Here is a 115,343-nt window from a genome sequence, read left to right as displayed (position 1 = left end):
ATGCTCTCGACATGACGGGCGACCACTTCGGCGGGTGTGGCGGCTTGGGCGGCCCCGGCCAGGCAGAGACTTAGGAGGGTGGCGAAGGGGAGGCGGAAGTCCATGTTGGCGGGGCCTTTCTCAAGCATTTCGGGGGGAAGGGTGGGTTGCGGGCCGGTCATCCCTCATAGGGGATGCCCGCTTCATGATCGCGGATGATCTGCCTTACGGCGTCGGGCTTCACGGGCAGCTTGTTCTGATTGGCCTGGAGCCAGGCGAAGAAGTCCGCCTCGATCGCGTCGGTCCAGCGGGTGTCGATCTGGCCGGCGGTATATCTGCCTTCGCGCAGGCGCATATGGCCGAACATATCGCGCAGCCGCGTATTCTCCGACAGCTTCACCACCTTTTCGGCCAGTTGCGGCGGGATGAACAGCACGCCGCCGTCCCGGCCCAGCACGACATCGCCGGGCATGGCGGTCGCCTTGCCGATGCGGATCGGACCGTTGATGCCCACCATCGTCGAATTGAGCCGCGCGCCCGTCGCCATGGCGCCGAAATGATGCGACGGATCGTAGGAGCGGACGAAGGAAACGAAATTCGGCAGTTCCCTGAGGCCGTTGATGTCGCGCACCGCGCCGTCATAGACGACGCCGTTGCCGCTGCGGGCGTAGATGGCGTTGCCGACATTGTCGCCGATCGATGGGCCGTCCTGCTTCAGCCCGAAATGGTCGCTGACATAGACGTCGCCCTTTTGCAGCATGTCGACCGGCCAGGCGTTCATGGCGCCCTTGCGTCCGTCGTCGGCGCCCTGCTTTTCCAGTACGGTCTGGATGTCCGGGCGGCCGGGCAGCCATTGGGAGGTCAGCGCCCGACCGACCAACACCTTGTCGGGGAAGATGGACAGCCAGCCATCCTCATATTGATGGTTGAAGCCGGCGCTGCGCAGCGTCGCCCAGGCTTCCTCCAGAGTGACTTCCCGCATCCGCTCCAGAATGTCGTCGGGGACCTTCGGCCGTCCGTCCGGAAAGCGTTCGCCGGTCCAGGCCGGCGTATGGCGGATCACCTGTTCGCGCGTGAAGAAGCCGTCCTCGGCCAGCGCGTGCTGCGGCAGCAGCATGGCCGCGAAGGCGAGGGCGGCGCCCTTCAGCCGCCGGTCGAATCCCATGGCTCGGTATCTCCCTATCCTGTGCGTGGTGCAGCGCCGATCCGCGCGGCGGCCGGTCGGACCTTCCATTCTAGAATTCCGGCGGCATCTGGTCGTTCGCGCCGCCGCGCGGCACCTCGACCCCTGCGGCCCACAGTATTCCATTCACCAGGAACCGGCGTTGCTGCGGATAGAGGTGCATGTTGTCATGGAAGTCGTTGCCGCCCCACACGACCGAACGTCCGCCGTCGGGCCGCTCATAGGCCCAGGCGACCGGACCGCCGGTGCCATTGGCCGCCTGTGACGGCCGGGCGGTGAGCAACGGGGTGCGGCGGGGATTGTCGGGCAGGAAATAGCGCGCGTACATTTCCTCCCGCGGCGTCCAGGGCTTGACCCCGCGCAGGATCGGATGCTTGCCGGGGATCGGCCTGATCGCCCATGTGTCGACGGGATTGTGCGAGACATAGGGAATCCAGACGCCGCCCAGCCAATCGTTCAGATAGAGGCGGCCTGCCCGGTTATCGACGAACATCGTATAATGATAGACGACCAGCCCCGTCTTCCTGCGCTTCAGAAGCGCGTCGAAACCCTTGAGCGCGGCACTGGTCTCGGCATTATAGCCCAGACCGTCCGTTTCGGCATATTGCTGGAAGATCGCGCCGGTTTCGCGCTTCAGCCAGTCGCCATTGCCGTCGATCACGATGGCGTCGGCCGCCTCCAGCATTGCCCGATCCCGCGGCTTTTCTCCGACGATGACCTGCGTCTTCACCTCTCGCGCCGCGCCGGAATGTTCGAGCAGCCAGGCCAGTTCGCGCAGGTCCTTCTCATATTCATGGCGGCCGGGCGCGCCATGCTGCTTCGGTCCCGCGAATAGCAGGATGCGCACGGGCGGCAAGGGCGCCGTTCCAGCCGGCATCGGCAACAGGAAAGCGACCGCCATGGCCGCCAGCGCCGCACCCACCGGGCGCGGAGTACGGGAATGGCTTCGCTTCCTGCCCGGCGGAGCAGCCATATTGCGGACCTTGCGGGCCCAGCTCGTGAACGTCCCTTTCAACTCATCCTCACCAGCAAAGATTTGTATCGCGACTCTCTCGGTCGATCCTATCCTATATGATCTGCCACAAAGTGATGGACATACCAAGACCCCGCCGCATATTTCCTGCGATCATGTCTTGGAGTTGTTCGGGGAGTGTTGGTGCACGCGCGTCTGCCACTGGCTGAGACAGAGCAGATCATGCCGCTTCTACCGGCCATCTTGTGCCGGATCTTGGCTTGAAGGCATTCACTCCACAGCCTGAACGCCTTTAGTCGGAGCGAACCATGGCTGATCGCGATTTGGAAGTGTCTGCTTGGCCGTCCTTACCGGGGAGGGGAAAGCCTCCGCAATGCCTGGCTGACCGCGAAGGCGATGAATGCCTTTTCGGAAGAGCGGGTGGGATCTGCCAATGGCCTGATCACTTATGTGGCCATGCCTTATTTCAATGACGCCGTCAGTCCGGCGGGCTAACCGCAGATCGCCCGCACGCGCCGATGTTCCTCTGCCGCCGGTAGAAATCGCGCCGGGACCGACGCGGGGGTTCACGAATCATGCAAATCCTTCTTTGATGCGTCAGGCTGCACGATCAAATCGCGACGCGATACATGAAGATGAAGGTCAGATGGAAGCAGACGGCGCCATATTGCAGGATGAAGATTATGCGGCGCTGGCGGAATTCCGCTTCGCTCTGCGCCAGTTCCAGGCGTTCAGCAGCGAGCGGGCGGCCAGGGTGGGACTCACCCCGCAGCAGCATCAGGCCTTGCTCGCCCTGCGCGCTGCGCCGGCCGAGGATGCGACCGTCGGCTATGTCGCACGGCGGCTGTTGCTAAAGCCCCACAGCGCGACGGGGCTGGTCGACCGGCTGGAAAAGCTGGGGCTGGTGACGCGCCATGCCAGCGCCACGGACCGGCGGCGCTCGCAATTGCAATTGACGCCGGACGCGCTGGACCTGCTGGCGAAGCTGTCGGCCACGCATCGCGATGAGATCCGCCGCTTGCGTCCGCTGCTCAACCAGTTGCTGGCGCGCTTTGCCTAGGAAATTTCAGCTCCCATGATAGCGGTGGAAAGCTGCTCCAGCCCTTGCGGCAGGACATGGTTGGCGGGCCGAGCCCGCTACCCACGTCGGTGGTGCAGGCGCGGAACCGCGTCGGATTGCCGGCGGACCAGGCTGTAGTCCAGTCGCGCCAACCCCCGCCCGTCCACTTCTTCCCCGCCCTTCATGGCATCCGCCAGCAGGGTCATGGCGGCCCGGCTCATGTCGCGAATCGGCTGGCGGATGGTGGTGAGCGTGGGCCAGATCGCGGCGGCAAGCGGCGTGTCGTCGAAACCGCAGACCGTCAGATCGGCCGGCACGCTGATCTGACGCTGATGCGCGATGGTGATGGTCGCCGCGGCCATATCGTCGTTGCAGGCGAAGATCGCTGTCGGCGGCGTCTTCAGGCTCAGCAGATGCGCCGCCGCCTCCAGCCCGGACCGGTAGCTGAAATCGCCCTCGACGATATAATCTTCCTCAACCGGCAGGCCTTGCGCGGTCATGGCGACGCGAAAGCCCTCCAGCCGTCGCGCGCTGGAACGGTGCTGGGAATTGCCCTGGATGAAGGCGATGCGGCGGTGGCCGAGGTCGATCAGATGCCGCGTCATCTCGCTCGCGGCCTGGCGGTCGTCTATCGCGACGACCATCATGCCATGGTTCTCGTCCGGCGCGATCGCGACCCACGGAATGCCCTGCCGCCCGAGCGCCTGCGCCAGTTCGTCCCAGTCGCACAGGGGCGGCGGCACGATGACGCCGGAAACGCGCGCCTGAAGGACCTGGGCGACGATGTCCTGCGCCGTGGCGCCCATCTCGCACTGTTCGACCACCAGGTGGAGGTGATGCTTCGCCGCCTCGTCCAACCCGCCCAGCAACAGTTCGCCCAGATAGGCGGAGGTCGTCGTATTGCGGTAAAGCAGCGCCACTCGCCGGTCGTCGCCCCCGGCCAGCGCCCGGGCGGAGACATTGGGCGCATAGTTCAGTTCCGCGATCGCCTTTTCCACCCGGGCTCGGGTCTGGGGGCTGACCCAGCTCTGCTTGTTCGCGACGCGCGACACGGTCATCACGGACACGCCGGCCCGCGCTGCAACTTCCCGGATTGTCGGCGGCTTACGTTCGTTCATGGTCGTTCACCGCCTAGCCTTTGCGGCCCTTGAAAGCCAGTCATGGATTGCCCGGCGCATAGGGGAAAGCGAGCGATTTGTACCAGTTCAGATCATGTTCCGGCGGTGCCGTGCCCGCCGGCAGCGGGCGTTTGGACAGCGTCTGGAAATAGGCGATGCTGGCATCGCGCCACCATTTCGCCTCGCGATGCTGGATGCCGAGGAAGGACTGCGTCTGGGCGAAGCGTTCCGCATCGACATAGGGACGCAGGCTGTCCCACGTCCTGCGCATGGCCGCGACATAGGCGACCCCCGCGTCATAATGTCGGATGAGGCCGTTCCACAGGGTTTCGCCCGATTTCAGCTTCGCGTCCCAGCCGACATGGTGGAACCAGAGGAGGTCGCGTTCCGGCGTCGTCTTCGGGTCGGCGAGCATCCTGGCGACCGGCGGGGCATATTGGGCGATGGCGTTGCTGCCGGTCCTCGTCCGGTCGAAGCCGATCCCCTGCGCGTCCGCCTTGTGATAATAGACCGGGTTCCATTCGGGCCGGGCAAGCTCTGAAATCCAGGGAGCCGGGCCGTAATGATGGCCGGTGCCCATGACATGGGACAGGCCGAGCGGGGTCATATAGTCGACCGCCGCCTCCCGGGATCCCATCATCATGGCGACGACCGGATCGACCACCTTCGCATCCGTCGAGAAAGTCTGCGCCGCCCATTCGCGTGCGATCGCCTCCGCCGACAGATCCGGGTCCCAGGCAAGGCGGCCGAAGGCGTACCAGTCCGCCTGGTTGAAGATCGATCCGCTCCAGTCGCGGTCGGCGCCGATATTGGCGACGCCGGCAATGCCGGTCAGCTTGTGACCCTCCAGCGACCCGTCGATCACCCTGGCCACGGTCGACCCCTTGCCGCGGGCGAAGGTGTCGCTTTTCAGCGTCTCCTCGAACAAGGGCCCCAGATAGGTGAGGTGGGTCGACTGGCCCAGATATTCCTTGGTGATCTGGAATTCCATCATCAGCGGCGTCCGGGGCATGGCGCCGAACAGAGGATGGAAGGGTTCGCGGGGCTGGAAGTCGATCGCGCCGTTCTTCACCTGCACCAGCACATTGTCCGCGAACTGGCCGTCCAGCGGCTTGAAGTCGCTATAGGCCTGCTTGGCGCGGTCGTCCGGATTGTCATGCGCATAGACGAAGGCGCGCCACATCACGATGCCGCCATGCGGCTTCACGGCCGCGGCCAGCATATTCGCGCCATCGGCATGGGTACGCTTGTAATCCTGCGGCCCCGGCTGCCCTTCGCTGTTCGCCTTCACCAGGAAGCCGCCGAAATCGGGAATGGCCCTGTAGATCTCGTCGGCCTTCGCCTTCCACCAGGCGGCGACTGCCGGGTCGAGCGGATCGGCGGTCCCGAGGCCGGACAGCTCCATCGGCGCGGTCCATTTCACCGACAGATAGACCTTGATGCCATAGGGCCGGAACACGTCCGCCAGCGCCGCCGCCTTGGCGATATACGGCGCGGTCAGGCTGTCGGACTTGGCGTTCACATTGTTGAGGACCGTGCCGTTGATGCCGATGGAGGCGTTGGCGCGGGCATAGTCGGCGTATCGCGGCCCCTTCCAGTCGGGCAGGCGCCACCAGTCCCAGATGGATTGCCCGGCATAGCCGCGCTCCACCGTGCCATCCAGATTGTCCCAATGGTTGAGCAAGCGCAGCTTCATGCGCGGCGCGCTGCGAATGTCGAGCCGGTCCAGCGGGGCGCCCGTTTCCGCCAGCCGCAAATAGGCATAGGCCCCATAAAGAAGTCCGGCATCGCCATTGGCCGCGATCACCGTCACGGACTGGCCGTCCAGCGTGACCGAGCGAATGGCATAGCCCTCTTCGCCCAGCCCATCGAGCTTCACTGGCAGATCGGGGGCGGAAGCCGGAGTCGCCAGCCAGATCGCGCCATTCATGGGCTTGTCAGCCAGCGCCGGCGCCGCGCCATTCGCGCCCGCAAGGCCGCGCATCAGTTCATCGCGGGCGGCCAGCGCAGTCGCACCGCGGCCCGGCGCAACGATCGCCGTGGCGTGCCGCGCCAGATTGCCGCCATCCTGCACCTTTTCGTGCCGCAGCCACAGATCATAGCCGTCCTCCGCCATGGCGGGCGCCGTCATCACGGCGGTGGCGACGGTCCAGCAGAACAGACGCGCGAACATAGGTCCCCTTTCCTCTCCTTCCCGTCTTCGCCCGAACCGACGCTTCGGATCGAAGGGCATTGACAGGCCGCTCTTGTCTGAGCAATGTTAACGCTATCAGTTGGGATGCGGCAAGCAAAAAGCTGGAAGCCGCCGCAAAAAAGGGGAGAGGCTGTTTCGTGATCCGGTTCCGCAAGCTGTTGGGCGCGGTTTCGCTGCTGACGCTGACGGTCGCGACGCCCGCCGTCCCCGTTCTGGCGACGCCTGCGTCGACGGGCGCGCGTCCGCTCTACAAGGATGCTTCCGCGCCCATCGAATCGCGGATCGACGATCTGCTCTCCCGCATGACGCTGGAGGAGAAAATCGCCCAGATCACGGCGGTGTGGACCGACAAGGTCAAGATTTTCGATGAGAGGTTGCAGCTCGACCCATCGAAACTGGCGCAGATCTTTCCCCATGGCATGGGGCAGTTCACCCGCCCGTCCGATGCCAAGGGGGCCTTTTCCCCCCGCGAAGTTCCCGGCCGAAATCCGCGCCAGACGGTGGCGCTGGTCAATGCGCTGCAACGCTGGGCGACGACGCGGACGCGGCTGGGCATTCCGATCCTGTTCCATGAGGAAGGACTGCACGGCTATGCGGCTGTTGGCGCTACCAGCTTTCCGCAGTCGATTGCCCTGGCCTCATCCTGGGACCCTGACATGCTGCGCGAGGTGAATGCCGTCATCGCCCGCGAGATCCGCTCGCGCGGCGTCAGCCTCGTCCTTTCCCCCGTGGTCGACATCGCCCGCGATCCGCGCTGGGGCCGGATCGAGGAAACCTATGGCGAAGACCCCTATCTGGTCGGTGAAATGGGGGTGGCCGCTGTCGAGGGGCTGCAGGGCAAGGGGCGTTCGCGCCTGCTGCCGCCGGGCAAGGTGTTCGCGACGCTCAAGCATCTGACAGGCCATGGCCAGCCCGAAAGCGGCACCAATGTCGGTCCTGCGCCGGTTTCCGAACGCGAACTGCGCGAGAATTTCTTTCCGCCCTTCGAACAGGTGGTGAAACGCACCGGGATCGAGGCGGTGATGGCCAGCTATAATGAAATCGACGGCGTGCCCTCCCACGCCAATCGCTGGCTGCTGCGCGATGTGCTGCGCGGCGAATGGGGCTTCAGGGGCGCGGTGGTCAGCGACTATTCGGCGATCGACCAGTTGATGAGCATCCACCATATCGCCGGCGATCTGGAACAGGCGGCGGGGCGCGCACTGGATGCGGGCGTGGATGCGGACCTGCCCGATGGCCTCTCCTATGCGACGCTCGGCCGGCAGGTGCGCGAGGGCAAGATCAGCGAGGCGCTGGTCGACCGCGCCGTGCGGCGCATGCTGGAACTGAAATTCCGCGCCGGCCTGTTCGAAAATCCCTATGCCGATGCGGCGGCGTCGGAGAAGATCACCAATAATGCGCAGGCCCGCGCATTGGCGCTCAAGGCGGCGCAGCGCTCCATCACCCTGCTCAAGAATGACGGCATGCTGCCGCTGAAGCCGGAGGGGAGCATCGCCGTCATCGGCCCCAGCGCCGCCGTGGCGCGGCTGGGCGGCTATTATGGCCAGCCGCCGCATAGCGTCTCGATCCTCGAAGGCATCAGGGCCAAAGTCGGAACCCGGGCGAAGATCGTCTTCGCGCAGGGCGTCAGGATCACGGAGAATGACGATTGGTGGGCCGACAAGGTCGTCCGGTCCGATCCCGCCGAAAACCGCCGCCTGATCGCGCAGGCGGTCGAGGCGGCCCGTCATGCCGATCGCATCGTCCTGACGCTGGGCGACACGGAACAGTCGAGCCGCGAAGGCTGGGCCGACAATCATCTGGGCGACCGGCCCAGCCTGGATCTGGTGGGGGAGCAGCAGGACCTGTTCGACGCGCTGAAGGCGCTGGGCAAGCCGATCGCCGTGGTGCTCATCAACGGCCGCCCTGCCTCCACCGTCAAGGTTTCGGAACAGGCGGACGCCATTCTGGAGGGCTGGTATCTTGGCGAGCAGGGCGGCCATGCCGTGGCGGACGTGCTGTTCGGGGACGTCAATCCGGGCGGCAAACTGCCGGTGACCATCCCGCGCTCGGCGGGACAATTGCCGATGTTCTACAATGCGAAGCCCAGCGCGCGGCGCGGCTATCTCTTCGATACGACCGATCCGCTCTACCCCTTCGGTTTCGGCCTCAGCTATACGAGCTTCGACCTGTCCGCACCGCGACTGTCGGCCGCGAAGATCGGCGTCGGCGGCACGGCCAGCGTGTCGGTCGACGTGCGCAATGGCGGCCAGCGCGAGGGCGACGAGGTCGTCCAATTATATGTGCGGGACAAGGTCAGTTCCGTCACCCGGCCGATCAAGGAGCTGAAGGGATTTCAGCGCGTGACGCTGAAGCCCGGCGAGGTTCGCACGGTGACCTTCACGGTCGGGCCGGAAGCGCTGCGGATGTGGAACGATCATATGGACCGCGTGGTCGAGCCGGGCGATTTCGAGATCATGACCGGCAACAGTTCGGTCGCGCTCAAATCGGCAACGCTGACGGTGGTGCCATGAACGGTTTCGCGCGCCGGCAGGCGCTGGGCCTGCTCGCTTCGACCTCGCTGCTCGCCGCTGTGCCCGCCGCCGCGAAGGGGAGGGGCGGGCCGCTCTACAAGGATGCTTCCGCCCCCATCGACCTGCGCGTCAGGGACCTGCTGGCGCGCATGACGCTGGAGGAAAAGGTTGGCCAGATCATCGCGCTCTGGGCGACCAAGGCCGACATCATGGACGATCTGACCTTCTCTCCCGCCAAGGCGAGCAAAGCCTATCCCGACGGCTTCGGCCAGATCACCCGCCCGTCCGACCGCCGCGGCGCCCCGAACGGATCGACCCAGGCGGGCGGCGTGGGCGCGCGCTGGCGGACGCCTGCCGATACCGTCGCCTTCATCACCGCCGTCCAGAAATGGGCGACGGAGGAGACGCGGCTCGGCATCCCGGTGCTGTTCCATGAGGAGGCGCTGCACGGGCTCATGGCGACAGAGGCGACCATGTTCCCCATGGCGATCGGGCTCGCGGGCAGTTTCGACCGCCAGTTGATGGAGGAGGTTCAATCCGTCATCGCCCGCGAGGTGCGGGCGCGCGGCGTCCATCTGGCGCTGTCGCCGGTGGTCGACATTGCCCGCGACCCGCGCTGGGGCCGGATCGAGGAGACCTTCGGCGAAGACCCCTATCTCTGCGCCGAGATGGGCGTGGCCGCCGTGCGCGGCCTTCAGGGCGAGAGCAGCCGGATCGGCCCGGACAAGGTCATGGCGACGCTCAAGCACATGACCGGCCACGGCCAACCCCAGAGCGGCGAGAATATCGCGCCCGCGCCGATCTCCGAACGGGAACTGCGCGAGAATTTCTTTCCACCCTTCCGGGAGGTGGTGAAGCGCACCGGCATCGCCGCCGTCATGCCGTCCTATAATGAGATAGACGGCGTGCCTTCGCACCAGAACCGCTGGCTGCTGAACGACATATTGCGCGGCGAATGGCGTTTCGACGGCACCGTGGTCAGCGACTATGGCGCGGTCCACGAACTGGACAGCATCCACCATGTCCAGCCCGACCCGGAGGCGGCGGCACGCGCCGCGCTGCGGGCGGGCGTCGATTGCGAACTGCCCGATGGCCAGACCTATCGGACGCTCGTCGAACAGGTCCGCGCGGGCAAGGTGCCGCTGGAGGCGGTCGATCTGGCCTGCGCCCGGATGCTGACGCTCAAGTTCCGCGCGGGCCTGTTCGAAAATCCCTGGCCGCGCAAGGATCATGAGCGGCTGACCGGCAATGCGGAGGCGCGCGCGCTGGCGCTGAAGGCGGCGCATCGCTCCATCGTGCTGCTCGGCAATGACGGCACGCTGCCGCTCACGCCCGGCGCGCACCGGCGGGTTGCGGTGATCGGTCCCAACGCCGCCATTGCGCGACTGGGCGGTTATAGCAGCGTCCCGCGCCAGACCGTCTCCCTGCTGGAAGGCGTGCAGGCGAAGCTCAAGGGCAAGGCGGAGGTCGTCCACGCCCAGGGCGTCTTCATCACGCGGAGCGAGGATCGCTCTGCGGACGAGGTGCTGCTGGCCGATCCGGCGGAGAACCGCGCCCTGATCGCGCAGGCGGTCGAAGTCGCGAAGACGGCGGACATCGTCCTGCTCGCCATCGGCGACACGGAACAGACCAGCCGGGAGGGCTTTGCGAAGAACCATCTGGGCGACCGCACGAGCCTGGACCTGCTGGGCGAGCAGAACGAACTGTTCGCCGCGCTGAAGGCGACCGGCAAGCCGGTGGTGGTGTGCGCCATCAACGGCCGCCCGCCCAGCTATCCGATGGTCGCAGATGGCGCCAATGCGCTGCTGGAGTGCTGGTATCCGGGGCAGGAGGGCGGCACCGCCATGGCCGACATCCTGTTCGGGGACGTCAATCCCGGCGCGAAGCTGCCCGTCACGGTGGCGCGCGACGCGGGGCAGATACCGATCTTCTACAACCGCAAGCCATCGGCCCGGCGCGGCTATGTGTTCGAGGATATTTCGCCGCTCTTCCCCTTCGGCTTTGGCCTCAGCTACACGCATTTCGAATTTGGGCCGCCCCGCCTGTCGTCGCCGCGCATCGGCACGGGCGGCGAGGTGACGGTGGAGGTCGACGTCCGCAATGCCGGGCAGAGGGCAGGGGATGCGGTCGTGCAGCTTTACGTCCGCGACCAGACCGCCAGCGTCACCCGGCCGATCAGGGAACTGAAGGGCTTCGAACGCATCACGCTGGCGCCCGGCGAGAGCCGCGCCGTGCGCATGACGCTGGGCCCCGCCGCCTTCGCGCTCTGGAATCTCGACATGGAGGAAGTGGTCGAACCCGGCCTGTTCGACGTCATGACCGGGCCGGACAGCGAAAATCTCCAGAAAACCACGCTCGAAATCATCTGAACAGGATCATCCAATGCCCAAGATCATCGATGCCAAGGTCATCGTCACCTGCCCCGGCCGCAATTTCGTCACGCTCAAGATCATCACCGATGAGGGCGTCCATGGCGTGGGCGACGCGACGCTCAACGGCCGCGAACTGGCGGTGGGGAGCTATCTGGCCGACCATGTCGTTCCCTGTCTGATCGGGCGGGACGCGCACCGGATCGAGGACATCTGGCAATATCTCTACAAGGGCGCCTATTGGCGGCGCGGTCCCGTCACCATGACCGCCATTGCCGCGGTCGACATGGCGCTGTGGGACATCAAGGGCAAGATTGCGGGCCTGCCCGTCTATCAGCTCCTGGGCGGGGCCAGCCGGGAGGGGGTGATGGTCTATGGCCATGCCAATGGCACGACCATAGAGGATACGATCAACGCCGCGCTGGAATATCAGGCGCAGGGCTACAAGGCGATCCGCCTGCAATGCGGCGTGCCGGGCATGGCGTCGACCTATGGCGTGTCGAAGGACAAATATTTCTACGAACCCGCCGACGCCGACCTGCCGACCGAAAATGTCTGGAACACGTCCAAATATCTTCGCGTCGTTCCCGAACTCTTCAAGGCCGCCCGCGAAGCGCTGGGCTGGGACGTGCATCTGCTGCACGACATCCATCACCGCCTGACCCCCATAGAGGCCGGACGTCTGGGCCGGGACCTGGAGCCATATCGCCCCTTCTGGCTGGAGGATGCGACGCCGGCGGAAAATCAGGAGGCGTTCAGGCTGATCCGCCAGCACACCACCGCGCCGCTGGCGGTGGGGGAGATCTTCAATTCGATCTGGGACGCGAAGGACCTGATCCAGAACCAGCTTATCGATTATATCCGCGCGACCGTGGTGCATGCGGGCGGGATCACCCATCTGCGCCGGATCGCCGCGCTGGCCGATCTCTATCAGGTCCGCACAGGCTGCCATGGCGCGACCGACCTGTCGCCGGTCTGCATGGCCGCCGCGCTGCATTTCGACCTTAGCGTGCCCAATTTCGGCATTCAGGAATATATGCGGCACACGCCCGAGACCGACGCGGTCTTCCCCCATGCCTACACTTTCTCCGACGGCATGATGCATCCGGGCGAGGCGCCGGGCCTGGGCGTCGACATCGACGAGCAACTGGCCGCCGGATATGAATATAAGCGCGCCTTCCTGCCGGTGAACCGGCTGGAAGACGGCACGATGTTCAGTTGGTGATCCGTGCCTGCCCCTCCTTCTCCGTCATCCCCGCGCGGGCGGGTATCCCTCTCCCGGCCTTGCGGCTGGATATGGGGCGCGAACCGGATCGCCGCCTGCGCGGGGATGACGGATCATAGGGACCGACCATGACCCGATCCATCCCCAAACCCTCCGGCAAGGTCCGCTGGATCGTCTGCGCCCTGCTGTTCGCGGCGGTGGTGCTGAGCTATGTCGACCGGCTGGTCCTGCCGACGCTCAAGCCCGATCTCCAGGCCCGCTACGGCTGGAGCGAGAGCGGCTATGCCGACCTCGCCATCTGGTTCCAGGCGGGCTACGGCATCGCCTATGTCTTCTTCGGGCGGCTGATCGACCGGATCGGGGCGCGGGCGGGCTATGCGCTGGCGGTGGGATTGTGGACCGCCGGCCACGTCATGCACATCTTCTTCACCTCGACGGCGGGGATGCTGCTTGCGCGCATTCCGCTCGCCATCGGGGAAGCGGGAACATTCCCCGCCGCCATCGCCGCGACCAATGAGTGGTTCCCCAGGAAAGAGCGCGCCTTCGCCATCGGCATCTTCAATGCCGGGTCCAATGTCGGCGCGATCCTGACGCCGCTGATCGTGCCCGTCATCGCCGTCACCATGGGCTGGCGCTGGGCCTTCATCCTGACGGGCCTGCTGACGGTGGTCTGGCTGGCGGCATGGATCGGCTTCTATCGCCGCCCGCGGGAGAAGAAGACCCTCTCGCAGGAAGAACTCGCCTGGATCGAAGCCGACCCGCAGGAGCCGCAGCGCCCGGTCAAATGGCGCGCCCTGTTCTGCCATCGCCAGACCTGGGCCTATATCGCCGCGCGTTTCCTGATCGATCCGGTGTGGTGGACCTTCCTCTTCTGGCTGCCGGACTTCTTCAACAAGCAATATGGCGTCAAGATGCTGGACTTCGGTCCGCCGCTGATCGCCGTCTATCTGCTGGCGGACGTGGGGTCCGTCACCGGCGGCTGGCTGTCGTCGCGACTGATGGGCCGGGGCATGAGCATCAACCGCGCCCGCAAGACCGCGATGTTCTGCGCCGCGCTCTGCGCCCTGCCCATCGCCTTCGCTGCGCAGGCGCCGGGCCTGTGGGTCGCGGTCGGGCTGATCGGCCTTGCCTGCGCCGGGCACCAGGGATTTTCCGCCAATGTCTATGCGCTGCCAGGCGACCTCTTTCCCCGCTGGATGGCGGGATCGGTCGTCGGCCTTGGCGGGCTGTCGGGCGCCATCGGCGGCATGCTGATGGCGAAGTTCGCCGGCATGATCCTGGAAAGCGTCGGCAGCTTCCAGCCGATCTTCATCGTCGCGGCCTGCGCCTATCTGATCGCGCTGCTGGTCGTCCACCTCATCGTGCCGCGCTACGCGCCCGTCACCCTTTCGGAATCCCGTTCATGAAGCCGCTGAAGCTCCACCCCGACCGCCTTTTCCCTGCCGAACCGCGCACCCGCGACATCGCCCGCGCGCTCCATGCCACGGTCAGGGACCTGCCCATCGTCAGCCCGCATGGGCATACCGATCCGCGCTGGTTCGCCTATGACGATCCCTTCGCCAACCCGTCCGAACTGCTGATCGTGCCGGATCACTATGTGTTCCGCATGCTGATGAGCCAGGGCGTGAAGCTGGAGGAGTTGGGCGTTCCGACCAAGGATGGCAGCCCCACGGAAACCGATCCCCGCGCCATCTGGCACAGGTTCGCCGCCCATTATCGCCTGTTCCGGGGCACGCCCTCCCGCATGTGGCTCGACTGGGTCTTCGCCGAAGCCTTCGGCATCGATGTCCGGCTGGAGGCGGAGACTGCCGACCATTATTACGACATCATCGACGCCGCGCTGAAGACGCCCGGCTTCCGTCCCCGCGCCCTGTTCGAGCGTTATGATATAGAGGTCATCGCGACCACGGAAGGGCCGCTGGACCCGCTCGACCATCATCGGGCGATCCGGGCGTCCGGCTGGGGCGGCAGGGTGATCACCGCCTATCGGCCGGACCCCGTGATGGACCCGGCGGTGCGCGGCTTTGCCGACAATGTCCGCGCCTTCTGCGCCATGGCGGGGGAGGATGCGGGCAGTTTCGCCGGCTATCTGCGCGCCCATGAAAGGCGTCGCGCAGACTTCCGCGCCGCCGGGGCGACCTCCACCGATCATGGCCACCTCACCGCCTTCACCGCGCACCTCGGAAGGGCGGAGATCGAGGCGCTTTATGCCAGCGTCATGTCCGGGCCCGTCAGCGACCGCGACGCCGAATTGTTCCGTGGCCATATGCTGGTGGAAATGGCGCGCATGTCGATCGAGGACGGCATGGTGATGCAGCTCCATCCCGGCGTGCATCGCAGCCATAATGCAGCCGTGCTGGCGCGTTTTGGCAGGGACAAGGGCGGCGACATTCCGGCGGCCGGAGAGTTCGTCCAGGCGCTCAAGCCCCTGCTCGACCTCTACGGCAATGACCCGCGGCTGACGCTGATCCTCTTCACCCTGGACGAGGATGTCTATTCCCGCGAACTCGCGCCGCTGGCGGGCCATTATCCCGCCCTGAAGCTGGGGCCGCCCTGGTGGTTCCATGACAGTCCGGAAGGAATGCGCCGCTTCCGCGAGCGCGCGACCGAGACGGCGGGTTTCTACAACACGGTCGGCTTCAACGACGACACCCGCGCCTTCCTGTCGATTCCCGCGCGGCACGACATGGCGCGCCGGATGGACTGCGCCTGGCTGGCGCGGCTGGTGGCTGAACACCGGCTGGAAGAAGACGAGGCTTTCGAACTGGCCCGCGCCTTGTCCTACGACCTCGTGAAGCAGGCCTATAAGCTGTGAGGCGGCTATGCTCCGCGACGCTCGATACGCTGCCCGCCGATGTGATCCGGCCTGCCTATGATCGCACGGCGGTCGAGGCCGGCGTCGTCCATCTGGGGATCGGCGCCTTCCACCGCGCGCATCAGGCGGCGGTCTTTGACGACGTGCTGAATGCCGGCGACCTGCGCTGGGGCATCGTCGCCGCGTCCCTGCGCTCGCCGCAGGTGCGCGACCAGATGGCGCCGCAGGACGGCCTCTACACCATGCTGGTGCGCGACGGCGCATCCCGGCGGGCGCGGATCATCGGCGCGGTCCAGCGGGTCATCGTCGCGCCGCAGGAGCCGCAGGCGCTGCTGGACGCCCTCGCGTCGCCCGACACCCATGTCGTGACGCTGACGATCACCGAGAAGGGCTATAAGCTCGACCCCGCTACCGGCGCGCTGATCGAGGGTGATCCGCAACTAGCGGCCGATCTCGCCTCGCTCGCCGGGCCGCAGACGGCGCCGGGCTATCTGGTGGCGGCGCTGGCGATGCGGAAGGCGCAGGGTCTGCCGCCCTTCACGGCGATTTCCTGCGACAATCTGCCGCATAATGGGCAGCTGTTGCGCAATGCCGTGCTGGCGCTGGCGCGCCGCCATGATCGCGTGCTGGCGGAGTGGATCGCGGAAGAAGCGGCTTTCCCGGAGACGATGGTCGACCGCATCGTGCCCGCCACCACGCCGGAGGATGTCGCCGCGCTCGCCGCACGGCTGGACGCGGAAGACCGGGCGATGGTCAAGACCGAACCCTTCATCCAATGGGTGATCGAAGATCGGTTTTGCGGCCCGCGCCCCGAATTCGGGGCAGGGGTGCAACTGACGGCGGCCGTCGCCCCGTGGGAGGAGGCGAAGCTGCGCCTGCTGAATGGCGCGCACAGCGGCATCGCCTATCTGGGCGGCCTTGCGGGCATCGACCATGTGCATGACGTGCTGGCGCTTCCCACCGCACGCGCCTTTGTCGAGGCGCTGTGGGATGAGGCGCAGACGACGCTGTCGCCGCCACCGGAACTCGACATCGCCGCCTATCGTGACGCGTTGATGGCCCGCTTCGACAATCCGACGCTGCGCCATCGCACGCGGCAGATCGCCATGGACGGATCGCAGAAGCTGCCCCAGCGCCTGCTTGCCCCCATCGCCGCGAGGCTGGCGGCGGGGCAGGGGATAGGGGCGCTGTCCCTAGCCGTCGCCGCATGGGTGCGCTGGCAGGCGGGACGGGACGATCTCGGCAAGGCGCATGTCGTTGACGACCCGCTGGCAGGCACGATCGCCGCCCGGCTCGCGGATGCCGACACGCCGGAGGAGCGGGTCGCCGCGATCCTGCGCCTCGACTCCGTGGTTCCGCCCGCATTGGCGGCGAATGCGGCTTTCCGCGTGGCGCTGGCCCGGTGGCTCGCCATCCTCGAAACGCAGGGCGCGCTGGCCGCGCTCGCCACCTTACAGGGGGAAATATGATGCAATTCGCCAGGATCGGCGCCGCGCTCACCGCCTTCGCGCTGGCCGCCACGGCGCAGGCCGAACCGCCCCGGCTCGTCAGGCAGGGCAGCGCCACCCAACTCAGCGTGCAGGGCAAGCCGATGCTGCTGATCGCGGGCGAGCTGGGCAACAGCAGCGCGTCGAGCGCGGCCTATATGGCGCCGCACTGGAAGCGGCTGAAGGCCATGCACCTCAACACCGTGCTGGCCCCTGTGTCCTGGGAACTGATCGAGCCGGAGGAGGGCAGGTTCGACTTTTCCTCGGTGGACGCGCTGATCCGTGACGCGCGGGCGAATGACCTGAAGCTGGTCATCCTCTGGTTCGGCGCGTGGAAGAACAGCATGTCGACCTACGTCCCCGCCTGGGTGAAGCGCGACCAGAGCCGCTTCCCCCGCGCGCAGCTTCCCAATGGGCAGGGCGTCGAAATCCTTTCCGCCATGGCGCCCGCGACGCTGGAGGCCGACCAGAAGGCCTTTGCCGCGCTGATGGCGCATATCAGGGCCGTGGACGACAGGCAGAATACGGTGCTGATGACCCAGGTGGAAAATGAGATCGGCATGTTGCCGGTCGCCCGCGACTATGGTCCCCTCGCCGATGCCGCTTTCAGGGGTCCGGTGCCGGCTGAACTCATGACCTATTTGCAGCAGCATCGCGACACGCTGGTCCCGCAGATGAAGCGCCTGTGGGAGGAGCAGGGGAACAGGACCAGCGGCACCTGGTCCGAAGTGTTCGGCCCCGGCCATCAGGCGGAGGAAATCTTCACCGCCTGGCATTATGCGCGCTTTGCCGACGCCCTGACCCGCGCGGGCAAAGGCGCCTATCCCATGCCCATGTATGTCAATGTCGCGCTCAACCGCCCCGGTCGCCTGCCGGGCGAATATCCGAGCGGCGGGCCGCTGCCGCACCTGATCGACGTGTGGAAGGCGGGAGCGCCCGCCATCGATTTCCTGGCGCCCGACATTTATTTCCCGAACTTCGTCGACATCGTGAACATCTACAAGCGGCCCGACAATCCGCTGTTCATCCCCGAAGCCAATAATGCCGACCATCCGCAGGTGCCCGGCAATGCCTTCTACGCCATCGGCAAGCTGGACGCGATCGGCTTCGGCCCTTTTTCCATCGAGTCGATCGACGAGAAGCCGGGGGCGCTGGGCGAGGCCTATGGCCTGCTGGAACAGCTCGCCCCTCATATCCTCGCCGCCCAGGGTCTGGGCCGAATGTCGGCTTTCCGGCCGAAATCGCTCTATGACGAAACGCTGGTCTATGAGCCGGTGACGGAGACGATCGGCAATTACCGCTTCACCGTCGCCTTTGCCGACATCCAGAGACCCGTCGCCACTCCTGATACTGTTAACGCAGGCGGCATCGTCATTCAGACCGGACCGGAGGATTACCTGATCGCCGGGCAGGGCATCACCGTCACCTTCGCCCCGGCGGGATCAGGACCGGGTCTCGCCGGGATCGACAGCGCCTGGGAGGGGCATTTCGACGCGCAGGGCCGCTGGATCGCCGGACGATTGCTGAACGGCGACCAGACCCATCAGGGGCGCCATATCCGGCTGCCCGCCGGCAACTTCCAGATCCAGAAGGTCCGCTTGTACCGTTACCAATAAAGACGCTTCCGGGCTTGACAAAAATAACTCAGGGTTTATCAAAGCCGCACTGATAGCGCTACCAGACAGGCTTACCGGATAGGCGGAAGCTGCGCTCAGGAGGGGATTTTCAAATGGCAGATTCTCACATTCATTCTTTCCGCATCGCGCTTTGCGCAGCGTCGGCCTTCGGCGCGCTGACGCTGGCCCAGGCGGCGATCGCCCAGGACAGCGCGGCCCAGCCCGCCGCTCAACCCGTCGCCCAGCAGGACGAAGCAGCCGACATCGTCGTGACCGGCATCCGCGGCAGCCTGCAAAGCGCCACCAACGCCAAGAAGAACGCGGTCGCCTTCGGCGACTCCATCTTTGCCGAAGACATCGGCAAGCTGCCCGCCACCAATCTTGCGGAAACGCTGAACCGCATGCCCGGTGTGCGCCTGAACCGCGACATCAGCGGCGAAGGCACGCAGGTCGCGATCCGCGGCCTTGGCCCCAGCTTCACCCGCGTCCTGCTGAACGGCTCTCAGCTTCAGGTCGCGTCGGACGGCGGCACGAACGGCGGCAGCGCCAATCGCGAAGTCGACCTCGACTTCTTCCCGTCCGAACTCTTCACCCGCCTCGACCTTGCCAAGACGCCGTCGCCCTCGACGCTGGAAGGGGGCATTGCGGGCACCGTGAACCTGCGCAACGCCCGTCCCTTCGACAAGCCGGGCACCCATGTCACCGTGGTCGCGCAAGGCCAATATACCGACAGCAATGAAAAGCTGAGCCCGCGCGGCGCGATCGTGGCCAGCCATACGACCGACACTTTCGGCATTCTGGTCGGCGTGGCCGGCGTCAAGACCAAGACCCGCATCGATGGCTTCGACACGGTCGGCTGGACCGATGGCAATCTGGGTCCGGGCGATGCGGGGGCCAACAACTTCACCTGGGCTTCGGTCGTTCCCGCCAACACCGGTCATGGTCTTATTGCCGGCCAGCCGGTCGACGTCGTCGCTACCTCCGGCCTGACCCGCGATCAGCTCAGCACCGCCTTGCTGCCGCGCCTCGGCCGCAACACCCTGACCAACGGCGACCGTTCGCGCATTTCGGCCTTGGCCTCACTCGAATGGCGGCCCAGCGATACGCTGCACTTCGCCCTCGATGGCATCTGGGCCAAGTCAAAGCGTGACTATTCGCGGATCAACATGAACTGGCAGGTCCGCAACTCCGGCCCCGGCACGGGAGCGCAGGCGACCGGCGGCATGATTCCGATCGACCTCACCGTCGACGACAACGGAGTCGTGACATCGGGTACCTTCGCCAATTCTTCCTTCTTCCTGGAAGCGAGCGAGTTCAAACAGACGACGAAGTTCTGGAACATCAATCCCAGCCTGACCTGGCAGCCGTCGGATACAGTAAAGGTGCAGGCGAGCGCCAATTGGTCGAAGAGCCGCTTCTTCCGTGAGCAGCCCACTTGGGCCTTTCAGACCGCGCCGCAATCAGGCGTCGACGTCTATTATGATAATGCAGACGGGTACTATCCGTCGATTACGACCAATATAGACCTCAACGATCCCAATCTGGGCTGGCAATGGTATCGCCAGAACGTCACGATGGTACGCCGCAAGACCGAAACCAAGGGCGCGCATCTGGACGTCACCTTGGGCGACGAGATGTTCAATGTAAAGGTCGGCGCTGCTTATGACCGGGCAACCCGCTCGATCCGCGCTTACGACAACAGTGCGGCCTATCAGTTGTCGGTCTGCGGCAACGGTTGCACCGGCGCCACCGGATCGATCCCGACCAGCGCTATCCCACAATATCTGACGCCTATGTCGATCGGCAATTTCGGCCATCTCGCTGGCCGCAACATTGGCTATAACGCCTTCATCATGCCCGACTTCGGCGCGATCAAGGACGCCACCAACTATTACAGCTATCGAGATAGCGCTCCGGAAGCAATCGGCGCGGTAACGGGTGGCGCGACAGGCGACATGGATGAAAAGGTCTGGGGCGCCTATTTCGAACTGAATGGCGTTACAACTATTGCCGGTCGCGATCTGCACATCAATACGGGCATGCGCTATGCTGCGACCAATCAATATGTGGAAGCACCCAGCCAGTTGCCCGACAAGAGCGTCGTCAACTTCACGTCACGTTCAAAATATGAAAATTTTCTGCCGTCGATCAACCTTACCTACGACATCGCCGACAATGTGAAGCTGCGGGCGTCGGCCTCGCGGACGATGACCCGCCCGGATGCGGGACAGATCCTGCCCGGCATGACCTTCTCCGACCCCTCGGCGCTGATAGCCACTTCTGGCAATCCCGGTCTCGAGCCCTATACGTCCGACAATTATGATATTGGCGGCGAATTCTATACGGGCGGCATCGGCTACGTCGGCCTTTCGGCCTTCATGAAGAATGTCCAGGGTTTCACGGTCACGCAGGGTGAGGAACGCACCTTCGGTGCACTGGGCATACCTTTCGAAACGCTGACGCCGCAACAGCAGAATGCGATGACCGATCGCGTTGCGAATTCGAAGGGTCAATATAGTTCGGTCGATCAACTGCCCATCATCGTGAACCGGCCGATCAACCTCAGCGACCTCAAGATCAAGGGCATCGAGGCGACCTGGGTGCAGCCGCTCGACTTCCTGGTGAAGGGCCTCGGCTTCTCGGCCAACGGCACCTACCTCAAGCAGTCGTCGAAGCTGATGCCGGGTCAGGCGACCAGGCTGGTTGCGACCGGCGTTTCAAAATGGTCGTATAATCTCCAGGGCTTCTATGAAAATAACGGCCTCTCGGTCAGCCTGAACTATGTCTGGAACGACAAGTCGATCGCGGTCAACGCGCCGCAGAACGGCATTACCGGCGCCGCCCTGCGCAATGATGCCCGCGGCCAGCTTGATCTGTCCGCCGGTTATCAACTGCCTTTCCTCAACAAGGCGATGCGCCTGACGCTGGATGTGCTCAACATCACCAACGAACCGATCCGCACCACCTTCGAATATGATAATGCACCCTATTCGATCTACTATCCGGGCCGGACGGTGTTGGCGGGCATCCGCGCGAATTTCTGATCCTCCCCCAAGGAGCCTGGGGCCGGTTGCAAGACCGGCCCCTTTCTTTCGTTCTGACGAGGACAAGCCCATGCGGTTGACCTTTGCGGCTTTTCTGTTCCCGCTCGCGGCCTGCATCGCGGGCCCGGCTCTGGCGGCGCCATGCGCAGGGCGTTGGACTGCGGCCTGGGCCTCTGCCCAGATGGCGCCCACCGGGGACAATGCGCTGGCGCCGGGCATGCTGGCGGACAGCAGCCTGCGGCAGATCGTCCGGCCCTCCATGGCGGGGGACCGGCTGCGGGTGCGCCTGTCCAATCTGATGGGCGCCGCGCCGCTGCACATAAGGGGCGCCAGCATCGCGCGCGCGCTGCGGGCCGGATCGCCGGCCATCGATGCGAAGACCCTCCTTCCGCTCCGCTTCGACGGGCGCAGCGACGTGACGATCCCGGCCGGCGCGGATTATCTGTCCGATCCGGTGGCGCTGCCGGTCCGCGCCTTTGACGATCTGGCGATCAGCATCGCCTTTGGGGAGGAGCCTTCGGGCCAGACCTCCCACCCCGGATCGCGGGCGACCTCCTGGCTGCTCAAGGGCGATCATCTGACCGACCCTGCCATGGCGGGCGCGCAGGCGGTGGAGCACTGGTTCTCGCTGGCCGCGCTGGAGGTGGAGCGCTGCACGGCGGCGGAGCTGATCGTCGCGCTGGGCGATTCCATCACCGACGGGAGGGGGTCGACCACGGATGGCAATGACCGCTGGACCGACAATCTCGCCCGGCGACTTCAGGCCGATCCGGCGACGCGGCATCTGGCGGTCGTCAACCAGGGCATAGGCGGCAACCGCCTGCTGAACGACGGCCTTGGCCCCAACGCGCTTGCCCGGCTCGACCGCGATGTGCTGGCGCAGCCGGGCGTGCGCTACCTGATCCTGCTGGAGGGGATCAACGACATCGGCACGCTGACGCGCGAAGCGCCGGTCAGCGATGCCGAACATGCCCGGCTGGTATCGCGCATCATCGGGTCCTATCGTCAGATCGTCATGCGGGCGCGGGCCCGGGGCATCAAGGTGATCGGCGGAACCATATTGCCCTTCATGGGCAACGACTATTATCATCCCGACGCCCGTAACGAAGCCGACCGGCAGGCCGTCAACCGCTGGATTCGCGAACCGGGGAATTTCGACGGCGTGATCGATTTCGACCGGGCGGTGCGCGATCCCGCTCGCCCCGACCGCCTGCTTCCCCGCCATGATGTCGGGGATGCGCTGCATCCTTCGCCCGAAGGCTATCGCGCCATGGCCCGGGCGATCCCGCTCGATCTGTTCAGATAGCGGGGGTCGGGCGAGCTCGTCCGTCTCGCCCATCTGCCTGTCATCCTTTCGGGCAGGGCGGATTGCCAATGGCGATCCTGCCGCATTATGAATCGACAAGGACGATATTGTCGGACTTAATAGCGCAAGCCTGCCAAGGAAGAACCGGCCCATGGACGACATGACCAGCACCCCGGCCGATCCCTTCGCGGCGCTGGGCCAGCGCGACCATCCGCTGCGGGCGTCCCTCTCGCGGGAAATGCATATTCGCGGCCTGCCCCGTTTCGATGCCCCGGCCCTCGCGCTGCAATTCGTGCTGCTGGTCGACGAGCAGCAGGCCGAGCAGGGCATCGCCCTGCTGTCCCACCGCTTTCCCGCCCTCAAGGCCGGTGATCGCTTCCTTGCCGCGCGGATCGGCGACCTCCATTTCTCCTGGGAGCGTCATACCGAATTCATGACCTACAGCTTCCTCGCGCCGGTCGAGGGCGCGACGCTGTTCGACCTTGCGCCATTTGGCGATGTGCCAGCATGGATGGCGGACATGCCGGGCCGGGTGATCCGCTCCACCCAGATCGCCATGGTCATGGACGAACCGCCCTCCGCGGCGATCGCCGCGCATTTCGCGACCGACGACCTCATCATATCCGACGTTGCGGACGGCCATGCCCGCATCTGGAGCGACTTCCGCCTGCATGCCGACGGCTTCGGCCGGCTGCTCATCCACGACAAGGGGTTGCAAGGCGGCGAAAGCTCGCAACTGGTCCAGCGGCTCCAGGAACTGGGCAATTACCGCAAGATCGCCTTGCTCGGCCTGCCTGAGGCGCAACAGGCGACCCCCTTGCTCACCGCGCTCGAACAGCGGCTGACCTCGATCACGAGCCGTGTCGCGCAGAAGGATGCGGATGCCGATCAGGTGCTGGAGCAACTTTCCGCCTTGAGCGCGGAGCTGGCCGGGATCGTGGCGCGCACCCGCTACCGCATGAGCGCGACGCAGGCCTATGCGGAAATCTGCCGCGACCGCCTCCGCCGTCTCGCCGTCGTGCCGGTGCGGGGGTATCGCTCGCTCGACGATTTCACCGAGCGGCGCCTGCTGCCGGCCATGCGCACCTGCGATGCCTTCACCCGCCGGCTGGAGGATCTGGCGCAGCGGACCGCCTGGACCAGCGCCTTGCTGCGCACGCGGGTCGACACCGCCCTTGCTCGCCGCAACCGCGACCTGCTGGCGTCCATGGACCGCCGGACCGCGCTGCAATTGCGGCTCCAGCATACGGTGGAAGGGCTGTCGGTGGTGGCCATCAGCTATTATGCCCTTGGCCTTTGGCACCATCTGAAGGAAGCGCTGGAGCTTCAGGGATGGCATCTGCCCGCCTGGATCGATGTCGCGCTGTTCCCGGTGACGATCATCACGGTCTTCCTGGGGATCGGCCAGATCAGAAAGGTGAAGCGTCCATCCGGCGACGCGCATTAGGACCGATCGACATTCAGGTTCATGGCGGCCTGCAATGGTTGAATCGAGTCACCTGCCCAGCTTCCATTCCGTGCTTCCGGTGCTCGCTTACTTTGAATATGCTGCGCTCCGGGCCACGGAAAACTGCCATTTTCGGCTCACCCTGAACCGAATCGGCCCCAGGATTTCCGGCTCGGTGGAACCCCTGTTTGTGCCATGCCTCCCCTCAGTTCCGGGCATAGAGATAGGCGGCGATGTCGCGTGCCTCACGCTCCGACAGGCCCTGTTCGGGCATGCCGCTTCCGGGTCGCAGCGCCTGCGGATGCATCAGCCATCGCACCATCGTCTCCGGATCGTTGGGGAGCGAACCGGCCAGGCTTGCGCGTTGGCCGACATGGGTCAGGTCCGGCCCCACCATGCCGTTTGCGCCGTCGATGCCGGGAATGACATGGCAGGCGCCGCAGCCATGGCGATAAAGGGCGGCCCGGCCCCTTTCCGAATGTCCGCCGGTCATGGCGTCGGCGCGGGTTTCATCGGCGGCCCTGGTTTCCAGATAGATCGCGCCGCCCGCCACAAGCGTGACGCAGACCGCGAGCAGAAGGATCGCTGCCAGCCAGACGAGGCTTGAGGGGACGGGGCGGCTAGCCATATGCAGGCCTCGGCACTTTGCGGGTGAAGCGCATCGCGGGGCCGGCATGGACGAGACAGCCCGGCGGCGGCGCTGGAAGGATCACGCCTATCCGACGCATGGCGGCACGATCAGCAGGGCTAGCGTCTGGAAGGCGCTCGCCAGCGCGAATATGCCCGCGACGGCGAGGGCGAGCCTGGCCAGCCAGGGATGGGAAAGGGGGCCATGCGACCCTGTCAGGGGCCAGGCGATGCGCGCCGCCAAGGCGCAAAGGGCGATGCTGACCACCCCCCAAGCAAGGCCGATCCGCCATCGCCCGCAATCGGCATGGAGCAGTGCGGAAAGGCCCTGTTCGAACAGGAACCAGGTCATCGGCGGCAGCAGCAGGCCGATCCAGGCCCGCGCCCGGATGCTGAGGCGGCTGGGCGTCATAGCGCCCTCGGCGCCCAGTAGATGAGGGCATAGACGGGCAGCCAGCATAGGATCACGAAGGTCCAATAATTGGAATTGTCCTCCACATCCGCGAACTGATCGTCTCCGACCTCATGGGTGAAAAGCCAGACGCCCAGCACCACCGTGTCGAACCAGTCGGTGACGACATGGGTGGTGTGGAGGACGAGGAGCGTCCAGACGATCGATCCATAGGCGTCCTGATGCCAGGATATGCCGAGATGCGCGAACTCGAACGCGCGGGGTATGAAGAGCAAGGCTGCGATGACCGCCATCGCCAGCGTACCCCAGCGCACGCCGCCCAGATGCTTCTTCCTGGCGCAGCGCAACACCCAGACATTGGGCACCGCGCTCAGCAGCAGGCCGATGGTGAAGATCGCGCTCCACAAAAGTCCGGGCAAGGCGTCGCCCTTGGGCGGCCAGGCAGGGGCCTGGGTCATAAGATAGAGATAGGCCGCGGCGGCGAGCGCGAAGCCGGTCCCCTCTATGACCATGAAGCCGATATTGCCCCACCAGACCAGATGGCGCGGGCCCGATGCGCTTTCCGGCAGGGTGGAAAGATCGCCGACGATCCGGATGGAGCGGGAGGGACTCATGCATTCACCCCCAATGGTCCCGATCGGGAGCGGGGCCGGCTGGGCCAGAACCATCCCGTCAGGGTGGCGGCGACCGGCGCAGCGCCGACGACAATGGCCCAAGGCGTGAAGATGCTGCCGATGAACATGGCGGAGACCGCGAGCGCCGCCAGCAGCGGCCAGATCGACGGCGCGGCGCTCTTCTGCCTGTAGAGGGGAATGGCGTCGGTCACGGACGTCACCAGCACTTCGCGCCGGTCCGGGCGAAGGCCGTCCATGACGTCGATCCGCCCGGCATCGTCCCACATCGGGGTCAGGCTGCGCACCACGGGCACATGCGCCATGTTGTACGGCGGCGGCGGGGAGGGGGACGCCCATTCCAGCGTCGATCCGCCCCAGGGGTCGTCGCCCGCCGGCTGGCCGCGCCAATAGGCCCATAGCGCATTGCCCACGAAGACGAGCCCGCCCGCCACGGCGATGGCGCTGCCAGCGGTCGCGACCTGGTTCAGCGTTTCCCAGCCCATGCCGGGCGGATAGGTATAGACGCGACGGGGCATTCCCATCAGGCCCAGGAAATGCATCGGCATGAAGCCCAGGTTGAAGCCGCCGACGATCAGGACGAAGGCGACCTTTCCCCAGCGTTCCGACATCAGCCGCCCGGTCGCCTTGGGGTACCAATAGGCAAAGGCGCCGAAAAGCGGGAAGATCGCCCCGCCGATCAGCACATAATGAAGATGCGCCACCACGAAATAGGTGTCGGTGAGTTGCAGGTCGAGAGCGGCCGACGCGGTCATCACGCCTGAAAGGCCGCCGATGACGAAGGTCGCGACAAAGCCCAGAATCCACAGCATCGGCGTTGCAAGACGGATTCTGCCGAGCCAGATCGTCGCGATCCAGCAGAAGATCTGCAATCCGGCGGGCAGCGCGATCGCCATGCTGGCGGCGGTGTAGAAATCATTGCCCAGGCGGGGCAGGCCGACGGCGAACATATGGTGCACCCACAGGCCGAAGGCCAGCGCGCCGATGGAGATCATGGAGAGGACGAGGGCGGCATGGCCGAACAGCGTCCGCCGCGAAAAGGTCTCGACGATGGAGGATATGAACCCGGTGGCGGGCACGAAGATGATATAGACTTCCGGATGCCCGAAGAACCAGAAGAGATGCTGGAACAGAAGCGTGCCGCCGCCCCCGGCGGGCGAGAAGAAATGGGTCGAGACGAGCCGGTCGGCGATCAGCATGGAGGTGACGAGCATGACCGCCGGCATGGACAGGATCGTCATGATCGATGCGATCAGCATGGCCCAGAGGAATACCGGCATGCGGGTCAGCGTCATGCCGGGGGGCCGCATCTTGAGGATGGTCGCCGCGACATTGACCGAGGCGGCAAGCGCGGCGACCTCCGTGAAGGTGATCATCTGCGCCCAGATGTCGGCGCGATGCCCCGGGCTGTAGGATGGACCTGAGAGCGGGGGATATTCGAACCAGCCAAGGTCGGGCGTGATGTCGATCGCATGGGCGATCCACAGGGTCAGGACGCCGCCGAAATAGAGCCAGAAGCTGAAGGCGCCAAGGCGCGGGAAAGCCATGTTGCGCGTGCCAAGCATCAGCGGCACCAGCCAGAAGGCCATGGCCTCCATCAATGGCACGGACACCAGGAACAACATGGTCGAACCGTGCAGCGAAAAGCTTTCATTGTAGAGCTGCGGGCTCATGCGGGTGTTTTCGGCGACCGACAGCTGCCATCGCATGTCGAGCGCGAGCATGCCGGCCAGGAACATGAGGAACAGCGCCGTGACGATGTAGCGCGCGGCGATGCGCTTGTGATCGACCGTGGTCAGGAAACCCCACAGGCCCGGCGGGTCGCGCCACCTTTCGTCCAGCCGTTCGATCAGGGTCGCGTCGGCGGTCATCTGAGCCTCGCCAGATAGGTGGCGAGCGCATCGGCATCCGCAGGCGGCAGCGGCACGGCCGGCATCGACGTACCGGGCTTCAACGCCTGGGGCTGCGCGATCCAGCCTTGCAGCGCGCCCCGCGTCATGGGCAGCGTGCCGGCGGCGATGGACCTTCGCGCGGCGACATGGGTGAGATCGGGTCCCGCCCGGCCTGTTGCCGATGTGCCCCTGATCCTGTGGCAGGCCGCGCATTTCGTCGCGAAGAGCTGGGCTCCGCGCCCTGTGGCGGGCGCGCCGGATGCCGCCGGGGCTGCCTGCGTCTTCAGCCAGAGGTCGAAATCGGCAGGCGCTTCCACCTTCACATCGAAGGCCATATGGGCATGTTGCGCGCCGCAAAATTCCGTGCACGCCCCGCGAAACCAGCCCGTTCGACGCGGCGTCAGGTCGAGAAGGTTGCGGCGGCCGGGAATCATGTCGATCTTTCCGGAGACGTTTGGCACCCAGAAACTGTGAATGACATCTCCCGACGCAAGCTCGACCCGTGTCGTGCGGCCCAGCGGCAAATGGAGTTCGTTGGCGGTCTCGATCCAGCGCCCGCTTGCCGGATCGCGATATTCGATCCGCCACCACCATTGATGCCCGGTCACGCGCACGGCCATGGCGTCCTGCCCGCGGGTTGCGAACAGGGCGCGGTCAGCGAAGAAGCTGGCGGTGATGAGGATGGTGAGCCCGACGACGATGATCCCCGCCGCGACATGGAGGGCGCGGTCCACCCGCTTTTCAACCCGTCCTTCATCCTTTCGGCGGCGCGAGCGGGCGCGCATGACGCCCCAGACGAGCCCGCCCATCACCAGCAGATAGACCAGCCCGCAGACCACCGTCATGACGATCAGGAGCATGTGGAGCGCGGACGCCTGATCCCCTGCCGGGGCGAGCGGCGACTGGACGCCGGTGCAGGCGGACAGGATCAGCATGGCGATGACCGATGTCGATCGTCTCATTGCGGGCCGGACCATGCCGATCCCTGCGGCTCGCCCTTCTGATCGAGCAGGAGCCGCCGCCGCTTTTCGGGACGGTGCAGCGGCAGATCGCGGACATAGGCCGTGATCTGCCAAAGCTGCTCGACCGGCACGCGCCGGCCATAGGCGCCGCCATGGCCCGTGGCGATCGACCGGTAGACGTCCGCGAAGCCCCCGCCCTGAACCCATTGCCCATCGGACAATCGGGCGCCGCCCTTTGCCTGTTCGCTGTGGCAGGGCGAACAGCCATACCATGCGAAATAGCGGCCGCCCTGTGCGACCTGGTAGAAATTCCCCTGATAGGCGTCGATCCGCGGGTCCGCATTGCCATGCGGCGCCGTCTGCGGCAGGCCGGGGCCCAGGTCGCGCGCTTCCTGGCTGCATCCGCCGAGCAGGATCGCCATCAATGCCGCTGCCCCGCGCTTCCGCATCTCAGATGACGATGCGGACGGGAACGCCCTTGGCCGCAGGTGTCTTCGACTGTTCGTCGTGGTACCAGAGCGGAACCAGGGGATTCATTTCCGGATAATATGCGCCCAGGCAGCCGCGCGGCAGCAGGAAGGGCGTGACCGCCAGACCGTCGACCTGACGATGAACGCCGTCCCCGGCATCGCTCGCCAGGCTGACAACCTGGCCCTCCCGAAGGCCGGCGGCTCCCATATCCTCAGGGTTCATCAGCACGACGTCGCGCGTTCCTTCGATGCCGCGCAGCCGGTCGGAATAGCCGTAGATCGTCGTGTTGAACTGGTCGTTCGACCGCAAGGTCACCAGCCTGTAACGGCCCACCGCCGGTTCGAAGCCGACCGAACTCATCGTCTTGGGAACGGTGAACTGCGCCTTTCCGCTCTCGGTCTTCCAGATCCGCTCCCGCGCCGAATTGCCGCGGTAGAAGCCGCCGGGCGTGAACACCCTGTCATTGAAGTCGTGGAACTGGTCCGGGTAGCTTTCCTCGATCCTGTCCCTGATCCTGGCATAATCCGCCGTCCATGCGTCCCATTCCAGCTTTGGATTGGGGGGAAGCGTCGCCTTCGCCATTCCGGCCACGATCGCCACCTCCGACTTCAGATGGTCGGAGGCGGGCTTGTTCTTGCCCAGCGAGCCGTGGATGCAGGAGAGAGAATCCTCCATCGTCACCGCCTGCGGGCCGGATGCCTGCATGTCTTCCTCGGACCGTCCAAGGCACGGCAGAAGATAGGCGATTTCGCCGTTTATGAGGTGACTGCGGTTGAGCTTGGTCGCGATCTGGACCGTCAGGCGCAGGCGCTGCCAGGCCGCCTCCATCTTCTCGCGTTCCGGGATGGCGCGGACGAAATTGCCCCCCAGGCCGATAAAGGCCTTCACCTCTCCCGACAGGATTTTCTCGCATGCCTTCACCGTGTTCATGCCTTCTTCCCGCGGCGGGTCGAAGCCATATTGCCGGGCGATCCTGTCCAGCGGCACCAGTTCCGGCTTTTCGGAAATGCCGACCGTCCGCTGGCCCTGCACGTTCGAATGGCCGCGGACCGGGGATATGCCGGTGCCGTCGCGGCCGATATTGCCCTTGAGCAACCAGAGATTGGTGAGCGCCGCAAGATTTTCGAAGCCATGGACATGCTGGGTCAGGCCCATGCCGTACATGGCGATGGAGCGGGGAGCGTCGATATAGATCTGCGCCGCCTGCCGGAGGTCGGCGCGGGCAAGGCCGCTCTCGCGCTCGATCTCCTCCCAGCCTGTCGCTTCGACATGGGCCTTGAGCGCTTCGAATCCGGTGCAGTGCTGCTCGATGAAGTCGATGTCGAGGACGTGGCGCTGTTTCTCGCGCCACTTCCTTTCTTCCTCGGCAAGGACATGCTTGATCAGTCCGGTGATGGCGGCAATGTCCCCGCCGGCCTTGACCTGCAGATAGAGCGTCGAGATCTGCGTCGCCTTGGGCGTCAGCATTTCGGTCGGGCTCTGGGGATTTTTGAAGACTTCCAGACCCTTTTCGCGGATCGGGTTGAAGGTCACGATCTTCACCCCGCGTTTCACCGCCTCCTGCAGCGGATGCAGCAGCCGGGGGCTGTTGGAGCCCGTATTCTGCCCGAAGAAGAAGATCGCGTCGCACAGGTCGAAATCGGCCAGCACGCAGGTGCCGACCGGGGAGCCGATGAGCTTCTTGAGCGCGACGGACGTCGTCTCATGGCACATATTGGAACTGTCCGGCAGGTTGTTGTGACCATAGGCCCGGGCGAACAGGGCATAGAGATAGCTTGTTTCCAGGCTGGCCCGCCCCGATGAATAGAAGACGGCGGCGCGGGGATCGATGGCCTTGAGTTCCCTGCCGATTGCCTCGAACGCCTCTTCCCAGGAGCAAGGCACATAGCGGTCGCTCGCCCGATCGAAGCGCATCGGATGGGTGAGCCGGCCAAGCTGCTCAAGGTCGTGGTCCTTCCATGTCCTGAGCTCGCCGACCTTGTGCCTGGCCAGCACTTCGGGCGTGCAGCGGCGGCTGGTCAGTTCCCATAGCGTGGCCTTGGCCCCGTTCTCGCAAAATTCGGCGGCATGCGGATGGGCGGGCTTGGTCCAGGCGCAGGACACGCACATGAACCCCTTGACCTTGTTTTGCCGGCGCAGCGTGTTGAGGACGGCCGGCGTCGGCTTCTCGCGCCAGGCGATCTCGGCCATGCCCTTGATCGAGCCCCAGCCGCCTTCCGCGCCGTCATAATGAACGGTGTCGTCTTCATCGCCCATGGCACGACCCTCCTGTCGCTTCTCTATCGGTTTATTACGCAGCGCGAACTAACCTGGGTTGGACGCCGGTCGGGCGAGGCTGATTTGTTTCCGTTTCATGTCCCGAACGGTTTGAGGGCGGAGACGTTCCAAGGATAGGCGTCGGCCGGTCCAGGCGGACGAGGCGCCTGCCTTGTTCGGGCTAACCGCGCGCCAGGCCGGGGCCGACATGTCCGACGGGCGCCGGATCGCCGCGGGAATAGGTGCCGACCAGCACGCCCACCCCCAGCACCTGGCCGTCCATCGCCTTGACGATGTCGGACCGGCCGGGCCCCGGCCCCAGATCAATGGCCTGCGCCAGGGCGAAGAGCTGGAAAATATAATCATGCTCGCCATGACCCGTCGGCGGGTCCGGCGGAAGCCAGGCCTGGGCAAGATAGCTGTTTCGGCCAACGGAACCGACGGTGGCCTCCTTGCCCTCCGCAATCTCCCCCTCGTCCACTTGGCGGAGATCGCCGGGCAGGTCCCAGAGCAGGCCATGGACCAGCGGATTGGGTGTGGGCGCGTCGGGGTCCTCGACGATCAGCGCGATGCTGGCCGTGCCTGCCGGCACCTCACCCCAGACAAGCGGCGGGGATACCCCTTCGCCATCCGCCGTGAAGCGGATCGGCAGCCGGCCGCCGGCAGCGAAAGCCGGGCTGGACAGCGGGATCATGGGCGCCGTTCCCTGCAGCCCGGCCCTGACGATGGCCAGCCTTTCATGGCCGGCGCGGACATTGGTGAAGATCCTGCCCATCCAGGCGGGAATATGTTCGAGCATCGGCTGGCTCCATGGCTCCGGTCATCGACTGAAGGGAAAACTTCAGCCGCGTGCAGGACGTTCCATCGCGATGAGCCGCGCCGCGCTATAATCCATAACCTCAGAGACATGGATTAAAGGATGGCGCCATCCGGAAGGACGGCGCCGGTCCAAATTGTTATCTCTATCCGTCTTAGAGGACTTCGAGAGCCACGGCGGTCGCTTCGCCGCCGCCGATGCAGAGCGCCGCGACGCCTTTCCTGACGCCGCGGGCCTTCAATGCCGCCACCAGCGTGGCGATGATGCGCGCGCCGCTGGCGCCGATGGGATGACCCAGTGCGGTGGCGCCGCCATTGACGTTGATCCTGTCATGCGGAATGTCGAGGTCGCGCATCGCGATCATGGCGACGGCGGCAAACGCCTCGTTCACTTCGTAGAGATCGACGTCCCCGGCGGACCAGCCCGCCTTCTCCAGCACCTTGCGGATCGCGAAGACCGGGGCAGTCGTGAACAGCGCGGGAGCATGGGCATGGGATGCGGTGGCGACGATGCGCGCCTCCCTGGCAAGGCCAAGCTTCTCAGCGACATCCGCACGGGTCAGCACCAGCGCGGCTGCGCCGTCCGAAATGGAGGCGGAGGACGCCGCCGTGATCGCACCGTCTTTGGCGAAGGCGGGCTTCAGCGAGGGTATCTTCTCCGGCTTCGCATTGCCGGGCTGTTCGTCCTTGTCGACCTGGACCTCGCCGCCGCGCGTCCTGACCGTGACAGGCACCACCTCCGCAGCGAAGGCGCCGCTGTCGATCGCCGCATTGGCGCGGGCGAGGCTTTCGACCGCATAGGCATCCATTTCCGCGCGGGTGAACTGATAATCGCGGGCCGTGTCCTCGGCAAAGGCTCCCATGGGCTTGCCGCGATCATAGGCGTCCTCCAGCCCGTCCATCATCATCGTGTCGATGACCCGATCGTGGCCGATGCGCGCGCCGGAACGGTGCTTGGGCAGGGCATAGGGCGCATTGGTCATGCTCTCCATGCCGCCGGCGACGACGATGTCCACGGCCCCGGCGCTCAGCGCTTCGGCCGCCATGATTGCCGCCTGCATGCCCGAACCGCACATCTTGTTGACCGTCGTCGCCTCCACCGACTGGGGCAGGCCCGCGCCAAGCGCCGCCTGCCGCGCGGGCGCCTGGCCGAGGGCGGCGGGCAGGACGCAGCCCATATAGATGCGGTCGATGGCCTCTGGCGCGGCGCCGGAGCGCTCGACCGCCGCCTTCACCGCAACGGCGCCCAGTTCCGGCGCTGAAACGCTGGAAAGTGCGCCCTGAAAGCCGCCCATGGGCGTCCGGGCATAGCCAGCGATGATGATGTCCTTGCTCATATCTCTTTCCTCAAGCGGTTCAGGGACGAACCCAGCACTGGATCATGCCGCGAATCGTGACGAGGGTTTCCGTCCGTATCGCCCGCCTCTTCTCCCATCCGGGCAATGCGTGCAACGGGCGCACCGATATTCCTTCCCGCGCTGTCCACGTTCACGCACGCGATCAGCGGCATATTTTTGCCCTAAGCGTATGAGCCAGGCAAGGAATTGAGTCCTTGGGTCGACCAGGATCAGGTTCTATGTTGCGGGTTCCACTCGTTTCGCAGGGAAAGGCCATGAATCCGTTTCCTCAGGATATTTTTACCGAGCCAACGGGTGTCGACCCCGACACGCTCGCCAATCTGGGACCGCTGGCGAGGCTGGCCGGTCGCTGGGAGGCCCATAAGGGTGTTGATATCAACCCCAAGGCAGACGCTCCCGAGCGGCGCGTGTTCGTTGAGCGTGTTTCGTTCGATGCCATCGATCCTCAAACCAACGGGCCGCAGCTTTTCTACGGCCTGCGCTATCACACCCATATCACGACCGAGGAAGAGGACATCACCTTCCACGATCAGGTCGGTTACTGGCTATGGGAACCGGCGACCGGGCTGATCCTGCAGACATTGGCAATTCCACGTGGGCAGGTGGCGCTGGCCGCGGGCCACGCCAAGGTCGGCGACGACAATTTATCGCTGGTCGCGACACGCGGTCAGACGCAATATGGGATATGCTCGACCGCTTTCCTGGAATATGGTTTTCGAACGGATGCATACCGGATCGACATCCGCTTCGACGGCGACGATAGCTGGAGCTATGATATTCACACCACTCTTGCCGTCCACGGCAGGCCCGACCCGTTCGACCATCACGATACGAATACCCTTCGGCGTGTGGCGCCGGGGAAACCCAATCCTCTCAAGCAGATTCTGGACCGACGGGCGAGGTCGAACTGATATGGCGGGCATCCCTGTCCGCTTTCGAAAACCGGAATTCGACGCTTGAGTCATTATTGAGAGTTAAGCTGCCCAAACGTCATTTTCGACCTGTATCGGTAAGTCACATGTTGTTGAGAAAGGGCACGCAAACCCGCCCGCCCTTTCCCATCCCCGCTTTGCAAATCAAAGTTTGACAGACACGCCCATATACATGAAGCGGCCGATATTGTCGTAAATGGCGTCGCCATCACCATTGCTGCCATTGCCGAACAATCCGTAGGGCGGTTTACGGTTGGTGAGATTGTCGACCCCGCCATAAAGGGTGAACCGCTTGTCGACATCCAGCGACGCACGGATCGAATGGTAGAAAACGCGCGGATAATAGACGGTGTCGGCATAGTTGGGATCGAGCGCCGGCACGCCATAAGTGTCGTGCTGGGCCTCCCAATCGGTGATCGATTGGCGGCCGATATAGCGGATTTGATACCCCAGGGTGAGGTTGCGGTGCGTATAGTCGATGGACGCATTGACGTTCCAGATCGGATCGCCCAGCTCTCCCTTCACCCGTTCGGGCTGGCCGGGATTGTCGAGATAGGGATAGTCGGTGCGGGTCCGCACCCAGGTGCCGACGACCCGGACCGCGATCCTGTTGTCGGGGTCGAACCGATGATTATAGGCGACATCCATGTCGATGCCTTTCGCCACCAGGGCGGCGAAGTTCACCGTGCTCTGCAACAGGGCCGGTCTGGCGAACAGTCCATTGGCCTGACGGGGATAGATGAGCTGACAGAACTGGTTGTTCAGATTTGCTCCATCATAGCAGGCGTCGAGAATGGTCTGCGCATCCACGGCACTGATGACCTTGCTGATCTTGATGTCGTAATAGTCGACCGTGATCGACAGGTCCGGGATCATGCGCGGTTGCAGGATGAAGCCATAGGTCCAGCTGCGCGACTTTTCGGCGGTCAGATTGGGATTGCCGCCCGACAGAAACTCCGTGCTTCCGGCCCGCGCCACGCTGTTGACGAAGCCCGCGGGAACGCCGGCGGCGGCGCAATTGGCCGCGCGGGTCGACTTGCCCTTGTCGATGAAATTGACGTCGCAGGGATCGTCCAGAAGATCGAAATTCTGTGACGGCGAGGAATAAAGGTCGCTCAGTGTCGGAGCCCGTACCGACCGGGAGTAATTGACCCGGAACTTGATGTCGGAAACCGGTGCGTAGATCGCACCGCCATTATAGGCCCAGACGGTGCCGGTTGCGCCCTTATAGTCCGCGACGCGAACCGCGCCATTGACGCTGAGTTCCCGCGCGAACGGCATGTCCTTCAGAAGGGGAACGTCCAGTTCGCCATAGGCTTCCTTCACGGCGAAGGATGGCGGATTGAAGTCGGGAATGGCGTTCAGGAAAGTATCGCCGCTCTTCACCGTATCGTCATAGGCGTAAAATGCCTTTTCCCGACGATATTCGGCGCCAATCGCAAAGGCGACGGGACCGCCCGGCAGCTCGAACCATTGCGAGCTGTCGCCCACCAGATTGGCGTTGATGTCGAATTGACTGGCGCTACCCCGGCGATGGGATGTGGTGTTGATATAATCGAGCGCCGCCTGGCTGGGCGCACCGTCCCCGAAGAGGTTGAGCGGTGCGCAGGCCGGATCTGTGACGGTCACCTGATTGATGCGGCAGACGATATTGCCCGCAGCGTTGAAAACGGCGTCGGCCGCATTCTGAAAGCGGGATTCGATACGGTTGTTGAAGAACAGGGAGCGGCTCTTGAACTTCCCGTAATTGACGGAAAAATCATAGCGCCAGTCATCGTTGAACGTTCCTTCGGCGCCCACGACGATGCGATAGGTGTCGCGGCGGTCATATTCGTCGCGGGTGCCAAGATCGTTATTATTGCGGTTGAGCCGGAAGAACTCCGCGCCCGCCGGCAGCAGAGAGCGGATGGTGGCGGCCGCGCCCGGCTGCAAATAGGCATTGTCGAAAAAGATCGGAACGCCCGATCCCAGATAGGTGTCGGGCGTCGCCGCCACGCGGATCGGATTGCCGTCCTCATCCTCCGACGCGACCGTGCCTTGTTCCCCGCCTTGTCCGAATGTCGGGCTGCCCTGGTTAAAGCTCTTCACCCGGACGAACTTGGCCTCGATAAAGGGGCGAAATGCATCCGACACGTCATAATGGGCAAGGAAATTCGCTACGAAGCGCTTGAGCGAGGGGTCGAGCGTGCCGCGATCGTTCAGTGTCGCGCCGTTGCCATTCTGATTATTCCCCGATCCGGCGGGGCGGAAATCATTGCCATAGGCATATTCGTAAAGCGACCCGTCGGGGTTGAAGCCGAAAACGCGCGGGAAACCATTTGCGCGGCAGGCCCCCGCGGCGCCAGTGCCGCAGGACAGGGGGCTGCCGCCATTATAGGCGATGAAATTGCCACCATTGTCATAACCGAAGCTGTGCACCCCGGTAAGGAAGCTTCTGTCGGGAATGTCATTATCCAGAGACGGATTGTCGACCAGCTGGAACTGCCGCCGTCCGGAAAAAGCGCCAGTCAGGGCGGGCCGGTCGGTATAGGTCAGCAAATTCGCGCGATTATATTCGAGGCTCAGCGCAACATTGCCCCGTCCATCGGCGAAATTCCGGCCGAAGGTGCCCGACAGCCGATAGGTTCCCCGGTCGCCATAGCTGGAGATACCGGCCTTGCCGTCAAGCGACAGGCCTTCGAAATCGCGCTTCAGCACGAAATTGACCACGCCGGCCATGGCATCGGAGCCATAGACGGCCGAACTGCCGCCGGTCACGATGTCGACGCGCTCGATGAGGTCGGTGGGAATGGTGTTCGTATCGACGAGAAAATCGCCTTCGGAAGAGGTGACATGGCGACGGCCGTTCACCAGAACCAGCGAGCGCGTAACGCCCAGGCCACGCAAATCCAGCAGGTTGAGGCCGGACGTGCCGATATATTGGGTGGAGTTCGCCTGACTGTAGGAGGACCGCAGGGAGGGCAGATCATTCAGCACATCGCCGATGACGGTGCCCCCGCTCCGGGTGAGATCGGCAGTCGACAGCGATGTTACGGGGATCGGCGAATCCAGTGTCGGCCGCGCAATGCGGGAACCTGTCACAATGATGACCGGCTCTCCTGCGTCCGATGCCGTGTCGCTGCCTTGCGGCGCCGTTGCGGCAGCCGGGGAGGCTGCGTCCGCATTCGTCTGCGCACAGGCCGCGCCGGTTGCGATCAGGAAAGCCGCGCTCCAGCTCGCCGAGCCAAGCAGAATAGCACGAAGCTGCATGTTACACCCCTCATCCCTTGCAGAAGGCATCCCTTCATGCCTTCAGGGATAGAACAAGCATCGGCAGCGCGATTTCCCACATGACGCACAAATAGCTGCATTGTCACTATTATATCACATCAAAGGTGGAGGAACGGCTATTTGCCAGGGCCGTCTCTGCCAGTGGGCGGGAGATTTGCTCCTCCATGTTGCGCATGACATAGGTTCCTGGATCGTCATGTGACATGCATCGAAAGCTTTCGATCAATGCGCCGCATCGGGATCAACTGCGCGCGTGGGTCGCGATGCAAGCCAGATGATCGATGCCGCGCAGGCGAAGAAGAAAGCAGCAAGGACGAAAGTCTGTCCGGTCGCCCGCGCGAAGCTTTCCAACTCGAGGCATATCGATCGTGCGCCAGAATCACAGCCTTTGCTCTGATTTTGAAGGCAATCTTATCCGACGCCGCCGGATCATTCCGCGCGGGCGGGTACCGGGACAATGATGAAATGATCATGGACTTGCCGCTGGTCGGGTGTCTCCAGCGGCTCTCGCAGGCCGGTCTGGAGTTCACCAATGGTTTGCGCCGGCAAGGGGAGGGGATGTTCGTCTGGATGGGTTGACGCTTCATGCCCATAGTCGCGCCCCGGCTCGGACGTCATCTCGATATGAGCTCCCATGACGGCGCAGATCGGATGCTTCGCCGCGAAGGCTGCCAGCCGTTCGATGCTGGCGCGATTGTCGGCCATGAAATTTACCGGCACGTAAAGGCGGCCGGGATAGAGCGTGTCGCCCGACAACAAGATCTTGAGGCGAGGGTCGTAGATCATGATTGCGGCGGCCTGATGCCCTGGTGTTGCGATGACGCTGAGCGCGCGATCGCCCAGGTCGAAATTGGCAACTCCCTCGGGCCAATGGGAGAGGCCGAAAAAGCTGGCCACGTCCGAAGGCTTAAGCCCGACGACGGTCGTATCCGGGCGGTCACGGAAGGCGGCGTCCCCAGCAACATGGTCGCCATGGCTGTGGCTATGGGCGACCACGAGCGGGATCGAACGGCGTCCGTGAGCGGCCAGCCACTGCGCGACCAGCCGGTCGACCGTCGGCCTGATGCGGCCGCCTTCGGCCCCGCTGTCGATCAGCAAAGCCCTGTCGCGCCCGAAGAGCAGATAAAGGAAGGGCGCTTCGAAATTGGTCTTGACCGACTGGCGGATAACGAAACTGTCCTCGTCGAGTTGCTGGACCTGGGTGAAGGGCTCCTGCGGCAGCGTGCCGTCGATCCACTTTTCCGCGAAGAGCTTCGGCAGCGCTACGCAAGCTGCCTTCAGGTCCGGGGCATATCCCGAGCCGCTCGCCATCAGGAGCGCCGCACTCAATCCAAGGGTCCGTACCCGTCGAACCCTGCGCGCATCAGCGGCCATGGCTCTTTCCCTTTCATGCAAGGCAGCATTGCGATGATCCTGCGCGCTCGCCGGGGCGCCATCCTTTCGAAATGGCGCCCCGGCAGCATCATCAGATCAATATTTGAAGCGTGCTTCGATGCCGAAGGTGCGCGGATTGATCACGGTCTGCTTGTAATAGCGCAGTACCACTCCATCGTTGAGGCCCACGCGCGAGCGGTCATTGGAGACGGAAGCCACCGCATATTTGTCGAAGATATTGTTCGCGAACAGGACGAGGCTGTAACGGTCCGTTTCATAGGCCAGCGAGGCGCGGTGCAGCACATAGCCCGGAAGCTTGTCGCCATAGGCGCGGTCCCAGCCCAGCCGCGTCACGACATTGCCGCGATAGGTCGCTGTCCAGTCCGCCACCAGGTTCCCGGCCATGAACGGCATGGTGTAGGTCGCGCCCAGGCTGCCGCTGTTCTTTGCAGAGCCCGGAAGGCGATCACCCGATAGCGCGTCCAGCTGAATGGGTGAACTGGGATAGGTTCCCGCCGGGTCGTTGACCGCGATGATCCCCGGAACATCCTGGGTCAGCTTGGCATCGGTGTAGGAATATGTTCCCTGGATCGACAATCCTTCTATCGGCTTGGCCTGGAACGACCCTTCGAAGCCCTCCGACTTCGCTTTGCCGCCGTTGACGGTGATGCCCACGATGCCGTTGATGGTGGCAGAATCGACCTGAATACCGTTCCACTTGATCTGGAAGACGTTGAAATTGAACGTCAGCTTGCGATCCAGAAGCTGGGTGCGGATGCCGAGTTCCGCGTTTTTCGTGGTGTCCGGGCCATATTGGATTTCATTGGGCAGCGCGCACACATTCTGCTGCGTTAGATCGAGTGGCAGGACGCAAGGTGCGACCGTGTTCGGCCCTCCGATCCGATAGCCCTTGCTGTAGGTGCCATAGACCATGATGTCCGGCGTGAAGTTGTAGGAGCTGTTAAACTTCCACACCCAGCCGCTCTTCTTCGACTTGCCGCCGGCAGAAGGAAGATCATAGGGGCTGACCGGATCGCCGAGCAGTGGAAGTACCGCGCGTCCACTGACGTCCGACGTATAGCCGAAATAGCGCACGCCTGCCGTCACCTGCCATTCGGGTATGATCCTTAACGTGCCTTCACCGAAGACTGCCTTCTCTGTCACTTTCGACTTGTTGAAGCTGTTATATTCGACTTCGTCGGGGTTAGGCTGCGTTCCGAATTCCACCCAGGGATGATTCGGAACATGTTCGGTATATTCGCGCAGCCGCTTCTGCTGATTGTAGAAGCCGCCCAGCACCCAGTTGAACGGACCGCCATGGCGGGAAACGAAGCGGACTTCCTGGTTGAACTGCTTGCGGCGGTCGTGGCTTTCGTTCCAGCTCGAAAAAGCGGGGAAGGATTCATAGCCATAATCGAGATCGAGCAGAAGGTCGGTATTGTCCGTCCGATTGTCGTTCTTGACATCGGTATAGGCAGTTGTCGAAACAAGATCAGCAATGTCCGCGAGGTTGGCGTTGATTTCCATCGCTCCCAGGTGCGCACGGCGCTTCACCGGTTCGATATAACGCGCCGCACTTTGATATTTGCCCGTTCCGAGTACGCCGTCGCTATTATATTGACCTCCATCGGTCTTGGTCTGCTGGAACGCGTAGGTGAAGTTGACCTTTAGATCCTCGCTGATCTGGAACAGCAACTGGTTGCGAGTGGTGAAGGTCTTCTCGAAATTGAGGTCCTTCTCCTTTCTCAGGTTCGCGGCATAGCCGGCGGGCGAGATGCTCGTCGGACCATCCGGCTGGGGCAGTGAAACGCCGGGCGTCTGGAGCAGCAGCGGATAGTCGATGAAGCCGGGATCGTAGAAATAGCCCGTGGCCGACCGGAAGGCGATATGATCCTTGACGATCGGGATGTTGATGACGCCGTCGACCTGATAGCCCAGCTTGCCGCTGTGGCCCTTGCCGTAAAGGCGGCTATGCACCTCGCCCTCGATCTTGTCCGTGTCGGGCCGGTTGGGGATATTGCGGATCGCGCCCGCCAGGGTGCCAAGGCCATAGAGTGTCCCCTGCGGCCCGAGCAGCGTTTCGACGCGCGCGATGTCGAGCAATTTGAAGTCGTAATAGAGCGGAACCTCGCCCAGATAGACGCCCAAGGCCGTGTCATAGGAATTGCCGGTGGAACTGGAATCCGAAGCGTTGAGGCCGCGAAGCACGATCGTTCCGGTCGAGCCCGGGCCCGTGTCCGATATGGTCACGCCTGGCGTAAAGTCGGCAATGTCGCGCACGTCGTCGATCCGCTGCCGGGCGAGTTGCTCCTGGCCGACGGCGCTGATGTTGATCGGTACGTCCTGGATCGAAACCGCGCGCCGAGTGGCCGTCACGACGATCTCGTTGCCCTCGCCGCCTGCACCGTCAGCACCGTCCGCGGCGCCTTGAGCGAAAGCCGAAGTGGTCCCAACGCCCATAAGAATGGTCGCGCCAAGCAATGTATTGCGAAACAATTTCATAGTCACTTCGACCCCCTTGCAGTTGAGCCCCAAGTGACATCCTTCTCCCTGGCGCTCTGGCTAGGCCGGCACCTTGTCGGCCGGTTCCCGGCCAGTCGTCATTGTCATGCCATGATGTGCATCGTCTTTTGCAACCGAAGCGGCTGCAATCATCATTTGATCTGTTCGAGCGCCGTGCGATGAACCGGCAAGGTCACAATGCCGCGCATTGCTGGCGAGCGGCGCCATGGCGCCTGGGAGAGCAGCATTGCGAGCCGTTCTTCGATTCACGAACCCTCACTTCAAGCCGGTGACTGCCCGGCTAATCTACCCTTTGGTTGCGCCGCTTCGACGAGCGGTCGATCAACTATACGGTATGGATATTACGTAATGGGTCAAGCGTAATAATTTCGCACTTGCTCAGTATGACTGCAATCGTTGGGTGCGGCGCACAATATGGCGGTTTTCTTACGATGAAGACCGATTCGAATATTGGTGGGAGGAATGGCGGTGGGACCGGAGTGGGAATTATGTGGGACCGTTCGGCCCCGAATCGCAAACCCCGACCAACGGATCGACGCCGCCGCCGTCTATCCGTCGAAATAACGCAAACTGGTCGATTCGCGGGAGGGGCGGGTCATCGGCGCGGTAGCTCAGCCGGCCCGACGGCGGGTGTCAGGGCGCTGGCCCCCGGATTTCCGCCACGATGGAGAGTATTACATAAAACTTTAAAGGTAATAATTCTTGGTGGACAGGCCCGTGCTGCTTTGCAATAGTGTTTGCCGAAAGGGGACGAAAGAATGATCCGAATGTTCCGCAATGCAGGCCGGGCTGCTCTGATGGCTGGAGCGCTTTTGCTTGTATCCTGCTCGCAAGCGCCGGACGCCCCCTCCAAGCCGAAGACAGAGTTCAACATCGGATGGTCGATATACGCTGGCTGGATGCCGTGGCCCTATGCCCAGCAGGCCGGAATTGTGAAGAAGTGGGCGGATAAATACGGCATCAAGATCAACATCGTTCAGGTCAACGACTATGTTGAATCGGTGAATCAATATACCGCCGGCAAATTCGATGGCGTGACGGTCACCAATATGGATGCTCTGACGATTCCGGCCGCCGGCGGGAAAGATACCAGCGCGATCATAGTCGGCGACTATTCGAACGGCAATGATGGCATCTTGCTCAAGGGCGCCGACAATTTTTCAGCGATCAAGGGCAGGCAGGTCTATCTGGTCGAACTTTCGGTCTCCCACTATCTTCTCGCCCGCGCGCTGGAGAAGTCGGGGATGAAGCCCACCGACATCAAGACCGTGAACACCTCCGACGCCGATATCGTCGGGGCTTTTTCCAGTCCGGACGTCACCGCGGCGGTCGCATGGAACCCGCAGCTTTCGGTCATGAAGGGACAGGCCGGGGCGAAGGAGGTCTTCAGCTCGGCCCAGATCCCCGGTGAAATACTGGATCTGCTGGTGGTCGATACGGCGACCCTGAAAGCCAATCCGAATCTGGGCAAGGCGTTGACAGGCATCTGGTTCGATACGATGGCGCTGATGAAAAGGCAGGACGCGCAGGGCAAGGCGGCACGCGCGGCCATGGCGAAGCTGGCGGGCACGACACCCGAAGTGTTCGAGAGCCAGCTGGCGACCACCCATCTCTATGCCGATCCCAAATCCGCTGTGGCGGCCACATCTGCCCCCGCACTCGTTCAAAGCATGGCGCAGGTGCGGGATTTCAGCTTCGCCCATGGCCTGTTCAAGGGCGCGGCCTCAGCCGATGCCGTCGGCATGAGCTTCGCCGGCGGGAAGACGCTGGGCGACGCGCAGCATGTGACGCTGCGGTTCGACGAAAGCTTCATGAAACTGGCGGCCGACGGAAAGCTTTGAGCTGCCCCGATCGATCCACTCTGTAGGACGATGATGATATGCGCTGGGTGAATCGACATGTCAGCCGAGGCGACCGGCTGCTGCTGGGGGCGGTGCCGATCCTGCTGCTGGTCCTGCTCTATCTTTTCCTGGCGGCTCAGCGCCACGCCGCCAATCAGTTCGACAAGATATTGCCGTTGCCCGACGGCATGACGAAGGCGATGTCCGGGCTGCTTTTCCAGCCGGACCAGCTGACGGGACAGCTGCTATTCTGGGCGGATACGCTGGCGAGCCTGGAGCGGCTTGGCATCGGTTTGGGCATCGCGACGCTCGCGGCGCTCCTTGTGGGGCTGGTGCTCGGCATCCTTCCCCCCGTGCGGGCAACCTTCGGACCTTTGGTAACGGGCATCGCCGTGATCCCACCCATCGCGCTGCTCCCTATCCTCTTCATCGCCCTGGGCCTGGGGGAAACTGCCAAGGTCGCGCTCATCGTCATCGGCATAGCGCCGGTCATGGTGCGGGACATTGCCGCGCACGTCGCTGCCCTGCCGCGCGAACAGATCATCAAGGCGCAGACGCTGGGGGCGAGCAGCTGGCAGATCATGATAAGGGTGGCGCTGCCCCAGGCCATGCCGCGCCTGCTTCACGCCGTACGCCTGTCGCTGGGGCCGGCCTGGGTCTTCCTCATATCGGCCGAGGCGATCGCATCCGACATCGGACTTGGCTACCGCATATTCCTCGTCCGCCGCTATCTCTCGATGGATGTCATCATTCCCTATGTCGCGTGGATCGCGCTGCTGGCCGTGGTGATGGATCTTTCCCTCACTTTCCTCAGCCAGCGCCTGTTCCCCTGGGCCCACGGAGTCAGCCATTGAGCGCGCTTCTCTCTCTTCGTGATGTCTGGATCGAATATGGCGAGAAGATCGTGCTCGAACGCGTGACGATCGATATCGAGGAAGGGTCTTTCGTGTCGATCATCGGCCCTTCGGGCGCCGGCAAAAGCAGCCTGCTGCGTCTCATCCTCGGCCAGGAAGCGGCGACGCGGGGTTCCATCCTTCTCGACGGGATGCCGCTGACGCCTGAATGCGGACCCGATCGGGGCGTCGTGTTTCAGCGCTATTCGGTATTTCCCCATCTGTCGGCCTTGCGGAACACGGTCTTCGGGCTGGAATGCGCCCAATCGCCGCTTCTGGCGCGCCTGTTCGGCAGGGCTCGCAGCGCGGCTGTGGAAGAAGCGACCGAAATGCTGGATGCCGTCGGCCTTGGCGACAGCCTTCACCTCTATCCCGCACAGCTTTCGGGCGGCATGCAGCAGCGTCTGGCCATCGCGCAGGCGCTTATCAAGCGCCCCCGCATCCTGCTGCTCGATGAACCGTTCGGCGCGCTGGATCCGGGTATCCGTTCCGACATGCACCGGCTGATCACCCGGCTTTGGCGCGACTATTCGCTGACGATCATCATGGTGACTCACGACATCCACGAAGCCTTCAACCTGGGGACGCGGGTGCTGGCGCTCGACAAGCGCCGTCACGACCCGCACGCCCCGCACCGCTTCGGCGCGACGGCTGTTTACGACCTCGCCCTGCGCAAACGCGCGAGCGACGCGGCCGGGGAAGAGGCGATAGCCGCGCCGGAAAACGGCGACCGGCATCATGAGGAGAAGATTGGACATGGGTAGCGAATCTGCGGGCCTTGCAAGGCTGAGCATGAGCCTGCCGGCGGACCTGTTCCGGCAGCTCGACATGATGGTGGAGGAACGCGGACTGCCGTCGCGTTCGCAGCTCATCGCCGAACTCATCCGTCATGCGCTTGCCGAACATGAGGCCTTTACCCGGCCCGACGAGATGTTGGCCGGCACCATCACCATCGTCTATCGCGGCGACCGCGGCCGCGTGCGGCATCAGCTTGCCCAGACGCAGGCGGACTATCTGAAGGAGGTCATCTCCTCTCAGCATGTCTTTCTGGAGGATGACCAGTCGCTTGAGGTGCTGCTGGTGCAGGGGCCTGCCTCGCTGCTCAAGGAACTGTGCGATGCGCTTCGGCGGGTGCGCGGCGTCCACCAGCTCCAGCTCGTCACCACAACCGCCCTGCTGCCGCCGCTCTATGAACAGGAATCCAGCAAACAGACCAAGGGAGTGATGGCATGACGGCCCTTACCAACCCCACCGCCGCCCGCGACCATGCCCGCGCCAAGGCCGGGACCGCGGTGGAAGCCATGCCGGTGTTGCCGCCGGTGGCCGGCGACCTGCCGGAAGGCGTGCCCGCGGACGACCTTCTGTGGGAAGAGACGATCGCGGCGGGCGGCTATGCAACGCGGCGTCTGCCGCGCGGCGCCCGCCTGCGGCTGATCGACCTCAAGGGCGATGCCTGTGCTTCGCTCCTCATCTTCAACGCCGAACTGCCGACCGAACGGCTCAACGTCGCCGATACGGTGAAAGTGCAATGGAACGCCTATCTCGGCACGGGCAAGCTGCTGCTGTCGGACATGGGCCGTGTCCTCATGAGCTTTGTCGAGGATGGGGCGGGGACGCATGATGCCTTCTGCGGCACCTCCAACGCTGCGACGAATGCGGCCAGATATGGCAATGGGGCCAATAGCGGCCCGACGCCCAGCGGACGCGACCGCTTCCTGCTGGGCGTCGCCAAACACGGTCTCCAGCGGCGCGACGTGCATCCGTGCGTCAACCTGTTCAAGGGGGTGCGGATCGAAGCCGACGGAGCGATCGTGCCGCAGTTGGGCCCCTTTGCCCAGGCGCGAAGCCTGGTGCTGCGCGCCGAGATGAATGTGATCGTGGTGATCGCGAACTGCCCGCATGTCCTGGACCCGCGCGAGGATTGGACCGTGACGCCGCTTCGCGCGACGGCCTGGCGCGGGCCGGTCACTCCCGCCGACGATGCCATCCGCACCGCCACTCCAGAAGGCCTGCGCGCCTTTGAGAATGTCGAAGACTATTTCCGCCGTTAAAAGGAAAACGCCTCAATGAGCGTCGATATTCACTTGTCCGGCCTTCCGGGCACTGTCCTCCATGACGTGATCGTGCCGGCGCGAGCGCCCTGGCTGCATCATGTCGCAGCCGGCCAGACCCTGCGGATCGTCGATCTGGAAGGGAATCAGGCGGTCGATTTCCTCCTCTATTCCGCGCAGGACGATGCGGAGCGTTACAGCGCGCAGGACACCGTCGCCGCGCAAGGCAATCTCTTCCTTCGCGAAGGCGCGGTGCTGCGTTCCAACGAGGGGCGGGCGATGATGACGATCACCGCCACGTCCGTCGATTATCACGACACCATCGGCGGCGCCTGTTCCTGCGAATCCAACACGCTTCGCTACGGCCACCACACCAAGGCCGAACATGCCTGCGTCGAAAACTTCCTGGAGGCGAATCTGCGCGAAGGCCGGGGCAAGCGCGACATTGTCTCCAACATCAACTTCTTCATGAACGTGCCGGTGGAGGCCGATGGATCGCTGGGCATCGTCGATGGCATCTCCGCGCCCGGCCTGACCGTGGACCTGCGCGCGGAGATGGATGTCATCGTGGTGGTTTCCAACTGCCCGCAGATCAACAATCCGTGCAACGGTTTCAACCCGACGCCCGTGCGCATGATTGTCGCCGCATGAGGTTCGATACCGTCCTCATCGCGAATCGCGGAGCGATCGCCACCCGCATCGTCCGCACGCTGCGCCGGATGGGCCTGCGATCAGTCGCGGTCTATTCCGAAGCCGACGAGGATTCGCTCCACGTCGCACTGGCCGACGAAGCAGTCTGCATTGGCGGCGCGCGCGCCTCGGAAAGCTATCTCAACATCGAGGCCATATTGGATGCGGCCCGCAGGACGGGCTCTGGCGCCATTCACCCGGGTTACGGTTTCCTCGCTGAAAATGTCGAGTTCGCACAGGCTTGCGCGAAGGCCGGGATCATCTTCATCGGCCCCACGCCGGATAATATCCGCACCTTCGGCCTGAAGCACAGCGCGCGCGAGCTTGCCGCCGCGCACGATGTTCCGCTCGCGCCCGGCACGGATCTGCTCAGGGACGAGGCGCAGGCCGTACTCGCCGCTCGTGAGATCGGTTTCCCCGTGATCCTCAAGGCGACTGCGGGCGGCGGCGGCATCGGCATGCGCGTCTGCGAGGACGAGGCCGCCGTCCGCGAGAGTTTCGCCGCCGTCGCTCGTCTGGGCGAAAGCAATTTCGGCGATGCCGGCATCTTCCTGGAACGCTACATCCGGCGCGCGCGGCACATCGAGGTGCAGATATTCGGCGATGGCGAGGGGCGCGTCCTGCCGGTGGGCGAACGGGACTGCTCGCTCCAGCGCCGCAACCAGAAAGTGGTCGAGGAAGCGCCTGCGCCCCTGCTGCCCGACGCGGTGCGCAGCGCGCTGATCGCTGCGGCCACGCGGCTGGGCGAGGCCGCGTCCTATCGGTCGGCCGGAACGGTCGAATTTCTCTATGATGCGGAACGGGAAGAATTTTTCTTTCTGGAGATGAACACCCGCCTTCAGGTCGAACATGGCGTCACTGAAGAAGTGATGGGCATCGATCTTGTCGAATGGATGATCCGCGGCGCTGCCGGAGACTTCTCCTTCCTCGACAGGGAGCCGCCGCGTCCCAATGGCCATTCCGTGCAGGTGCGCCTCTACGCCGAAGATCCCGCGCTCGACTATCGCCCGACCTCCGGCACGCTGACGGCGGTTGCGTTTCCGCCCGACATTCGCGTCGAAACCTGGTGCATGGCCGGCAGCACGGTCAGCGCCTGGTACGATCCGATGCTGGCGAAGCTGATCGTGCACGCGCCCACCCGCGCCCAAGCCGTATCCGCCATGCAGGCGGCACTGGACCAAAGCCGTATCGACGGGATCGAAACCAACCTGCGCTGGCTTCGGGAGGTGGTGCGTTCGTCTCCCTTCGTCAGTGGGGAAGTCTCGACCCGCGTCCTCGACGGCATCGCCTTCCATCCGCGCAGCATCCAGGTCGTCAGCGGCGGCACGGCGACAACCGTTCAGGATTGGCCCGGCCGGCAGAAACTATGGGCCGTGGGCGTTCCGCCATCAGGGCCGATGGACGACCAGTCGTTCCGGCTCGGCAACAGGCTGCTCGGCAATGCCGAAGGCACAGCCGGCCTGGAAGTGCTCCATACCGGCCCGACATTGACCTTCAACGCGCCGGCGCGCATCTGCCTGACCGGCGCTGATTTCGACGCCAAGCTTGACGGAACGCCGGTGCCGCGTGGCGTCGCCTTCGACGTGGGGGAGGGGCGGACGCTTAGCCTTGGCCGGGTGAGGGGCGGCGGCATACGCGGCTACATCCTCATGGCCGGCGGCCTGGACATCGCGCCCTATCTCGGCAGTCGCAGCACCTTCGAGCTTGGCCAGTTCGGCGGACATGCCGCGCGCCGGCTGCTGGCTGGCGATACGCTGCATCTGGCCGGTGACGAGGTCGGGCCTGCCTTGCCGGAAGTCGCGCTGCCGTCCTTGACGAATGAATGGACCTTGCGTGTGCTCTATGGCCCGCACGGGGCGCCCGATTTCTTCACCGACGAGGATATTGAGGAAATCGTGACGGCGGAGTGGCAGGTCCACTATAACAGCAATCGTACCGGCGTCCGGCTGATCGGCCCCAAGCCCCGCTGGGCGCGCACCGACGGCGGGGAAGCGGGTCTGCACCCGTCCAACATTCACGACAATCCCTATGCGATCGGGGCCGTGGACTTCACCGGCGACATGCCGATCATATTGGGTCCGGACGGCCCTTCGCTCGGCGGCTTTGTCTGTCCCTTCGTGGTGATCGCCGCCGATCGCTGGATCATGGGTCAGCTGGCGCCCGGCGACAAGCTGCGCTTCGTGCCGGTCGATGTCGAGGATGCGCGCGCGGCGGATTTGCACCAGCGTGGGCTGATCGCATCGGGTACGGCGCATGGGGGCGGACCAGCCCGGCCCATCGGCACGCTCTCCCCCATCCTTGCGGAAATCCCGGCCACCCCGGATCGCCCGCGCACGGTCTATCGCCAGCAAGGCGACCGCAATATCCTGGTCGAATACGGCCCCATCGTGCTGGATATCGAGCTGCGGATAAGGGCGCATGCGCTGATGGCTGAGCTGGAAAGGCTCGATCCTGCCGGGATTGTCGACATCGTGCCCGGAATCCGGTCCCTCCAGTTGCATTTCGACGGCGAGATCATGGATCAGCGAGCCGCCCTCGACATGCTGATGGCGGCGGAGGAGCGGCTGGGCGATCTGGCGGACTTCGTCGTCCCGTCGCGTATCGTCCACCTGCCGCTCAGTTGGCGCGATCCGGCCACGATCGAGACGATCGAGAAATATATGGGCGCCGTTCGCGCCGACGCGCCCTGGTGCCCCGACAATATCGAGTTCATCCGGCGGATCAACGGCCTTCCCGATGCCGCGGCCGTGGAGAATCTGATCTTCGAGGCGAATTATCTCGTCCTGGGCCTGGGCGACGTTTATCTGGGCGCCCCGGTGGCCACGCCGGTCGATCCTCGGCATCGGCTGGTCACCACCAAATACAACCCAGCGCGCACCTGGACGCCGCCCAATGTCGTTGGCATCGGCGGGGCCTATATGTGCATCTACGGCATGGAAGGGCCGGGCGGCTATCAACTGTTCGGCCGCACCATCCAGATGTGGAATACCCATCGGCAGACCGACGCCTTCACCGAGGGAAAGCCCTGGCTGCTGCGCTTTTTCGACCAGATCCGCTTCTATCCTGTAAGCGCGGACGAACTCGTCGAATGGCGGCGCGATTTTCCGAGCGGCCGACGCTCGATCAGGATTGAGCCGTGCGAATTCCGCCTCTCCGATTATCGCGCTTTCCTTGCCGACAATGCGAAGTCGATCGCGGAATTTGAGGCGCGACGACAGAGCGCCTTCGATGAGGAGCGAGCCGAGTGGCAGCGGAACGGCGAATTCGACCGCGTCGCTCATCTATCCGAAGCTGAGCAGCCCCAGCCGGACGCCGTGGAAATTCCCGATGGCGCCGATCTGGTCGAAGCGCCGTTCGGCGGCAGCCTGTGGAAACTGCTCGTTGGGCCCGGCGACGAGGTCGATGCCGGCGAAACGATCGCGATCATAGAGGCGATGAAGATGGAATGTGCCGTTCACAGCCCGGGCGCGGGCAGGGTCGAGGCGCTCTATGTGCAGGAGCGGCAGTCGCTGCAGCCCGGTGCGCCGATGATGGCGCTGAGGAGGCACGCATGACCGCGCCAGCCGGGGACCGGCTGAACCGCCGCAGCGTGTCGATGATTGCCGATGCGGTCAGGGCGGGGCGCATGAGCGCCGTTGCGGTGGCCGAAGAGACGATCGCGCGTCTGGCCCTTTATGACGCGGTTCAGCCCCAGATCTGGATCAGCCGGGTCGCGCCGGACGCCCTGATCGAGACCGCCCGCACGGTCGATGCGCGGGTGGCGGCGGGCGAAGCCTTGCCGCTGGCCGGCGTTCCCTTCGCCGTGAAGGACAATATCGATGTCCAGGGGCTCGATACGACCGCGGCCTGCCCCGCCTTCACCTATCGGCCGAAGGCTTCGGCCACGGTCGTTGAGCGGCTGATCGCGGCGGGTGCGATCTGCGTCGGCAAGACCAATCTCGACCAGTTCGCCACGGGACTGAACGGCACACGAAGTCCCTATGGCAGCCCCAGAAACGCCTACAACCTGTCCTATGTCAGCGGCGGCTCCAGCTCCGGTTCCTCGGTCGCCGTGGCGGCGGGACTGGTCGCCTTCGCACTCGGCACCGACACCGCAGGATCGGGCCGCGTTCCGGCCGCTTTCCAGCATTTGATCGGGTTCAAGCCCAGCAAAGGCCGGTGGAGCAACAGCGGTCTCGTGCCAGCCTGCCGCACGCTCGATTGCATCACCGCCTTCACGATCGACACGGCGGACGCCCGGCTGGTCGATTCCGTCGCGGCTGGCTTCGATGCGGCCGATCCCTATTCCAAACCGCTTGCCGACCGGCCGATCGGGCGCAAGAGGATCGGCGTTCCCCGCCGCGACCAGCGCTCCTTCTTTGGCGACGCGCAGTCCGAATATCTTTACGACCGGGCGCTCGACAGGCTCTCCACCCTCGCCGAGCTGGTGGAGATCGACTATGCGCCGCTACAGGAAGCGGCGCAACTCCTCTACGGTGGCCCGTGGGTGGCGGAGCGGACCGCCGCCATCGCGGACCTGCTTGCCGACCATCCCCACGCGATAGACCCGACCGTGCGTGAAGTCGTCGAGCCGGGACTGGAAATAAGCGCCGTCGATCTGTTCAACGGCATCTATCGGCTTGCCGAACTCAAGCGTCACGCCGATACGCTTTGGGAGAGCATCGACCTGCTCGCCTTCCCTACCACCGGCACGACCTATCGGGTGGCGGAACTCAAGGCCGCGCCGATCGCGCTGAACAGCGCCCTGGGCTTCTACACCAATTTCGTGAACCTGCTGGACATGGCCGCTGTCGCCGTGCCCGCCGGCATAAGGTCGAATGCGACCGGGTTCGGCATCACCCTGATCGGTCCCGCCGACAGCGATGTTGCGCTGCTCGACGCCGCCGACGCCTATATTTCGGCGGCGGATATTCCGTCGCCGCCACCGCTCGATCTGGAGGGCAAAATGGAAACCGTAAAACTCGCTGTAGTCGGCGCTCATCTGAAGGACATGCCACTGCACTGGCAACTCACCTCCCGCGACGCGAAGTTCGTGGGAGCTTTCGAAACGGCACCCAACTACCGCCTCTACGCGATCGCGAACAGCGTGCCGCCCAAGCCTGCGCTCGTGCACAGCGAGGACGGCGGATCGATCGCGCTGGAGGTTTACGAGCTTGGCATCGCCGAATTCGGCAGCTTCGTGGTCGAGGTGCCGGCGCCACTTGCCATAGGCACGGTGACGCTGGCCGACGGCAGCAGCGTCAAGGGCTTCGTCGCAGAGCCGCGCGCGCTGACGGGAGCGGAGGACATCACCGCCCTGGGCGGATGGCGCGCCTATATCGCGCAGCGCGCCTGATCTTCGCGAGGAAAGGGCAAGGCATGAAAAGGCTCAGGAGATTGATCATGACAGTGGCGGCGGGATGTGCGGCTTCCATGGCCCATGCGGAGCAGGTGATCGAGGTGCCGGGCTTTGCGGACTTCCTGGCGGTCGACGGCGACAGCGTCTGGGCGACCAATGCCGGCCGGGTCGAGCGCTGGTCGCGGCAGGGCAGGCTTGCCGCCGTCGCCATGTCGAAACCCTGCGGCGCCATGGCCCTGTCCGACGGAGCGCTCTGGGTGGCCGATTGCCAGGAAAATGCGCTCATAAAGATCGATACGAAGACCGCGCAGAAGACTGCCACCATCCCTACCGGCATCGCCAATCCCAAGGGCGAACTGAATGTGGTCGCCGGTGCCGGATCGATCTGGGTCGCCAGCGATCAGAAGGGCGTCGTATCCCGCGTCGACCCGGCGAAGAACGCGGTGACGGCAACCATCCCCGTCAATCCCGGCACCCATTATCTGGCGTTCGGTTTCGGATCGGTCTGGGCGGTCAGCAGCGAAAGCCGCTCGATCCAGCGCATCGACCCCGCGACCGACAGCGTCGTCAAGACGACGGCACTGGGCAAGGAGCCGGGTTTCCTTGCGGCCGGGGAAGGCGGGGTCTGGGTTCAGGAGCAGGGCGACGGAACGGTCGTCCGCATCGACCCGGAAACCGGCGACGCGGCTGGCCGGGTGAAGGTCGGCGCAGTGCTGAAATGGGGCGACATCGATACGGGCGGCGGGCTGGTGTGGCTGCGCACCACGGAGGATCAGACCTTTGTCGTGATCGATCCCAAGTCGATGGCGGTCAGGGCGCGAGTGGGGAAAGCGGAAGGCAGCGGCGCGCTGCGCTTCACGGATTCAGGCATCTGGACGTCCGCGCATGACGTGCACACGCTGACCTGGTGGCCCGATCCGGCGAAGCTGGCGAAATGAGGCGTCCGCGGCGCCATCAAGCGCCGCGGAGCAGATTCTCAGCGGGCGGAAGCCATCTGGACGGGCGACTTATCGCCAGCCTTGGCAAGCCGGGCTTCGATCTGGGTGCGGATGTCGGCCGCAACCGCAGTGCGACAATCCCGCGCCTTGGATTCGAGAGCGAGGTGCACGCCCGCCAAATGATCGCCGCAAACGGCCCGCGCCGCCTGATCCATGCGGATGGCGAGGCTCTGCTGGCCAGAGGCGGTAGAGAGGTCCAACCCCTTGAGGTCGAGGATCGCGGTGTCCTGAGCGAAGGGATTGCCGCCGGTAGTGCCAGCGATTGCCGGGGTCGCGAAGGCGAAAGCCGCCAGGCACATGAGCCCAATCTTCATCATCTTCTCCTGTGCGAAAAACGAGCACCGCTCTTCGGCGGCTGGCGCGTAGATAAGCCCGGGAGAGAAAACTTACAATATCTATTCCGAATATGTTCTTTTATTACTTATAGCCATAAAGGTTATTACTTCGCCCTGACCACCAGCATCGCAAGGTCATCAGCATGACCGAGCAGCCCGATCGGCAGATCGGCTTCATGGCTCAATCCCTCGACCGCGACCGTAACCGTTCGCGCCATGGGAGCGGACCAGGACCGGACGGTGCTGACCGGCAAGCGAACCCGCCAGTTATGGCGGCCTTCGACCGGCACGATGTGGCCATTGACGCTGACCTTTGAAGCGGCATTGTCGCGACTGCCGGAAATCAGCAGGCAGTTTTCCGACCGAAACTCCACCAGACGGGTCCGTGGGGAGGAAGCGGCGGCGGCTGGCTGCACGAACCCCGCAGCCAAGGCCATGCAGAAGGCGAATGTTCCAGATCTGGGCATGGTCGCGAGCTCCCTTTCAGTCGATGGAAATGCCGGATCGTTCGAAGAAGCGTCGAACGGGTTCCAGGACCTGCTCATGCCGTTTCCACCGCGCAACCGCGTCGCGGTAGATCGGCCGGCGGACCTGCGCCGCGCTGGGCGTGGAAACCGGCGCATCATTGGTGTGGAAGGACAGGCACTCATCCGCCCATTCCAGACCGCAATGGGCGAGCAGGCGGCGGCTCTGGCCTTCCTGGTCCGCCACAAGATCCTCGTAGCGCAGTTCGATGACCCGCCCCGGCAGGACTTCGCGCCACAGGGCCATCAGCCGGTCGAAGCGGACGTAGTAAGCGGCGATCTCCAGAAGGTCGTAGCTATAGTCATAATAGCGCGAATTGACGGCAAAGAGATTGCGGAAGTTGCTGAGCACCGTGTCCATCGGGTGGCGACGGAGGCAGACGATGCTGGCTGCCGGGAGGGCCTGCGCAATGAACCCGGCATAGTGGAAATTACCCGGAAACTTGTCGATGAACCTCCGGCCGGGGTCGCGCCGGTGATGGCTGGCGCGTTGCAGGAAGTCGCGGCCGATCGCGCCCATGTCGCTGACGGCAGCCGTGGCGATCGTCTCCGGGTCCAAGACCGTGGGCGTGCGCGTGCCTGCCGCCTTCTTGACGGCGAGCGGCATCGCTTGCAGTTCGCCAGCGCTTTCGACGTCGGGGTGAGACGAGAGAATGCGGTCGACCAGCGTCGTGCCGGTGCGCGGCATCCCAATGATGAAGATCGGCGCATCTCCGGGGGCGTCGTTCACAGGAGCCGCGGCGATGCTCGGCCAACTCGCCTCTATCGCGTCGAAGGTCGCGGCATCGCGCGCAAACTCGTAACGCAACGTGCGGCGATGCTCGGCATTGACCGCGCAGAGCCGTTCCAGTGCTTCTTCCGGGCGGCTGAGATCTTCGAGTTCTTTCGCCAGAGCATAGCCCAGCAGCAGCCTGCCCCGTCCGTCTCCGGTCGTTGAGTGAACCTTCGCGAGGCGCTCGACATGATTATGCCCGGCTGACTGCTTGCGCAGGCTGGAGAGAAGGTGATGGGCACGGGCATCATCCGGCGCCAGGGCGATCAACGCCTCCAGCGCGGCTTCGGCTTCCTCCGTCCGGCCGAGGAAGTTGAGCGTCACGGCCTGGTTGTAGCGGAACTGCCTGTTCCCGGGTTCGAGCCGCACCGCTGCCGAAAAATGACCGAGCGCGGCCGGGTGGTCGCCCAGGCGGGCATAGACGCAGCCCATCGTGTCGCGGCTCAGGGCATCGCCGGGCAGGGCCTGCTCTGCGTCGTGCAGCACTGCGGCGGCCTCCCCGTCCTGCCGGACGAGGGTGAAGAGCTTGGCAAGCTGCGCGCGATATTCGCCTTGGGGATCGAGTTCGACCGCGCGGCCGAGATGCTGGATGCCCGCATGGACGCGGCCGATGCTCGATTCTGCGACGCCAAGGAGGAAGTGACCTTCGGCATCGCCGGGATTTTCCGACACCAGCGTCGCGGCCAATCGCTGAGTGGCATTGATATCGCCCCGGGCGAGCGCGCTGCGCGCTGCGATGGCCTGACCGGAGCGGGCCGCCATCATGCCGCGGCCTTTGCTCCCGCAGCGTCCCGGTCCAGATCATCGGCCGGGCCCGCCTCGGCCAGTGCGCCGCGTGGCTGCTTGGCTGCGCGCCAGACCTTGAATTTCTCGATCATCGGCGCGAAGGGGAACATTGTCTGCTCCCGGATGGTCAGCCGCTTGCGATCGTCCTGCCCGACGAGAATGCCCTCGCCCTCGCGATATGTTCCGAAGATGCGATCCAGCAGGATCAGCGAGTTGCCGTAATTGCAACGCGTGCTCTCATAGTCGGTGGAATGGTGCAGGCTGTGGTGCCTGATCGTCGTGAAGAAGAAGGAGTACCAGATCGGGGGGTCGGCGCGCACATTGGCATGGGCGAAGACGGAGATGACGCCCATGGTGTTCAGGGCTGCGAAGATGGCCGTCTTGTCGAAATCGAACAGCGCGACGACGCTCAGGCTGATCAGGAACAGCTCGATCGGGTTGCCGACGGCGCCCTTGGCCGCATTAAGCTGGGTGATATGGTGATGCGGCGCATGGGTCAGCCAGAAAGGCGTCCAATTGTGCATCAGCCGATGCATCCAATATTGGCCGAATTCGATGAGGAAGATCACCATTGCGACCTGCGCCAGCCAGGGCAGATGCCCCGCCCATGCCGTGGTCAGCCCCAGCGAGGCCTTGAGGGCAACCAGCGGTTCCTCAGCCAATTTCTGCGTCAGCCAGGCGATCACGGTCGCGCTGAGGACCGAATAATAAAGGTCCGTCAGGAACTCCCGCCTGTTCATGCGCCAGCCGGCATGACGTTCGTGCACAGCCTCCAGCAGCAGGATGGCGATCACGATGAGGGGAGAAGTCACGGTGAGAGCCCAGGGATGCTCGACCAGAGACCTTGGCCCGAACGCCCAGAAGCTGAGGACGACCGCGATCATGGCAGGCGGGATCAGGTTGAATAGCCGGTCTTTGAGGCTGGTTTCCATGCCGCAGCTCCTGTCAGTGCCTTCACACTGCGCTGCGCTGCGTCATGAAGGGAGGTCGAAAATCCCGATGAAAGCCATAGACTGGATTTATGCCCGTTGCGCACGCACGCGCCGGATGACCTCATCCCAGAAAAGCTGCGTCGCTGTGTCCCGCGCCGGTTCCGACCGGGCGAGCAGGAAGATGTCGTAAGCGGGCTCGAAATCCGCGAACAGCATGGGCCATAAACGGCCGCTTGCAACGTCACTTGCAGCAGCGGCGGTGGGAAGGAAGCCGATCCCTACGCCCATGTTGATAAGCCGCCGCGCCTCGTTGATGTCTTCCGCGAGGCCGCTTACCACGGTACCGAGCCGATAGCGCCGGCGCAAATGGGTGATCGCCTCTATTTCATCATCGCCGGTCAGGACGAAACCCTGATCCTTCAACTCGCCCAATCGGCTCACCCGATAGCCGAAATAGGGGCTGCTGCGCGAACAATAGAGCTGCTGACGCTCGATCAGCAGCGGTTCATACATCAGGCTTCCGCGGACGCTGCTGTCATAGCCCACGCCGATCTCCACCTCGCCCTGCTCCAGCGCATCGAGAAGCTGGCGCCAGGGAGAGACGCGGATTTCGATGTGGATGGCCGGATTGCGCCGGTGAAAGCTGGCAATGGCTTCGTCGAACTCGGCCGACACCAGGCCGGACACGATCTGGATGCGGACGATGCCCTCGACCCGCTTGGTCGCCTGCGCGATCACATGGGGCATCATTCGGGCGGATTCCAGCATGTCCTCGCACAGCGCCATCATCGCCTTGCCGGCCGCGGTCATCTCCACGCCGGTGGCGGTGCGGTGGAGCAGCGCCGTCCCGACATGGTCCTCCAGCCGCTTGAGCGCCGCGCTGATGCTGGGCTGCTGCCGGTTGAGCCGTCGCGCCGCCGCGCCTATGCCGCCGGCGCGAACGATATCCACGAAGGTCCGCATGAGGTTCCAATCGACCCGGCTGGCAAATTTCCTGTCGATCAGCGGCGTTCTATCGTTCATGCGCGTGCTGCTTTCGTGGAAGATATAGCGGCTCTTCATAGGCGGTGGACTGCTCCGCTCATAGATCAAATCGATGGAAATCATAGCATGGGTCCATCTATCGCTATGCCCCGGGGGATTTACGCTCCTCACCCATGACACAGCACCATGTCCTGCCGCTCGTCGATATTTCGAAACTGGATAGCCCCAGGCTTGAGGATCGGCTTTCCGTTGCCCGCGAACTCGACCGCGCCTGCGTGGAGGCAGGGTTCCTCTACATAGCGGGCGCACAGATGGACGATGCCTTGTTCCGCAGGATCGTCGCGCGCGCGCAGGCTTATTTCGCGCTCGACGCCGACACCAAGATGAAGAGCTATATCGGCCTTTCGGAAAACCACAGCGGTTATGTGCCGGTGGGGGAGGAGCAATTCGCCGCCGGCCAGCGCGACCTCAAAGAGGCGTTCGACGTCAATTGCGACTATGTGCGCTCCGAGGGCAGGCGACCGCTGCTGGGTCCGAATCTGTGGCCCGAAATGCCGGGCTTCCGCGAAGACGTGCAGGCTTATTACCGCCATGTGACGGGCATCGGAGGCCAGCTTTTCCGCGCTTTCGCCCTGGCGCTCGGGCTCGACGAAGATCATTTCCAGGCGCATCTGCGAAATCCCCCCAGCCAGCTTCGGCTGATCCATTATCCCTTCGACGCGACCGCTGAAGATCGCCAGGGCATCGGCGCGCATACCGATTACGAATGTTTCACCCTGCTGTTCGCAACAGCGCCCGGTCTTCAGATCATCGACCGGCAGGGCCAGTGGATCGACGTTCCCCTGGTCGAGGGCACGATGATCATGAACATCGGCGACATGATGGAGATACTCTCCAACGGCCGCTATGCCGCGACACGGCACCGCGTGAAGAAGGTCAGGGAAGAACGCTATTCCTTCGCGCTCTTCCACGCCTGCGACTATGATTATGTCGTTGCCCCGGTCGTGCGCGGGGAGGAGCCCCGTTACGCCCCGCTCAAGGGCGGCGAGCATCTGTTCAATCAGACGGCGCAGACCTTCGCCTATCTGAAGCGCAGGATCGCCAGCGGCGAACTCGTGCTCGACGGCGCCCTGCCGCTCGATTCCTTCGGCCCGGCCAGCAGCGCAGCCGAACCGATGCAGCCATCGTCAACTCAGCAGGCTCTTTCTGAACAGTGATTTGACGAGCCGACCCTCCAGAATGCGTCCCACGACGTAGAGCGCGGCGAACAGGCCGGCGAAGACATAGGCCGCGGTGGGCTTTGGCGTCTTGCCATCCTCCTTGTTCTTGTCGTCCTTCTTGGGCTTTTCAGGCGCCGGCGCGCCCAGCGCCTTGTCGATCCAGTGCTGCGGCAGGACCTTGTCCTTCTTGTCGTCCTTTTTCACCGTCTCCTGCGCCGCTGGCTTTGCGAGCTTGCCGGCGACGATCGTCAGCCCGGCGAAGCTCAGGAACAGCAGCGGCGCCAGGAAGCAGAACAGCAATGCCCGGCTGGTCAGGCAATAGCGCAGCACCGGCCCGGCCGGCTCCCTCTCGATCCTGAGAATGCCGCCATCGAAGATGGACATCCTGTCCTGCGCGGCCTGATCCTTCTTGCTGAAGGTCAGCGTGTCGCCAATACGCTCATGGCTGGTGCCGGCCTGACGGAACAGGGGACCGAGCCTGGCCATGGCCTCATCGGCCGATTGGCCGGAGGCGAGCGCCATGCTGCCCTTTATATGCCAGATCCAGTCCAGGAAACGCGCTGTCACATGATCCCCTTTTTGCAAGAGCAAGTAGCCTTATTCAGCCGGCACCGCCGCTGGGCGGCCGTAGCGTTCCTTGATCGTCTTCCAGCCTTCGGTGAAGGGATAGGTCATCTGCTCGCGGATCGACATCCGGCGTCCGCCCTCCAGTCCCAGCAATTCGGCCTCGCCATCGACGCAGGTTCCGAAGATGCGATCGATGAAGATATAGGTGTTGGAATAATTGCTGCGGGTCGCTTCGAAGTCCTGCGAATGATGCAGGCTGTGATGTTCTGTGGTGTTGAACAGGAAGCGCCACCAACGCGGCGTGTTGAAGCGGACATTGATGTGCTGATAGGTGCCGATCGCCAGACCGAAGGTGCCGGCAAGGAGGGCGGCCCTCGGCAGGAAGTCGAAGAACCCGCCAATGCCCAGCCCGATCAGGAAAAGCTCGACGGGATTGCCGACCGCGCCTTTGTTGATGTTCAACTGGGTGATGTAATGATGCACCGAATGGGGCAGCCAGAGCGGATACCAGTTATGCATCCCCCGGTGCATCCAATATTGCCCGAAGTCGAAAATGAAGGAGATCAGGAAAGCCTGCACCAGCAGCGGCAGGCCCGTGAACCACGCCAGCTTGTCCCAGTCGAAACTGTGCTGGATGGCCTCGATCACCGCGCCGCTGCCGATATAATGTTCGACAAGGTCCAGGATGGTGTAGCCCAGCCCGACATAGAAGAGATCGGTGACCAGTTCCTTCCAGGTCAGGCGCCAGCTCTCATAGCGCGGGCTGACCCATTCGAGCGCCAGCAGCAGCACCCTGAAACCGATGCCGATCCCGATGGCGGTGGACGCCTTGGCGATGGAATTGGGCGCATAGTACCAGAAGGCGATGAGCGCGAACAGCGCCGTGGGCTGGAACCAGGTGAAGATGAACTGCTTGAGCGGTCCGCCTTCCACCCGGCCTATATTTTCCCACCCGATGATGACGGGCGCCTGTGCGCCTATCACTCTCTTGCCTACGCGAACGCCGTCCATATGCTGACCTCGAGATGCTGCCTCGTCCCTGCGGGCGTGTCCGCCTCGCCAGGCGACGAAAATGATGTTCGCAGTTCATTGAACTTCATGTCGTTTCAGCATCGGGAAGACGCGCCCAACGCGCCAGATGCGATTAAGGTATATGCCCCATAGATGCTGCCTATGCCTTTCCAATCCGGCGGCGGTGAATCATGCGCCGGCTATTCCGATCCGCACAGATGACGGCGCGGTTTCGGGAATGACGATCCGTTAGGGCGAAGGGACGACGGACCGTGGGCGGGCGATTTCCGGCTGCTCGTTTCAACGCATCTTGCCGGCTTTCAGTTTTCGCGCTCCGGGGCGGACCCGCGCCGGTTGGGCATGGTCATGGAATCGGCGTCCGGATCGTCCGATCCGCTCTCGCGCGGACCGATATACTTTTCGAATATGAGCAGCAGGGAAAGCAGGAGCAGCGCGATCAGCGACCCTGCCAGCACGAGAACATATTGGCCGGCGCCCGCCGTGATCCCGACGGCAGCGGCCATCCACAGGCTTGCCGCCGTGGTCATGTTGCGCACATCTCCGCCGCGCACGAAGATCAGGCCGCCCGCGATGAAGCCGATGGCCTGGGCAAGGCCCTGAACGACGCGGATCGGATCGCTGTCCTTGTGGACCTCCGCCAGTTCCAGGGCGGACAGGGTCAGCATGGCCGAACTCAGCGATACCAGCCCGTGGGTGCGCAGGCCCGCATCATGGCCGTTGCGTTCGCGCTCGAACCCCAGGGCGAGCCCCAGCAGGGTCGCGAGAAAGAGGCGGACGAGCGTGGTGCCGAGGTCGTTGGCCAACATAGCCATAATACCCGCGAGAGGCGCGCCCGTTCCCGTGAATGCGGCCGAATGGGAAAGCGGCTTCGCGCCTGCCGCTCAGCGTTCGGTGATGTCGGAGCGGAGGTGCGCGATCAGGTCGTTGACCCGCATGTCGTTTTCAGCCGTGCATGCGAACAGTCGGCAGAACCAGTCCATCCATCGCGTCAGAATCGCCATGGCCCTCTCCCTATCGCCCGATAATAGCAGTTCACGCAGGTGAAGAGAAGCTTTGCCATTGCCCGGACGAGGGCAAGTCGCGCCATTGGAGCGGGCTGGGCCGGCTTTGTTTTTCCACCCTTGCGATTGGACGAAGGCGGCTTTATCAGCGCTGGTGCGACAGGTTCCCCGCATGGGGATGAAAAGGGAAGTCGGGTGGAACGCCCGCGCTGCCCCTGCAACTGTAAGCGGCGAGCCATCCGGCCATCGCGCCATTGGGCCATGAAGGTCCGAGAAGGCGGCCGGAAAGCATCGACCCGCGAGCCAGGAGACCTGCCTGACGCCGTCGTTCTTCGACCGGACAGGGTGTGCCGGCCGAACGGGGGTTCCCTCGCTGAACGACAGCCATCGCCTTGCCGGTTGGACCGTGCGGGGGAAGGCCTGTCGCCTGCCTGGTGCCGGACCGTCCTCCCTTGCCCGGTTCCCGTCGGGGCACATGCCGTCGGGCGGGAGGACGTGGAATGACTGATTTGCGGAGCGATCGCTGATGCTGCGGGCCGTGGGGCCGGGGGCTTCGATCGTCGTCTGTTCGACCTGTCGCCTTTCGGCGGAACAGCGGGAGGATGCTGCCGGACGGCGCGGCGGCGCCTTGCTGGCAGAGGCGCTGCACAGGGTACGCGATGGCGATCCCGCTTATGCGTCCGTCGCTGTTCAGGACATGCCCTGCCTCTTCGCCTGTCAGCGCCATTGCACGGTACATGTGCGCGGAACGGGCAAGATCGGCTATGTGCTGGGCGACTTCACGCCGGATGAGGAAGCCGCGCGCGCGATCCTGGATTATGCCCTGCGCCATGCCCAAAGCGACGAGGGCGTGGTGCGCTATGCGGACTGGCCCCAGGGGGTGAAGGGGCATTTCATCGTCCGCACGCCGCCCGAAGGCTTCGTCTGTTCATGATCCGGTTCAACGACCGCGCGGCCTTTGCCGCCGCGCTGGCCGACCTTCCTGCCCCGGATGCAGGCGCCACCGAAGCCGCGGCGGCGCGGCAGCGGGTGCTGACGAAGCCGGCCGGTTCGCTTGGGCGACTGGAGGAGATCGCGCTTTTCATGGCGGGTTGGCAGGGGCGGGAACGCCCCCGGGCGGAACGCATCCGCGCCGCGATCTTCGCCGGCAATCATGGCGTGGCCGCCCGCGGGGTCAGCGCCTTCCCGGCCGAGGTCACCGCCCAGATGGTGGCGAATTTCCGTCATGGCGGCGCGGCGATCAATGCGCTGGCCCAAGCCTGCGGGGCGGAGCTGGCCGTCGTCGCGCTCGATCTGGAACGGCCGACGGAGGACATCTGCGTCGCGGCGGCCATGAGCGAGGCGGATTGCCTGAGCGCGATCAATGCGGGGGCGGCGGCGGTGGAACCGGGACTGGACCTGCTGCTGCTGGGCGAGATGGGCATTGCCAACAGCACGCCGGCGGCGGCGCTCTGCGCGCAGGCCTTTGGGGGTGCTGCGGCCCATTGGGTGGGACGCGGGACAGGCGTGGATGGCGACGGGCTGGCGCGCAAGGCCGAAGCTGTGGCGCGGGCGCTCGCCCTGCACGGGGCGCATTGCGCTGATGCCTTCGAAACGTTGCGCCGGCTGGGCGGGCGAGAGATCGCGGCGCTGGCCGGTGCGGTGTTGGCGGCGCGGATGCTGCGCGTGCCGGTGATGCTGGACGGGTTCATCGGCTGCGCGGCGGTCGCGCCGCTGGCGAAGGACAATCCGGCGATCGTCGGGCACTGCATGGCCGCCCATATGTCGGCGGAAGCGGGGCATGAACGCCTGCTGGCCGCTCTGGCGCTGGAGCCGTTGCTGCGGCTCGACATGCGGCTGGGCGAAGGAAGCGGCGCGGCGGTCGCGGCGCAGATCGTGCGTTCCGCTCTGGCAGCGCATGGCGGCATGGCGACCTTTGCCGAAGCGGCGGTGGCAGGTGCGCTATGAACGCCTTTCCCCTCCACCTGATGCGCCATGGCGCGCCGCAGCTTGCCGGACGGTTGCTCGGCCATCTGGACGCCCCGCCTGAAGCGGAGGGGATCGCCCTCTGCATCGAGCGGGCGCGGCATCTGGATTTCGCGCGGGTGGTGACATCCGACCTCGCCAGGGCGCGGGCGCCGGGCGCGGCGATCGCGGCGGAGCGGGGCATTGAACTTGACGTCGACCGGCGCTGGCGGGAACTGAATTTCGGGGATTGGGAGGGTGCGGACCCCGCGCTCCTGCCTGCGGAGGATCTGGCGCGCTTCTGGGACGATCCGGACGGATTTCCGCCGCCTGGGGGCGAAAGCTGGACCGACCTACGCGCCCGGATCGGGGACGGGCTGGACGTGCTTGGCGAGCCGGCATTGGTGGTCTGCCATGCCGGGGCGATACGGGCGGCGTTGGCTGTGCTGTGCGGTTTCGACGTGCGGCAGGGCTGGGCGGTTGACCTGCCCTATGGCGCGGTGCTGAGCCTGCGGGTCTGGCCGGAAGGGCGGTCGGGACAGGTTACGGGCCTGACCGCATGAAGCGGCTGGTGCTGGCCCTGCAATTGATGACGCGCCTGCCGTTGCCCGCGCAGGATGTCGATGAGGGGGATTTCGCCGCCGCCATCCGCTGGCTGCCCGCAACGGGCATTGCCGTCGGGCTGGTGGTCGCGGGCGGTGCCGGGCTGGGCATGCGCATAGACCCTTGGGCGGGGGCGCTGTTCGGCCTGGTCGCCTGGGTGGCCGTGACCGGTGCGCTGCACCTGGATGGATTGGGCGACATAGCGGATGCGGCGGGGGCGGCGCATGGCGATCGGAGCCGCCTGTCCGCCGTTCTGGCCGATCCGCATATCGGCAGCTTCGGCGTTGTCGCCATCGGCCTGCAACTGGCGGCCAAGCTGGTGCTGTTGCGGCTCTGGCTGGAAAGCTTTCCGCCATGGATGCTGGCGGCCGTGGCGATGGTGGCGCGCATCGGGCCGCTATTCTGGACGCGCTGGCTGCCGCCGCTCCATGAAGGACTGGCCAGCCGTTTCCGGGCCGGCTGGCGGGCGGAGCCGTTTATCCTCTGGTCGATATTCGGGCTGGCGCTGGGTTATCGGGAGCCTGCCCTTTTGGCGGCGATCCCGTTGATCCCGCTTTGGGGTCTTTGGCTGCGCTCGCGGATCGGCGGCATCTCCGGGGATGGGCATGGCGCCGGCATCGAATTGCTGGAGAGCGCCCTGCTGCTGGCGATGGCGGTGGCGCGATGAGCGGCTTCACCTGGCATGGCGGCCGCCTGGCCGAAGCGCGGGGCGCTTATGGCGGGCAGGACTGGATCGATCTCTCGACCGGGATCAACCCCCTGGCTTGGCCGGGGTCCGATCATCTGTCCATCGACTGGCGGCATTTGCCCGATCCGCACGATCTGGCGGCGATGGAGGCGGCGGCGGCGGCCTGTTTCGGGGTCGATCCCGATCATCTTTGCACCGTACCCGGCAGCGAGGCGGGATTGCGGCTGGTGGGGCGGATGCTGGACATGCCCGCACGATGGCTCGTGCCCAGCTACCGCACCCATGCGGAGATTTTCGCGCATGGCGCCCCGATGTCCGCCGATGAAGAACCGCCTCGCGAAGCGATTGCCCTGCTGCTCGCCAACCCCAACAATCCCGACGGGCGCATCCTGCCGCCTGCCCGCCTGCTGCAATGGCTGGCCCGGCTGGAGGAGCGCGGAGGATGGCTGATCGTCGACGAAGCCTATGCCGACGCCGTGCCTTCATGCAGTCTGGCGGGCGAAGTGGGGGACGGGCGGCGGCTGATCCTGTTGCGGTCCTTCGGTAAATTCTTCGGGCTGGCCGGTGTCAGGCTGGGCTTTGTGCTCGGGCCGCGAGAGATCGTCGCACAGCTGCGGCGGATGCTGGGGGAATGGCCGGTTTCGGCGGCGGCGGTCGCGTTCGGCGCCGCGGCCTATCGCGACCGGAACTGGATCGACGGGACAGTGACGGCGCTGGGCGAGCACGCGGCGCAACTGGATGGTTTGCTGGCGCGGCACGGATTGGGGGCGCGGGGCGAATGCCCGTTATTCCGTCTGGTGGAGGTGGAGGATGGGTGGGCCCTGTTCGACAGGCTGGCGCGGCGTTCGATCCTGACGCGCCCCTTCGAGGAGGACCGGCGCTGGCTGCGGATCGGCCTGCCTGCCGATACGAGGGCTCTCGCCCGTCTTGACCGGGCGTTGGCCGATGGGTGAGCCGGTGGCCCTGGCGGCGCTGATGCTGGATGCGGCGCTTGGCTGGCCGGGCTGGCTGCATGCGCGGATCGGCCATCCGGTGGGCGGTTTCGCCCGGATCATCGGTGCGGCGGAGCGGCGATGGAACCGGGAGGCGTGGAGCGGCCCGGTGCGCCGATGGACGGGAATCGCCCTGTTGTTGCTGTTGCTGGCCGTGGGCGGGGGCGCCGGTCTGGCTTTGGAATGGGCGATCCGCCGCTGGGGCGGGTCCATGGCCTGGCCATGGCTGGCGCTCGCCGCATGGCCGGCGCTGGCGCAGAACAGCCTCTATGTCCATGTGGCGCCGGTGGTTCGCGCTCTGGCGCGCGGGGATCTGGATGCCGCGCGGCAGGCCGTGGCCCGGATCGTGGGCCGCGACACGGCCGCGCTGGATGAAGCGGGCGTTGCACGGGCCGGCATAGAAAGTCTGGCCGAAAGCTTCTGCGATGGCGTCGTGGCGCCGCTGTTCTGGCTGCTGCTCTTCGGTCTGCCGGGAATATGGGCCTATAAGGCCGTCAACACAGCCGACAGCATGATCGGGCACAAGGAAGCGCCCTATACCGACTTCGGCTGGGCGGCGGCCCGCTTCGACGATCTGTTGAACTGGGTGCCGGCGCGGCTCTCCGGCTTGATCCTGTGCGTTGCGGGCGGCGGCGGATGGGCCGTGTTGCGGCGGGATCGCCGGAAGCATGCCTCCCCCAATGCGGGATGGCCGGAGGCGGCGATGGCCGGCGCGCTCGGCGTCCGGCTGGCGGGACCGATCCACTATGACGGCGTGCTGCACGACAAGCCATGGATCGGCGCGGGCGGGGAAGCGGACGTCCGCGCGATGCGGGCCGCGCTCCGGATCTATTTGCGCGCCTGCCTGCTGCTGTGGGTCCTGGCCGCCATTTGGGAGAATGTCGGATGACGAGAATGCTGGTGCTGGGCGGATGCCGGTCCGGCAAGAGCCGCTATGCGCAGCAACGCTGCGAGGCTGTCGGGAACGGGAACCTGGCCTATATCGCGACCGCGCAGGCCTTCGACGCGGAGATGGAGGAGCGGATAGCGCGCCACAAGGGTGAGCGTGGAAGCCGCTGGCTGACCATCGACGCGCCCATGGACCTGCCCGCCGCCCTGTCCCAAGCAGCACGCCGGGCAGATGCCGTCCTGGTCGATTGCCTGACGCTGTGGCTGACCAACCTGATGCTTGCCGAAGAGGATTTGGCCAGCGCCCGGGCCGCCCTGGCGGACGCGATGATGGCCTGTCCGGTTCCTGTCGTGCTGGTGAGCAATGAAGTGGGCCTCGGCATCGTGCCGGACAATGCCATGGCCCGGCGGTTCCGGGACGAGGCGGGCTGGCTGAACCAGCAGATGGCGGCCCTGTGCGAGGACGTCATATTGATGGCCGCCGGCTTGCCGCTGCGGTTGAAGGGCTAAGGTCAGGCGGCGTAGGTTCGGCCAGCCATGGCGATCATCCTTCCCGGAAATCGGCTCCGATGACCCGGTAGAGCAAGATGCGGTTCCTGATCAGCGCCAGGTTCGTCGCGATCGCGCTTTGCTGCGCATTGTAGAGGCTTCGCTGGCTGGTCAGGCTGTTGAGGAATGGGTCGATGCCCGCGCGATAGCGTTCCTCGGCCAGCCTGTAGCTGCGCTGGCTGGCGAGGACCAGACGCTGCTGGGCGGCCTGCTGCTCGTCAATCGTGCCTTCGCGCGCCAGTGCGTCGGATACTTCCTGAAAGGCGGTCTGGATCGCCTTTTCATATTGGGCAAGGCTGAGGTCGCGCTGCGCCTTGCTATATTCGAGATTGCCGCGAGCCGCGCCCCCGAAGATCGGCATGCCGACGGACGGCGCCGCCGACCAGGCGAAGCCGTCGCCCGTGAAAAGCGACGACAGCGCCGAACTGGCGACGCCGATGGCCGCGGTCAGGCTGATCCTCGGGAACATCGCAGCGCGCGCCGCGCCGATGTCGGCATTGGCGGCCTTCAGCTGATGTTCGGCCTGCAGCACGTCCGGCCGCTGGAGCAGCACGTCGGAGGAAAGGCCCGCCGGCACCTTCGCAATGCTGCCGGTCAGTTGCTGCAACGACCGGGGCAACAGCGCATCCTCGACCGGCGCGCCGGCCAGCAGGTCCAGCGCGTTCCGGTCCTGCGCCACCTGGGTGACGTTCGCGGCAATGTCGCTGCGCGCCTGTTCGACCGTGGTTTCGGCCTGATGGACGTCCAGCTTGCCGATCAGCCCCGCGCCGTTCAGCGACCGGGTGAGGGCAAGCGTCCGTTCGGCGCTCGCCAATGTCTGCCGGGAAAGGTCCAGATATTCCTGATCGGCGGCCAAGGTCGCATAGGCCGTGGCCGTTTCCGCGATCAGGGCGATGCGGGTCGCCCGCGCCCCTTCCTCGGTCGCCAGATAGGATTCCAGCGCCGATCGGGTCAGGTTCTTCACCCGGCCGAACAGGTCGATTTCGAACGCGCTGAAACCGATGTCGGCGCTGTAACTGTCCTGGCGCGCGTCGTTCCGCCGGGAAAAGCTGGCTGCCGCCTCGCCGGTGACGGCGGGCAGCCGTTCGGCGCGCTGCACCCGGTAGAGCGCCCGGGACGCCTCCACATTGGCGAGCGCGGCGCGCAGGTCGCGATTATTGTCCAGCGCACGCCCGATCACCGTCCTGAGGCTGGGATCGCCGATCAGCGCGGTCCAGGGCAGGCCGGGCCTTTCCGTCGCGGCCGCGGGCGCATAGGCCGGGCCGCCGGGGAAGCCGGCGGGCACCGGGGGCGTCGGCCGCACATAGGTCGGAGCCATGTTGCAGGCCGACAGGGCCGTCGCCCAGGTCAGGATGAGGAAAGCGCGCCTCATGCCGGAACCTCCGTGGCGTTGGCGGCGGGGGAGGGCGGGTTCTTGCGGTTGAAGATGCGCATGATCGTCAGGAAGAAGAGGGGGACGTAGAAGATGGCGAGCACCGTCGCGGTCAGCATGCCGCCGATCACCGCCGTGCCGATGGCGACGCGGCTCTGCGCGCCCGCGCCGCTGGCGATGGCGAGCGGGATGACGCCCGCGATGAAGGCCAGCGACGTCATCAGGATCGGGCGGAAGCGCAGGCGCGCGGCCTCCAGCGCGGCGGACATCGCGTCCTTGCCCTGCAGATAGGCGAGTTCCGCGAATTCGACGATCAGGATCGCGTTCTTGGCGGCGAGGCCCATGGTGGTGAGCAGGCCGACCTGGAAATAGATGTTGTTCTCCAGCCCGCGCAGCGTCACCGCCAGCACCGCGCCGATCAGACCGAGCGGAATCACCAGCAGCACGGCGAGCGGGATCGACCAGCTTTCGTAGAGCGCGGCGAGGCAGAGGAACACGACCAGCACCGACAGGCCGTAGAGCAGCGGCGCCTGCCCGCCGGAAAGCTGCTCCTGATAGGAAAGGCCGCTCCAGGCATAGCCGGTGCCGGGGGGAAGCTGTTTTTGCAGCTTCACCATCTCGTCCATCGCCTCGCCCGAACTGGAACCGGGCGCGGCCTGCCCCTGGATTTCATAGGAAGACTGGCCGTTATAACGCGAAACGGTGGTCGGCCCCATCGTCCAATGGGTGGTGGCGAAGGCGGAGAAGGGCACCATTTCCCCTGTCGTGGCGGAGCGCACCTGCCAATTGTCGAGATCGGTCGGCAGGGCGCGGAAGGGCGCGTCGGCCTGCATATAGACGCGCTTCACCCGGCCGCGGTCGACGAAATCGTTGATATAGGTGCTGCCCCAGGCGGCGCTCAGCACATTGTCGACGCTGCTCTGGGTGAGGCCGAGGACCGCGAGTTTCTCGGAGTCGATGTCGACCTTGAGCTGCGGCGTGTCCTCCAGCGTGGCGGCGCGCACACCGGCCAGTTTCGGGCTGCCGGTCGCCGCCTTCATGAGCTGGTTGCGCAGTTCGAGGAAGCGTTCGCGGCTGAGGCCGCCGGTGTTCAGCAGTTCGAAGGTAAAGCCGTTGGACTGGCCCAGCCCGCGAATGGAGGGCGGAGTCATCGCCAGCGCCTTGGCATCGCGGATCGCGGCGAGTTGCTTCGTGGCGCGGTTCGCGATCATGGTCGCGCTGTTGGCGGCTCCCTTGCGCTTGTCCCACGGCACGAGGCTGACGAAGCCCTGGGCGGTATTCTCACCCTGCCCGGCGAAGCTGAAGCCCTGGGTCACGAAGATGAAGTCGACATTGTCCTTCTCGTCATTGACGAAATAATTCTGGATCTGGTCGATCGCTGCGCTGGTGCGGGAGGATTTGGCGCCGGCGGGCAATGTGACCTGAACCATCACCTGGCCCTGGTCCTCCACCGGCAGGAAGCTGGTGGGCAGGCGGACGAACAGCAGCCAGAGCAGGCCGAGCATCACCGCATAGCCGATCCAGAAGACGGTCCGCCGGCCGATGAAGCCATTCAGCCGCGCCATATAGCCATGGGTGACGCGGCCGAACCAGCGATTGAACTTGCCGGTCCATCCCCGGTCGCGTTTCTCATGCGAAACCGGCTTCAGGATCGTCGCGCAGAGGGCGGGCGAAAGGATCAGCGCAACGACCACCGAAAGCAGCATGGAGGAGACGATGGTGATCGAGAATTGCCGGTAGATGACGCCCGTCGACCCGCCGAAAAAGGCCATGGGCAGCAGCACGGCGGACAGGACCAGCGCGATGCCGATCAGGGCGCTGCCGATCTCCTCCATCGACTTGATGGTGGCCTGCCGCGGGGAAAGTCCTTCCTCTTCCATGATGCGTTCGACATTCTCGACCACGACGATGGCGTCGTCGACCAGCAGGCCGATGGCCAGCACCATGCCGAACAGCGTCAGCGTGTTGATCGAATAGCCGAACAGCGCCAGCACGCCAAATGTGCCGAGCAGCACCACCGGAACGGCGATGGCGGGCACCAGTGTCGCGCGCCAGCTTTGCAGGAAGATGAACATCACCACCACGACCAGAGCGACCGCCTCGATCAGCGTCTGGACCACTTCCTCCACCGACAGCTTGATGAAGGGCGTGGTGTCGCGTGGATAGGTGACGGTGTAGCCATGCGGCAGGTTGGTCGACAGTTCCCGCACCTTCGCCTTGACCAGTTCGGCGGTCTTGAGCGCGTCGGCGCCCGGCGCAAGCTGCAACGCCATGCCGGAGGCGGGATGACCGCTGAGGCGCGCGGAGGAGGTGTAGCTTTCATTGCCCAGTTCGACCCGCGCCACGTCCGACAGGTGGACGACCGATCCGTCGCTCTGCGTCTTGACGATGATGTTGCGGAACTGTTCGGGCGTCTGCAGGCGGGCGCGGGCGGTGACGGTGGCATTGAGCTGCTGCCCCTCCGGCGCGGGGTCGGCGCCGATCTGGCCCGCCGACACCTCGACATTCTGGGCCGCGATGGCGCTTTGCACGTCCGACGGCATCAGCTTGACGGTGGCCAGCCGGTAGGGGTCCAGCCAGATGCGCATCGCATATTGCGATCCGAAGATCTGGGATGAACCGACGCCGTCGACGCGGGCGATGGCGTCCTGGAAATTATTGACCAGATAGTCCGCGATGTCGGCCTGCGACGCCGTGTCGGTCCTGTCGTAAAGGCCGACGACCATCAGGAAATCGGTCTGGGACTTGGTGACGGTCAGGCCCTGCTGCTGCACGGCATTGGGCAGCCGGCTCAGCGCCTGCTGCACCTTGTTCTGCACCTGCACCTGCGCGGTGTCGGGATCGGTGCCCTTCTTGAAGGTGACGGTGATCCGCGCCTGTCCATTGGCCGTGGACGAGGAGGAGAAGTACATGAGACCGTCGATGCCGGTGAGCTGTTGCTCGATCACCTGGGTGACGCTGGTCTCCACGGTTTCGGCCGCCGCGCCGGGATAGTTGGCGCTGATGTTGACCGACGGTGGGGCGATGTCCGGATATTGCGCGATCGGCAGGGTCAGCATCGCGCCCAGGCCTGCCATCATGATGCCGATGGCGATGACCCAGGCGAAGATCGGCCGTTCGATGAAAAAGCGGCTGAGCAAGGTCCCGGCCCCTTATTTCGCGGCCTGGTCGACCGGAACGGCCTTGACCGTGTCGCCGGGCTGCACCTTGTCCGTGCCCTCGACGATCAGCCTGTCGCCTCTCCGCAATCCGTCGGTGATCAGCCATTTGTCGCCCACGGCCTGCGCGGCGGTGACGGTGCGCCGTTCGACCTTGTTCCCCTTATCCACCACCAGCGCGGTGGCGTTGCCCTTGGGATCGCGGCTGATGCCCTGCTGCGGCACCAGTATCGCATTCGGCACGACCGACTGCGGCGCGACCACGCGCACGAACATGCCGGGCAGCAGCAGGCCGTCCGGATTGGGGAAGCGGGCGCGCAGCGTGACGGTGCCGCTGTCGGGATCGACGATGGGCTCGGCAAATTCGATGCGGCCTTCCAGCGGATAATCGGTGCCGTCGTCCAGTTTCAGCCGGATCGTGGCGCTGGCGGGCAGCGCCTTGCCCGCCGCCAGGGCGCGGCGCAACTGGAGCAGCTTTGCGCTCGATTGCGTCACATCGATGAAGATCGGGTCGAGCTGCTGGATGATGGCGAGCGGCGTCGCCTGGCTGGCCGTCACCAGCGCGCCGGGCGTCACGGCGGACCGGCCTATGCGCCCGCTGATCGGCGCCCGGACCTGCGTGAAGTTGAGGTTGATGCCCGCCGTCTGGAGCGTGGCGCGGGCCTGTTGCACGGCGGCGGCGGCCTGACGGGCCGTGGCGATGACGTCGTCGCGATCCTGCGCGCTCACCGCCTCGCTCTGGCCTAGCGTACGGTAGCGACTGGCCCTTGCCTGCGCGGCGGCGGCGGTCGCCTGCGCGCTGGCCAAGGTGGCCTGCGCCTCGTCGCGGGAGGCGCGGTAGAGCGAGGGGTCGATCTGGTAGAGGGGCTGGCCCGCCCTGACCGTCGAACCCTCCGCGAACAGCCGCTTCTGGACGACGCCGGCGACCTGCGGCCGGACCTCCGACATCATGGTGGAGGCGGTGCGGCCGGGCAGTTCGGTGGATACGGTCACATCCTGCGTCGCCAGAGTCACCACCCCGACCTCCACCGGTCCCTTTTTCGGCGCCTCCTTGTGACCGCAGGCGGCGACAAGGACGCAAAGCGCCATGGAGGCGGTCCGGAGGGCGGGGAGGCGGCTGGGCATGGTCGTCGGGCGGGTCCAGAATGAAGATGGGGACTTCGCCCGGCGCAGGGGGAGGGAGGGGCGCGCCGGGCGAAGGTCGGCTCCTCCAAAAGGGGCGCCGACCTGCTCCTCATCCCTCTTCATCATGTCGCATGGTAGAGCGACTTTTCATCCGGTTGGATCATTGTGTAGCGGATTGTATCGATATGTAACGGCCGCCGCCGCGAGCGCAGACTTGCCGTGCGAATGCGGTTAGAAGGAGACGATGCCCGATATGCCGCCATCCCGCCCGTTCCGCGTGATCGTCGTCGATGATGATGAAGACATAAGGGGGCTGATCGTCGGACAGCTTGCGCAGGACCATTATGAGGTGGAGGCGGCCGGCAGCCTTGCCGAGTTGCGGGGGCTCATGGCGGCGGGGGCGGTCGACCTCATCGTGCTCGACCTCAACCTGCCCGATGGCGACGGCCTGTCGCTGTGCCGGGAATTGCGGGGGCAGGGCAATGGGGTTCAGATCATCATGGTGACGGCGCGGGGCAGCGCCATAGACCGGGTGCTGGGATTGGAACTGGGCGCAGACGATTATCTGACCAAGCCGTTCGAGCCGCGCGAGCTGCTGGTGCGGGTGCGCAACCTGCTGCGGCGGTCGCGCAGCGAGGAGCCGGCGCGGCAGAAGACGGCGCGGATCGCCCGCTTCGGATCGTGGCGGCTCGACCTGTTCCAGCGGCGGCTGATCGCCAGCGACGAGCGGCTGATCATGCTCTCCTCCGCCGAATTCCGCCTGCTGTCGCGCTTTATCGAGGAACCCAATGTGGTGCTCTCGCGCGAGGCGCTGGTGCCCGAACGCCGGGCCACGGCGGCGTTCGACCGGTCCATAGACCTGCAGGTCAGCCGGTTGCGGCAGAAACTGGCCGACAGCCCGGGCGGCGACGGCCTGATCCTGACGGTGCGGGGCGAAGGCTATGTGCTGGCGAGCACGGTGACCTATGAATGACGGGCGGATGATCGGCGCATGATGATCCCCGTCGTGGCGCGGGCGCGCAATTTCTTCCGGTCGCTGGTGGGACAGATATTCCTGCTGCTGACCGTCGGCATGACGATCGCCGCCGTGCTGGCGCTGCTGGTCGCGGAGCAGGCCCGGCATCTCGATTTCGAGCGCTGGCGCCTCCAGCGCGTCGTGGCCAGCGCCGTCGACATCGCGCAGCGGCTGAGTCACGATCCGGTCAAGATAGAGGCGATGCTGAAGGACCAGCAGATCATGGGGGCGAGGACCGCGCCGGAGGGCGTGGCGCTGGCGGACCCGGACCCGACGCTGGCGGACGCGCTGGCGGTGCGTTTCGGGCCGCACTCCAACCCCGAAGCGGGGCAGGTGCCGGTCGGGCTGTGCTTTCCGGCCGGCAAGGTCGATCCGAACAACCGGGCGGCGGGTCTGATCGACGCGCCACGGCCCGATTGCTGGGTCGTGCGCTTCACCGACGGCACGGGCGAACGGCGGTCGCTCGCCCTCTATTTGCCGCGGGTCGTCAAGCCGCCCAGCAATCTCGCCAAGCCGATCTACCTGCTGCTGATCCTGCTGTCCTCGGCGGGGCTGGCGATCGTCGTCGCGCGCTTCGTCGCCAAGCCGCTGCGCCGGCTGGAGCGGGCGGCCGAAGCCTTTTCGGTCTCGGTCGATCCGGAGGAAATCCCGGAGCGGGGGCCGGAAGAAGTGCGGGCCGCCCTGTCGACCTTCAACCTGATGCAGCGCCGGGTCCGTGCGGGCTTTGCCGAGCGGACGCAGTTGCTGGCGGCGATCAGCCATGATCTTCAGACGCCGCTCACCCGCCTGCGCTTGCGGCTGGAACTGGTGGAGAACGAGGAGTTGCGGGCCCGCCTCTTACAGGATCACCAGGCGATGATGACGCTGGTCCGCGAAGGGCTGGACCTGGCGGCGAGCACGGAGGCGCAGGAGGACTGGTCGGTCATCGACATCGATTCGCTGCTGACCAGCATGGCCGAAGACGCGCAGGACCTGGGATTGCCCGTGCGTTTCCTGTCAGGCTGCGGCGGCACGGTGCGGGTCAAGCCCAACGCGCTGACCCGCTGCATCAGCAATCTGGTGAACAATGCGGTGAAATATGGCGGCAGCGCCGACGTCAGTTGCATGCGGCAGGGGGCGCGCGTGCTGATCGAGGTGCGCGACCATGGGCCGGGCATCGCGCCCGATCAGTTGGACCAGATGTTCGAACCCTTCACCCGCGGTGTGGCGGGGCAGCCCGGCGGGCGGCCCGGGACCGGCATCGGCCTTACCATCGCGCGATCGCTGGCGCTGAGTTTCGAGGCGTCCGTGCGCCTGGCCAATGCGCCGGACGGCGGGCTGATCGCCACGATCGACATGCGGGCGTAACGGCATTTCCGCAGGCGGGAAGGATGCCGAAACAGGTTCAGCATATGCAATGCAGCCTTCGATCGTCGCGATCGCATCGTTCCATGCATGGGAACCAATGCACCCCTGGTGAGATTATCTCCTTTACCCTCTTCCCTCCCGGGGGCTCAGGTGACACTATGCATCATATCGCGGCGGGGGAACGTCGCGCCGATTGGAAGATGCTGCATGACGGCGGCGCGGTAATGATCTTGCCGGTCGCATGAAGATGGTCGTGCGATTGCCGGAAATGCTTCTGCGTGGCCGGATAAGCATCGTGCGTTCTTTTTGCAGAAACATGCAGATCGACGATTGGACAGATTTGAATTTTTTACTCTGAACAGGTTCTATTGCACTGTTTTTACAGACCATAAGGGTCTATATACATTCCATGGCTACTTTAGCGGGAGTCGCCAGTGACAAAGAATGAGCTGTTTTCCAGCTTCACGCGGAAGTTCGATGATCGGCGTCAGGCCGAAATGTCTATCGAAGATTATCTGCTGGGATGTCGCAACGATCCATTGATGCATGCGTCCGCGCCGGAGCGGCTGCTGGCTGCAATCGGTGAGCCGGAGATCATCGACACCTCGCGCGATCAGCGGCTGGGCCGGATCTTCATGAACCGGACCATCCGCCGCTACAAGAGCTTCACCAATTTCTACGGCATGGAAGGGACGATCGAGCATATCGTCAGTTTCCTGCGCCACGCCAGCCAGGGATTGGAGGAGCGCAAGCAGATCCTATACCTGCTGGGTCCCGTGGGCGGCGGCAAGTCGTCCCTGGCCGAACGGCTGAAGGCGCTGATGGAGGTGCATCCCATCTACGTGCTGAAGGCGGGGGATGAGATCAGCCCGATCTTCGAAAGCCCGCTCGCCTTGTTCGACGCCGAAACCCATGGCGACTATATCGAGGAGAATTACGCCATTCCCCGGCGACGACTGACCGGCATGATCAGCCCCTGGTGCCGCAAGCGGCTGGATGAATATGGCGGCGACATATCCCAGTTCAGGGTCGTGCGCATGATGCCGTCCCGCATGCGGCAGGTCGCCATCGCCAAGACAGAGCCGGGCGACGAAAACAACCAGGACATCAGTTCGCTGGTCGGCAAGGTCGACATCCGCAAGCTGGAGATGCTCTCGCAGAACGATCCGGACGCCTACAGCTATTCGGGTGGGCTCAACCGGGCGAACCAGGGCATGCTGGAATTCGTCGAGATGTTCAAGGCGCCGATCAAGATGCTCCACCCGTTGCTGACCGCGACGCAGGAGGGCAATTATATCGGCACGGAGAATATCGGCGCCATTCCCTATACCGGCATCATCATGGCCCATAGCAATGAATCGGAATGGGCGAATTTCAAGAACAACAAGAATAACGAAGCCTTTATCGACCGTATCTACGTCATCAAGGTTCCCTATAGTTTGCAGGCCACCGAGGAACGGCATGTCTACGAGAAGTTGCTGCGGGAATCGGACCTGAACAAGGCGCCCTGCGCGCCGGGGACTTTGGACATGCTGGCGCGTTTCTCCGTGCTGACGCGGCTGCGGGAGCATGAGAACAGCAATCTCTATTCCAAGATGCGTGTCTATGACGGCGAGATGCTGCGGGAAATCGATCCGAGGGCCAAGAGCCTTCAGGAATATCGCGACGCTGCTGGCGTGGACGAGGGCATGTCGGGCATTTCGACCCGCTTCGCCTTCAAGGCGCTGTCGGCCACCTTCAACCATGACACCAATGAGATTGCGGCCGATCCCGTGCACCTCATGTATGTGCTAGAGGGCATGGTCCGGCAGGAGCAGTTTCCCGCCGAGGTCGAATCCCGCTATCTGGAGTTCATCAAGGGCGAACTGGCGCCGCGCTATGCCGAGTTCATCGGCAATGAAATCCAGAAGGCCTATCTCGAATCCTACCATGATTATGGGCAGAACCTGTTCGACCGTTATGTCGCCTATGCCGATGCGTGGATCGAGGATCTGGACTTCAAGGACCCGGACACGGGTCAATTGCTGGACCGGGAGGTCATCAACCAGGAACTGTCCAAGACCGAAAAGCCCGCCGGGATCGCCAATCCCAAGGATTTCCGCAACGAGGTGGTGAAGTTCGCGCTGCGCATGCGGGCCAGCAATGACGGGCGCAACCCGTCATGGACCAGTTACGAGAAAATCCGCGAGGTGATCGAGAAGCGGATGTTCAGTCAGGTCGAGGACCTGCTGCCGGTCATCAGCTTCGGATCGAAGAAGGACGGCGAGACCGCGACCAAGCATGACGAATTCGTCGCGCGGATGATCGAAAGAGGCTATACTGAGCGGCAGGTTCGGCGGCTTGTCGAATGGTATATACGCGTCAAGCAGGCCGGATGATGGAGGCGCCAAGCCCGCCATGCACATAGTCGACAGACGGTTGAATCCAGGAGGCAAGAGCCTGGTCAACAGGCAGCGCTTCCTGCGGAGGGCAAGGGCATATGTGCAACAGGCGGTGCGCGACAGCCTGAAGGACCGCAGCATCAAGGATCTGGACAAGGAAGGCCAGATTTCGATCCAGCGCGACGTCATCCACGAACCGACGCTGCACCGCGCCGCGCAGGGGGGCAGCCGCGAACGGGTCTTCCCCGGCAATCACGACTATATGGAAGGCGACCGGATCAAGCGGCCCGATGGCGGCGCGGGCGCGGGGTCGAAGGCCGGGCAGGGCGAGGGGAATGACGATTTCCAGTTCGCGCTCAGCCGGGAAGAGTTTCTGGATCTGTTCCTCGACGATCTGGAGCTGCCGGACCTCGCCAAAAGGCGGCTGATCGGCGGGGCCGTCGACGGCATAAGGCGGGCAGGCTATTCGACGGTCGGCAACCCGTCCAACCTGTCCGTGCCGCGCACCATGCAGAAGGCGATGTCGCGTCGGTTGGCGCTGCGCCGTCCCAAGGGCGCCGATCTTGCCCGGATCGAGGAGGAGATCGCGCTGATCGAGGCGCGCGATCCGGCCCTGCCCGACGATGCCGTACGGCTGGAGGCATTGCGCGAGGAACGCTCGACCGTCATCCGCCGCCGCAACCTGATCGCCTATATCGACCCTGTGGACCTGCGCTATCGCCGGTTTGAGACGGTGCCCAAGCCCGTGGCCCAGGCAGTGATGTTCTGCCTGATGGACGTCTCCGGCTCCATGACGGAGCATATGAAGGATCTGGCGAAGCGTTTCTTCGCGCTGCTGCACCTGTTCCTGTCGCGCTGCTACGAGCATGTGGAGGTGGTGTTCATCCACCATACCGACCGGGCGGCGGAGGTGGACGAGCAGACCTTCTTCTACAGCACGGTGACGGGCGGCACTTTGGTGTCGAGCGCGCTGGAGAAACTGATCGAGGTGGTGCAGGAACGCTTCCGTCCGGATGACTGGAACATCTATGTGGCGCAGGCGTCGGACGGCGACACCATGCAGTCCGACAATGGCCGGGTGGTCAGCCTGATGCAGCAGGAAATCCTGCCCTTCAGCCAATATTTCGCCTATCTGGAAGTCGGGCGAGAGGAATTCGCCGACATAGAGACCATCGGCACGACGACCGGACTGTGGCAGGCCTATGCCCCGGTCAGCGAGGCAAACCGCAATTTCGTAATGCGCAAGGTGCATCATCGGCGGGAAATCTATCCGGTTTTCCGGGAGTTGTTCCAGCGCAAGGGCGTGGCGGAGCGGAGTTCATGAAGGTGGAACCGGCATGACGGTCGAACTGGCGTCCGCCCCGCTGTTCACGGGAAGCGATTGGGACTTCGCGCTCATCAACCGCATTTACGAAACGATCGAGCCCATCGCGCTCCAGGAAATGAAGCTCGACATCTATCCCAACCAGATAGAGGTCATCAGCGCGGAGCAGATGCTGGACGCCTATTCCTCCATCGGCATGCCGCTTTTCTACAAACACTGGTCCTTCGGCAAGCAGTTCGTGACCAATGAGATGATGTACCGCAAGGGGCTGCGCGGCCTGGCCTATGAGCTGGTCATCAACAGCGATCCCTGCATCAACTATCTGATGCAGGAAAACAGCGCGACGATGCAGACGCTGGTCATCGCCCATGCGGCCTTCGGGCATAATCATTTCTTCAAGAATAATTATGTCTTCAAGCAATGGACCGATGCCGAGGGAATTCTGGATTATCTGGAATTCGCCAAGCGCTACATCGCGCAATGCGAGGAGCGCTACGGCCAATTGCCGGTCGAGCGGGTGCTGGACGCCGCCCATGCGCTGATGAACCAGGGCGTGCATCGCTATCCGCGCGTTCGCCCAAGGGACTTGAAGGCGGAGGCGGCGCGGGAGGCGGAACGGCAGGCCTATCGCGACCGCATCTATGACGATCTGTGGCGCACCGTGCCCACTGGAGCGAAGGCGGACGCGATCCCCAGCGACGCCAGACGGGCGGCGCTGGGACTGCCGCAGGAAAATATCCTCTATTTCCTGGAAAAGTCCGGCCCCCGGCTGGAAAGCTGGCAACGGGAGATTTTGCGGATCGTGCGGTTGATCGCGCAATATTTCTACCCGCAGCGCCAGACCAAGGCGATGAACGAAGGCGCTGCGACCTACACCCATTATCGCATCATGACGACGCTGCACGAACGGGGATGGCTGACCGACGGCGCCTTCATGGAATTCCTCTCATCCCATACCAATGTCGTCTATCAACCCACCTATGATTCAGGACAATTTGGCGGTTTCAACCCCTATGCCCTGGGCTTCGGCATCATGTCGGACATCGAAAGGGTCTGCCGGGCGCCGACGGAGGAGGATCGCGAATGGTTCGGGGATATTGCCGGATCGGGCGACCCGATGGAGGTGCTGAAGGACATATGGGCCAATTATCGGGACGAAAGCTTCGTTTCGCAATTTCTGAGCCCACATCTGATCCGGCAATGGCGGCTGTTCAAGATCCTCGACAAGCAGGGCGAATCGGAACTGCGGGTCGATGCCATTCACGATGAGCGCGGCTATCGCCGGATCCGGCGCTCCCTGGCGCGGGAATATGAAATCGGGCGGCAGGAACCCGACATACAGGTGGTCGATGTCGACCTGGCCGGCGACCGCAAGCTGATCGTCGAGCATTCGGTGCTGGACGGCGTCCAATTGGAGGCTCGCGATGCCGCTATGGTCTTGCAAAATCTGGCGAATCTCTGGGGTTATGAAGTGCTGTTGAAGGAGGTTGATTCCGAAACGCGCAAGGAATTGAAAAGCCATAGCGCGCAGCCCAATGCGGCCTGGCTGCGCTGAACCGGTGCGCGCGGCGGACGGGAAAAGGGCTGCGGCAAGATTCCGTTTTCAATCGATGATGGGAAAGGTTAAGTTGTCCGCCGGTTTTTCGTGGGCGAAGTCGGATCTGTCGCTCTGAAGGCGGTGGAGAGGACGGGGCCCTGCGACAGGCAGGAGTTCGATTCATGACGAATGCTCTTACGCCAGAAGAATGTCTAGACCGGGCAAGAATGCATGATCAACTGGCAGCGACCACCGCGGATGCTTCGGCGCGCATGATGCATCAGGCAATGGCTGCCGAGTTCCGCCGCCGCGCCGAAACGGCATCGAGCGGCATGCGACAGGCCGCTAGCAGGCCGATCATCGAACTGATGCCGAACGTCGCCTGACGGCTTCAGGGTCGTCGGACCGTCTTGCGCCTTCGTAAAAGATAGATGTCCATGATCCAGCCATGTTCCTGGCGGAGCGCGGCGCGGCATGAGGCGATCTCGGCCCCCCTCATGGCCAGCGGACCCTGGGCGAGTCTTTCCTGGGGCAATCCCAGATAGGCGCCCCACCAGATGTCGAGACCCTGGGGCGGCAGGGTCTGGAAGGCGCAATGGCCATCCAGCATGACGACCAGGCTGTCGGCGCAGTCCGGCCAGCCGCGTTCGCTGAGGCGCCGGCCGGTGGTGATCAGCACGGGATCGGCAAGGTCGTTGAGGCAGATGCCGTGGGCGGCGGTCAGCGCCTGTACGCTGGTGATGCCGGGGATCACGCGGACCTTCGCGCCCGGCAGGCGCCCGGCGATGCGCAGGCTGCTGTCATAAAGCGACGGATCGCCCCAGACCAGCAGGGCGAGCCTGCCGCCTTCAGGAAGGTGCCGGGCGACCTGCTCCATCCAGAGCGCGGCGATGGCATCGTGCCAGTCGAGGACGGCGCCGACATAATCGGTCCGGTCCGGTCGCCGGGGCATGTCGAATTCCACGATTTTCACCGCCTGCGTCAGCAGTTCGGCGCAAATGGCGCGGCGCAGGTCGATGAGGTCGGACTTGGCGTCGCCCTTGCGGGGCAGCAGGATGAGGTCGGCGTCGTTCATCGCCTTCACCGCGGCGCGGGTGAGGTGATCGGGATTGCCCGTGCCGATGCCGATAAGGTCGATACTGATCATGAGGAGGCTTTCGAAGCGGGAGCGATGAGGTGGAAGAAACTGCCGGTGACACGGCCGCGATGCGATCCCGTCGACGGAACGGCCTGACCTTCCGCATCGGTCACATGAGCGAGCGGGCTGTCCGGTTGCTCGACGATGGTGGAATAATGGAATTCATGGCCGTTCAGCATCGCTCCCGCAGGCATGCCGCCCATCGGCGCCAGCAAGCGCGCCTGTCGGTAGCCAAGATGAAGGCGCCGTTCCGCGAAGCTGGTGACGAGGCCGAGCAGGCCGGCCATGGCATGTGCCTGCCCGTCGGCATCGATCAGCGCCTGTCCCAGCACCATATAGCCGCCGCATTCGCCATGGATCGGGCGGTCCAGTGCGTGGCGGCGCAGGCCGGAAAGGAAATGGGCCGCCTGCGCGATCCGGCCCGCATGGAGTTCGGGATAGCCGCCGGGGAGCCAGACCGCATCGGCATCGGCTGCCGGGGCTTCGTCGGCCAGGGGGGAGAAGGGCAGGATTTCGGCGCCTGCATCCCGCCAGCCGGACAGGAGATGCGCATAGGTGAAGGAGAAGGCTTCGTCCCGGGCGATGGCAATGCGCTGGCCGGGTGGCGGCAGGGTCGGCATTGAAGCGCGATCCTGCGCCGGGGTGGACCGGGCCGCGCGCCGGACGGCGTTGAGGTCCACATGGGTCGCCACGATGTCCGCCATGCGGTCGATGATCCGGTCGAGATCGGCCTGTTCGGCCGCCTGGACCAGACCCAGATGACGCTCCGGCAGGTGGAGCGCGGCGGAGCGCGGTATGGCGCCCAGGACGGGGATGTCCGCCCCCTCCATCGCCGCGCGGATCAGCCGTTCGTGGCGCTGGCTGGCGACTTGGTTGAGGACGACGCCTGCCATGGAAATATCGGAACGAAGGCCACGGAAACCGCTGGCGATGGCGGCGGCGGACTGGCTCTGGCCCGACACGTCCATGACGAGAAGGACGGGCCAGCCGAACAGCGCCGCGATGTCCGCGCTCGCGCCGGTGCCGGCTTCCCCGATGGCGGGGGCGCCGTCGAACAGGCCCATCACGCCTTCCGCGACGATCAGCTCTGCGTCGGCCCGGCCCGCAACGGTCGCCATCTGCGATGCGGACATGGCCCAACTGTCAAGGTTGAAGGAGGGGCGGCGGCTGGCCGACTGCTGGAATGCCGGGTCGATATAGTCGGGGCCGGACTTGAACGGCTGTACCCTGATGCCCATTCGGGAAAAGGCCCGCAGCAGGCCGAGCGTGACGGTCGTCTTGCCCGATCCTGATCGGGGCGCCGCGATCAGAAGGCCCGGCGTCATGGCTTGTCGATGAAGGCGGAGTCGGCGCTGGCCGGTCGGAAACGGCGGTCATAGCCGGGCGCGTAGAGGCTGCTTTCCGCGAAATCCTCGCTGCCCAGCACCGGGCCGACAAGAATGATGGCGGTCCGTTCGGGCCCGTCCGCAGCAGCTTCCCCGATGGTGCCCAGCGTCGCCCGCACGATCCGCTGATCCGGCCAGCTTGCGCGCCACACCACGGCCGCGGGGCAATGGGCGCCATGATGCGGGATCAGGTCGCGCACCACCTGCGCCAGATTATGGATCGACAGATGGATGGCGAGCGTCGCGCCGGTCGCGCCGAATGCGGAGAGGCTTTCACCGGACGGCATGGCGCTGGCGCGTCCCGGCGTCCGGGTGAGGATCACCGACTGGCCGAGTTCGGGCAGCGTCAGTTCGGCGCCGATGGCGGCAGCGGCGGCGGCGAAGGAGGGGACGCCGGGTGTGATGCTGAAAGGAATGCCGATCGCCTTCAGCCGCCGAAGCTGCTCGCCCATGGCCGACCAGACGGACAGGTCGCCGGAATGAAGGCGCGCGACGTCATGCCCCGCTTGATGGGCATCGACGATGATGGCGACGATCTCGTCCAGGGTCAGCGGCGCCGTGTTGACGATCCGCGCGCCTGCCGGACAATGATCGAGCAGGGCGGCGGGCACCAGCGATCCGGCATAGAGACAGACCGGAGAACGCGCGATCAGGTCGCGCCCGCGCAGGGTGATGAGGTCGGGCGCGCCGGGACCGGCGCCGATGAAATGAACGGTCAAGAGGCAGGGCTTTCGGCTAGGGCGCAACTTGCGAGGCGGTCGGAAGAGAAGGCGCGGGGGGCAAGCAGGCGGCCCTTGGGCCCTGAAGCGGCGAGGGCCGTGGCTTCGGCGACGCTGCCGGTGCCATGGGCGGCCATGCTGGCGGGAGATCGGGTGGCCACGGGCTGTTCCGCCAGCCTTTCAACGCCGACGGCCATCAGGGGCAGGGCGAGCTTGCGCGCCAATGGCGCAAGCTGCCCGGCCTTGCCATCGAGGGTTGCCAGCGCGTCGACGGCGATCATGGCGCCCATCGCCTGCTCCAGCGCCGATTCCAGCGAAGCGAGCGACGCGCTGTGGCGGAAGCCGAAGCCGGCGACGATCATAGCGTCACGCTCCACTGCACCAGCGGATAGGCGGAACGCCAGCCGCGACGGCTGCCCAGGGGCATCGCCTGCGCAAGCTCGATGCGAAGCAGGTCGCCGCCCTTGTCGGCATGCCATTTGGCAAGCAGCGCTTCGGATTCCAGCGTGACGGCATTGGCGACAAGGCGCGTGGGACCGCCGGGCAGGGCGAACAATGTCGCGAGCAGGGACTGGCTCAGCCCTCCGCCGATGAAGACGGCCTCGGGGCGGGTCCGGCCGGTCAGGATGTCGGGCGCTCTGCCCTCCATGACGGTCAGGCGGTCGACGCCCAGATGAAGGGCATTGGCGCGCGCCCGGGCGGCGCGGTCCGGATCGGCCTCGAAAGCGATGGCCTGGGTGGAGGAATGGGCGAGCAGCCATTCTATGGCGATGGAGCCGGAACCTGCGCCTATGTCCCATAATGTCTCGCCGGGGCGGGGCGCCAGAGCGGACAGGGTCAGGGCGCGGGCCGGGCGCTTGGTGATCTGGCCGTCATGGTCGAACCAGTCGTCGGGGATGCCGCTGGAGCGGGGGAGCGTCCTGCCTTCGCCCGCCACGGACAGGCCGACCGCAACGGGATGCGCGACATCGGCAAGGTCCGGCGCTTCGGCCGTGCACTGGCGGATATGTTCGCGGGGGCCGCCCAGCGCTTCCAGCACATGCAGGGTCGAACGGCCGAAGCCCTGTTCCGTCAGCCAGGCGGCAAGCTCGCCCGCCGCCTGCCCGTCGCGCAGCAGCAATATGGCGCGGCGGCCGGGCACGAGACCGGGACGCAACCGCGTCAGCGGCGCGGCGTGGAGGCCATGGCATTCCACGTCCTGAAGCGCCCAGCCCAGCCGCGCGGCGGCAAGGGAGAATGTGGAGGGGGCAGGGTGCGCCGTCCATTCATCCGGCCGCAAATGCCGCGTGATGCTGCTCCCCGCGCCGAACCAGAAGGGATCGCCGGAGGCAAGCAGGACGGTTGGGTCTCCACGGCGGGCGAGCAGCATCGGAACGCCGGCCGCGAACGGGACTGGCCAGGGCAGGCTTTCGGCCCTAAGGGCTGGCAGCAGCGCAAGATGGCGCGGCGCTCCGGCGACGAGCGCGGCTTTCTCCAGCGCTTCGCGGGCGGCGGACGACAGGCCATTCGGGCCGTCTTCCCCGATGCCGACGATCGTCAGCCACGGACCGTCAGGAGTATCGGGCATGTCCAACATCCTCATTCTGGGCGGCACCACGGAAGCGAGCGCGCTTGCGGCTGCTCTTGCCGAGCGGGGCGTTCGCGCGGTGTTGAGCTATGCGGGGCGGACGGACAAACCACGGGCGCAGCCGGTGCCGGTGCGCGTCGGCGGCTTCGGGGGCATGGCCGGCCTCGCGCGCTATTTGCGGGAGGAAGGCGTCACCCATCTGGTGGACGCCACTCATCCCTTCGCCGCTGTAATGAGCGGGAATGCCCTTGGCGCGGCGCGGGAGGCGGGGGTGGAGCACATCATGCTGACCCGGCCGCCCTGGACCGCGGCGGAGGGAGACCGCTGGACCCATGTGCCGGACATGGCCGGGGCGGTGGCAGCGCTGGGGGGAGCCAGGCGGAATGTGATGCTGGCCCTGGGGCGCATGCATGTGGACGCCTTCGCCGTGCAGCCTCAGCATCATTATCTGTTGCGCTTCGTCGATATGCCCGCCGTTGCGCCGGGGCTGCCCGATCATGCGCTGGTGATCGACCGCGGTCCCTTCACGGTGGAGGGCGACATGCAGTTGATGCGCGCCCATGGCATCGACTGCGTGGTGTCGAAAAATGCGGGGGGCGGCGGCGCGCGGGCGAAGCTGGTCGCCGCGCGCATGCTGGGACTGCCGGTCGTGATGATCGAGCGTCCGGCCTGTCCAGCGGCGCAGGTGACGCATGAGGTCGCCGGGGTGCTGCAATGGCTGGATCATGCGGCGGAGCGCGGCGTATAGAGGATCGGCGGGCCGGAGCGCTCAATCAGCCGGGTGCGGCTGGAACCGATGATGACCATGGTGCGCATGTCGGCCATTTCCGCAGTGGCCCGGCTCAACGGCACCACGCTCAGCGTTTCCTCCGGCGTGGAGACGGCCCGGGCGAACAGGATGAGCCGGTCCTCGCCGCATTCCTCGCGCAGGATCGCCAGCGCCCGCCCGAAACCCTCCGGCCGGGAACGGGAACGGGGATTGTAGAAGGCCATGGCGAAATCGGCCTGTGCGGCGAGGCGCAGGCGGCGCTCGATCAGCGGCCAGGGCTTGAGATTGTCGGACAGGTTGATGGCGCAGAAATCATGGCCGAGCGGCGCGCCCGCCCTTGCGGCGGCGGCGAGCATGGCGGTGATGCCGGGCAGGACGCGGATGTCGAGGTCGCGCCAGTCCTCCGGCCCCGCCTCCACGGCTTCGAACAGGGCGGATGCCATGGCGAAGACCCCCGGATCGCCCGAGGAAACCACCGCCACCCGCTTGCCCTGCGCGGCGAGAGCCAGGGCATGGGCGGCGCGGTCGAGTTCGACCCGATTGTCCGAGGCGTGGAGCGTCAGGCCCGGTCTTTGGGCCACCCGGGCGACATAGGGGATGTATCCGATGACGTCGCTCGCCTGCGCCAGCGCATCCGACACCTCCGGCGTGATGAGCGCGTCCGCTCCCGGACCAAGACCGGCTGCCACGACCCATCCGGTCATGGACGGCGGCCCTGTCCGTGGACCAGCAGGATCGAAAAATAGGCGGTGACGTCGGTCGCTTCCGCCAGCGGGGTGATGCGCTGATCCGCCATGGTCGCATATTCGACCAGCCAGGCGCTGTCCTGCTTGCCCGCGGCTTCGACGGCGCGGCGAAGCCTGGGAAGGTTGCGGCCAATCTTCATGACGACCAGAGCATGGCTGTCGCGGATGCGGCGGGTCAGTTCCTCTTCGGACAGGGTGGCCATCAACACCGTTAGGACATCGTCGCCCCAACTGATCGGCGTGCCGCTGGCGGTCCAGGCGCCGGACATGCCGGTGATGCCGGGGACGATCTTCACCGGCGCGGCAAGGCGGCTGTGCAGGTGCATGAAGCTGCCGTAGAAGAACGGATCGCCTTCGCAAAGGACGACCACATCCTCGCCGCGTGCCGAAAGCCCGTCCAGATGCGCCGTGCAATCGGCATAGAAGGTCGAGAGCAGATCATTGTAGCGCGGGTCGGACAGCGGGATTTCCGTCGTGACCGGATATTCCATCGGATATTCGACGGCATCGGCGCGCAACATGCCCTCCACGATGCTGCGGGCATGGCCCGACCTTCCCCTCTTGCGGAAATAGGCGATGTGCCGGGCATTGCGGATCAGCCGGTCGGCGCGGACGCTCATCAGGTCCTGCGCCCCCGGTCCCAGGCCGACGCCATGGATGGTCCCGCCGCTCATTCCGCCGGGCTCGCTATCGCATTCACCGCCGCGACCGTGATGGCGCTGCCGCCGGGGCGACCCTCCACGATACAGCAGGGGACGGGCCGGCTGCGCCAGAGCGCTTCCTTCGATTCCGCCGCGCCGACGAAGCCGACGGGGCAGCCGATGATCGCGGCCGGGCGGGGGCAGTCGGGGTCCTCCAGCATGTTGAGCAGATGGAAAAGCGCCGTCGGGGCATTGCCGATCGCGACCAGCGCGCCCTCCAGATGCGGGCGCCAGAGTTCGAGCGCCGCGGCCGAGCGGGTGTTGGACATTTGCGCCGCCAAGGCAGGCACCTGCGGATCGTTCAGGGTGCAGAGGATCGGATTGGCGGCGGGCAGGCGCTTCAGGGTTATGCCCTCCGACACCATGCGCGCGTCGCAGAGGATCGGTGCGCCCGCCTGAAGCGCGGCGATGGCGTCCCGGGCGAAGGACGGCGAAAAGCGGATGTGGGAAGCAAGTCCCACCAGGCCCGCCGCATGGATCATGCGGACGGCGATGCGTTCTTCCTCGGGCGAGAAGCGGGCAAGGTCGGCTTCGGCGCGAATGGTGCGGAAGGACTGCCGGTAGATGGCGGCTCCGTCGGTTTCGTAGCTGTGGGGCATCAGGGCCTTCCGAAAAGGGCGAGGATTTGTCGGGCGGTCAGGCCGGTTTTTTCCGGCGGCGATCCGGCGCGGGCGTTGCGGGACAGGTCGAAGCGGCCCTGCCGGCCGGTGAGGACCAGCCCTGCGGGTCTTTGACGGGCGCAGCCCTTGGCGCAGCCGGACACATGCAGCGACCCTTCGACAAGGGGGGCGAGCCGGGTGGCGAGGCCGCGGGTCTCGACGCTTGCCTGCGGGCATGCGGGCGCGCCGGGGCAGGCGTCGACGCGGAGCAGGCCGTCAGGGGAGGCGTGCTCCGCCCTGTCTGCGCCGCCCTCCAGGATCAAACCGCGCCATGGGGTGAGGCGCAGGGCCGTGACATGCGGTTCCCCGGCCAGCGCGATAAGGCTGTCGGCGTCAAGCTGACCGAAGGGAATGCCGTGGAAAGGCCCCGATGCCTCCGCCAGCAATTGGGACAGCGGGCGGGACGGCGCGGGCGCGATGTCGGCAGCGGTCGGCAGCGGGGCTTCGTGCCGGGCCGCGCGGCCCGATGCGCCCCCGCCCGTGGCAAGGAACCAGCGGGCAAGCGCAATCAGGTCGCGCGCCGCCGTTTCGACGCTGGTGGGCGATCCCAGCGGACGCCCCTCCACCCGCAGCAGCAGCCTGCCCGCCTCGCTGCGCTCGAACCGGAAATCGGCGGGGACGGCGGCAAGACAGGGGGCTGGCCCGGCATCTACGGCGATCCCGATCTTGGAAGGAAGCTGGGGCAGCTCATCGATGTGGGCGATCAGGCTGCGCGCAATGCTTTCCGTGTCATCCCCGGGCGATGAATCGGGAGCGAGCAGGAAATTGCGGCGCGCTTCGCGGGCCGGATCGTGATCCGTAAGGCCCAGGGCGACAAGGTGCCGGAGCAGCGGGCCATGGCCTTGTTCCGTCACGCCGCGAAGCTGGAGCGCGGCCCGGTTGGTGAGGTCGACAAGGCCATTGCCGTGAAGACGCGCGGCTTCGGCAAGGCCGATGGCCTGGGGGGCGGTCAGGCGGCCCAGCGGTGGACGGACCCGCACCAGCAGCCCGTCGCCCGCCATCATCGGGCGCCATGCCGTCGGGCACCAGCCGCGAATGGCGGCGGACGATGCGCTTTGCGCGTCTGGCAACGGACCTTACCTCCCACGTCGCAACGACGGCCGGAGGGTTCACCCCCAGCCGCATTTCGTCGCCCGTGCGGAGAACCGAGCCGTGACCATCCCCTGGACCATGGCTAGAGCGACCTTTGCGTTCGGCAGGTCTCCTGGCTTGCGGGTCGTCGCTTCGGCACGGGCCTTCCCGGATCGCTCCAGTGGCTGGCCGTTCCCCGTGGGGAACCGCACGTCCTTGCCTTGCTCGCCGCTCACAGTTGCAGGGACAGCCACGGATTAGGGAGTCTCCTCCCGCACCGCGTTCCCATTTAAGCCCCTTCGGGGCACCGACGCGATCGATGGAGCGGGCGGAACCCGCTCCAAAAACGCTCATAGGCCGGGCGGAAAGGAAAGGGAAGAGGCCTTCGGACGGGAATCGTCAGCGCGTGACGATGGTGGAATGCCAGTCGGTGCGATGTTCCCAGCCGCGCCTCTCCAGTTCCGGCGTCGCCTCCTCGCTCACCGGATAGCCCAGGCACAGCAGGCCGAGGCAGCGCCAGTTTTCCGGAATGGCGAGCAGGGTGTCCACGGTCGGGCGGTCGAGGATCGAAACCCAGCCCATGCCGATGCCGCGCGTGCGGGCAGCCAGCCAGAGGGTGTGGATCGCCATCACGCAGCTATAGCGGCGCGCCTCCGGCATGGTGATCGCGCCCAGCCTGTGGCCGGTTTCCGTGCCTTCGTCGCAATAGACCGCGAACAGCACCGGCGCTTCGCGCAGGCCGTGCAATTTCAGGCTTCGGTACAGCCTGTCTTCCTCCCCCCGATAGATACTGCCCGCCTCGATCACCTGCGCGTCGACATGGGCGGCAAGATCCTCGCGCAAGGCGGGCGTTTCGATCCGGACGAAACGCCAGGGCTGCGACAGCCCGACGGAAGGCGCGCTATGGGCGAGGGCAAGGAGCCGTTCGACCTCGCTCTCGTCCAGCGGATCGGTCAGGAAATGGCGCACGTCACGGCGCAGGTGCACCAGTTCCTCGAAGGCGGCGATGTCGAAGGCGGTGTGTGTCAGAATTCAATTCCCGGCTGGGCCTTCACGCCGCTGCGGAAGGGATGTTTGACGAGGGTCATTTCAGTGACGAGATCGGCCGCCTCTGTCAGCGCCTCGGGCGCGTTGCGGCCTGTGACGATGACATGCTTCATTTCGCCCCTGGCGGTCACGGCCTCCAACACCTCTTCGACCGGAAGATAGTCGTAGCGCAGGACGATGTTGAGTTCATCGGCAAGGACCATGTCATAGGCCGGATCGGCGATCATGCGTTTCACCTCATCCCATGCTTCGCGTGCAAGGGCAATGTCCCGCGTCCGGTCCTGCGTGTTCCAGGTGAAGCCTTCGCCCATCGGCTTGAATTCGACATTGTCGGGGAACGCATCGAACACCCGTTTTTCTCCGGTGGTCATCGCGCCCTTCACGAACTGCACGACGCCCACCTTCCTGCCATGGCCGATGGCGCGGACCACCATGCCGAGCGCGGCGGTCGTCTTGCCCTTGCCCTTGCCGGTGTGGACGATCAGCAGGCCCTTTTCCTGCGTCTTGGTCGCCATGATCCTGTCATGAGCGGCCTGTTTCTTCTTCATCTTTTCGGCATGCTGTTCGGGCGTGCGTTCGATCATTGCGGGGCATCCTTGAGTTGGGAGAGAAGCATGGCGGCGCTGTTCGACCGGGGTTTCCAAAGGGCGCGGTCCAGCGCTTCGTGAAGGCGGGCGGCGGTCTCCCGCAGGGCGGCCGGATTGGCTTCCGCCATGAAGGCGCGAACCGCCTCATCCTCGATGAAGGCGGCGTGGACCGCGTCGAAATGATGGTCCTTCACCGCATGGGTGGTCGCGGCGAAGGCGAAGAGATAGTCGACGGAGGCCGCGATCTCGAACGCGCCCTTGTAGCCGTGGCGCATCATGCCCGCGATCCATTTGGGGTTGGCGACGCGGGCGCGGACGATGCGGCCGATCTCGTCCTCCAGCGTGCGGATGACGGGACGTTCGGGACGGCTGTGGTCGTTATGATAGCTGAGCGGCCTCCTGCCGGAGAGATGCTCGACCGCGGCGGCGATGCCGCCTTCGAACTGGTAGTAATCGTCGCTGTCGAGCAGGTCGTGCTCGCGATTGTCCTGATTCTGGATCAGCGCGTCGGCTTCGGTCAGGCGCTGCGCGAAGAGGCTGCGTTCGCTGTCGCCTTCCACCCCGCCGCCATAGGCATAGCTGCCCCAGTCGAGATAGACATTGGCAAGGTCCGACCGGTCGTGCCAGATCTTCTCGTCGATCATCGCCTGGAGGCCGGCGCCATAGGCGCCCGGTTTCGAACCGAAAACGCGGCTTCCCGCGCGGCGCCGCGCGGCCTTTTCCGGCGTGCCCTGCGCGATCAGCGCGGCGGTTTCGATGCGGTGGTGGGCGGCGGCTGGATTGTCCTCGTCCGGCTCGTCCAGCGCCATGACGGCGCGGGCGGCGCTGTCGATCAGGTCGATCTGTTCCGGGAAGGCGTCGCGGAAGAAGCCGGACACGCGGAAGGTGACGTCGACGCGGGGGCGGTTCAGTTCCGCGATCTTCATGACCTCGAAACCGATGACCCGGCCCGAAGCCCAGTCCCAGCGAGGCCGGACGCCCATCAGGGCCAGCGCCTGCGCTATGTCGTCGCCGCCGGTCCGCATATTGGCGGTGCCCCAGGCGGAAAGGGCGATGGCGCGGGGATAGTCGCCCTCGCGCTGGAGATAGTCCTGCACGATGAGATCGGCGGAGCGCTGCCCGAGATTCCATGCCGCCACCGTGGGCACGGCCCTGGTGTCGACCGAATAGAAATTGCGCCCGGTGGGGAGGACGTCGGGGCGACCCCTGGTGGGCGCTCCGGAAGGGCCCGGGGCGACGAAATCGCCGTTGAGGGCTTTGAGGAGTGCGGCTTTTTCGGCCTCTCCGCAGCCATCGACGCGCGGGGCGAGATCGGTTTCGATAGCCTTGAGAACCGCAGCGCTCCGTGGACCGGGAGCGCCTTTCCGGCAACTGCCGTCATCCCCGCACGCGCGGGAATGACGATGTTCCAACTCATCGAGCAGGCGGATGGCGTGAAGTTCCAGCCGTTCCACCGTGTCGCCCGTGCTGCGCCAAGGTGCTCCTGTCAGGCTTTGCAGCGCTTCCGGCCGGGGTCCGGCCCAAGGCGCGCCCATCGTGCAGTCGAGCGGGTCGAAATCCAGCCCCAGATCATCCGCCAGCGCACGGAGCAGGGACTGCTGGCCGGCATCGTCCATACCCCTTGGGCAGCGGGCAAGGGCCATGAGTAGGTCGCGGCGAAGCGAACCCTTCGGGCTTTGCGTGAAGACGTGCAGCCCGTCGCGTATCTGCATTTCCTTGAGTTCGCACAGATAGTTGTCGATCGCTGCTAAAGCCTCGTCTCCGCTTCCCTGCGCGCCTGAATCCTTGTCCAGCCCTTGCGAGGCGGCGAGGGCCAGAATGTCCTTGCGCAGCGTTTCCAGCCGGCGTGGGTCCATGCCGGCGGCGAGATAATATTCGTCGACCAGAGCCTCCAGTTCCTTGAGCGGGCCGTAGCTCTCGGCGCGGGTCAATGGCGGCGTCAGATGGTCGACGATGCAGGCGCCGATGCGACGCTTGGCCTGGGTGCCTTCGCCGGGATCGTTGACGATGAACGGATAGATTTGAGGGATCGGTCCGGCGCAGATTTCCGGAAAGCAGTTTTCGGACAGCGCGATCGCCTTGCCCGGCAGCCATTCGAGATTGCCGTGCTTGCCGACATGGACGACGGCATGGGCACCGAAATCGCCGGCCAGCCAGATATGGAAGGCGAGATAGGCATGGGGCGGGGGCAGCGCCGGGTCGTGATAGCTGCTCTTGGGATCGACATGATAACCGCGCGACGGCTGCACGGCGACCGCGATCCGGCCGAAGCGGTGCACCGGCAGATGGAAGGCGCCAGCGCGGAAGAAAGGATCGGTTTCGGGCGCGCCCCAGCGGCATTGGACCGCTTCGCGGACCCCTTGGGGCAACGTGGCGAAGGCTGCGTCATAGGCCTGGAGCGAGAGGGTGATTTCACCCGGACGGTCCGGCGCGGCATTGGTGATGCCACCTGTCATGCGCTGCATCAGCGCGGCGCCGTCGGTGGGCGCATCATCCGTTCCGTAGCCTGCTTCCGCCAGGGCCTTCAGAATGGCGGCGGCACTGGCGGGCGTATCCAGGCCGACGCCATTGCCGAGGCGGCCATCCCTGTTGGGATAGTTGGCGAGGATGAGCGCGACCCGACGTTCCTCCACTCGCGTTCTACGAAGTTTAGCCCAATTTGCAGTAAGTTGGGATACGAAGCTGACACGATCTTCCAGTATCTGGGGCACGACGATGCTGCATTCCGTGCGGGCATCGAACCGTGCCGCAGCCTTGAAGGCGACCGCGCGGGTGAAGAGGCGGCCGTCCACCTCCGGCAGCGCGACATGCATGGCGAGGTCGCGGGGGCCAAGCCCGCGGGCACTCGACTCCCAGGCGCTCTGTTCGGCGCTGGCGAAGATCGTCTGGAGGATCGCGCAATCCGCCTGTTCGAGGATGGAGGGCGTGCGCGGCTCGCCCGGCGCGCTGGCGGCAAAGGCGGTGGCGTTGAGGATGACGTCCGGCGGCGCCTCCGCCATCAGCCCTTGCAGGAAGTCCCGGGCGAAAGGTTCGCGCAAGGCGCGCACATGGACGGGAAGGACGTTGAGGCCCGCCGTCTCCAATCCCGCGACCATGCGGTCCACGGCGTCCAGCGTGCCCGCGATCAGCAGCGCGCGGTAGAAGAGGAAGAGGGCTGTCGGCTGCCCTGCCTTCCATCCGCTCCTGACCTGATCCAGCGTTGGTCGATCGACGCCGGGCAAATAGAGGCCCGCGTCGGCCACCGGAACGGGCGCATCGGGAACGCCCGCGTCGAAGCCGGCAAGGCGGGCGGCGTTGCGCAGGAAGGCGATGGCGTTGGCAATGCCGCCCTGCCGCAGATAGTCGCGCAGGAGATCGCAGCTCTCCGCCGCGACGGTCGATGCGGCGCGCAACGCGGGGTCATCCTCTCGCCCATCGGCGATCGCCGCAAAGGCTATGCCCTTTTTTCGGGCGATATTTGCAATCTCATCAATGCCATAGGGCCAATAGCTCTTGCCGCCCAGCAGGATGACGCAGACGAATTTGGCGTGGGCGACGACCTTTTCGACATACAGATCGACGGAATAGGGGTGCTTGAGCTGGAGGAGATTGGCCAGCCGGATTTCGGGCGCCGCCCTGCCCAGTTCCTGCCCCAGAACATGGGCTGCGCTCGCGAAACAGGCAAGTTCGCTGTCTGCCACGGTCAGCAGCACGATGTCGCCCGGCGACTGGCCGAGGTCGATGGCTTCGTCGCCGTTGGAGACGGTGCCGGGCGTGGCGGTCAGCAGATGCATCAGGCAGCGGCCATCTGCGCGCCGAGCGCGGCCTCTATGGCGGCGCGGTCCATGCCGCTCTGGCCGATCACCACCAGGCGGGAGCGGCGCGGTTCGTCGGCCTGCCAGTGCCGGTCATAATGATGCTGGATGCGGGGGCCGACGGCTTGCAGCACGAGGCGGGCGGGGCGCCCTTCTATGGCGAGGAAGCCCTTCACCCGCAGGATGTCATGCACGGCGATGCTCTCCGCCAGCGCCGCCAACAGCGGCTCCGGACCGGAAAGTTCGCCCAGGTCGACGATGAAGCTCTCGAAATCGTCATGGTCGTGATCCTCCCCATCGTCATGGTGCGAGGGACGGGCATCGATCCCGTCCTCCACCCCGGCGCCGAGGCCGAACAATATGGCCGGATCGATCTCTCCCCTCGCCGTGCGGAGGATGCGGACGCCGGGGCGGATTTCCTGGGCCAGTTCCTGCTCCAGCACGGCCAGCCGGTCCACGGCGACCAGATCGGTCTTGTTGAGCAGGACAAGGTCGGCGCAGGCAAGCTGGTCCTCGAACAGTTCCTCGATGGGGCTGTCATGATCCAGCGTCGGGTCGGCCGCGCGGGCGGCGGCGAGCGCCGCCTCGTCATGGGCGAAGCGACCCGCCGCCAGCGCGTCGGCGTCGATCAGGGCGATCACCCCGTCGACCGTGGCGCGCGTGCGGATGTCGGGCCATTGGAAGGCCTTCACCAGCGGCTTGGGCAGGGCAAGGCCGCTGGTCTCGATGATGATGTGATCGGGCGAGGTGGGCCGGTCGAGCAGCTTTTGCATGGTCGGCAGGAAATCGTCGGCCACGGTGCAGCAGATGCAGCCATTGGCCAGTTCGATGATGTCCTCGTCCGGGCAGGCTTCGTCGCCGCAGCCCCGCACCAGCGCGCCGTCGACGCCCACGTCCCCGAATTCGTTGATGATGAGGGCGAGGCGGCGGCCGCCCGCATGTTCGATGAGGTGACGGATCAGCGTGGTCTTGCCGGCGCCGAGAAAGCCGGTGATGACGGTGGCGGGAACCTTTTTCATGCGGGATTTCCTTGCGGTTGGTGGCTGGGGATGGGAGCGACTTCGATCTCGTCGAAGCCTTTCCAGCGATAGATGGCCCAGCTCAGCAGCCAGCAGGCGGCGAACAGGCCGATGATGATGAAGCCGAGGCTGTTGAAATGCTCGCCAAGGTCGGCGGCAAGGGTCCAGACGCCGCCGCTGAGGCCGAGCTTGTCGCCCAGCAGGGCCGCTGCCTCGATCCCGCCGATGAGCAGCGCGACCAGCGCCGACACCAGCGTGATGGTGATATTGTAGTAGAGCTTGCGGATCGGCTTCACGAACGCCCACTGATAGGCGCCCATCATCAGGGCACCGTCCGCCGTGTCGATCAGCGCCATGCCCGCCGCGAAGAGCAGGGGAAAGATGAGGACGGTCGCAACCGAAAGGCCGCTGGCGGCCTGACCGGCGGACAGGCCCAGAATGGCGACTTCAGTTGCGGTATCGAAGCCCAGACCGAAGAGGAAGCCGAGCGGAGCCATGTGCCAGCTTCGCGTCACCAGCCGGAAAAGCGGGCGGAAGAGGCGTGCGAGCAAACCCCGGTTGCCAAGCAATATGTCCATATCTTCATCGACATAGGCTCCACCCTTTCGAACATGGTTGAACGTGCTGAGAACTGATCGGAGGATGATCAGGTTCATCGCCGCGATGGCGAAGAGGAAGGTCGCCGACACCATTGTCGCGATGGTGCCGCCGATGGCTCCCGCCGCTTCCACCCGGCTCAGCGCATTGGCGGCGACAGCGATGGCGACGGCGGCGATCAGGACGATGCCGCTATGGCCGATGGCGAACCAGAAGCCGACGGTCAGGGGCCTCTGGCCGTCCTGCATCAGCTTGCGGGTCACATTGTCGATGGCGGCGATATGATCGGCATCCACGGCATGGCGGAGGCCCAGGCTCCAGGCCAGCAACGCCGTGCCCAGCATCACCGGATCGCCCGCGAAGATCGTGAAGGCTGCGATCCAGGCCGTCAGATTGGCGGCGATGAGCCCGGCGAACATGCCGGTCGCGCGGCGGCGAAGACGGCTGGCCGGCGCCCCGGGCGATTCCGGCTCATGGGTCGATATGCTCATAGGGTCGATACCCCGTCTGCGTCTGCGAAACCGGACGGGAGCCGCCTTCATGCCGGACGGACGCTCTTGCGCCCGGCATGCCGACAGCAGCTCCCGCTGCGTGAAGCGTCGCTCAGACGGAGGACCGTGCCGTGGCCATCCCCTGGACCAAGGCAAGAGCGACCAGACGCAGGCAGGTTTCCTGGCTCGCGGGTCATAGCTTGGCGCATGGCCTTCCCAGGCCTCGCATGATTTAGCGTCCGGCCCAGTGGCTGATCCTCCGGCGCTTCCGGGGGATCGCTATGCGTCTCGCTCGCCGCTTACAGTTGCAGGGACAGCCGCGGATTCATCACCGCATTCCCTATTAAGCCCCTTGGGAGGGCACCGGCGCGATCATGAAGGTCGGTCGAAACCACCCTTCGGCGGCCATGCATAGAGGCTGGAACGGGGAATGGGAAGAGGAGGCTTGAGCAGAAGATGTTTCCTGAATTAACTCCTACAAATGGCGTTCTTCCAGCAGGGTCTTCAGAAAGGCCTGGCCGGTCGGTGACAGATCCTCATGATGGATCAGCCAGAGCGCGCTCATGACCGGCACGTCGAACGGGCGGTTGATCACATTGTCGACGTGCAGCCGCGCCATCGAACCGGCAATCACCGTGGGGCCGAAGCCGGCCGCGACAAGGCCCAGCAGGGTCGCGAGGCTGCGGGCCTCATGCGAGATTTTCGGGACGAACCCTGCTTCCGCGCACAGGGCCTGGAAATGCTCCGTGAACCCCGTCCCATTGGGCGCGCCATAGAGCACCAGCGGCTCGTCGGAAAGGTCAGCGATGCGTGGCGGGGCAGGGCGCAGCGCCAGCGGATGATCGGCGCGCAGGGCCAGCACCATCTCTTCCTTGAGCAGGCATCGGGACAGCATGCCTTCGGGCAGCGCCGGCGCCTCGAAATTACGCACGATGCCAAGGTCGAGCTGACGGCTCGCCACGCTCTCCACCTGCTCGTCGCGCCCTTGTTCGCGCAGGATCAGTTCGACATCGGGATAGGTCTGGCGGAAGCGGTAGAGCGCCCGCGCCACCGGAGGCACGAAGGGGCCGGAAGTGGTGAAGCCCAGCCCCAGCCGCCCGATCTCCGCCCTTTGGGCCATGCGCGCGATCTGTGCGGCGCGGTCCGCCTGGGCAAGGGTCCGGCGCGCTTCAGGCTCGAACAGCCGGCCGGCCTCCGTCAATCGCACCCTGCGGCTGGTGCGGTCGAACAGGCGGACGCCCAGTTCCTCCTCCAGAGCACGGATCTGCTGGCTGAGCGGCGGCTGCGATATGCCGAGGCGCAGCGCCGCGCGGCCGAAATGCATCTCCTCAGCGACGCACAGAAAATAGCGGAGATGGCGAAGGTCCATGGATCATGTCGCTCAACATATCGATCATGCCATATTATATATTAGACGCAGAATGTCCAAGGGCGCATGGCCGGCTTCGAATGTGGCGGCGTCTCCCGGCTGGCCGGCGGAGGTCCGCGGGCTATGCCCCCTCATTGCCGCAGCACTCCGCCATGGCCGGGGATGCCGTCGCATTCTAGGATGTGTGGAAATTCGCCTCGCCCCCAACGAAGCCCCCACGCGTCCTGGAGCATTTCCGCGCTGGCCGTCTTTCTGGCGACGGCCGGAAATGCGGCAAACGATATGCGCATTTCCTGGCGCGCTTCGTCTCTGGTATCAGGCGGCGAAAATATCTGGAGAGGTTGTATCGTCATGTGCTGCGGGGATCATCCGGCGGCGCATCCGTGGAGTCGTGAATGATCGGTATCGTCAAGGTTGCCCTGCATCGTCCGCTCACCTTCATCGTGATGGCGATCCTGATCGCGATCGCGGGGGTGCTGGCGGCGGCGCGAACGCCGGTCGACATCTTTCCCAACATCCGCATTCCCGTGGTGGCGGTCGCCTGGCAATATGCGGGCCTGTCGCCGGAGGACATGGCCAACCGCATCGTCAATCCCTATGAGCGCGTGCTGACCACCACGGTCAACGACATCGAACATATCGAGAGCCAGTCGCTTCAGGGCATCGGCATCATCAAAATCTATTTCCAGCCGGGCGCCGACATCCGCACCGCGACCGCGCAGGTGACGTCGGTGTCGCAGACCGTGTTGCGCCAGATGCCGCCGGGGATCACGCCGCCGCTTGTCCTGAATTACAGCGCGTCGACCGTGCCGATCCTCCAGCTCGCCCTGTCGGGCAAGGGGCTGTCGGAACAGCAGCTGTTCGACATGGGGATGAACCAGGTCCGCCCGCCGCTGATCACGGTCCCCGGCCTTGCCATGCCTTTCCCCTCGGGCGGCAAGCAGCGGCAGGTGCAGATCGACCTCAATCCGCTGGCGCTTCAGTCCAAGGGGCTGTCGGCGCAGGATGTGGGTGCGGCGATCGCGGCGCAGAACCAGATCAATCCGGCCGGTTTCGTCAAGATCGGGGAAACCCAGTACAGCGTGAAGCTGAACAATGCGCCTTCCTCCATAGAGGCGCTGAACGGCCTGCCCGTCAAGGTGGTCAACGGCGCGACCATCACGATGCGCGACGTCGCGCATGTCCGCGACGGCAGCGGGCCGCAGCAGAATATCGTGCATGTCGAGGGCAGCCGGTCCGTGCTGCTGACCATCCTCAAGAACGGCGCCACCTCCACCCTGGCGATCGTGGACGGCGTCAAGGAAAAGCTGCCCCAGATCGCGGCGGGCCTGCCGGACAGCCTGAAGATATTGCCCATCGGCGACCAGTCGCTGTTCGTGAAGGCGGCGGTGGAAGGCGTCATTCACGAAGGCGCCATCGCGGCGGCGCTGACGTCCCTGATGATCCTGCTGTTCCTGGGCTCCTGGCGCTCGACGGTGATCATCGCGCTGTCGATCCCGCTTGCGATCCTGGCGGCGGTCGCGGCGCTGGCTGCCTTCGGCCAGACGCTGAACGTCATGACGCTGGGCGGGCTGGCGCTGGCGGTCGGCATATTGGTCGACGACGCCACCGTGACCATAGAGAATATCAACTGGCATCTGGAGCAGGGCAAGGGCGTGATCGAGGCGATACTGGACGGCGCGGCGCAGATCGTGACGCCCGCCTTCGTGTCGCTGCTGTGCATCTGCATCGTGTTCGTGCCGATGTTCTTCCTGCCGGGGGTCGCCGGATTCCTGTTCGTGCCGATGGCGCTTTCCGTCGTGTTCGCGATGATCGCATCCTTCATCCTGTCGCGGACGCTGGTGCCGACCATGGCCATGTATCTGCTGCGGCCTCATGTCGAACAGGGCGACGCGCATATGGCCGGGGCGCCTGCTTCGCGCAATCCGCTGGTCCGCTTCCAGCGCGGGTTCGAACGGCGCTTCGAAAGGATAAGGCGCGGCTATGTCGGGCTGCTGCACCGGGCGCTGAATGCGCGCAAGCCCTTCCTGCTCGGCTTCATGGCCGTCGTTCTGCTGTCCTTCGGGCTGTTGCCGATGCTGGGCAGCAACTTCTTCCCCTCGGTCGATTCAGGGCAGATCGCGATGCATGTGCGCGTGCCGGTGGGCGCCCGGATCGAAGACAGCGCCGCCCGCTTCGACCGCATCGCGCGGGAAGTCCGCTCACTGATCCCGGCGGAGGAACTCGCCTCCATCACGGACAATATCGGCCTGCCGGTCAGCGGCATCAACGCCATCTACAATAATAGCGGCACCATCGGCCCGCAGGATGGCGACATGCTGATCGCGCTGACCAAAGGTCATCGGCCGACGGACGAGATCGTCGCCACCCTGCGGCGGGAGCTGCCGCGCCGCTTCCCCGGCACCGGCTTCGCCTTCCTGCCGGCCGACATCACCAGCCAGATCCTGAACTTCGGCGCGCCCGCGCCCATCGACGTGCAGATCGCGGGCAAGAACGCCGACGTCAATCGCGCCTATGCGCAGAAGCTGCTGGCGAAGATGGCCACCATTTCGGGACTGGCCGACGCCCGCATCCAGCAGCCGGCGCACTCGCCGCAGCTCGATGTCGAGGTCGATCGCTCGCGCGTCGGGCAATATGGCCTGTCGGAGCGGGACGTGACGACCAGCCTGGCAAGCCAGCTTGCAGGCACGTCGCAGACCGCGCCCGTCTTCTTCGTGAACCCGGAAAACGGCGTGCAATATCCAGTCGTGGCGCAGGCGCCGGAATATCTGGTGGGCTCCATGAGCGACCTTAGCAATGTGCCGGTGTCGGGCAGCGCGGCGGGCGCCTCGGTTCAGCCGCTGGGCGGGCTGGCCACGATCAAGCGGTCCAACACCGTGCCCGTCGTCAGTCACTATGACATTGCGCCCGTGCTGGACATCTTCGCGACGACGCAGGGGCGTGACCTGGGTGCGGTCGCCCGGGATGTGCAGCGGGCGATCCGGTCGCTGGAGAAGGAACTGCCCAAGGGGACGACCGTCACCATCCGCGGCCAATATGCGACGATGAACACGGCCTTTTCCGGGCTGGGATGGGGGCTGGCGGGGGCCATCGTGCTGATCTACCTGCTGATCGTCGTCAACTTCCAGAGCTGGGTCGATCCCTTCGTGATCATCACGGCCCTGCCGGCGGCGCTGGCGGGAATCGTTTGGATGCTGTTCACCACCGGTACGACGCTGTCCGTGCCCGCGCTGACGGGCGCGATCATGTGCATGGGCGTGGCGACCGCCAACTCCATCCTGGTCGTCAGCTTCGCGCGGGAGAAGCTCGCCGAACTGGGCGACGCCGGCAAGGCCGCGCTGGAGGCGGGGATGGTCCGGTTCCGACCGGTGCTGATGACCGCCCTTGCGATGATCATCGGCATGGGCCCGATGGCGCTGGGGCTGGGCGACGGCGGCGAGCAGAATGCGCCGCTGGGCCGGGCGGTCATCGGCGGCCTGATCTGCGCGACGGTCGCCACCCTGTTCTTCGTTCCCACCATATTCGCCTTTGTCCATCGCAAGCATGGGCAGAAGGCGCCTTCCCTGGAAATGCAGCCGAGCCATGTCTGAGCACAACCCCATCGAAAATCCCGAGGCGCAAGGACCCGATAGCCGCACGTTGAAGCGGGTAGGGATCGGCGCGGCGGTCGTCGCGGTCGCCATCGTCGGCATCGGCGTGGCGTCGCGGATCAGCGCGACCAATGAACTGAGGCAGGTCGCTGCCGACGCATCCATTCCCACCGTCTCGGTGATGATGCCGTCCGCCGGTGGCGAAGGCGACGCATTGGTGCTGCCGGGCAATGTCCAGGCCTATAACAGCGCGGCGATCTTTGCCCGGACCAATGGCTATGTGCGGCGGTGGCTGGCCGATATAGGCGATCATGTCGGGGCTGGGCAGCCGCTCGCCATATTGGACGCGCCGGAGGTGGACCAGCAGCTCGCACAGGCGCAGGCCGATTATCAGACCGCGCTCGCCAATGAACGGCTGGCCGCCACCACGTCGAAGCGCTGGGCCTCCATGCTCGCGCAGGACGCCGTCTCGCGGCAGGAGGCGGATGAGAAGGCCGGCGATCTTGCCGCGCGCAGGGCCCTGTCCAATGCGGCGCTCGCCAATGTGAAGCGCTTGCAGGCCTTGCAGGGCTTCACCCGTCTGTCCGCGCCGTTCAGCGGTGTCGTGACGAGCCGGTCGGCGCAGATCGGCGCGCTGGTGGTGGCGGGCAATGCGGCGGCCCAGCCCTTGTTCACCGTGTCCGACACGCATCGCATGCGTATCTATGTGCGGGTGCCGCAAGGCTATTCGGCGGCCATCAGACCGGGAATGGCGGCGACGCTGACCCTGCCGGAATATCCCGGGCGCAGCTTCGACGCGACCCTGACCAGCAGTTCGGGCGCCGTCGATGCCCAGTCGGGCGCGGTGCTGGTGCAATTGCAGGCGGACAATCGCGACGGGGCGCTGAAGCCGGGCGCCTATGCGCAGGTCCGCTTCAAGGTGCCGACGGGATCGGGCAATGGCGCGACCCTGCCGGGCAGCGCGATCCTCTATGGCAATGACGGGCCGACCGTGGCGGTGGTGGGCCGGGACGGCCGCGTGACCGTCAAGCCCGTCACGATCGCGCGGGACGAAGGCAATGTCGTGCTGCTGTCGGGTGGCGTCCTGCCGACCGACCGGGTCATCGACACGCCGCCCGATGCGATCCGCAGCGGCGACAAGGTGCATGTCCAGGCCGCCGCCAAGGGTGCTGCCCATGGGGGTTGATCGCGGGGCGGCGGCCCTGTTGCTGGCAGGGCTGGCGGGATGCTCGATGGCGCCAGCCTACCGGCCGCCTGCCACCGCCGTGCCGCAGGCGTTCAAGGAGGCTGAGGGTTGGACGGCGGCGACGCCGATGGACCAGGCGTCGCGCGGCAAATGGTGGGAGGCCTTTGGCGATCCCGTGCTGAACGATCTGGAGGCGCGGGCGGAGCAGGCGAGTCCGACGCTGGCGGCCGCCCTTGCGCGCTATGACCAGGCGCGGGCGGCGGCGCGAATCGAGAGGGCGGACCTGTTCCCGCAGGTGAATGCAGGGGGCGATGCCAGCCGTCAGAGGCTGTCCGGAAGGCGTTTCGGCGGCAATGGAACGGCGCCGACCTATGATGATTTTTCCGTGGGGGCCACGCTGGACTATGAACTCGACCTCTGGGGCCGCATCCGCAACGGCGTGAGGGCGGCGCGAGCGGATGCGCGGGCCAGCGAGGCCGATCTGGCCTCCGCGCGGCTCAGCCTTCAGGCGGCGGTGGCGGACGCCTATGCGCGGTTGCGCGGGCTGGACGCAGAGGCGGAATTGCTGCGCCAGACGGTGGAGGCATTCGGCAAGGCCTATCGACTGACGGCAACGCGGCATGATGGCGGCATCGCCTCCGGGATCGACGTCAATCGTGCCAAGACCGTGCTGGATAATGCGCAGGCGCAGATTTCCGCCGTCGCCAATGAGCGGGCGGCGACCGAGCATGAGATTGCTGCGCTGGTGGGGGCGGTGGCGTCCGACTTCTCCGTCCCGGTGCGGGTGCAGCCTCTCGGCGCGCCTCCATTGCCGGCGGGCGCGCCTTCGGAGCTGTTGCAGCGACGGCCGGATATTGCGGCGGCGGAGCGACGGATGTTTGCGGCCAATGCGCGGATCGGCGTGGCGAGGGCGGCCTTTTTCCCGACGCTGACCCTGGGGTTGTCCGGCGGGTATCAAACGACGCATGGCGAGTTGTTCAGCAAGCCCAGCAGTTTCTGGGGGTTGGGACCGGCTTCGGCGGTGCTGGCGCTGTTCGACGGCGGTCGGCGGAGGGCTGAGGTGAAGATGTCCCGCGCGGAATATGAAGAGGTGAGCGCGGGCTATCGGGAGACGGTGCTGGGGGCGTTCCGGCAGGTAGAGGATGCGATCGCCGCGAACCGGCATCTGGCCGATCAGGCGGTGAACCAGCGCAGCGCGGCCGCGGCGGCAGGGCGGACGAGTGAGCTGGCGCTGACCCGCTATCGGGATGGGGCGTCGGATTATCTGGAGGTGGTGACGGCGCAGACCGACGCGCTGGAGGCGCAACGCGCGCTGCTGTCGGTGGAGACGCAGCGGATGCGGGCGAGCGTTGCGTTGGTCAAGGCATTGGGCGGCGCGGTCTGAAATCCCGGAAACGCTGGATGCTCCTGCCTGTGCAGGAGCATGGTCCTTATCAAATCCGGCGCAAATTCAATGTACCTCCGCCTTCATCCGCTCGACCAGCTTTTCGATCTCCCAGGGCTCCAGCACCCAGGTCCGCGTCTTGCGGCCTTCGCGATGGACGGGCTGGGTCAGCAGGATGCGCGCCTGTTCCTTCGCATGGGGTTTGAAGATCGCGAAATGCTGGGCGCAATCGCGGATCGTGCCGATGATCGGCGCCTTGCCGTCCAGGTCGATCATGGTGGCGGGCTGGTCCCAGGGCATGTTGAGCATGACGTCTTTTCCGTTCTTGGATAATCAGGGCCGCGGCTCGCGGACGATGCAGCGAAAGCCGATATGGCTGGTGGAACTGTCCACCGCCTGAGGGTGTCGGGCGGCGGGGCGATAGCGCTGGCAATAGCTGGGCGCGCAGAGATGGGAACCGCCCTTCAGCACTTTTCGCGGGATCGGCACATGCGGATTGGCGGGGTCCAGGCTTTCCCGCTTCGTGCCGCCGCGCGGGTTCGCCGGAACGCAACAACTTCCCTTCGCCTTGCGCTCGATCCTGGGCGGGGCATACCAGTCGGCGGTCCATTCCCAGACATTGCCGATCATGTCGTAGAGCCCATAGCCATTGGGCGCATAGGTCCGGACCGGGGAGGTCCGTTCATAGCCGTCCTCCAGCAGATTGCTGTAGGGGAACATGCCCTGCCAGTAATTCGCCAGCATCGCTCCGCCCGGCGCAAGCTCGTCGCCCCAGCCATAGTCCGCGCCATCCAGCCCGCCGCGCGCCGCGAATTCCCATTCCGCCTCGGTCGGCAGCGCCTTGCCTGCCCAGCGGGCATAGGCCTCCGCATCCTGGAAGACGATGTGGACGACCGGATGATCCCAAAGCTCGTCCAGATTGCTGTCAGGGCCATGGGGGTGACGCCAGTCGGTGCCGAAGCTGAACTGCCACCATTGGCTGAAGTCGCCCAGCTCCACCGGCGTCGCCGTGCGCTGGAACAGCAGCGATCCGGCGCGCGCCATTTCAGGCGCCATGCCGGGATAATCCCTGGGGTCCGGCGCGGTCTCCGCGGCGGTGCGATAGCCGGTGGCTTCCACGAACTGCGCGAACTGCCGGTTGGTGACGGGCGTCTCGTCGATCCAGAAGCCGTCCACGCGGACCTGCCGGACCGGCGCTTCCTCCGGATAGAAACGGTCCGAGCCCATGGCGAAGGCGCCGCCCTCGATAAAGCGCATTCCCTGCGCAACGACAGTCCCAGTCTCGATCACCCGGCGACCATAGCGGCGGATCGGCCGGCTGTATCGCCCAAAAAAGGACGCCGGAAGCGGCTTCGCTTCCGGCGTCCCGGGTGGAGGCGGTTCTAGAAGTCCTTGCGGACAGTCACGCCGATCTTGCGCGGGGTGCCGATATTATAGCCCAGCCGTCCCCGGCCGCCGCGCTCGCGGTCCAGCGAGTAAAGCGCATTCTCGTCGAACAGATTGTTGACGTAGAGCGTGACCGACAGGCCGCTGTTCCAGCTAATGCCGGTCGACAGGTTGACCAGATTATAGGCGCCGAGCCTGTAGGAGCCGAAGTCGAAGGCGCCGGTGCCATAGGCGCCTGTGGCCGGATCATAATAGATGGAATTGGGGAAGCTGCCCGCGCCCGGTTCCTGATCGGCAAGCTGGGTATAGCGGTCGCCCACATGCTGGAAGCTGGCGGTGAAGGACCAGTCGGTTTCCGGCGCGACTTCCGCCGTATAGGTTGCCGCCGCCGCCATCTGGAACTTCGGCACGGTGGGCAGGCGGTTGCCCTTGCGGATGCCGGCGATGATCGCGCCGCCCGCGTCGGTGACGTTGCTGTCGATTTCCGAGTCGATGTAGCTGCCGCTCAGCGACAGGTCGAGATTGGGGGAGACGCGGGCGCTCAGTTCCGCTTCCAGGCCCGCCGTATGCGCCTTCGGCACGTTGAAGAGGATGCGCGAGGAGCAGCTTCCCGCATCCGCCGTGACCTGAAGGTTCTTGATGTCGTTGTAGAACACCGCCGCGTTGAAGGTGACGCCGCCGCCCGACGCCTTCACCCCGGCTTCATAGTTCCACAGCGTTTCGTCGTCGAAGGTCGGCCGGTTGCCATAGGTGGCCGCATCCGGCCCGGTCGCGCCGCCATCGCAAAGTGGCAGGTTCAGCGGATCGTTGACGCCGCCGAGGCGAAAGCCCTTGGACGCCTGGACGTTGAAGGTCAGGTCGCGATTGGCCTCATAACTGGCGATGAAGCGGGGGGAGAAGCCGGTGGAACCGGTCTTGTCGCCCACGCGGTTATCGCCATTGGGGAAGACGCCGCCGGTCTTGAAATCGCGCTTTTCGCTAAAGTCATAATAGCGTCCGCCCGCGGTCAGCTTGAACTGACCCAGCTTGTAGCTCGCCTCGCCGAAGGCAGCATATTGTTTGATGATGTAGGGTATATCGGCATTATAGGGCGAGTTGAGCGGGAAGCCATTGGCTGCCCCTGCCGAAGTCCCTGCACCGAGCGCCGCGTCGATGAACGCGTCGTAGCCGGGGGTCGGGAGCCGCTGGGCATAGTCGCGGTCTACATGGCTGTAAAACCCGCCGATCACCCATTGGAACGGGCCAGCCCCGGTCGAGGCGAGGCGCAGTTCCTGCGTCCATTGTTCAAGCTTGGTCGTGTCGCGCAGGTTTGAGGGCAGATTGGCGATGGCGGGATCGGCGCTGAATCTGTCAACGAAGGGCGTGATGGACACCGATCCGGTTAGCGCCGACGCATCGCGGCTGACGAGGATGTCGCGATGGATATAGGTGGTGATCGAGGTCAGCGCGATGTCCGATCCCACATCGATGTTCGCCGTCAGGTCCGCCAGCGTGGTCTTGTCGCGGAACTCCTCGCGCAGCTTCAGATATTGGGTGCGCTCGGGCAGGATGTCGAGCGGACTGATCAGCTCGTTATAATAGAGATGATAGCTGTCCTCCCGGTTGAAGCCGTTGGTCTTGATGTCCTGATAGATGATGCGCGGCGTCAGCTTGATGCCCGGCGCGGGCTCCCAGAGCAGGCTGAGGCGCCCGCCATAACGGCGCCCGTCATTGACGTTCTTGCCCGCGGCCGGGCCGATCGCGTCGATGAAGCCCGCATAATGTTCCGCATAGCCGACCGCGCGGATCGCCGCCGTTTCCCCCAGGGGCAGATTGATCGCGCCCTTGCCCGAATAGCCGACATCGCCGCCCTTCAGGACATTGACGCCGCCCTCCACCGTCCCTTCGGTCTGGCCGAGCTTCGGCTGCTTGGTGATGTAGCGGACGGTGCCGCCCTCCGAGCCCGATCCGAACAGCGTGCCCTGCGGTCCGCGCAGCGTTTCCACGCGATCGAGGTCGAACAGGTCGAAATCAGGCGTGAACAGCGACATGGAGATCACGGATTCGTCCAGATAGACGCCGACCTGTTCCTTGACGCCCGGCTGGTCGCGGACCACCTGGCCCGCCGATACGCCGCGCACCGACACCTGGCTCTGGCCGGGCCCGAGATTCTGGACGGTTAGCCCCGCGACGCTACGCGACACATCCTCGATCGAGGTGGCGCCCATGCGCTGCATGGCTTCGGCGGTCTGCGCGTTGATGGAAAAGGGAACATTCTGGATCGATTCATTGCGTTTGGTCGCAGTGACGATGATCTCATTGCCCGACCAGTCGGACGAACTGTCGGTCGCTTGCGCAAGCGCGGCAGTAGAAAGGCCTGACAGGGCCAGAACAAGGCATGATGCGGACAAACGCAATACGGATTCATGGCGGGGAAATCTTGTCATATCATCCTCCCTGTAGTGAACATGCAATTATGGTTATTGTGGACGCCGGCTGTTCAACTTCGATCATCCATGAATATTGGGCCGAGACAATCTAGATCAGGCCTTTCCCATGATGCAATGAAAATTGCGCTGGAAAGATTGATTCTTGCTCAACTGTCACATCCCTGCCTCACTCCTTCGAACGAGGCGGCGAACAGGGCCTTGCCCGGTGCCTTTCGCCTTGCGGCGCACCATCGGGCGGCGTTATGACGGCCCGATCATGCTAAGGGGGGCCTTGCACGGACATATCCGGCGGGGTTTGGGGGACAAGCCTTTGAGCGCTTTGGGGAAGTTGGTTCGCGGGCCTGCCATGTGGGCCGCCTTGAGTCTGTCTGTGGCGGCACATGCCCAGGCAGCGGGCGACCGTCCGCTGTTGAGGGACAGCTTCCGCATCGGCAGCGAGGGCGGCGCGCTGTGCCAGGCGCAGAGCGCCACCGGCGATCCCGCCGCGCGAACCATGTTCGATCGCGCATGGACGCTGGTGTGCCGGGATGCTGCGCGCCCGGTGGGACAGATATATGCGCTGCGGCGCGGTTCGGACGATGGGGACGCAAGCTTGCTGGACCGGCTGGCGTTGTCGCGCAAGATGGCGGTCGAGTGCAATGCGCCCGGCGGCGTCAGCCTGCCCGGCATGGGGGCGGCGCTCATGCGCAACTGCACGGGCGCGGTCGGCACCTATCGCATATTGACTGTCGAGCGCGGCAAGACAGTCTATGTCGCCCAGGGCTATGCGGCCTATGCAAGCGCCCTGGACCTGGGGCTGCGCTCCGTCATGGCAGGGCGGATCATGCCGGGCAAGGTGGACATTGCGACGGTGGGGACGAACGATGCGGGTTACGCCCGCTTGCAGGCCGCGACGCTGGACCCGCAGACCGTGCTGGCCGAGGGCTACCGGCGCAATGCCTCGGGCAATTATGCCGAGGCGGCGGAGTTTTTCGACAGCCTGACCGACCGGCTGGCGCGCGATCCCGATGCGGCGAAGCTGACGTCGGCGGAGCGGGCGAACCGGGCGCATGAATATCTGGTCAATCGCGGCCTGCAATTGTCCAATCTGGGGCTGTTCGATCAGGCCGACGCGGCCTTCGCGGAAGCCCGCGGGATCACGACCGCCGATGCGGTGCAAGTCCGCCTGCGCCGCAATTTCGAGGCCATGCACCATATCAACCGGCAGGATACGGCCGGCGCGTTGGCGATGCTGGACCGTCCCCTGGCTGGCAGCGTTGCGACCGTGGCGGCAGACGGGGACGGCGGGGTTTCCGTGCCGCCCGAGGTGGCCGCCGAAATGAGCAGCGGGGCGACGCAGGCCCGCGCGCTGGGCGTGCGGCAGGACAATATGCTGACCCCGGTCGAGCGGGCGGCGATCATCGACGCGCAGGCGCAGCAGTTGCGCGGCACGATCCTGCGCCTGTCGGGCCAGCCGGGACCCGCACGGGACGTGCTGTCGAAGGCGATGGAGCGCGCGGTTGCGATCCGCGACGGGCGGGTCACGTCGATCACGCGCCTGCGCGCCCAGCTTCTGGGTGAGATCGCACTGACCTACGAAGCGCAGGGGGATTATGGGCAGGCTGAGCGTCAGCTCAATCAGGCGCTGACCCTGCTGGGCGCGCAATATCCCGAAACGGTGGCGCTGAACGGCGCAAGGGCGCGGCTGGGGGCGTTCCTCATCCGGCGTGGCCGCAATGAGGATGCGCTGACAATCTATCGCGGCATCGTCGCCTCCACCATGGAGAATCGCGCCACGCTGAGCGGCATGGCGAACCAGCTTCAGCCTTATTTCAACCTGTTGACGCGGGAAATTACCACGCGACCGGAACTGACCGCCGATCTGTTCGCGGCGTCGCAGATGCTGCTGCGGCCCGGCGCTGCCGATACGCTGGAGCAATTGAGCCGCGAACTGTCCGCCGGGGATGGAGAGGCGGCGCGGCTGTTCCGGCAGTCGGTCTCCCTCTCGCGCGACATAGAGCGCGGACGGATCGCGCTTGCGCAATTGCGGCAGGCGGCGGAGCGGCAGGAGGCGCTGCTGCCCGACATGGCGCGGGCGCAGGCCGACATCGACCAACTCGCGGCCGATCAGGCCAATACGCTGTCCGCGCTGGCAGCTTATCCCCAATATCGCGCCCTCAGCCCGCAGGGGCTGACGCTGGCCGAAATGCAGGCGACGCTGAAGCCTGGGGAGGGCTATTACAAGCTGGCGCAACTGGGCGACGCGCTCTACGCGCTGTGGATCGACGGCGCGGGGGCGACCGGATACCGGCTGACGGCCAGCGCGACCGACGTGGCGCGCAAGGTGGCGGCGCTGCGCGAGACGATCTCCATCAACGTGAACGGCGCACAGACCACCTATGCGCTGGACCTGCCGGTGGCGCGCAGCCTCTATCTCGACCTGTTCGGGCCGGTGGAGCAGCGGCTGGCGGCGGCGCGGCACCTGATCTTCGAACCGGACGGAGCGATGCTGCAACTGCCGGTCAATCTGCTGGTCGCGGGACAGGCGGGGGTGGATGCCTATGAAGCGCGGGTGGCCCGCGGGGGCGACGAGTTCGACTTTCGCGGCGTCGACTGGCTGGGGCGCGACCATGCGGTGAGCACGGCCCTGTCGGCCCGCGCCTTTCGCGATGCGCGGGCGGCTGCGCCCTCCGGCGCGGCGCAGAACTATATCGGCTTTGGCGACAATGCGCCGCTGGCAGGGCCGGTGCTGGCCGCCTCCAGCCGCGGGAGCCTGTCCAACGGGACGGGGGACGATTGCGGTTGGTCGCCACAGCAGTGGAACCGGCCGATTCCGGCCACCGAGTTGCGGGAAGCGGCGCAGGCCATTGGCGGGCAGGGCAGCGAACTGATCACCGGCGCGGCCTTCACTGACGAAGCGGTGATGGCGCGCGGCGATCTCGACCGCTTTCGCATCCTGCACTTCGCGACCCATGGGCTGGTGACGCCGCCCCATCCGGGATGCCCGGCCCGGCCCGCCCTGCTCACCAGTTTCGCGCCGGACGGCAAATCGGACGGGCTGTTGCAGTTCAGCGAGATTTTCGACCTGCGGCTGAATGCCGATCTGGTCGTGCTGTCGGCTTGCGACACGGCAGGCGCGGCGGGGGTGGAAACGACGCGGGCGGCCGGGCTTTCCGGCGGCGGCGGGGCGCTGGACGGGCTGGTGCGCGCCTTCATCGGCGCGGGGAGCCGCGCCGTCATCGCCAGCCACTGGCCGGCGCCGGAGGATTATCGCGCGACCGAAAGGCTGATGGGCGGCCTGTTCGCGGCCGGGGCGGACCAGCCTGTGGCCGACGCGCTGCGGGCGGCGCAGATCAGGCTGATGGACGATCCGGAGACGTCGCATCCTTTCTACTGGTCCGGCTTTGCCATCATCGGTGACGGCGCGCGTCCGCTGATCGCGCGCCGCTGATCGCCATGCCGACGCGGGGCCTGCTGCGCCGCGGTGCGCGACTGGTGCGGGACACGGGCCGCTGGCGGCTGGTGGCGACCTGCGCGCTGCTGCTGCTGGCGCTGTTCCTGGCCGGTTGGGACTGGAACAGGCCGCTCGGCAGCGGCGCGGCGCGGGAAATGCCGACCGCCGACGCGGAAAGGGGCCTTTACGACTGGCGAGCCGCCACCTTCGCACCGCGGGTCGCGCAGGACCGGCGCATCCTGATGGTGGTCTATGACGACCAGACGCTGATCGCCACGCGCAAGCGGTCGCCGCTGGACCGGGGTCTGCTGGCGCAGGCGCTCCGCAACATGGATGCCATGGGAGCCAAATCGATCGGCATCGACATCCTGTTCGACCAGCCGCAGGACGAGGATGGCGAACTGCTTTCCGTCCTGCGGTCCATGCACACGCCTGTCTGGCTGGGCTACGCCAATCTGGGCGACAATCAGGAACAGATCATCTTCGAGCAACAGCAATTTCTGGATCGCTTCGTGCGGGCGGCGCGGACGGCGAAAGTCCGCCCGGCCAGCATCCGGCTGGAGACCGATGCCGACAATGTGGCGCGAAGCTGGCCCGTTCCCACGCCGGGCCAACCGCCCCTGCTGACGCTGGCGATGCAGCCCTCGCCATCCTTTCGCGACTATCGCGGCGCGATCCGATTCCGTTTGCCGGTCAGGCAGGCGGACGGATCGGAGCAGCCGGTGATCCCCAGCCTTCAGATCGACACCCTGGCCGATCCCGCCATGGCCCCGGCGCTCGCCGCCATGGTGCGCGGACGGCATGTGCTGATCGGCGGCGACATCGTCGACATCGACCAGTTCGAGACGCCATTGTCGGGGCGGCAAGCCCGGTCGACCATGATCGGGCTGGAAGTGCATGCGACGATGTTAGCGCAATTGCTGGATGGCGCGCGCTTGGTCGCGGTGCCGGAGGGGTGGCGCTGGGCGGCCGCGCTGCTGGTGATCTGTGCGGCGGGGCTCACCAGCCTGGCGGAATTGCGCTGGTTCGCGCTGGTTCCCGCGCTGGGAGTGCAGGCGGGAGCGATTGCGGGTGTGCCGCTCTGGTTGCAGGCGCGGGGGTGGGACACCAAGGGACTGCCGGCCGTCGGCTGGGTGCTGGGATGGGTGCTGGCCTTCACCGCCATCGGGGTGGCGGCGCGGGCCGTCACCTCGCAACAGCGGCGCTTCGCCCAGGCTGCGCTCGGCAAATATCTGCCCCGCGACATCGCCGCGCAGATATTGGCGGAGCCGGAGAAGCTCGCGCTACATGGTGAAAAGCGGCAGATCTTCACCCTGTTCACCGATCTGGAGGGCTTCACCAAGCTCAGCCACGCCATCGCGCCGGAAATGGTCGCCCAATTGCTGAACCGCTATCTCGACATGCTGAGCGACGTGGTGCTGGCCCATGGCGGGACCATCGACAAATTCGTCGGCGACGCGGTGGTGGCCTTTTGGGGCGCGCCCATCGCGCGGCCCGACGACGGGCGCAACGCCGCGCTCGCCGCCTATGCGATGTGGCAGGCGGGGGAGGCTTTTCGCCGCGATCTGCCGCCGGGCGTGCCGCCGATCGGGCGAACCCGCGTCGGGCTGCACCATGGCGAAGCGATCGTCGGCAATTTCGGGGGCGAGGGGCGCATCCAATATACTGCGCTGGGCGACAGCATGAACACGGCGTCCCGGCTGGAAGCGGCGAACAAGGCGCTGGAAACCACTGTGCTGGTAAGCCGGGACGCGATGCTGCTGTCCGGGCTGGACTGGTGGCGGCCGATGGGACGGGTGCGGCTGCGCGGACGCTCGACCCCCGTCGACCTGTTCGAGCCCGCGCCTGAATTTCCGGTGGAGGACCGGGCGGCATTGGCCGAAATACTGGCGGCGTTCGACGGCGAGGATGCCGTAGCGCAAAGCGCCGCGCGAGAACGTCTCAAAGCGATGGTTAACCATCATCCGGATGATGCGGCCATCGCCAATCTGCTATATCGTTATGAATATGTCGGGGAAGGAGGAAGCTATGGTCTGGGGTAAGCTTGCCGTACAATGCGCATTGGCCGGATGTGTCGCCGCCGGGCTGGGTGCGCAGGCCGCGGCGGAGACCATGGTGGTCCGCGCTACCGGTCCATCGGCCGCGACGTACAGGCCGGGAAGCAAGCTGGCCGATGGCGGGTCGCTGGTTCTGAAGGCGGGCGATGTGGTGACGCTGCTGGACGCAAGGGGCACGCGGACGCTGCGCGGGCCGGGAAGCTTCCATGGGGCCGCCGCCGCCAGCGCAGCGCCGGCCAATGGCGTGATGCTCTCCGCCCTGCTGGATACGAAGCGGGTGCGGCGGGCGCGAACCGGGGCGGTGCGCGGCGGCGTCGGTGAAGCGCCGGCCACGCCGCCCCGTCGGCCCAATCTCTGGATGGTGGACATCTCGCAGTCCGGAACGCTCTGCATCGCCGATCCCGCCGCCGTGCGCCTGTGGCGCGTGGACGCGGCAAGGCCCGCGACCGTGCGCATCAGCGGCGAGGGCGTGCAGGCGACGGCGAGTTTCGGAACGGGCGAATCGGTCGCTGCCTGGCCGGTCGCCGCGCCGGTGCGGGACGGCGCGGCCTATCGCCTGACCGACGGCTCCCGCGCCGCCGATGTCCGCTTCGCACTGCTCGATCCTGCATCTTCGGGGCTGGACGGCATGGCATCGGGCCTGATCGCGCATCAATGCACGGCGCAGCTCGACCTGCTGGTGGAGACGGCGGCGCTGTCGGACGGCGCTGCGCGGAATTGATTGTCGCGGGGCGCGGCCGCTGTTAACCGGCGGCTGGAGCGCATTCCGGTCCGGTGGGATCGGTTCGGCTGCTCCAGATTAGCTTCGCAGCGTTTTCCGGGTCAGCAGGTTTCGCCTGCCTGGGAAACGCTCTGGTCGCGGGAAAGGGGTGACGGGCAAAAAGCCTGCGCCTGAAGACAGGGGTGGGGCAGCCATGAGGGAAAGGGCTGCCTTTGACGCTTTGGGGACGTCTATGGGGAAGAAGGGGCACATGCGGGCTTCCGCTTTGGGAGGTTCGGCGGCCATGGCGCTGGCGATGCTGCTGCCCATGGCGGCGACGGCGCAGGTCGCGCCGCGCGCACCGACGCGCGAGGAATTGACGCGCGGGCAACTGACAGGGGAGGCGTCCGCGCAGGGCAGCCGCCTCACGGTCGTGGGCGGCGTCGAGCGCGCACCCTGTCCGCTGGCCGATCCGCGCTACGCCGGCGTGGCGGTCGATTTTGCCGATGTGCGTTTCGAAGGGCTGCGTGTCGTCGATCCGGCGGCGCTGGAGGATAGCTGGCGCGAATATGCGGGGCGCGAGGTGCCCATCGCCACCCTGTGCGAAGTGCGCGACCGGGCCGCGACCATGCTGCGGCAAATGGGCTATCTGGCGGCTGTCCAGGTTCCGCCCCAGCGTATCGAGAAGGGCGGCACGGTCCGCTTCGACATCTTCATGGCGCGGCTGGTGGCGATCGAGGTGCGGGGCGACGCCGGCAATGGCGAAAGGCTGATCGCC

Annotated in this window: 90 protein-coding genes and 3 riboswitches (2 of these 93 cut by a window edge); of the genes, 43 read left to right on the top strand and 47 right to left on the bottom strand. The window is 65.3% G+C overall.

Features of this window, described 5'->3' with window-relative positions; translation table 11 throughout:
- From TZ53_RS07075 to TZ53_RS07065, 3 genes are all read right to left on the bottom strand, one after another.
- Window positions 1–104: the 5' portion of a hypothetical protein gene (locus TZ53_RS07075; protein ID WP_044662922.1), read on the bottom strand. The gene continues 331 nt to the left of window position 1, outside the view; the window shows 104 of its 435 coding nt (coding positions 1–104); it begins with the start codon at window positions 102–104; its stop codon lies beyond the left edge, outside the window.
- Window positions 105–157: 53 nt separating this feature from the next.
- Complete coding sequence (locus TZ53_RS07070) at window positions 158–1,144, bottom strand: RraA family protein (protein ID WP_025546899.1); 987 nt, start codon at window positions 1,142–1,144, stop codon at window positions 158–160.
- 70 nt (window positions 1,145–1,214) lie between these two features.
- On the bottom strand, window positions 1,215–2,177 hold the full coding sequence (locus TZ53_RS07065) for a ThuA domain-containing protein (RefSeq protein WP_238320140.1): 963 nt from the start codon (window positions 2,175–2,177) through the stop codon (window positions 1,215–1,217).
- A 604-nt stretch (window positions 2,178–2,781) separates the two neighbouring features.
- Between TZ53_RS07065 and TZ53_RS07060 the strand changes: the two genes are divergently transcribed.
- Window positions 2,782–3,195 carry a MarR family winged helix-turn-helix transcriptional regulator gene (locus tag TZ53_RS07060; RefSeq protein WP_025546902.1) on the top strand — a complete coding sequence of 138 codons (414 nt, stop codon included), beginning with the start codon at window positions 2,782–2,784 and terminating at the stop codon, window positions 3,193–3,195.
- A 77-nt stretch (window positions 3,196–3,272) separates the two neighbouring features.
- Here TZ53_RS07060 and TZ53_RS07055 read toward each other — a convergent pair whose 3' ends face one another.
- Together TZ53_RS07055 and TZ53_RS07050 are read right to left on the bottom strand one after the other, a co-directional pair.
- Window positions 3,273–4,313, bottom strand: a complete 1,041-nt coding sequence (locus TZ53_RS07055; RefSeq protein ID WP_044660854.1) for a LacI family DNA-binding transcriptional regulator — start codon at window positions 4,311–4,313, stop codon at window positions 3,273–3,275.
- A gap of 40 nt (window positions 4,314–4,353) precedes the next feature.
- A complete protein-coding gene (locus TZ53_RS07050; RefSeq protein WP_044660853.1) occupies window positions 4,354–6,486 on the bottom strand; it encodes an alpha-glucuronidase family glycosyl hydrolase in 2,133 nt (710 codons plus the stop codon).
- Between the two features lie 158 nt (window positions 6,487–6,644).
- On the opposite strand from TZ53_RS07050, the gene TZ53_RS07045 reads away from it, so the two are divergent.
- The 10 genes from TZ53_RS07045 (at window position 6,645) to TZ53_RS07000 (ending at window position 24,329) form a co-directional block, all read left to right on the top strand.
- Window positions 6,645–9,020 carry a glycoside hydrolase family 3 N-terminal domain-containing protein gene (locus TZ53_RS07045; RefSeq protein WP_044660852.1) on the top strand — a complete coding sequence of 792 codons (2,376 nt, stop codon included), beginning with the start codon at window positions 6,645–6,647 and terminating at the stop codon, window positions 9,018–9,020.
- Complete coding sequence (locus tag TZ53_RS07040) at window positions 9,017–11,389, top strand: glycoside hydrolase family 3 N-terminal domain-containing protein (protein ID WP_044660851.1); 2,373 nt, start codon at window positions 9,017–9,019, stop codon at window positions 11,387–11,389. Before TZ53_RS07045 ends, TZ53_RS07040 begins: the two co-directional genes overlap by 4 nt.
- A 13-nt stretch (window positions 11,390–11,402) precedes the next feature.
- Window positions 11,403–12,614, top strand: coding sequence for a D-mannonate dehydratase ManD (manD, locus tag TZ53_RS07035; RefSeq protein WP_044660850.1), 1,212 nt, complete (start codon window positions 11,403–11,405; stop codon window positions 12,612–12,614).
- A 128-nt stretch (window positions 12,615–12,742) separates the two neighbouring features.
- Window positions 12,743–14,020 (top strand): MFS transporter, encoded by a 1,278-nt coding sequence (locus tag TZ53_RS07030; protein WP_044660849.1) that lies wholly within the window; start codon window positions 12,743–12,745, stop codon window positions 14,018–14,020.
- On the top strand, window positions 14,017–15,429 hold the full coding sequence (gene uxaC, locus TZ53_RS07025; RefSeq protein WP_044660848.1) for a glucuronate isomerase: 1,413 nt from the start codon (window positions 14,017–14,019) through the stop codon (window positions 15,427–15,429). The genes TZ53_RS07030 and uxaC overlap by 4 nt, the downstream gene beginning before the upstream one ends.
- Window positions 15,426–16,898 carry a mannitol dehydrogenase family protein gene (locus TZ53_RS07020; RefSeq protein WP_044660847.1) on the top strand — a complete coding sequence of 491 codons (1,473 nt, stop codon included), beginning with the start codon at window positions 15,426–15,428 and terminating at the stop codon, window positions 16,896–16,898. The genes uxaC and TZ53_RS07020 overlap by 4 nt, the downstream gene beginning before the upstream one ends.
- Window positions 16,895–18,532, top strand: coding sequence for a GH35 family beta-galactosidase (locus TZ53_RS07015; protein ID WP_052628145.1), 1,638 nt, complete (start codon window positions 16,895–16,897; stop codon window positions 18,530–18,532). Before TZ53_RS07020 ends, TZ53_RS07015 begins: the two co-directional genes overlap by 4 nt.
- A gap of 113 nt (window positions 18,533–18,645) precedes the next feature.
- Window positions 18,646–21,576, top strand: coding sequence for a TonB-dependent receptor (locus TZ53_RS07010; protein ID WP_044660846.1), 2,931 nt, complete (start codon window positions 18,646–18,648; stop codon window positions 21,574–21,576).
- 70 nt (window positions 21,577–21,646) lie between these two features.
- Window positions 21,647–22,882 carry an SGNH/GDSL hydrolase family protein gene (locus tag TZ53_RS07005; RefSeq protein ID WP_044660845.1) on the top strand — a complete coding sequence of 412 codons (1,236 nt, stop codon included), beginning with the start codon at window positions 21,647–21,649 and terminating at the stop codon, window positions 22,880–22,882.
- 151 nt (window positions 22,883–23,033) lie between these two features.
- The gene (locus TZ53_RS07000; protein ID WP_044660844.1) at window positions 23,034–24,329 is read left to right on the top strand and encodes a DUF3422 domain-containing protein; all 1,296 of its coding nucleotides are present in this window, start codon (window positions 23,034–23,036) and stop codon (window positions 24,327–24,329) included.
- 205 nt (window positions 24,330–24,534) lie between these two features.
- Here the strand turns inward: TZ53_RS07000 and TZ53_RS06995 are convergent, their stop codons facing one another.
- From TZ53_RS06995 to TZ53_RS06955, 9 genes are all read right to left on the bottom strand, one after another.
- Window positions 24,535–24,957 carry a c-type cytochrome gene (locus TZ53_RS06995; protein WP_084694341.1) on the bottom strand — a complete coding sequence of 141 codons (423 nt, stop codon included), beginning with the start codon at window positions 24,955–24,957 and terminating at the stop codon, window positions 24,535–24,537.
- A gap of 87 nt (window positions 24,958–25,044) precedes the next feature.
- Window positions 25,045–25,368: a hypothetical protein gene (locus TZ53_RS06990; RefSeq protein WP_044660843.1), complete on the bottom strand. Its 324-nt coding sequence runs from the start codon at window positions 25,366–25,368 to the stop codon at window positions 25,045–25,047.
- Entirely contained in the window at window positions 25,365–25,982 is a 618-nt protein-coding gene (locus tag TZ53_RS06985; RefSeq protein WP_044660842.1) for a cytochrome c oxidase subunit III, read from the bottom strand. The genes TZ53_RS06990 and TZ53_RS06985 overlap by 4 nt, the downstream gene beginning before the upstream one ends.
- Window positions 25,979–27,871 carry a cbb3-type cytochrome c oxidase subunit I gene (locus tag TZ53_RS06980; protein ID WP_044660841.1) on the bottom strand — a complete coding sequence of 631 codons (1,893 nt, stop codon included), beginning with the start codon at window positions 27,869–27,871 and terminating at the stop codon, window positions 25,979–25,981. The genes TZ53_RS06985 and TZ53_RS06980 overlap by 4 nt, the downstream gene beginning before the upstream one ends.
- The gene (gene coxB / locus TZ53_RS06975; RefSeq protein WP_044660840.1) at window positions 27,868–28,854 is read right to left on the bottom strand and encodes a cytochrome c oxidase subunit II; all 987 of its coding nucleotides are present in this window, start codon (window positions 28,852–28,854) and stop codon (window positions 27,868–27,870) included. Before coxB ends, TZ53_RS06980 begins: the two co-directional genes overlap by 4 nt.
- Window positions 28,851–29,276: a hypothetical protein gene (locus TZ53_RS27115; protein WP_172668305.1), complete on the bottom strand. Its 426-nt coding sequence runs from the start codon at window positions 29,274–29,276 to the stop codon at window positions 28,851–28,853. The genes coxB and TZ53_RS27115 overlap by 4 nt, the downstream gene beginning before the upstream one ends.
- A 28-nt stretch (window positions 29,277–29,304) precedes the next feature.
- Window positions 29,305–31,581 (bottom strand): FdhF/YdeP family oxidoreductase, encoded by a 2,277-nt coding sequence (locus TZ53_RS06965; protein ID WP_044660839.1) that lies wholly within the window; start codon window positions 31,579–31,581, stop codon window positions 29,305–29,307.
- Window positions 31,582–31,762: 181 nt separating this feature from the next.
- Entirely contained in the window at window positions 31,763–32,380 is a 618-nt protein-coding gene (locus TZ53_RS06960; protein WP_044660838.1) for a YbhB/YbcL family Raf kinase inhibitor-like protein, read from the bottom strand.
- A gap of 172 nt (window positions 32,381–32,552) precedes the next feature.
- Complete coding sequence (locus TZ53_RS06955) at window positions 32,553–33,734, bottom strand: acetyl-CoA C-acyltransferase (protein WP_044660837.1); 1,182 nt, start codon at window positions 33,732–33,734, stop codon at window positions 32,553–32,555.
- A gap of 275 nt (window positions 33,735–34,009) precedes the next feature.
- On the opposite strand from TZ53_RS06955, the gene TZ53_RS06950 reads away from it, so the two are divergent.
- On the top strand, window positions 34,010–34,666 hold the full coding sequence (locus TZ53_RS06950; protein ID WP_044660836.1) for an FABP family protein: 657 nt from the start codon (window positions 34,010–34,012) through the stop codon (window positions 34,664–34,666).
- Between the two features lie 165 nt (window positions 34,667–34,831).
- On the opposite strand, the gene TZ53_RS06945 is transcribed toward TZ53_RS06950, so the two are convergent.
- From TZ53_RS06945 to TZ53_RS26675, 4 genes are all read right to left on the bottom strand, one after another.
- Window positions 34,832–37,936 (bottom strand): TonB-dependent receptor domain-containing protein, encoded by a 3,105-nt coding sequence (locus TZ53_RS06945; protein ID WP_044660835.1) that lies wholly within the window; start codon window positions 37,934–37,936, stop codon window positions 34,832–34,834.
- Window positions 37,937–38,386: 450 nt separating this feature from the next.
- Window positions 38,387–39,268 carry an MBL fold metallo-hydrolase gene (locus tag TZ53_RS06940; RefSeq protein ID WP_157009841.1) on the bottom strand — a complete coding sequence of 294 codons (882 nt, stop codon included), beginning with the start codon at window positions 39,266–39,268 and terminating at the stop codon, window positions 38,387–38,389.
- 159 nt (window positions 39,269–39,427) lie between these two features.
- Window positions 39,428–41,833 carry a TonB-dependent receptor gene (locus TZ53_RS06935; RefSeq protein WP_044662917.1) on the bottom strand — a complete coding sequence of 802 codons (2,406 nt, stop codon included), beginning with the start codon at window positions 41,831–41,833 and terminating at the stop codon, window positions 39,428–39,430.
- 60 nt (window positions 41,834–41,893) lie between these two features.
- Window positions 41,894–42,061 (bottom strand): hypothetical protein, encoded by a 168-nt coding sequence (locus TZ53_RS26675; RefSeq protein ID WP_157009784.1) that lies wholly within the window; start codon window positions 42,059–42,061, stop codon window positions 41,894–41,896.
- A 551-nt stretch (window positions 42,062–42,612) separates the two neighbouring features.
- Here TZ53_RS26675 and TZ53_RS06930 point away from each other — a divergent pair.
- Genes TZ53_RS06930 through TZ53_RS06890 form a run of 9 tightly spaced genes read left to right on the top strand, consistent with a single transcriptional unit; the run spans window position 42,613 to window position 53,605 of the window.
- On the top strand, window positions 42,613–43,695 hold the full coding sequence (locus tag TZ53_RS06930) for a putative urea ABC transporter substrate-binding protein (protein ID WP_044660833.1): 1,083 nt from the start codon (window positions 42,613–42,615) through the stop codon (window positions 43,693–43,695).
- Window positions 43,696–43,733: 38 nt separating this feature from the next.
- Window positions 43,734–44,549 (top strand): ABC transporter permease, encoded by an 816-nt coding sequence (locus TZ53_RS06925; protein WP_044660832.1) that lies wholly within the window; start codon window positions 43,734–43,736, stop codon window positions 44,547–44,549.
- A complete protein-coding gene (locus TZ53_RS06920; protein ID WP_044660831.1) occupies window positions 44,546–45,352 on the top strand; it encodes an ABC transporter ATP-binding protein in 807 nt (268 codons plus the stop codon). Before TZ53_RS06925 ends, TZ53_RS06920 begins: the two co-directional genes overlap by 4 nt.
- Complete coding sequence (locus TZ53_RS06915; protein ID WP_025546584.1) at window positions 45,345–45,821, top strand: CopG family ribbon-helix-helix protein; 477 nt, start codon at window positions 45,345–45,347, stop codon at window positions 45,819–45,821. The genes TZ53_RS06920 and TZ53_RS06915 overlap by 8 nt, the downstream gene beginning before the upstream one ends.
- Window positions 45,818–46,639 carry an urea amidolyase associated protein UAAP1 gene (locus tag TZ53_RS06910; RefSeq protein ID WP_044660830.1) on the top strand — a complete coding sequence of 274 codons (822 nt, stop codon included), beginning with the start codon at window positions 45,818–45,820 and terminating at the stop codon, window positions 46,637–46,639. Before TZ53_RS06915 ends, TZ53_RS06910 begins: the two co-directional genes overlap by 4 nt.
- A gap of 15 nt (window positions 46,640–46,654) precedes the next feature.
- Window positions 46,655–47,290, top strand: coding sequence for an urea amidolyase associated protein UAAP2 (locus TZ53_RS06905; protein ID WP_025546586.1), 636 nt, complete (start codon window positions 46,655–46,657; stop codon window positions 47,288–47,290).
- Window positions 47,287–50,883 (top strand): urea carboxylase, encoded by a 3,597-nt coding sequence (gene uca, locus TZ53_RS06900; RefSeq protein ID WP_044660829.1) that lies wholly within the window; start codon window positions 47,287–47,289, stop codon window positions 50,881–50,883. Before TZ53_RS06905 ends, uca begins: the two co-directional genes overlap by 4 nt.
- The gene (atzF, locus tag TZ53_RS06895) at window positions 50,880–52,664 is read left to right on the top strand and encodes an allophanate hydrolase (RefSeq protein ID WP_044660828.1); all 1,785 of its coding nucleotides are present in this window, start codon (window positions 50,880–50,882) and stop codon (window positions 52,662–52,664) included. Before uca ends, atzF begins: the two co-directional genes overlap by 4 nt.
- 23 nt (window positions 52,665–52,687) lie before the next feature.
- On the top strand, window positions 52,688–53,605 hold the full coding sequence (locus TZ53_RS06890) for a Vgb family protein (RefSeq protein WP_044662916.1): 918 nt from the start codon (window positions 52,688–52,690) through the stop codon (window positions 53,603–53,605).
- 38 nt (window positions 53,606–53,643) lie between these two features.
- On the opposite strand, the gene TZ53_RS06885 is transcribed toward TZ53_RS06890, so the two are convergent.
- The 5 genes from TZ53_RS06885 to TZ53_RS06865 form a co-directional block, all read right to left on the bottom strand.
- Entirely contained in the window at window positions 53,644–53,982 is a 339-nt protein-coding gene (locus TZ53_RS06885; protein WP_443216143.1) for a UrcA family protein, read from the bottom strand.
- 122 nt (window positions 53,983–54,104) lie between these two features.
- Window positions 54,105–54,467, bottom strand: coding sequence for a hypothetical protein (locus tag TZ53_RS06880; protein WP_044660827.1), 363 nt, complete (start codon window positions 54,465–54,467; stop codon window positions 54,105–54,107).
- A 16-nt stretch (window positions 54,468–54,483) separates the two neighbouring features.
- The gene (locus TZ53_RS06875) at window positions 54,484–56,061 is read right to left on the bottom strand and encodes a tetratricopeptide repeat-containing sulfotransferase family protein (RefSeq protein WP_044660826.1); all 1,578 of its coding nucleotides are present in this window, start codon (window positions 56,059–56,061) and stop codon (window positions 54,484–54,486) included.
- Window positions 56,058–57,014, bottom strand: coding sequence for a sterol desaturase family protein (locus TZ53_RS06870; RefSeq protein WP_044660825.1), 957 nt, complete (start codon window positions 57,012–57,014; stop codon window positions 56,058–56,060). The genes TZ53_RS06875 and TZ53_RS06870 overlap by 4 nt, the downstream gene beginning before the upstream one ends.
- An 87-nt stretch (window positions 57,015–57,101) precedes the next feature.
- Complete coding sequence (locus TZ53_RS06865; RefSeq protein ID WP_025546599.1) at window positions 57,102–58,037, bottom strand: LysR family transcriptional regulator; 936 nt, start codon at window positions 58,035–58,037, stop codon at window positions 57,102–57,104.
- A gap of 134 nt (window positions 58,038–58,171) precedes the next feature.
- Here TZ53_RS06865 and TZ53_RS06860 point away from each other — a divergent pair, with 134 nt between their 5' ends.
- On the top strand, window positions 58,172–59,215 hold the full coding sequence (locus TZ53_RS06860; RefSeq protein ID WP_044660824.1) for an isopenicillin N synthase family dioxygenase: 1,044 nt from the start codon (window positions 58,172–58,174) through the stop codon (window positions 59,213–59,215).
- Here TZ53_RS06860 and TZ53_RS06855 read toward each other — a convergent pair.
- From TZ53_RS06855 to TZ53_RS06845, 3 genes are all read right to left on the bottom strand, one after another.
- A complete protein-coding gene (locus TZ53_RS06855; RefSeq protein WP_052628138.1) occupies window positions 59,186–59,785 on the bottom strand; it encodes a hypothetical protein in 600 nt (199 codons plus the stop codon). The genes TZ53_RS06860 and TZ53_RS06855 overlap by 30 nt on opposite strands.
- Before the next feature lie 30 nt (window positions 59,786–59,815).
- Complete coding sequence (locus TZ53_RS06850) at window positions 59,816–60,796, bottom strand: sterol desaturase family protein (RefSeq protein ID WP_044660823.1); 981 nt, start codon at window positions 60,794–60,796, stop codon at window positions 59,816–59,818.
- Window positions 60,797–61,116: 320 nt separating this feature from the next.
- Window positions 61,117–61,629, bottom strand: a complete 513-nt coding sequence (locus TZ53_RS06845) for an MgtC/SapB family protein (protein WP_238320138.1) — start codon at window positions 61,627–61,629, stop codon at window positions 61,117–61,119.
- 333 nt (window positions 61,630–61,962) lie between these two features.
- Window positions 61,963–62,152: riboswitch (cobalamin riboswitch) on the top strand.
- A 192-nt stretch (window positions 62,153–62,344) separates the two neighbouring features.
- On the opposite strand from TZ53_RS06845, the gene TZ53_RS06840 reads away from it, so the two are divergent.
- The 7 genes from TZ53_RS06840 to cobU are packed head-to-tail and all read left to right on the top strand — an operon-like array spanning window position 62,345 to window position 67,443.
- Complete coding sequence (locus TZ53_RS06840) at window positions 62,345–62,752, top strand: DUF1636 domain-containing protein (RefSeq protein ID WP_044660821.1); 408 nt, start codon at window positions 62,345–62,347, stop codon at window positions 62,750–62,752.
- Window positions 62,749–63,765: a nicotinate-nucleotide--dimethylbenzimidazole phosphoribosyltransferase gene (gene cobT / locus TZ53_RS06835; protein WP_044660820.1), complete on the top strand. Its 1,017-nt coding sequence runs from the start codon at window positions 62,749–62,751 to the stop codon at window positions 63,763–63,765. The genes TZ53_RS06840 and cobT overlap by 4 nt, the downstream gene beginning before the upstream one ends.
- Window positions 63,762–64,325, top strand: coding sequence for a histidine phosphatase family protein (locus TZ53_RS06830; RefSeq protein ID WP_044660819.1), 564 nt, complete (start codon window positions 63,762–63,764; stop codon window positions 64,323–64,325). Before cobT ends, TZ53_RS06830 begins: the two co-directional genes overlap by 4 nt.
- The gene (locus TZ53_RS06825; protein ID WP_044660818.1) at window positions 64,322–65,032 is read left to right on the top strand and encodes an adenosylcobinamide-GDP ribazoletransferase; all 711 of its coding nucleotides are present in this window, start codon (window positions 64,322–64,324) and stop codon (window positions 65,030–65,032) included. The genes TZ53_RS06830 and TZ53_RS06825 overlap by 4 nt, the downstream gene beginning before the upstream one ends.
- Window positions 65,029–66,006: a threonine-phosphate decarboxylase gene (locus TZ53_RS06820; protein WP_044660817.1), complete on the top strand. Its 978-nt coding sequence runs from the start codon at window positions 65,029–65,031 to the stop codon at window positions 66,004–66,006. Before TZ53_RS06825 ends, TZ53_RS06820 begins: the two co-directional genes overlap by 4 nt.
- Window positions 65,999–66,934, top strand: a complete 936-nt coding sequence (gene cbiB / locus TZ53_RS06815; protein WP_044660816.1) for an adenosylcobinamide-phosphate synthase CbiB — start codon at window positions 65,999–66,001, stop codon at window positions 66,932–66,934. Before TZ53_RS06820 ends, cbiB begins: the two co-directional genes overlap by 8 nt.
- Before the next feature lie 5 nt (window positions 66,935–66,939).
- Window positions 66,940–67,443 (top strand): bifunctional adenosylcobinamide kinase/adenosylcobinamide-phosphate guanylyltransferase, encoded by a 504-nt coding sequence (gene cobU, locus TZ53_RS06810; RefSeq protein WP_044660815.1) that lies wholly within the window; start codon window positions 66,940–66,942, stop codon window positions 67,441–67,443.
- Between the two features lie 34 nt (window positions 67,444–67,477).
- On the opposite strand, the gene TZ53_RS06805 is transcribed toward cobU, so the two are convergent.
- Genes TZ53_RS06805 through TZ53_RS06795 form a run of 3 tightly spaced genes read right to left on the bottom strand, consistent with a single transcriptional unit; the run spans window position 67,478 to window position 73,137 of the window.
- Window positions 67,478–68,854 (bottom strand): efflux transporter outer membrane subunit, encoded by a 1,377-nt coding sequence (locus tag TZ53_RS06805; protein ID WP_044660814.1) that lies wholly within the window; start codon window positions 68,852–68,854, stop codon window positions 67,478–67,480.
- The gene (locus TZ53_RS06800; RefSeq protein ID WP_044660813.1) at window positions 68,851–71,994 is read right to left on the bottom strand and encodes an efflux RND transporter permease subunit; all 3,144 of its coding nucleotides are present in this window, start codon (window positions 71,992–71,994) and stop codon (window positions 68,851–68,853) included. The genes TZ53_RS06805 and TZ53_RS06800 overlap by 4 nt, the downstream gene beginning before the upstream one ends.
- A 12-nt stretch (window positions 71,995–72,006) precedes the next feature.
- The gene (locus tag TZ53_RS06795; RefSeq protein ID WP_044660812.1) at window positions 72,007–73,137 is read right to left on the bottom strand and encodes an efflux RND transporter periplasmic adaptor subunit; all 1,131 of its coding nucleotides are present in this window, start codon (window positions 73,135–73,137) and stop codon (window positions 72,007–72,009) included.
- 244 nt (window positions 73,138–73,381) lie between these two features.
- On the opposite strand from TZ53_RS06795, the gene TZ53_RS06790 reads away from it, so the two are divergent.
- The 6 genes from TZ53_RS06790 (at window position 73,382) to TZ53_RS06765 (ending at window position 81,127) form a co-directional block, all read left to right on the top strand.
- Window positions 73,382–74,110 carry a response regulator gene (locus TZ53_RS06790; protein WP_044660811.1) on the top strand — a complete coding sequence of 243 codons (729 nt, stop codon included), beginning with the start codon at window positions 73,382–73,384 and terminating at the stop codon, window positions 74,108–74,110.
- 18 nt (window positions 74,111–74,128) lie between these two features.
- Complete coding sequence (locus TZ53_RS06785) at window positions 74,129–75,499, top strand: ATP-binding protein (RefSeq protein WP_044660810.1); 1,371 nt, start codon at window positions 74,129–74,131, stop codon at window positions 75,497–75,499.
- Window positions 75,500–75,996: 497 nt separating this feature from the next.
- Complete coding sequence (locus TZ53_RS06780; protein ID WP_238320137.1) at window positions 75,997–77,877, top strand: PrkA family serine protein kinase; 1,881 nt, start codon at window positions 75,997–75,999, stop codon at window positions 77,875–77,877.
- A gap of 19 nt (window positions 77,878–77,896) precedes the next feature.
- Entirely contained in the window at window positions 77,897–79,204 is a 1,308-nt protein-coding gene (locus TZ53_RS06775) for a YeaH/YhbH family protein (RefSeq protein ID WP_044660808.1), read from the top strand.
- 13 nt (window positions 79,205–79,217) lie between these two features.
- Window positions 79,218–80,759 (top strand): SpoVR family protein, encoded by a 1,542-nt coding sequence (locus TZ53_RS06770; protein ID WP_044660807.1) that lies wholly within the window; start codon window positions 79,218–79,220, stop codon window positions 80,757–80,759.
- A 164-nt stretch (window positions 80,760–80,923) separates the two neighbouring features.
- Complete coding sequence (locus TZ53_RS06765) at window positions 80,924–81,127, top strand: hypothetical protein (protein WP_025546632.1); 204 nt, start codon at window positions 80,924–80,926, stop codon at window positions 81,125–81,127.
- Window positions 81,128–81,132: 5 nt separating this feature from the next.
- Here TZ53_RS06765 and cobF read toward each other — a convergent pair whose 3' ends face one another.
- From cobF to TZ53_RS06740, 5 genes are read right to left on the bottom strand one after another with little or no spacing between them, the layout of a single operon-like run.
- Entirely contained in the window at window positions 81,133–81,888 is a 756-nt protein-coding gene (gene cobF, locus TZ53_RS06760; protein ID WP_044660806.1) for a precorrin-6A synthase (deacetylating), read from the bottom strand.
- Complete coding sequence (locus TZ53_RS06755) at window positions 81,885–83,204, bottom strand: cobyrinate a,c-diamide synthase (protein WP_044660805.1); 1,320 nt, start codon at window positions 83,202–83,204, stop codon at window positions 81,885–81,887. Before TZ53_RS06755 ends, cobF begins: the two co-directional genes overlap by 4 nt.
- Entirely contained in the window at window positions 83,201–83,983 is a 783-nt protein-coding gene (gene cobM / locus TZ53_RS06750; RefSeq protein WP_025546638.1) for a precorrin-4 C(11)-methyltransferase, read from the bottom strand. Before cobM ends, TZ53_RS06755 begins: the two co-directional genes overlap by 4 nt.
- Window positions 83,980–84,345, bottom strand: a complete 366-nt coding sequence (locus TZ53_RS06745) for a cobalamin biosynthesis protein (protein WP_044660804.1) — start codon at window positions 84,343–84,345, stop codon at window positions 83,980–83,982. The genes cobM and TZ53_RS06745 overlap by 4 nt, the downstream gene beginning before the upstream one ends.
- Complete coding sequence (locus tag TZ53_RS06740) at window positions 84,342–85,550, bottom strand: bifunctional cobalt-precorrin-7 (C(5))-methyltransferase/cobalt-precorrin-6B (C(15))-methyltransferase (RefSeq protein ID WP_044660803.1); 1,209 nt, start codon at window positions 85,548–85,550, stop codon at window positions 84,342–84,344. The genes TZ53_RS06745 and TZ53_RS06740 overlap by 4 nt, the downstream gene beginning before the upstream one ends.
- On the opposite strand from TZ53_RS06740, the gene TZ53_RS06735 reads away from it, so the two are divergent.
- Window positions 85,549–86,298, top strand: a complete 750-nt coding sequence (locus TZ53_RS06735; protein WP_044660802.1) for a cobalt-precorrin-6A reductase — start codon at window positions 85,549–85,551, stop codon at window positions 86,296–86,298. The two genes, TZ53_RS06740 and TZ53_RS06735, sit on opposite strands and share 2 nt — an antisense overlap.
- Here the strand turns inward: TZ53_RS06735 and cobJ are convergent.
- The 10 genes from cobJ to TZ53_RS06685 all read right to left on the bottom strand — a co-directional run bounded on the left by cobJ (window position 86,274) and on the right by TZ53_RS06685 (window position 98,400).
- Window positions 86,274–87,023 (bottom strand): precorrin-3B C(17)-methyltransferase, encoded by a 750-nt coding sequence (gene cobJ, locus TZ53_RS06730; RefSeq protein ID WP_044660801.1) that lies wholly within the window; start codon window positions 87,021–87,023, stop codon window positions 86,274–86,276. The two genes, TZ53_RS06735 and cobJ, sit on opposite strands and share 25 nt — an antisense overlap.
- Entirely contained in the window at window positions 87,020–87,739 is a 720-nt protein-coding gene (cobI, locus tag TZ53_RS06725; RefSeq protein WP_044660800.1) for a precorrin-2 C(20)-methyltransferase, read from the bottom strand. Before cobI ends, cobJ begins: the two co-directional genes overlap by 4 nt.
- Window positions 87,736–88,365, bottom strand: coding sequence for a precorrin-8X methylmutase (locus TZ53_RS06720; protein ID WP_044660799.1), 630 nt, complete (start codon window positions 88,363–88,365; stop codon window positions 87,736–87,738). Before TZ53_RS06720 ends, cobI begins: the two co-directional genes overlap by 4 nt.
- Complete coding sequence (locus tag TZ53_RS06715; protein ID WP_044660798.1) at window positions 88,365–89,429, bottom strand: cobalamin biosynthesis protein CobG; 1,065 nt, start codon at window positions 89,427–89,429, stop codon at window positions 88,365–88,367. The genes TZ53_RS06720 and TZ53_RS06715 overlap by 1 nt, the downstream gene beginning before the upstream one ends.
- Before the next feature lie 172 nt (window positions 89,430–89,601).
- A riboswitch (cobalamin riboswitch) is annotated at window positions 89,602–89,823 on the bottom strand.
- A 72-nt stretch (window positions 89,824–89,895) separates the two neighbouring features.
- On the bottom strand, window positions 89,896–90,465 hold the full coding sequence (bluB, locus tag TZ53_RS06710; protein WP_044662913.1) for a 5,6-dimethylbenzimidazole synthase: 570 nt from the start codon (window positions 90,463–90,465) through the stop codon (window positions 89,896–89,898).
- Window positions 90,466–90,521: 56 nt separating this feature from the next.
- Entirely contained in the window at window positions 90,522–91,127 is a 606-nt protein-coding gene (gene cobO, locus TZ53_RS06705; protein WP_044660797.1) for a cob(I)yrinic acid a,c-diamide adenosyltransferase, read from the bottom strand.
- Complete coding sequence (gene cobN, locus TZ53_RS06700; RefSeq protein WP_044660796.1) at window positions 91,124–94,903, bottom strand: cobaltochelatase subunit CobN; 3,780 nt, start codon at window positions 94,901–94,903, stop codon at window positions 91,124–91,126. Before cobN ends, cobO begins: the two co-directional genes overlap by 4 nt.
- Window positions 94,903–95,943 (bottom strand): cobalamin biosynthesis protein CobW, encoded by a 1,041-nt coding sequence (gene cobW, locus TZ53_RS06695; RefSeq protein WP_044660795.1) that lies wholly within the window; start codon window positions 95,941–95,943, stop codon window positions 94,903–94,905. The genes cobN and cobW overlap by 1 nt, the downstream gene beginning before the upstream one ends.
- The gene (locus TZ53_RS06690; protein WP_044660794.1) at window positions 95,940–97,031 is read right to left on the bottom strand and encodes a HoxN/HupN/NixA family nickel/cobalt transporter; all 1,092 of its coding nucleotides are present in this window, start codon (window positions 97,029–97,031) and stop codon (window positions 95,940–95,942) included. The genes cobW and TZ53_RS06690 overlap by 4 nt, the downstream gene beginning before the upstream one ends.
- A gap of 154 nt (window positions 97,032–97,185) precedes the next feature.
- Window positions 97,186–97,414, bottom strand: a riboswitch (cobalamin riboswitch).
- Between the two features lie 92 nt (window positions 97,415–97,506).
- Window positions 97,507–98,400, bottom strand: coding sequence for a LysR substrate-binding domain-containing protein (locus TZ53_RS06685; protein ID WP_044660793.1), 894 nt, complete (start codon window positions 98,398–98,400; stop codon window positions 97,507–97,509).
- 395 nt (window positions 98,401–98,795) lie between these two features.
- Between TZ53_RS06685 and TZ53_RS06675 the strand changes: the two genes are divergently transcribed.
- From TZ53_RS06675 to TZ53_RS06665, 3 genes are read left to right on the top strand one after another with little or no spacing between them, the layout of a single operon-like run.
- Window positions 98,796–101,990: an efflux RND transporter permease subunit gene (locus tag TZ53_RS06675; RefSeq protein ID WP_044660791.1), complete on the top strand. Its 3,195-nt coding sequence runs from the start codon at window positions 98,796–98,798 to the stop codon at window positions 101,988–101,990.
- On the top strand, window positions 101,983–103,176 hold the full coding sequence (locus TZ53_RS06670) for an efflux RND transporter periplasmic adaptor subunit (protein WP_044660790.1): 1,194 nt from the start codon (window positions 101,983–101,985) through the stop codon (window positions 103,174–103,176). The genes TZ53_RS06675 and TZ53_RS06670 overlap by 8 nt, the downstream gene beginning before the upstream one ends.
- Window positions 103,166–104,560 carry an efflux transporter outer membrane subunit gene (locus TZ53_RS06665; protein ID WP_044660789.1) on the top strand — a complete coding sequence of 465 codons (1,395 nt, stop codon included), beginning with the start codon at window positions 103,166–103,168 and terminating at the stop codon, window positions 104,558–104,560. The genes TZ53_RS06670 and TZ53_RS06665 overlap by 11 nt, the downstream gene beginning before the upstream one ends.
- A 66-nt stretch (window positions 104,561–104,626) precedes the next feature.
- Here TZ53_RS06665 and TZ53_RS06660 read toward each other — a convergent pair whose 3' ends face one another.
- From TZ53_RS06660 to TZ53_RS06650, 3 genes are all read right to left on the bottom strand, one after another.
- Window positions 104,627–104,869: a hypothetical protein gene (locus TZ53_RS06660; protein WP_025546665.1), complete on the bottom strand. Its 243-nt coding sequence runs from the start codon at window positions 104,867–104,869 to the stop codon at window positions 104,627–104,629.
- A gap of 24 nt (window positions 104,870–104,893) precedes the next feature.
- Complete coding sequence (locus TZ53_RS06655; protein WP_044660788.1) at window positions 104,894–105,817, bottom strand: formylglycine-generating enzyme family protein; 924 nt, start codon at window positions 105,815–105,817, stop codon at window positions 104,894–104,896.
- Window positions 105,818–105,942: 125 nt separating this feature from the next.
- A complete protein-coding gene (locus TZ53_RS06650; RefSeq protein ID WP_044660787.1) occupies window positions 105,943–108,372 on the bottom strand; it encodes a TonB-dependent receptor in 2,430 nt (809 codons plus the stop codon).
- Between the two features lie 361 nt (window positions 108,373–108,733).
- On the opposite strand from TZ53_RS06650, the gene TZ53_RS06645 reads away from it, so the two are divergent.
- The 4 genes from TZ53_RS06645 to TZ53_RS06630 form a co-directional block, all read left to right on the top strand.
- Window positions 108,734–111,805: a CHAT domain-containing protein gene (locus tag TZ53_RS06645; RefSeq protein ID WP_044662912.1), complete on the top strand. Its 3,072-nt coding sequence runs from the start codon at window positions 108,734–108,736 to the stop codon at window positions 111,803–111,805.
- 5 nt (window positions 111,806–111,810) lie between these two features.
- The gene (locus tag TZ53_RS06640) at window positions 111,811–113,850 is read left to right on the top strand and encodes an adenylate/guanylate cyclase domain-containing protein (RefSeq protein ID WP_044660786.1); all 2,040 of its coding nucleotides are present in this window, start codon (window positions 111,811–111,813) and stop codon (window positions 113,848–113,850) included.
- Window positions 113,837–114,586, top strand: a complete 750-nt coding sequence (locus tag TZ53_RS06635) for a hypothetical protein (RefSeq protein ID WP_044660785.1) — start codon at window positions 113,837–113,839, stop codon at window positions 114,584–114,586. Before TZ53_RS06640 ends, TZ53_RS06635 begins: the two co-directional genes overlap by 14 nt.
- 250 nt (window positions 114,587–114,836) lie before the next feature.
- Window positions 114,837–115,343, top strand: the 5' end (the start) of a protein-coding gene (locus TZ53_RS06630) for a ShlB/FhaC/HecB family hemolysin secretion/activation protein (RefSeq protein WP_238320135.1). The gene runs 1,281 nt beyond the window's last position; 507 of the gene's 1,788 nt are visible here — the first part of the coding sequence; its start codon is at window positions 114,837–114,839; the stop codon falls past the right edge of the window.

Source organism: Sphingobium sp. YBL2 (assembly GCF_000943805.1).
Lineage (GTDB): Bacteria > Pseudomonadota > Alphaproteobacteria > Sphingomonadales > Sphingomonadaceae > Sphingobium > Sphingobium fuliginis.
Note: the sequence above shows the minus strand (reverse complement) of the source record. Positions and strands in the feature narration are given on the sequence as shown.

Bases quoted from the DNA above. Each gene is read 5' to 3' on its own strand.
- TZ53_RS06805 (WP_044660814.1), bottom strand. From the start codon at position 68,854: ATGAGGCGCGCTTTCCTCATCCTGACCTGGGCGACGGCCCTGTCGGCC.
- TZ53_RS06870 (WP_044660825.1), bottom strand. From the start codon at position 57,014: ATGGAAACCAGCCTCAAAGACCGGCTATTCAACCTGATCCCGCCTGCC.
- TZ53_RS06690 (WP_044660794.1), bottom strand. From the start codon at position 97,031: ATGAGCATATCGACCCATGAGCCGGAATCGCCCGGGGCGCCGGCCAGC.
- TZ53_RS06880 (WP_044660827.1), bottom strand. From the start codon at position 54,467: ATGCCCAGATCTGGAACATTCGCCTTCTGCATGGCCTTGGCTGCGGGG.
- TZ53_RS06940 (WP_157009841.1), bottom strand. From the start codon at position 39,268: ATGGCGAGCGGCTCGGGATATGCCCCGGACCTGAAGGCAGCTTGCGTA.
- TZ53_RS06910 (WP_044660830.1), top strand. From the start codon at position 45,818: ATGACGGCCCTTACCAACCCCACCGCCGCCCGCGACCATGCCCGCGCC.
- TZ53_RS06840 (WP_044660821.1), top strand. From the start codon at position 62,345: ATGCTGCGGGCCGTGGGGCCGGGGGCTTCGATCGTCGTCTGTTCGACC.
- TZ53_RS07000 (WP_044660844.1), top strand. From the start codon at position 23,034: ATGGACGACATGACCAGCACCCCGGCCGATCCCTTCGCGGCGCTGGGC.
- TZ53_RS06665 (WP_044660789.1), top strand. From the start codon at position 103,166: ATGGGGGTTGATCGCGGGGCGGCGGCCCTGTTGCTGGCAGGGCTGGCG.
- TZ53_RS07055 (WP_044660854.1), bottom strand. From the start codon at position 4,313: ATGAACGAACGTAAGCCGCCGACAATCCGGGAAGTTGCAGCGCGGGCC.
- cobJ (WP_044660801.1), bottom strand. From the start codon at position 87,023: ATGACCGGATGGGTCGTGGCAGCCGGTCTTGGTCCGGGAGCGGACGCG.
- manD (WP_044660850.1), top strand. From the start codon at position 11,403: ATGCCCAAGATCATCGATGCCAAGGTCATCGTCACCTGCCCCGGCCGC.
- TZ53_RS06950 (WP_044660836.1), top strand. From the start codon at position 34,010: ATGAATCCGTTTCCTCAGGATATTTTTACCGAGCCAACGGGTGTCGAC.
- TZ53_RS06780 (WP_238320137.1), top strand. From the start codon at position 75,997: ATGTCTATCGAAGATTATCTGCTGGGATGTCGCAACGATCCATTGATG.
- TZ53_RS06930 (WP_044660833.1), top strand. From the start codon at position 42,613: ATGATCCGAATGTTCCGCAATGCAGGCCGGGCTGCTCTGATGGCTGGA.
- coxB (WP_044660840.1), bottom strand. From the start codon at position 28,854: ATGAGACGATCGACATCGGTCATCGCCATGCTGATCCTGTCCGCCTGC.
- TZ53_RS06945 (WP_044660835.1), bottom strand. From the start codon at position 37,936: ATGCAGCTTCGTGCTATTCTGCTTGGCTCGGCGAGCTGGAGCGCGGCT.
- TZ53_RS07015 (WP_052628145.1), top strand. From the start codon at position 16,895: ATGATGCAATTCGCCAGGATCGGCGCCGCGCTCACCGCCTTCGCGCTG.
- TZ53_RS06795 (WP_044660812.1), bottom strand. From the start codon at position 73,137: ATGCCCAGCCGCCTCCCCGCCCTCCGGACCGCCTCCATGGCGCTTTGC.
- TZ53_RS07005 (WP_044660845.1), top strand. From the start codon at position 21,647: ATGCGGTTGACCTTTGCGGCTTTTCTGTTCCCGCTCGCGGCCTGCATC.
- TZ53_RS06890 (WP_044662916.1), top strand. From the start codon at position 52,688: ATGAAAAGGCTCAGGAGATTGATCATGACAGTGGCGGCGGGATGTGCG.
- cobN (WP_044660796.1), bottom strand. From the start codon at position 94,903: ATGCATCTGCTGACCGCCACGCCCGGCACCGTCTCCAACGGCGACGAA.
- TZ53_RS06640 (WP_044660786.1), top strand. From the start codon at position 111,811: ATGCCGACGCGGGGCCTGCTGCGCCGCGGTGCGCGACTGGTGCGGGAC.
- TZ53_RS06745 (WP_044660804.1), bottom strand. From the start codon at position 84,345: ATGATCGTCGCCGGCTTCGGCTTCCGCCACAGCGCGTCGCTCGCTTCG.
- TZ53_RS06865 (WP_025546599.1), bottom strand. From the start codon at position 58,037: ATGAACGATAGAACGCCGCTGATCGACAGGAAATTTGCCAGCCGGGTC.
- TZ53_RS07050 (WP_044660853.1), bottom strand. From the start codon at position 6,486: ATGTTCGCGCGTCTGTTCTGCTGGACCGTCGCCACCGCCGTGATGACG.
- TZ53_RS06655 (WP_044660788.1), bottom strand. From the start codon at position 105,817: ATGCGCTTTATCGAGGGCGGCGCCTTCGCCATGGGCTCGGACCGTTTC.
- TZ53_RS06770 (WP_044660807.1), top strand. From the start codon at position 79,218: ATGACGGTCGAACTGGCGTCCGCCCCGCTGTTCACGGGAAGCGATTGG.
- TZ53_RS07010 (WP_044660846.1), top strand. From the start codon at position 18,646: ATGGCAGATTCTCACATTCATTCTTTCCGCATCGCGCTTTGCGCAGCG.
- TZ53_RS06935 (WP_044662917.1), bottom strand. From the start codon at position 41,833: ATGAAATTGTTTCGCAATACATTGCTTGGCGCGACCATTCTTATGGGC.
- TZ53_RS06960 (WP_044660838.1), bottom strand. From the start codon at position 32,380: ATGCTCGAACATATTCCCGCCTGGATGGGCAGGATCTTCACCAATGTC.
- atzF (WP_044660828.1), top strand. From the start codon at position 50,880: ATGACCGCGCCAGCCGGGGACCGGCTGAACCGCCGCAGCGTGTCGATG.
- TZ53_RS06955 (WP_044660837.1), bottom strand. From the start codon at position 33,734: ATGAGCAAGGACATCATCATCGCTGGCTATGCCCGGACGCCCATGGGC.
- TZ53_RS06995 (WP_084694341.1), bottom strand. From the start codon at position 24,957: ATGGCTAGCCGCCCCGTCCCCTCAAGCCTCGTCTGGCTGGCAGCGATC.
- cobW (WP_044660795.1), bottom strand. From the start codon at position 95,943: ATGAAAAAGGTTCCCGCCACCGTCATCACCGGCTTTCTCGGCGCCGGC.
- TZ53_RS06825 (WP_044660818.1), top strand. From the start codon at position 64,322: ATGAAGCGGCTGGTGCTGGCCCTGCAATTGATGACGCGCCTGCCGTTG.
- TZ53_RS06765 (WP_025546632.1), top strand. From the start codon at position 80,924: ATGACGAATGCTCTTACGCCAGAAGAATGTCTAGACCGGGCAAGAATG.
- TZ53_RS07060 (WP_025546902.1), top strand. From the start codon at position 2,782: ATGGAAGCAGACGGCGCCATATTGCAGGATGAAGATTATGCGGCGCTG.
- TZ53_RS06675 (WP_044660791.1), top strand. From the start codon at position 98,796: ATGATCGGTATCGTCAAGGTTGCCCTGCATCGTCCGCTCACCTTCATC.
- TZ53_RS06925 (WP_044660832.1), top strand. From the start codon at position 43,734: ATGCGCTGGGTGAATCGACATGTCAGCCGAGGCGACCGGCTGCTGCTG.
- TZ53_RS06915 (WP_025546584.1), top strand. From the start codon at position 45,345: ATGGGTAGCGAATCTGCGGGCCTTGCAAGGCTGAGCATGAGCCTGCCG.
- TZ53_RS06785 (WP_044660810.1), top strand. From the start codon at position 74,129: ATGATGATCCCCGTCGTGGCGCGGGCGCGCAATTTCTTCCGGTCGCTG.
- TZ53_RS06755 (WP_044660805.1), bottom strand. From the start codon at position 83,204: ATGACGCCGGGCCTTCTGATCGCGGCGCCCCGATCAGGATCGGGCAAG.
- TZ53_RS06860 (WP_044660824.1), top strand. From the start codon at position 58,172: ATGACACAGCACCATGTCCTGCCGCTCGTCGATATTTCGAAACTGGAT.
- cobT (WP_044660820.1), top strand. From the start codon at position 62,749: ATGATCCGGTTCAACGACCGCGCGGCCTTTGCCGCCGCGCTGGCCGAC.
- TZ53_RS06905 (WP_025546586.1), top strand. From the start codon at position 46,655: ATGAGCGTCGATATTCACTTGTCCGGCCTTCCGGGCACTGTCCTCCAT.
- TZ53_RS06990 (WP_044660843.1), bottom strand. From the start codon at position 25,368: ATGACGCCCAGCCGCCTCAGCATCCGGGCGCGGGCCTGGATCGGCCTG.
- TZ53_RS06820 (WP_044660817.1), top strand. From the start codon at position 65,029: ATGAGCGGCTTCACCTGGCATGGCGGCCGCCTGGCCGAAGCGCGGGGC.
- TZ53_RS06715 (WP_044660798.1), bottom strand. From the start codon at position 89,429: ATGATGGCGGGCGACGGGCTGCTGGTGCGGGTCCGTCCACCGCTGGGC.
- TZ53_RS06660 (WP_025546665.1), bottom strand. From the start codon at position 104,869: ATGCTCAACATGCCCTGGGACCAGCCCGCCACCATGATCGACCTGGAC.
- cobF (WP_044660806.1), bottom strand. From the start codon at position 81,888: ATGATCAGTATCGACCTTATCGGCATCGGCACGGGCAATCCCGATCAC.
- TZ53_RS07070 (WP_025546899.1), bottom strand. From the start codon at position 1,144: ATGGGATTCGACCGGCGGCTGAAGGGCGCCGCCCTCGCCTTCGCGGCC.
- TZ53_RS06775 (WP_044660808.1), top strand. From the start codon at position 77,897: ATGCACATAGTCGACAGACGGTTGAATCCAGGAGGCAAGAGCCTGGTC.
- TZ53_RS06965 (WP_044660839.1), bottom strand. From the start codon at position 31,581: ATGGGCGATGAAGACGACACCGTTCATTATGACGGCGCGGAAGGCGGC.
- TZ53_RS06830 (WP_044660819.1), top strand. From the start codon at position 63,762: ATGAACGCCTTTCCCCTCCACCTGATGCGCCATGGCGCGCCGCAGCTT.
- TZ53_RS07040 (WP_044660851.1), top strand. From the start codon at position 9,017: ATGAACGGTTTCGCGCGCCGGCAGGCGCTGGGCCTGCTCGCTTCGACC.
- cbiB (WP_044660816.1), top strand. From the start codon at position 65,999: ATGGGTGAGCCGGTGGCCCTGGCGGCGCTGATGCTGGATGCGGCGCTT.
- TZ53_RS27115 (WP_172668305.1), bottom strand. From the start codon at position 29,276: ATGGCGATCCTGCTCGGCGGATGCAGCCAGGAAGCGCGCGACCTGGGC.
- TZ53_RS06735 (WP_044660802.1), top strand. From the start codon at position 85,549: ATGTCCAACATCCTCATTCTGGGCGGCACCACGGAAGCGAGCGCGCTT.
- TZ53_RS06790 (WP_044660811.1), top strand. From the start codon at position 73,382: ATGCCCGATATGCCGCCATCCCGCCCGTTCCGCGTGATCGTCGTCGAT.
- cobO (WP_044660797.1), bottom strand. From the start codon at position 91,127: ATGATCGAACGCACGCCCGAACAGCATGCCGAAAAGATGAAGAAGAAA.
- TZ53_RS06875 (WP_044660826.1), bottom strand. From the start codon at position 56,061: ATGATGGCGGCCCGCTCCGGTCAGGCCATCGCAGCGCGCAGCGCGCTC.
- TZ53_RS06740 (WP_044660803.1), bottom strand. From the start codon at position 85,550: ATGCCCGATACTCCTGACGGTCCGTGGCTGACGATCGTCGGCATCGGG.
- TZ53_RS06685 (WP_044660793.1), bottom strand. From the start codon at position 98,400: ATGGACCTTCGCCATCTCCGCTATTTTCTGTGCGTCGCTGAGGAGATG.
- TZ53_RS06850 (WP_044660823.1), bottom strand. From the start codon at position 60,796: ATGGACGGCGTTCGCGTAGGCAAGAGAGTGATAGGCGCACAGGCGCCC.
- TZ53_RS06845 (WP_238320138.1), bottom strand. From the start codon at position 61,629: ATGGCTATGTTGGCCAACGACCTCGGCACCACGCTCGTCCGCCTCTTT.
- TZ53_RS06635 (WP_044660785.1), top strand. From the start codon at position 113,837: ATGGTCTGGGGTAAGCTTGCCGTACAATGCGCATTGGCCGGATGTGTC.
- cobI (WP_044660800.1), bottom strand. From the start codon at position 87,739: ATGAGCGGCGGGACCATCCATGGCGTCGGCCTGGGACCGGGGGCGCAG.
- uxaC (WP_044660848.1), top strand. From the start codon at position 14,017: ATGAAGCCGCTGAAGCTCCACCCCGACCGCCTTTTCCCTGCCGAACCG.
- TZ53_RS26675 (WP_157009784.1), bottom strand. From the start codon at position 42,061: ATGGCGCCGCTCGCCAGCAATGCGCGGCATTGTGACCTTGCCGGTTCA.
- TZ53_RS06670 (WP_044660790.1), top strand. From the start codon at position 101,983: ATGTCTGAGCACAACCCCATCGAAAATCCCGAGGCGCAAGGACCCGAT.
- uca (WP_044660829.1), top strand. From the start codon at position 47,287: ATGAGGTTCGATACCGTCCTCATCGCGAATCGCGGAGCGATCGCCACC.
- TZ53_RS07030 (WP_044660849.1), top strand. From the start codon at position 12,743: ATGACCCGATCCATCCCCAAACCCTCCGGCAAGGTCCGCTGGATCGTC.
- cobU (WP_044660815.1), top strand. From the start codon at position 66,940: ATGCTGGTGCTGGGCGGATGCCGGTCCGGCAAGAGCCGCTATGCGCAG.
- TZ53_RS06885 (WP_443216143.1), bottom strand. From the start codon at position 53,982: ATGATGAAGATTGGGCTCATGTGCCTGGCGGCTTTCGCCTTCGCGACC.
- TZ53_RS06985 (WP_044660842.1), bottom strand. From the start codon at position 25,982: ATGAGTCCCTCCCGCTCCATCCGGATCGTCGGCGATCTTTCCACCCTG.
- TZ53_RS06980 (WP_044660841.1), bottom strand. From the start codon at position 27,871: ATGACCGCCGACGCGACCCTGATCGAACGGCTGGACGAAAGGTGGCGC.
- TZ53_RS06720 (WP_044660799.1), bottom strand. From the start codon at position 88,365: ATGCCCCACAGCTACGAAACCGACGGAGCCGCCATCTACCGGCAGTCC.
- TZ53_RS06650 (WP_044660787.1), bottom strand. From the start codon at position 108,372: ATGACAAGATTTCCCCGCCATGAATCCGTATTGCGTTTGTCCGCATCA.